Source organism: Duganella guangzhouensis, assembly GCF_009674535.1.
In the GTDB taxonomy this organism is placed as follows: Bacteria; Pseudomonadota; Gammaproteobacteria; order Burkholderiales; family Burkholderiaceae_D; genus Rugamonas; species Rugamonas guangzhouensis.
The window spans coordinates 230,686-346,028 of sequence record NZ_WKJK01000009.1; the positions used below are offsets into that span (position 1 = coordinate 230,686).

Consider the following 115,343-nt stretch of genomic DNA (forward strand, 5'->3'; position numbering starts at 1 on the left):
ACGCGGGTCTAAGTCCAATAAGAACGGTCCCAATCCCGGGTGCTCAAAGTCAATAGGACGCAGACGGGAAAGGGCGAGTAAGACGTCTTCTCGATGTATAAGATTGTAGTCAAATTCAGCATCGATATCGACACTCAAACGACTATTCACGTACATATGCACCGCGCAGCCACCGAACAGATACGCGCGCACCGTCCCCTCAGGCAGGTTGGCCTCAGCCAGAAGATTCCCCAAGTTGCCAAACAGGTCAAGTACGGTTTGCCCCAATGTTTTCCGGTTCCCCATATGCCCCTCACGCAAATAAACTGAATGTGAGGAGATTGTGTGGAATGCTCAACCTTGGGGTGCTGATCTACCTCATACCGGCGCTAGTGTGGTGTCGATGCGCAGACCGGGTTTAAGGGTCAGTGTGACCGGGGTTTTCTCGGCGATTTCGGCCATGCGGTTGCGCTGCTCGTCGCTGAGCGTGCCGTTGATGGTGAGCGTGCGCCTTACCAGCATGGCGTCGTCGTCTCCGTGCGTCAGATGCAGCCCGACCTCGACCGCGTCCACCGGCCACTGCTTGCGGTCGGCATACATGCGCAGCGTGATCGCGGTGCACGCGCCCAGCCCTGCCAGCAACAATTCGTAGGGACCAGGACCTGCGTCCTGGCCACCATTGCGCACCGGTTCATCGGCCATCAGCGCGTGGCCGCCGACCTCGATGCGGGTGCTGTAATTATCCTTGCCAATCTGCGCGCAAGCCCTTGCCATATCACATTCTCCTTGTATGTAAAGCTCAGGTAAAGAAGCGTTAACCACGCTATTTTGCCATTTTCCCACTGGTACAATGGCAACCTCACCACCTAATACTGACCATGCAAAAAATTCTGCTCACCTGCTGCCTGACCGGCAGCGCGATTTTGCCAGCTTACGCCCAAACCACCACCTCCGACCAGCCAGCCGCCAAGCCAGCCACTTCGACGAGCACCACCTCGGCCACCACCAAGGCCAAGGAAGTCGTGCCGCAAGTGACGGTTGCCGCTGAGCGTCCTACCAATCGCATCGACCGCCAGGTCTACGACGTCAAATCCGACATCTCCAGCAGCAACGGCACCGCCGCCGACGCGCTCAACAACGTGCCCTCGGTCAGCGTCGACCCGGACGGCACGGTGTCGCTGCGCGGCAGCACCAATGTGCAAATCATGGTGGACGGCAAACCGTCGGCCATGCTGCAAGGCGATAACCGCGGCCCGGCGCTGCAAGCCATGTCGGCCGAGGACATCGAATCGGTCGAAGTGGTCAACAACCCCGGCGCCGAATTCGGCAACGAAGCCGGCGGCGGCCCGATCCTGAACCTGGTGATGCGCCGCAACCGCAAGCCGGGCGGCACCGCCACCGTCAACAGCAACTACGGCACCGCCGGCCGCTACAACAGCGCGATCAACGGCAGCTACAACGAAGGCGCCTGGGGCTTCCAGGGCAGCGCCAATTTCCGCCATGACGGCCGCAACTCGGTGGCTGAAACCAGCCGCGACACGCTGGACACCAAGAGCGGCGAATTCGTCCACAGCAGCCAGGAGTCGATCGGCAAAGGCTTGAACGACATGGCTGGCCTGAATGGCAGCGTCAGCTACAACGTGGACACCAAAGACACCCTCACCGGCAGCGCCTCCTACCAGGGCCGCACCAACGACCAGATCGGCACCGACCACTACATCAACGGCGCCACCAGCCTGACCTCGGCCAGCGATTACGTGCGCAGCACCGACCGCACCGGCGACAGCAAAAACTTCGCCTGGGGCGGCCGCTACGACCACAAAGGCGAACTGCCGGGCGAAACGCTGAAGATCGACCTGCGCGTGTCGACCTCGCTGAACGACAACATCAGCGACTACTACAACGACTACACGATTCCAGTCACGCCCGACACCCAGGCCAAGCAGCACAACAACTTCAGCACCCGCATCATCGACTTCACCGGCGACTACGAGCGTCCGCTGTGGGGCGGCGTCGCCAAGGCTGGCTACAAAGTGGCCACCAACGACAACACCTCGGACACGCTGTACACCGACATCGATCCAACCACCGGCGTGGCCACCGTCAACACCGGCCGCACCAACAGCTACGCGCTGGACGAAACCGTGTACGCGCTGTACAGCAACTACCAGCTGCGCCTGAACGAACGCTGGACCGCTCTGGCCGGCCTGCGCGCCGAGTACACCGACATGGACATCAAGCAGATCACCGGCGATGTCGAGGCCAAGAACCACTACCTGAACTACATGCCGAGCGCGTTCGCGACCTACAAGCTGACCGCCGATGCCAACCTGCGCTTCTCGTACGCGCGCCGCATCCGCCGTCCGCAAGCGGCCGACCTGAATCCGTACGTGACCTACCGCGACGAATTCAACGTCTCCTCCGGCAACCCGAACCTGAAACCGACCAAGACCGACTCGTTCGAACTGGGTTACGAAACCAAGTTCGGCGGCCTGGAAACCAATCTGCGCGGCTACTACCGCAAGGACACCGACGCCATCGTCGATCAGCGTTACTTCGTCTCGCCGAACGTGCTGCTGACCACCAAGACCAATGGCGAAGGCAGCCACTCCAGCGGCCTGGAATTCACCGTCAGCGGCAAGCTGACCAAGGACCTGACGCTGAACGCCAACGGCAACCTGATGCGCGCACAGCAAAGCTTCTACGACGACAGCAACACGCTGGTATCGCGCACCGCCAACTCGCTGAGCGGCCGCGTGCGCCTGAACTACCAGTACGACGCCGCCGACCAGATCCAGCTGGCACTGCAGGCACGCGGCAAGACCCTGTCCGGCGACGGCTACCGTTCGCCGACCCACTCGGTCAACGTCAGCCTGCGCCACACCGTGACGCCGCAGTTGACGCTGGTGGCCAATGTGACCGACCTGTTCAACACCAACAAGATGGAAACCATCGTCGACAGCTCAACGTTGCGTGAAACCAGCAGCCGCCACTTCGACGGCCGCGTGGTGTATGTCGGCTTCTCCTACCGCTTCGGCGGCGCCAGCTCGTCCAGCCAGAAAGAAGAAGGCGGCTGGAGCGGTCGTCCTGGCGGTCCGGGTGGTCCCGGCGGCCCAGGCGGTGACGGCGGCGGCCCCCCACCAGGCGCCTGACGCTCCCACGCGCCAGTCCTGGCTGTGCTAGACTGGCGCAAGGAGATGGCATTCCTCCTTTAACCGCCCTTGTGGCTGATGATGCCTACATTCATACCTGGCAACAGGGGATGTAGGCACGCGTCCATCGCACTCCCTTGCTTGTCCAGGTCCGTCGTAACCCTGAACTGGAACAAGCATGCTCAATCTACTTCCTTCCGAACCGCGCGCCGCGCTGACCCACCTGCTACGCTGGTCGCTGCTGGCGAGCGCCGTTGCGCTATTGGCCGGCGCGGCCTCCGCACTCTTCCTGTTTCTGCTGCAGCGGGCCACAGCATTGCATGGCCAGCATCCATGGCTGGTGTGGCTGCTGCCGTTGGCTGGCTTTGCGGTCGGCTGGATCTATCTGCGGATTGGCAGCCAGGTCGAAGCCGGCAACAATCTGCTGCTCGATGAAATCCGCGACCCGCGCGCCACCATCCCCTTGCGCATGGCGCCGCTGGTGCTGGGTGCGACGGTGGTCTCGCATCTGTTTGGCGCATCGGTGGGACGCGAGGGAACAGCAGTGCAAATGGGCGGCGCGCTGGCCGACCAGCTGGCGCATCGTCTCGGGTTGGCGGCCGAAGAGCGGCGCCTGCTGCTGATGACCGGCATCAGCGCCGGCTTCGCCTCGGTGTTCGGCACCCCCATGGCGGGTGCCGTGTTCGGACTGGAAGTGCTGAGCATAGGCTGCATCAACTACGCCGCCATGCTGCCCTGTTTGATCGCGGCGCTGCTGGCCGATCAAACCGGTCTGCTACTCGGCATCCATCACACGCATTATGCGGTGGCGTGGATTCCGCCGCTGAGCGCGTGGACCATCTGCGCCACCATGATTGCTGGCGTGCTGTTCGGCCTGACCGCGATGCTGTTCGCGCGCGCCACGCACGCCGCCGGCGCCGCGATGAAACGCTGGATCGCCTATCCGCCGCTGCGCCCCTTGTGCGGCGGCCTGCTGATCGCCCTCGCCGCTTACTGTCTGCCAGTGCAGGCATATTTAGGACTGGGCCTGCCGACCATCATGGCGGCCTTCCAGCAAATGCTGCCGCCGTGGGATTTTTTCGGCAAGATGATCTTCACCATCCTGTCGCTCGGCAGTGGCTTCAAAGGCGGTGAAGTCACGCCGCTGTTCTACATCGGCGCGACGCTGGGCAATGCGCTGGCACCTGTGCTGCACCTGCCCTTCTCGTTCCTGGCCGGACTGGGATTTGTCGCCGTATTTGCCGGCGCCGCCAACACACCGCTGGCATCCGCGCTGATGGCAATGGAATTGTTCGGCGCCGAAATCGGCATCTACGCGCTGCTGGCTTGCGTGGTCAGCTACGCCTGCTCCGGCCACACCGGTATCTACCGTGCGCAGCGCGTCGGCCAAGCCAAATTTTCTACTTGATGCAGGCGGAACAACGCGATATGACGATCAGCTCTTGCAACGGGCTATAGCCCTCGTGGCCGGCCGCCGCCACCAACTGGTTGGCCAGCGCCGGTTCGGCCACCTTGCGCCGCCTTCCGCACACATCGCATTCGAAGTAGCAGTTGCGCTTGCGTTCCGGTCCGCTGCGGATCTGGTAACAGGAATGGGTGCCGAGCGCGGTGTGGTGCCACTCCCGCTCCACCAGCGCATGCTGCTCCAGTTCCTTCAGTATGCGATACACCGTGGCCAGGCTGGCATCGCCGCCGTTGGCCAGCAAGGCGCGCTGCACCGACGCCGCGTCCACCGGCGCGCCAGCACAGGCCAGCACCTGCACCACCGCCATCCGCGCCACGGTCATGCGCAGTGAAGTTTTGCGCAACCACGCCTGCACTTGCAGTGTTACCGCGTCATCGCGCACTTCAGGGGATAGAGTCAACATCGCTGGGGTTCCTTTCTCTTCTTTGCCAAGCATGCCAACACAAAAGGGAACCCTGTAAAACAAAAAGCCCGCTGGGTAGCGGGCTGGAAGGCTTAGTACTTGAAGTTGGCAGTCAGCGTGCCGCTGCGGCCAGCCGCCACGCCGGCATAGTGCGGCGACGACACCTTATCGAAGTAGAACTTGTTGTTCAGGTTCTGGATATTCAACTGCAGCGTAATGTGCTTGTTGACGTCATAGCTGGCCATCGCATCGTAACGGCTGTAGCCCGGCGCGTACTTGGTGTTGTTGACGTTGGCGTACACGCGCGACATCGAGCTGACGCCACCACCCACCGTCAAGTTGGACAGCAGCTTGTACGAAGTCCACAGCGACGCACTGTTCTTCGGCGTGGTCGGGAACATATTGCCGTTGTATGGCGAGGCGGTGTAGATCGGCGCCGCCGTGGTACCCACGTTCACATAGCCGTTATCGGCCACACGCGCATCCAGATAGGTATAGCCACCGAACACTTGCCATTCCTTGGTGATGTTGCCGCTGGCGCCCAGCTCCACACCCTTCACCGTTTTCTTGCCGACGTTTTGCGAGGTGCCGTCAGGCGAGGTCACGCGCGCATTGCTCATATCGCTGCGGAAGATCGCGCCACTCAGTGACAGACGACCGCCCGGCAGCACTTCCCACTTGGTGCCCAGCTCGTAGTTCTTGCTTTCCTGCGGTTTCAGGTTCTGAATCGCAGTGGTCAGCGCATCCAGGCCATCGCCACCGTCATTACCCGGCGGGGTCGACGAGGTGCCGTAAGATACATACACGCTGCTGTTGGTCGATGGCTTGTACACCAGACCGGCCTGATAGTTGGCGAAGTCCGCGTTCACCACGGCATGGGAGGCAGCAGTGGTCACGCCGGACAGCGTGTACTGCGGCACGTCCAGCGCACTGCGATAGTCATCCCAACGCACGCCCAGGTTCAGCAGCCACTGCGGCGAGAACTCCACCGTGTCGAAGGCGTAAGCCGAACGGGTATTGGTGACGATCTTGTTGCGCGCCGGCGAAACGGTCGCGGTGTAAGCCCACGGATCGTATGGGTTCGGATTAACCGTGGTGGTGCAGTTGTACAGCGTGGCAGCGCCGGCGGTCGGGCACGTGGTGCCGCTGGTCAGCGGATTGTTGGTGCCTGGCGTGAAGATATAGCTGCTGCGATCGGTGTCCTCGCGGCTGATCTCGACGCCGGTGGTGTAGCTGTGCTTGATGCCAGCCAGGACCAGGCTACCGGTCAGGCTGGTGGCGTTGGCGGCCGAATCGGTGCTGGTGGTGCGGCTGTTGGCGCGACGCCATACAGTGCCGTACACCACGGTGTTACCCTTGGAGTCATCCGGTTGGGTCCACACATAGTCGTTGCTGGTTTTACCGTAACGCGTTACGTTGCGGAACACGGTGCCATCGGCAAAGTGATGCTGCACGTCGATGGTGCCGATGTCCGACTGCGTTTTGCGGAAATCGCGGTCCACCAGACCGTAGAACGTATCACGCGGGACGCTGATCGGCGTGCCGTTGCCGTTCTTGCTCAGATTGGTGCCGCTGGTGATAGGGTTGTTGAACGGAATGCCGCTATCCGGCAGCTCATCCGACTGCATGTGGTAGTAGCTCAGGTTGACCTGGGTGTTCGAGTGCAGACCAAACGCCACGCTCGGCGCGATACCCCAGCGACTGCCGCCAACCGGGCCACGGCCGGCTACGTCGGCATTATGGTCCATCAGGTTCAGACGCACCGCCACGTCGTCGTTGATCATGCGGTTGACGTCCAGCGTGCCACGACGATACTCGGACGAACCAACGCCAACGCTGCCGTTAATGAAGTTTTCCGCCTTCGGCATCTTGCTGACCAGATTGATGCCGCCACCAGCCGACGAACGGCCACCGTAGGCCGAGTTCGGACCTTTGACCACTTCAATCTGCTCCAGATCGAAGATTTCGCGCGAGCCTGAACCGCTGTCGCGGATGCCATCGATATAGGTATCGGTCTGCGCGTTGTAGCCGCGGATGAACAGATTGTCGCCCACTGGATTGCCGCCCTCGCCGGCGCCGATGGTAATCCCCGGCACCGTGCGCAGCGCGTCGGTCAGCGACACCGCGCCGGTCTGCGAAATTACTTCCGACGGGATCACCGTCACTGATTTAGGCGTATCCAGCAGCGGCGCGGTGAACTTCTGATTGGCCGACTTGGTCACCTGGAAATCGCTGGTGCGGGCACCGTCCACCACCACTTCCGGCAGTTTCTGCGGCTGCTCAGGCGCAGTTTCCGCGTGCAGCGCCAGCGGCATGGCCAGCGAGGCCAGCGCGGCGGCCTGCAGACGGTTCAGTTTGGAACTTGCGTGTTTGCGGCTCTTGATGCCCGCGTTCTTGTCTGTCGATTTCATAATCTTCCATAAGGCAGTTGTTGTCACTGGCTGGCTTGGGCAAAACGGCACCCTGGCTGGCTCTAAAATAGCTTCCATGTCTACCTTGCCAAGCGACAAACGCAAAAGGGAACTGCGAATGCGAATTATTTTTAAGTCGATTCACAACACGGATATCGGCACACATAAAAGTTCGCGATATAGTGCTCGGATCACGTGGACCACAGAGGAGGAAGGCATGTCGTCGAGAACGATTTTCATCCGCGCCATTGCAATAAAGGCACTATTCCTGCTGCTACTCGACTTCAACATCGCCAACGCGGCTGAGCCGGTGGCGGCCCAGGTCGACCAGTACGTAGCATCGCAGATGCAGCGACTGCGCATTCCCGGCATGGCCGTGGCCGTGGTAAAAGATGGCCACATTGCGCTGGTGCGTAGCTATGGCACGGCCAGTGTCGAATTCGGCGTACCGGTGAGTGATGATACGGTGTTCGCCATCAACTCGGTCACCAAGGCGTTTACCGGCGTGGCGGCAATGCGAGAGGTGCAATTGGGCCGGCTCGACCTGGCGGCGCCAGTGGAGCGCTACTTAAACGACCTGCCGCCCAGCTGGCACGGCGTCACCATCCGCCAATTGCTGAGCCACACCTCGGGCCTGCCCGACGTGCTTCGCGCGCCCACAGTGGAAACCGATGAGGCCGCCGCCTGGGACTGGTTGCGAACGCAAGCCCCTTTGTTCGCGCCGGGCACCCGCTTTCATTACTGCCAGACCAACTACATGCTAGTACAGCGCATCATCAATCAGTTGGAGGGACGTGCGCAGGACGCGCCTTTGGCGGAAGAACAAGTGCGCGTGGCCGGCATGACCAGCACCGCCTATGGCGATGCCTACAGCGTCATCCCGCGCAAAGCGCCGACCTACCGCTGGCAATGGACCGGCCCGAAGGTGCACGGCTACCCTGCCCCGACCGCCGCCTCGTCAATGCCAGGTAGTGCGAATCAAACGCTTACAGCCGTCTCCGAGCGCTTCCTGCCCTTCCGCCGCGCCGCCTCCGGGATGAACAGCAGTGCAATCGACATGGCCCGCTGGCTGCTCGCCCTGCAACAAAATAAGCTGCTGAACGACACCACGCTGAACACCATGTGGACGCCGGTTGCCTTCAACAACGGCCACGTCGGCCAATGGGGCATGGGCTGGCAGATCCTGCAACGAGGCAGCCATCGCGCCGTTGGCATGACCGGTGGCGGCCGCGCCGCCTTCTACCTCTACCCTGAAGACAAGGTTGGCATCGTCATTCTCACCAATCTGACCGGCAGCTACCCGGAAGACATGATCGACAAACTCGCCGCCCTCTATATCCCCGACCTACCGCTGAGCGGCGTACCCGGCCTACGCGTCGCGCTGGAAGCACGCGGCTACGACCAGGCCAACCAGGCCGCCACCGATATCGAACACCGCTATCCCGACCAGCCATGGCAGGAAGACGAACTGAACGACTGGGGCTACCGTCTGCTGGCGGCGGGTCGTCCGGCTGACGCACTGGCAGTACTCAAACTGACCGCCGAACGCTTCCCCGCGAGCTACAACGCCCAAGATAGCCTAGGCGAAGCCCTGGCCGTCAATGGTCAGCGCGAAGCGGCAAAGCGCGCCTATCAACGCGTGCTGGAACTTCATCCGGGCGACGCCAACGCCCTCAAGCAGTTGGAGTCGCTGTAACGCTGCCACCTTCGGAAGTGTTGCAGGGGATGCTTCAGCCCAATCGTGACAAAGCGTGAACTTTTCAAGGTAGCAAGATGATATCCTATTGGAAATAGGCCGAATACGGCCAAGAGCAGACCTTCAAACATGTGAGGTTTAATCGTAGATGAGTTTTGACAAAGTACGCGAAATCCTACACTTGAACGACGGCTCGCTACCTGACATCAATTTTGATTTTGGGCAGGAGCGCGTTGTCGGTGATGCATACGCGCTCATTCAAGGCCGAGCGACTCATCTAGCTTCGGAAAATGCATACTACTGGTCAAAAAGTCGAAGCGTGGAGTCTCCAATTCGATTTAGCGAAAACCCGGCGCTCGCTTTCTTGGATGGGGATGCGGAGGCATTTCATGTCGTGTTCAGCGGTCTGCGATCGACGGCTGGGGCGCGGATTCCTGATCTGGGTGTATTCGTGCTGGACGTAGGTTTCATCGCTCTCGATTATAGGATGGGGCTGGAATGGGATGAGCCCGCAATAGTCGGATTGTTTGAAGTAATGCGGGATCTAAAGGCGCTCTCTGATGCGGTCAAGATTTCTCACGTTGGCAACATCTTTGAGTCTGACGAAGGCATACTACTAACCGAATTCAAGAACTGGTTGGACGCTGACAATTCGCAAGGAAGTGTCGTTAGGTTTGGCAATCACCTATGATCTGTGAGTCTAGGTACGGCCAATACCTGACATTCAATGGACGCACCTTATAGAATGCTATATCTGAAGAGATTCAAACTGTGGATTGTGATCGCGCTAGCGACTATCGCCGTTGTTGGGTCCTATTTCAGTTTTAAGGCATATGAACGTGATTGGTATAGGCAGAAGATTCCGCCTGAAATTTTGACCGGTGATGCTGTGTTGATCGATGGCGAGTCGGGTTTCAGAGAGGGGTGCGGCGTTGCGATTTTTAAGTTGGCCGATGAGACGAAGTCGAAGATCGCCGCGCATGGGATGATTGCACTAGATTCTGAATCGAGTCATGGTCAGAGTGCATGGACACAGACCCCATACATAATCACTGGAGACGGCCTCACCCTTGAGGACAGATGGATGGCGGGAACTGGATGTGCGCGAATGGACGTCGAATTATCGAAAACACTTTCTGATGCATTGGTCAAGCCTGGGGCATTTGTTAAAAAGCTTCATGAGTCTGCTGTAATCGTCATTCCCACGGCCGGCATTGTTGCTTTAGTGTACGTCGGATGAGGCCGGCGGCTACCGGCCAGAAGCAATGGGATGGACTCCTCCTCACCACTAAGCGCCTCAGCGCCTAAACTGAAGTTTCGACACAAACAGTTTAGAGAAGGAGTCCACCATGAAGATTATCCGCGTCGGCGTCGATCTCGCCAAGAATGTCTTTCAAGTACATGCTGTTGATCGTTGCGAAAAGGTCGTGTGGCGCAAAAAGCTGGGGCGTGCCGAGTGGCTTACGGCATTACTAGAGAAAATTGAGCCAGGTTGTGTAGTGGGCATGGAAGCTTGCGGCGGTGCGCATCACTGGGCCCGGCAATTACAGAAGCGCGGATTCACGGTGAAGCTTATCGCGCCGCAGTTCGTCAAACCCTACGTGAAGAGTAATAAGAACGACGCAAACGATGCGGAGGCAATTTGCGAGGCGATGAGCCGGCCGAGTATGCGTTTCGTTGCGGTCAAATCGGTCGAGCAGCAGGACCTGCAGGCGATACACCGGATCAGAGCGGAGCTGGTGAGTCAGCGTTCCGCCAAAGGCAACCAGATCCGTGGTCTGTGCAGCGAATTTGGCCTGGTGGCGCCAAGAGAAATGATTCAACTGAGAGCAGCCATTCAGGAAATAGAAATCGCGGCATCGACCGATCCGGTTGCCACCAGGTTGCAGCAGCTGCGCGGCGTCGGCCCGATCATCGCCACAGCGATTGTGGCCAACGTGGGCGACGCGAAGCAGTTCAGCAGCGGCAGGCAGATGGCGGCGTCGCTGGGGCTAACGCCGCAGCAGAACAGTTCAGGTGGCAAGGAGCGATTGTTGGGTATTACGAAACGCGGTGACGCTCAGTTGCGAACGCTGTTGATTCACGGGGCTCGTTCAGTATTACGAACGGCGGCCAGCAAGAATGATCGAATGAGTCGCTGGGTGACGCACATCGCCGAGACGAGGCATCACAACATCGCGGCAGTCGCGCTGGCGAACAAGACGGCGCGCATTGCCTGGGCGATGATAACCAAGGGCACTGATTACCAGCCCGGAACAGTAGTAGTTTAAACAGTAGAACAGTCAGTACGTAAAAAGGAGCATCCAACCACGATTGCGAAACATGCCGATGATGGCCAATAGGTCGAACCGGCGCTGGCAGAACCCGACAACGGCTGCGGCCTTCGAGCCCGAAGAAGCAATTGCGAGCCAGCGCGCGAATAGCCCATTATGGTCCTTGCCCGACAACGGGCAATGCAGTTAGAGACCGAATATACGTGAGCAGTCGTACCTGAAAGTCAAAGACGGAATGTTTGCAAACGAGGAGGAGTCCATATACAGACCCTCGCGAGAAGAGCATGAAGAACAACGAGAAAACAGTCAAAGCTTGGCAGACAAAAATTCTTATCGATTGCGAACGCATTTTGCAACGGCAATTGACTGATGCCGAATCAAGCTTCGTACGTAGTCGTGAAGGTTTTTTGGCGCTTGAAATGATTGAAGATACCGTATCTCAAATGGATACTGTGGAGCTAACTGCGTACTTGAATTCCGGTCACTGCGGCTAACGGCCAAAAGCCGACGGAGGCGATATGGTTGAAGGAAAATATGAACAGCAATCAGCAAGTCAGTGAAGCGCTTGAGCAGTTCTCAGACTGGGCTATGCCATGGGCTTATGTTCGTGAAACGTTAGCTGCAAAAGGGCTTACGGTAAAAAATGCTGCTCTTGTTGAGGAAGTTTGGCGGGAGGCCAACTCTTCTACTCATTGGATGCAGCCGAGCTTTGAGAGTGGCACAGGATTAGCTTGCGCCGCATTGAAGACAAAGTATTCTTGGCTAAGTGAATTGGCGATTAATAATGTGGTACGTGGTGCTTCCTATATGTGGAAGTAACGCTAACGGCCACAAGCAGACATCATATTGAACTTTATTTTTGAAATCATCGCGATGTGAAGGTATGAATGGAGATTAAATCTCGAGATGGCTGTATTCATCACCCAGGAGGACAGTTCTCCGTGGACCATCCGGTTGTCGATGCATATCAGATTGATGACCGCATTATTGTGCTTTTCGACTATATGGCATTTCCCAAAGGTGAGTCGGCTCGAAATCTGTTCGCATATTCACTCGATGGAAATGTGCTTTGGCGTGCTGATGACATTGGCTGTGGCACTATTGATGCATATACGAACATCATCTCTACGACACCACTCGTAGTTGGAAATTTTGCTGGTTTCGTATGCTCGGTAGATGTTTCTTCCGGCAAAGTCCAAGCAACCTGTTTCACGAAATAGATTTTTATAGTTGGCCTATCGTGGCTGAGATCGGCCAGCAGCGGACATTCATGGTTGCCAAGCTGGAGTACAAAAAAAATATGATGAAAATTGATAATCCCACCGTCATTGCGACACATGATTTCATCTGGTATAAAAATGATGGTACTACAGTTCCTATGCAAATTATGATTGGTGCGCCATACAGGCAGGATACGGACTGGGCATGTCCTTGTGCAATATTTGGCTTTGAGGGACGTTATGCTGACATCATGGGAATTAGCTCAATTCAAGCGCTGTCGTTGGCAATCAGTTTAGTCAAAGAGCGACTTAGATGGATGATTGAAACGGGCGAAGTGTTAGACCTTTCACAGGATGGAAAGCACATCGGTGCAGAATTTATTGAATCGCTTTTTGGAGGTCGCTGACGGCCAATAGCTGCCGTTCGGAAATATTCTCTTAGGAATTACAATAATGAAAACTTCTGATATGGTTAGTCGAACTCAGATTACAGCGGCTGGAAATACGCTTGCACCAGCTTTGAGCATTTTGCGTAAGCTTGGCTATACCGTGACAAGAGAAACATCCAATGAAAGACTGTATGTCGCAGAAAATTCAATAAGTGTTTTCAGAGCTGATGACCCGCTGACCTTGCTTGGTTTGGTCAAAATTTACGAAATCCGGGGTATTGAGTGGCAGCCAAACGATGAGGAAGTCAACTCGCTTCTATTACTCGAAAGCGACCTGGGATCGTAGACTGTAGACGGCCAAGAGCCGCCATTCAATTTTTGAGAAATCAAGCGAGTAAAATGCAAGATAGATACAACGGTTGGGCTATAGATTTTACGAAAAATGTTCACATGTACACCCATAGTCTCAAGGCGGAAAAGAGCGGTGAAATCTTTGATGTGCCATGCGAAGATACGCCATTTGGCTATGTTGGGATTTGGCCTTTGGGATTACATTTGGATGCCCCGCTATTACAGGATCTGCTGCGAGGACTGGGTGATTGGGCAGAGCAAGCGAATATGCCTTATAGGCTCTACAGTACAGGGACCGATTACCAGACCAATGGTCGATGATAGCCAACATGCAGGCCTATGCACTTGATAAGGACGGCGTAAGTCGGCCAAAAGCCGCCCCTCGACTCTGTTCTGCCGAGCCTGACAAATGGCCGACCGATGTTATTCCAAAGTTACCATGTTATATTGGCAATTTCCGACATATAAAGTTATTTTCTAGAGGGGTATCGATGAGTGTCTTTCGAGAGAGGCCAGCTTTCTATTACACCGCAGTGGGTTTGCTGGTGACTTACATTATTTTGACTCTGATCTCTTTGGTTTCTCATCGTGATGTTAGTGGCGCAGACCAATTTTTTTACCTGAAGCACATCGGGATGATCTTTTTGAACATCTATTTCCTTTCCTCTAAGAATCGCTTTCTCAACTACCTTGCGTTAGTGTGGCTCATCGTTTTGCCGTTTGAGCGATATGTCGAGATCTATAGTTTGGTTTCGTCCGGCAGCGCTAGCCTTTGGGATCTGATCGCCAACATTGACGAACTACGAATCGTTGTTTTGATGGTCGTAGTTTTAGTTTTGGTATCGAAACTCGCTGTAGATCGCTATGTAAATCCGAAGGTCATCGCTGAGTAAAAGATCGATGTAAAATCACAACGGTCCGCAAAGGGGCTGCTACCTCAGACAGGCTGCCGACGGCACACGGCCAGCAGCGGACGGACGAAAGATAAGGAAAGCGCGTCGGATAGAATCAGGTATGGTAAAAATAAATTCAATAGGAACTATCGTAAATTCTGAACATCCAGCTCATCAGATTCGGGTCGAGTATGACGCGGAAAAGACTGGCGGCTATTTTATCTTTGAATGGTGGGCCGGTAGCGATGGAACAAACCCAAACAGAGCTTTCGACTCGTGGCTAGTCACTTTGAACGGTGTGTATCAGTTCATTGCCGAGTCTGGATGGAACATACATTGGCAATAAAATGTAAGACGGGAACCGGCCAATAAGAGACATTGATGATGAAATCTGTTTTGTGCCTCCCCGTGCGTGGTGTGGGACGTATCGTAAGACAGTCTGGAGGATTACATCGATACGGGCAGGTTGTCTTGATAGTCGAATCGGCGCCAGCAGAACTGTCGTTCTCTTGGGAGGTCACTGCTCGACAAATACCTGAGTTGTTCAAAGATGCCGTGTATAGAGGAGTGTCTAGGTCATTCGAGCCAGGTGCAATGTTCGGCTCCTATGTGTCAGATGGACTTAGAGTTCGGATAATTGATGGTTCATATCACGAACAGGATTCAAATGAAGGAAGTTTCGAAATCGCGGCAACATTAGCTTTGAAAGATGCGCTATACATGGAAGATTAAAAATCATTGGGGAAATTTCCGCATTCTTCAATGGTTGCAACCGGCCAATAGCAATGGGATGGACTCCTTCTCACCTGTCGGCGTCTAGGCGCCTAAACTGGGAGTTACCACACAACCAGTTAAGAGAAGGAGTCCACGATGAAGATTATCCGCGTCGGCGTCGATCTGGCCAAGAATGTCTTTCAGGTGCATGGGGTGGATCGTTGCGAAAAGGTCGTCTGGCGTAAAAAACTAAGCCGTGCAGAATGGCTGTCGGCGCTGCTGGAGAAGATAGAGCCAGGCTGCGAGATTGGTATGGAAGCTTGTGGCGGTGCACACCATTGGGCGCGGCAATTGCAGAAACGCGGCTTCACCGTGAAGCTGATTGCGCCTCAGTTCGTGAAGCCGTACGTGAAGAGCAACAAGAATGATGCCAACGACGCGGAAGCGATCTGCGAAGCGATGAGCCGGCCGAGTATGCGCTATGTCGCTGTTAAGTCAGTCGAGCAGCAGGACTTGCAGGCGATCCACCGGATCAGGGCGGAGCTGGTGAGTCAACGCTCCGCCAAGGGTAATCAGATCCGCGGGCTGTGCAGCGAATATGGTTTGGTGGCGCCGAGAGAAATGATCCAGCTGCGCGCCGCCATTCCGCTGTGGCTGGAGGATCTGGAGAATGGGTTGACGCAACGTTTCCGGCGTATGCTGCGTGGCCTGTGGCTCGATCTACTGAACCTGGAACTGCGGGTCAAGGAACTGGATCAGGAGATAGAAATCGCGGCATCAACCGATCCGGTCGCTAGCCGGTTGCAGCAATTACGCGGAGTGGGACCGATCATCGCGACCGCGATTGTAGCCAACGTCGGCGACGCCAAGCAGTTCAGCAGTGGCAGAGCAATGGCGGCATCGCTGGGGCTGACGCCACGGCAAAACAGCTCTGGCGGAAAAGAGCGATTGCTTGGCATTACGAAACGGGGTGATGCGCAGTTGCGAACGTTGTTGATTCACGGGGCACGTTCAGTTTTGCGAACGGCGGCCAGCAAGAATGATCGGATGAGCCGATGGGTAACGCACATCGCTGAGACGAGGCACCACAACATCGCGGCGGTCGCGCTTGCCAACAAGACGGCGCGTATCGCCTGGGCGATGATCACCAAGGGCACCGACTACCAACCAGGGCTGGTGGTGATTTAAGCGGTGCATTAACGAGTAGGTAAAAAGGAGCATCCAACCACGATTGCGAAACATGCCGATGATGGCCAACAGGTCGAACCGGCGCTGGCAGAACCCGAGAGTGTCTGTGGCTTTCGAGCCCGAAATAGCGATAGGGAGCCAGCGCGCGAATAGCCCATTATGGTCCTTGCCCGAAAGCGGGCAATGCAGTTAGAGACCGAATATACGTGAGCAGTCGTACCTGAAAGTCAAAGACGGAATGTTTGCAAACGAGGAGGAGTCCATATACGGACGTTCCACTCTAGTAGATTTTGTAATCAGATAAGTCAGAATGTAACCATGATTAACGCATACGCATACGTTGATGGCAGTAATCTCGATGGGGTAAGTTCCCAAATAGCCGAAGCCTTCGCCAATTTTCTGCCGACTTGGAGTATTTCTTCCGCCCGACTGGTGAACGAAAAGCTTCCACGTACTGCTGATTTGCGTGATGATGACCTGCCGGACTGGAACCTTGGCTTGAACTTTGAAGCAGAACGACTCTCACCGACCGAATTCGACCAGTTGGTATCATTTTTATCCCGGACGGCAGCGGAGACACAACGGGAATTCGTAATCGGCGGATATGGACCTACATATCAGCTCGCTGAGGACTGGGGATTTATTGGCACTCACGTTGAATCGCCCACGCTCCAATTTCTTCGAAAGCTCTTAGTCGGATAAAAAGAGATGAGTCTGACCGTCGGCTTCGGGGCGGGAGCAGTCAAATAGATAAACTCCAAACCCGCAGTCGTTGTCACAACGAAGCTAGTTTAAGTCCGATACTCAGAATCGCGTGTGCAAGCGCAAACGCAGGGTGCGTGGGGCGCCGGGGGAGATGTTGTTGTCGTTGTAGGCTGAGGCGTAGTACTGGCGGTTCAGTAGATTGTCGACCGCCAGTTGCAGGCGCAGTGTTGGCGTCGCTTGCCAAGACAGCGTGGCGTCGAGACGGCCATAGCCCGGCAGTTGCACCAGGTTGCTGGTCGAGCTGAAGCTGCTGCTGCGCGCGACCAGGCCCAGGGACGCCTCCAGCCCCGGCTGCAGCGTGTGCGTGCTCCACAGTGACAGCGTCTGGCGTGGCACGTATGGCATTTGCGCGCCCTCCTTCGCGCTGGAAGACTGGGTGCTGGTCAGCCACGAGCGCTGCCACGCGTAGCCGGCGCTGAGTTGCCATGATGGTGTCGGCCGTGCTGTCAGTTCCAGTTCCACGCCCTGCCCGCGCTGCCCTTCCACCAGTTCATTCTGGCCGGCGATGAGCGGATCGGCCAGCAGTACGTTGCTGCGCCGTAGCTGGTACAGCGCCAGGCTGGCCGAGCCGCTGTCACCGTGCGACCATTTGGCGCCGATTTCGGTGTTGCGCACTACTTCCGGCGCCAGATCCTGGGTGCTGACCGTCAGTGAGGACAATTGCTCGCCCACGCGCGGCGCGTATGCCTGGCTGTAGCTGGCGTACAGCGTCCACGCTTCCTGCGGCCGATAGAGCAGCCCGAGGCGCGGCGATACCGGATGATCGTGACTCGCCAGTTGCAGGCCGTTGCGGATGTCGCGGAAAGCCACGTCCAGCGTTTCCGCGCGCAGGCCGACCAGCAGTTGCCAGGCAGGCGACAGTGTGATTTGGTCCTGCAGGTACAGCGACAGATTGGTGGCGGTACTGGCATTGGCGGCGTCGGTGGCCGAGGCACGGAAGCTGATCGGCAAGCTGAAGGTCGGGTCGCCCAGCGACACCGACACCAGTCGCACGTCGGTGCCCAGGCTGTCGAAATAGCCAGTGGTGCGGGCGTTGTCGGTACGTTGACGGCCCGCGTCCAGACCGGCGTTCAACTGGTGCTGGACGCCGCCGGCATGCAGCGTGTACGCCAGTTCGGCCTGATAAAACAGGTTGCTGCGCAGGGTCGCGCTGCCGTAGCCCAGTATGCGCACGGTGTCGCTATCCGTCATGCCGCCAGCGAATACGTTTTGATAGTACTTGTCGTAGCGGGCGCCGTGCAGCTGGCTGGTGAATTGCAGCCCCGGCGCCAGTTGGCGTTCCAGCCGCAGGGTCAAGGCGTCGATGTTCACATAGTTATAGCTATTGGACGGATCGCCAAAGAAGGTCGATGGATCGGTGGCCACCGGCCGGCCGTTATATGACGGCACGCCGCGATCGGTGGTGCGGTGGTCGCGGAAATGTTCGTAATTCAGCTGCACCAGCGTGCCGGCGCCATCGCGCCAGGCTAGCGCGGGACTGACGCCGTGCCGTTTCAGCCAGACGCCGTCACGGAACGAGTCCGCGCTTTCGTCCACGGCGTTGAGGCGCCATGCCCATTGTGGGTTGATGGCGTCGCCGACGTCGATGGTGGCGCGGCGCTGTTGCCAGCTACCCAGCAGCAGGTCGGCCTCGGCCAGCGGTCGCCACTGCGCTTGCTTGGTGACGCGGTTGATGGCGCCACCGGAGCCACCGCGACCGAGTAGCATGGCGTTGGGTCCCTTCAGCACTTCTACCGCGTCGATGTTGTAGAAGTCGCGGAAGTACTGCACGTCGTCGCGCATGCCGTTCAGGTAAAAGTCGGCGCTGGAGTTATAGCCGCGGAAGACGGCGTTGTCGCGGTTGCCCTCGCCCTGGCTGGCTTGTACGCCGGGGACGTATTCGAGCAGATCGGCCATGCTGAGCAGGTTGCGGTCGCGGATTTGGTCGGCGCTGACGATGGATATCGCCTGCGGGATGTCGCGCAGGGCGCCGCCGCCTTTTAATGCAAAACCGCTTGCAGTGGCGGATGGTGGCTCGGCTTGCGCCACCACTTCGGGCAGGCGTTGTAGGGCGGCCAGTTCGGCTTCGCTGCGTGGTTCGGCGGGCGGCGTGGTCGCGTGCGGGGCGGCGGCGGCCGATGGTGCGGCGAGGCGCAGGATGTAGCTGCCGTTGGATTGTCGCAGCGCTTCCAGTCCGGTGCCGGCCAGAATGTGCGGCAAGTCCTGATCTGGCGCGGTGACGGCGGCCAGGCCGCCACTGGTGCGCCCCGCGAGCAGGCGTGCCTCGGCGCTCAGCAGCGCGCCGCTGGCGGACATGTAGGCATGCAGTACCTGGTCCAGCGCGCCGGGCGCAATTGATGGCGCGGCCGCTGCAGCGCTGGCCGGCAGCAGGGTTAGAGCAATCCAGCGTTTCATGGTCAGCGTGGCGTCACTGTCACCCACCACGGCAGGCGGTGGTGGACGCGCACCGGTAGCGATGCCTCCAGCATTTGCAGCGCCATTTCGGTATCGTCGAGCGGATAACTGCCCAGTAGTAGCACGTTGTCCAGCGCCGGATCGCAGCCCAGATAGCCGTGGCGATAGCGCGCCAGTTCGGCCAGCACGTCCTGCAAGCGCATTTGACGCGCGATCAGGATATTGCGGCGCCATGCGGCCTGGTTCTCGTCCACCGCCGTCGCCACGCCGATCGCGCCGGACGTGAACCGCACCTGGCTGCCGGCGTCGATGATGCGCTGCTGGCCGCCACTGGTTTGAATGCGCACCGCGCCGTCATACACCGCCAGCCGCGTCTCGCCGCCGTCCAGCAGCACCGCAAAGCGGGTGCCGAGCGCGGTCAGGCGGCCGGCCGGGACGTCCAGCACCAGCGGGCGGGCCGGCGTTTGGGCGTCGTGATGGCTGTGGATCAGGATCTCGCCACGGCGTAGCGCGATGCGACGCAGCGCGCCGTCGTAGACCACGTCGGCGGCGCTGGCGGTATTCAGCCAGGCTTGCGAGCCGTCCGGCAGCGACAGCGGCGCGGTCTCGCCGACGGCGGTGCGGTGGCCGGCATTCATCGCCGCCAGATAGGCGACGCTGTCGTCGCGGCTGGCCAGCAGCGCCGCCGCTCCGCCAACGGTGCACAGCAGGGCCAGCGCCTTCATCGCGCGCCGGCGTGGCGGCGGCAGCGTCAGTGCCTGCACCGCCGGTGCGCCCGGCAGCGCGCTGATTCTGTCGTGGATTTGCTCGACCCGCTGCCACGCCGCCCGGTGCGCCGGGTCGGCCTGCAGCCAGTCCTGGAAGGCGGCGCGTTCGGCGGCGGTGGCATCGCCCGCACCCAGCACGCCGAACCATTCGGCGGCCTGCTCCAGAACTTCGAATTCCGCGCTGCTGCGTTTAGTTGTCGGCATCGCTGATCAGCAGACATTGCAGCATGGCCTGCGCCATGTATTTTTTCACCATGCGCTCGGAGACTTCCAGCTGTTCGGCTATCGCCGCGTAGGTCAACCCCTCGACCTGCGACAGCAGAAAAGCGGTGCGCGCCTTCAGCGGTAAGCGTCCCAGCATCTGGTCGACCTGCATCAGCGCTTCGATGGCCAACGCGTGGGTTTCCGGCGACGGCGCCACGTCATGCTCCTGCACCGCCAACGCCTCCAGATAGGCACGTTCCACGGCCAGACGACGCCAGTGGTTGACCAGCAGGCCGTTGGCGATGGTGCTCAGGTAGGCGCGCGGCTCGCGCAGCGGCTCCGGCGGCCGCGCCTTCAGCAGCCGTAGAAAAGTGTCGTGCGCCAGGTCGGCCGCGCCGTCGCTGCAACCCAGCTTGCGCCATAGCCAGTTGTGCAGCCAGCCGTGGTGGCTGCTGTACAGTGTGTCGACGATGTCCGGGGGCGAAGTCAGGGATGGCACGGCAGTTGAATGATAATGAGAATCCTTTTTATTATTACATAGCTGGCGGCCGGCCTGTGTAAAGTGAAGGTAAAGATGACCGTTCAACAATCGCGGCAGCGCGCCGGGATGGTAATCTCGTCCGGCATCACAAACCCTTCCAGCGTCGCCACGCTGGCCAGTTGGCCGGCCAGGATGGCATCGGCAATGCGCTGCTGGCGGCCGCAGACATCGCAGCGGAACTGATAGCGGCGGCTCAGCGGCTCTTCCGAACGGATTGAATAAATCGCCTTCACGCCGCCGGAGGTGATGTGGCGGTCGCGCAGCACCAGGCCGTCGTCCTCCATCTGCTTGAGGATGCGGTACACCGAGCCCAGACTGATATTCTGGTGATCTTCGATCAACTGGCGGAACACCACTTCGGCGCTGATCGGCGCCGTCTGACGCAACAGCACCGTCGCCACCGCCGAACGCGCGCGCGTGATGCGCAGCGGCGAGTTGCGTAGCCATTCCTGTACGCGCGAGTGCGCGCCGGATCCCTCCAATATCTGTTGCATGCGTATTCCTCCCTCTCATTCTTTGCCAATCAAGGCGCAAAAAAGGGAACCGCAAATCGGAAAATATTTTTAGAACTGGCTGTGCAGCGCAATCTTCAGCGAGCGCGGTGCGCCCGGCATGATGTTATTGTCATTGTACGCCGCGCTGAAGTAGCTGCGGTCAAACAGATTTTCAACGCTGAGCTGCAACCGGTTGCGCCGGTCCAGCCGCCATGCCACGCTGGCGTCCACCCGTGCATAGCCGGGCAACACGGTGGCGTTGCTGGTCGAGCTGTACATGCTGGCGCGCGCGATCACGCCCAACGACGCCTCCAGCACCGGCGTCAGCGTGTGGGTGCTCCACAAAGAGAAAGTCTGATGCGGCACATGCGGCATCTGCGCGCCAGCCTGCGAGCTGGCGTACTGGGTGGCGGTCAGGCGCGAACGCTGCCACGCGTAGCCGGCGCTCAGTTTCCAGTCCGGCGACAGGCACGCCGTCAGTTCCAGTTCCACACCGTGCCCGCGCTGGCCTTCGACCAGATCGGATTCGCCGGCGTTGACCGGATCGTCCACCAGCACGTTGCCGCGCCGTGACTGGTAAAACGCCGCGCTCAGCGACAGCGCGTCGCCGCCTTCCCAGCGCAGACCCAGTTCGCGGTTGCGCACCACCTCCGGCTCCAACGCCTGGTTATCGGCCGTCAGCGACGCCATTTGCTCGCCGGCGCGCAGCACATAGGTCTTGCTGTAGCTGGCGTACAGCGACAACGGTGGCAGCGGACGATACACCAGGCCCAGACGCGGCGACAGCGGATGGTCATGGCTGCCCAGCTGCTGCGCGTTGCGGATATCGCGGAAGTCCACCCTCACCAGCTCACTGCGCAACCCCGCCAGCAGCTGCCATTGCGGCGACAGCGTGATCTGATCCTGCCAATACAGCGCGGCGCTCTGTGCCTTGCTGGCGTTGGCCATATCGGTATCGGTGGCGCGGAACGTCACCGCCTGGTGAACCGTGGGCTGGGTCACCGGCACATAAACAAAGCGCTGGTCGCCGTCGAAGAAGCCGGTGATGCGCGCGTTATCGGTACGCTGCCGGTCCAGCTCCACGCCGGCGCTGAGCCGATGCTGCAGCGCGCCGGTGCTGATCACGGTTTCCAGCTCGCCCTGATACTGCAGATTGCTGCGCCGCGTGTTGCGGCGGTACGCCAGCAGCAGCGCGCTGGCGCCACCATCGATCACGCCACCGGTGAATACGTTCTGATAGTACTTGTCGTAGGCCGCGTAATGCAGCTGGCCAGTGAACTTGAGCGACGGCGTGACCTGGCGCTCCAGCCGCAGCGTCAGGCTGTCGACGTCGATGCCGTTGCTGCTGTTAGCCGGATCGCCGTAAAACAGCGCGGCATCGCCGGCCAGCGGCCGCCCGTTATACGAGGGCACGCCGCGATCGGTGGTGCGCAAATCGTGAAAATGCTCGTAATTGAGCTGCACCCGCGTGCCGTCGCCATCGCGCCAGGCCAGTGCGGGATTGATGCCATAGCGCCGCATCCAGACGCCATCGCGGAACGAGTCCGAACGCTCCCCCACCGCGTTCAGCCGCCAGGCCAGCTGCGGATTGATGGCCGCGCCGATGTCGACGCTGGTGCGGCGCTGGTTCCAGGCCCCCAGCAGCAGATCGGCCTCGCCGATGTCGCGCCACTGCGCCTGCTTGACGATGCGGTTGATGGCGCCGCCCGAACCGCCGCGCCCCAGCGCCATCGCGTTCGGGCCTTTCAGCACTTCCACCGCTTCACTGTTGTACAGATCGCGGTAGTACTGCGCATCGTCGCGCAGGCCATCGACATAGAAATCGGCGCTGGAGTTATAACCACGGAATACCACGCTATCGCGATTACCCTCGCCCAGGCTGGCCTGCACGCCTGGCACATACCACAGCAGATCGCCGATGCCGCTGGCCGCGTGCTCCTGAATCTGCGCCGCTTCGATGATGCTCAGCGCCTGCGGCGTGTCGCGCACCTGGGCGCCGCCCTTGACCGCGAAGCGGCTCACCGTGTCGTAGGGTGATTGCGCGTCGGCGCGGGCCACCACTTCCGGCAGCTGCGCCGGCGCCGCCTCAAGCTCGGGATGCGAGGACGCCTGCCGCAGCAGGTAGCTGCCGTCCGCCGTGCGTACCGCTTCCAGCCCGGTGCCGGACAAAATGCGCGGCAAGTCCTGATCCGGCGCCGACAGCGCGTCCAGGCCGGGACTGCGCAAATCCAGCGTTAGCCGGCCGTCGGCACTGAGTAAAGCGCCGCTGGCCAGCGTATAGGCACGCAGCACCTGATCCAGCGATCCGGCCGGGATCACCGGCGCCGCCATCGCCAGCGATGGCAGCACGGCCAGCAAGCACAATCTCTTCATGGTCAGCGCGGGACGACCGTCACCCACCACGACAGCGTGTGCCGGACCTGTACCGGCAGCGCCGCTTGCAGCATCGTCAGCGCGCGCTCGGTGTCGTCAAGTGGATAGCTGCCAACCACGCGCAGCTCGGCCAGCGCCGGATCGCAGCCCAGATGGCCGTGGCGATAACGTCCCAGCTCGCGCAGGAACTCGTCCAGCCGCATCTGGGTGGCGATCAGCAAATGGCGCGACCAGGCGCTGGCCTCCTCGCTGCTGACCACCAGCGGCCCGGGATGACCATCGACGATGTCGACCTGCGAACCGGCCGGCACCACCGTCTGCGTGCCGATTTCCACCGCACCCTGATACACCGCCAGCCGCGTGCCCTGCTCCGTCATGCGCACCGAGAAGCGCGTGCCTAGCGCGCGCAGGCGCTGGCCGTTAGCCTCCACCACCAGCGGCCGGGCCGGTGCGTGGGCGTCGGCACCGCTGTGCAGCAGGATTTCGCCACGGCGCAGGATAATCAGGCGCTGGCTGTCGTCATAGGCCACATCGGCGGCGCTGTCGGTATTCAGCCAGCCGCGCGTGCGGTCCGGCAGCGGCAGCGTGGCGATGGCGCCTACGCCGGTGCGATGCTCGGCATTACGCGCCGCCACGTAGTTGCGCAACTCGGCCGGACGCCAGGCCAGGCTGGCCGCACCGCCACCGGCACACAGCAGCAGCAGCAGCGCCTTGATGGTGCGGCGCCGACGCGGTCCCGCCATCAGCGCCGTGCGCGCGGGCGCGCCGGGCAAGGCGTGCAACTGGGCGTGCAGTTGTTCGACCCGGCGCCAGGCCTCACGATGCGCGGCCGAGGCGTCCAGCCAGCGTTGCCAGGCTGCGTGATCGGCGGCGCGCGCATCGGGTGCGCCCAGCACGGCGAACCACTCGGCCGCCTGTTCCAGCACACTGTATTCGAGAACGGCGGATTCAGGCATGGCCATTCCCGATCAACAGACATTGCAGCATGGCCTGCGCCATATACTTCTTCACCATGCGCTCGGACACCCGCAGCTGCACCGCAATCACCGCATAGGTCAGGCCATCGATCTGCGACAGCAGGAAGGCTTCGCGCACTTTGGCTGGCAGCTTGTCCAGCAGCGCATCCACCTGCATCAACGCCTCCAGCACCAGCGCGCGTTCTTCCGGCGATGGTGCCAAGGCCTCATCCTGCACGGCCAGCGCGTCCAGATAGGCGCGCTCCAGCGTCAAGCGGCGCCAGTGGTTGACCAGCAGGCCGTTGGCGATGGTACTCAGGTAAGCGCGCGGTTCGCGCAGCGGCGGCACGGCGCCGCCATCCAGCACCCGCATGAAGGTGTCATGCGCCAGATCCGCCGCGCCATCGCGGCAGCCTAGCTTGCGCCATAGCCAGTTGTGCAGCCAGCCGTGATGGCTGCTGTACAGGGAACCGGCATTATCGGAAGAAGGCACAAGCGGGGTCACGAAGGTCAAAAGAAAGAATGAGAATCATTCCCATTATGACATAAGGCATAAGCCCTTGCCAATCTTCAAGCTGTGTTATGGTTATATTCTTACAATCTTTTCAAAAGGATATCCATGCGTCTGCTGATCATTGCAGCCTTCTGTTTGCTGCCCTCGCTGAGCTGGGCCTCGGCCAATTTCGAGTTCCAGCTGGAGCGCGGCCCGCAACCGGTTGGTATGCGACTGCTGCAGCAGTACGATTACGCGCGCGTCTACCGGCCACGCTACGACATGCTGAGCGGCCAACCGGTGCAGGGCGAACGCGCGCGGCCGGTGCAAACGCTGGTCTGGTATCCGGCGCAGGCCGGCGGCAAGCCGCTCCACTACATCGATTACCTGCGCACCGAGCTGACCGAAGAGGATTACACGCAAACACCAGCGCAACTCGAACAAAAGTTCAACAACTGGATCGCGCAGCGCGGCATCGCCAAGGACAAGGAACTGCTGCGGCAAATAACGGAGCAGCCAATGTGGGCGGTGCGCGATGCCAAACCGGCCGCCGGCCGCTACCCGGTGGTGGTGTACGCGCCCAGCTTCAACGCGTCGGCGCACGAAAACGTCGACCTGTGCGAATACCTGGCCAGCCAGGGCTACATCGTGCTGTCCAGCCCCGACATGGGCGCGCGCACGCGCTCCATGACCGACGACCTGGAAGGTATCGAAGCCCAGGCCAGCGACATCCGCTTCCTGATCTCCACCGCACAGACCTTGCCGCAGGCGGATACCAGCAAGGTGGCGGTGGTCGGCTTCAGCTGGGGCGGCATCTCCAATGTGTTTGCCGCTGCGCGTGATGACCGCATCCGCGCGCTTGTGAGTCTGGATGGCTCGATCCGCTACTATCCGGAACTGGTGGACGGCAGCGCCAAAGCCGCCAAATACGTGACGCCGGAGCGGGTGCCGGTGCCCTTCATGTTCATCGCCGCGCGTCCCAAGTCGATTGAAAAGCTGGCCAGCTCAAAGAACTCCACCAATTACAGCTTCATCAACAACATGAAGTATGCGGATACGTATTTACTCAGCATGCAGCCGATGGTGCACGGCGATTTTTCAGCCGCAGGCTTGCGCCTCACCATCCCCGACGCCGCCGCCGATTACAGCCGCGCCGAAGTGCTGACCGCGTATAACTGGAGCCTGCGTTACGTGGGGCAGTTCCTCAACGCCTATCTGAAGGAAGACCAACAGGCGCTGGCCTTCCTGCAAAAGCCGGCCACGCAGAACGGCAGCCCGCGCCACCTGATGACCATCGAACAGCGCAAGGCCAGCGCCAAGCCGCCCAGCTTTGAGAACCTGGCGCTGGAACTGCGCCAACGCGGTTACACCCATGCGCAGGAAGTCTATGAGCGCATGAAGCAGGCCGACAGCACCTTCAGCATCGGTGAGCCGCAAATGAATCTTTGGGGTTATGAGTTGCAGCGCGTGGGCTACGTGAAGGACGCCATTGAGGCGTTGAAGCTGGCCGTCAGCGTGTACCCGAACAGCGGTAATCTGTACGACAGTCTGGCGGAGATGTATGAGATCGATGGCCAGAAGCCGCTGGCCATCGTCAACTACCGGCGTTCGCTGGAACTGGATCCAGCGAACGCCAACGCGGTCCAGCACCTGAAGGGGCTGGAGCAGTAAGGCTTACTTCACCACCGCCAGCTTGGAACGGGTGCCGTTCTTGAAGGTGAAGATGGTCAGCACGCCGTCCTGCACATCGCCGCGCGCGTCGAAGGCGGTGTTGCCGGTCACGCCCTTGTGGCGGATCTTGGCCAGCACCGGCAGGTACTTGACCGGATCGGCCGAACCGGCCTTCTGCATCGCTTCCACCATCGTCATCAGCGCGTCGTAGGCATACGGCGCGTAGGTCTGCACCTCGATGCCGTACTTCTTCTTGTAAGCGGCGCGGAAATCGGCCATGCCTTTTTCCTGCGACGGCTCGACGCCGCCGGCTTCGGCGCAGATTACCTGACCGTCGCTCATGCCGTCACCGGCCAGACGCGGCACCGAGTCCGAGCACATGCCGTCGCCGCCCATGAACTTGATCGGGAAGCCCAATTGCTTCATCTGGCGCAGCATCGGCGCCGCCACCGCGTCCATGCCGCCGAAGAAAATCATGTCCGGCTTGGTGGCCTTGATGGCGGTCAGAATCGCCGTCATGTCGGTGGCTTTGTCGTTGGTGTACTGGGTCGAGACGATGCTGGCGCCACTGGCCGCGCCGGTGCGCTTGACGGTTTTGGTGAATTCGTCGGCCAAGCCCTTGCCGTAGGCGGTGCGGTCATCCACCACCGCGATGCGCTTGGCGCCCATGCTCTGCATGGCGTAACGCGCCAGCGCGGGGCCGAGCTGCTCGTCGTTGGCGATGTTGCGGAAGGTGGTGTTGTAGCGCTGGCGCGTGTATTGCGGCGAGCTGGCCGACGGCGTGATCTGCGGGATGCCGGCATCGTAATACATGCGCGAAGCTGGAATCGTGGTGCCCGAGGTTTCGTGACCAATCACGCCCTGCACCTTGGCGTCCACCAGCTTTTGCGCCACCGTGGTGGCTTGTTTCGGATCGCCGGCGTCGTCTTCGGCCTGCAGCACGATCTTGTATTTTTTGCCGGCGATGAGCACACCGCCCTTGGCGTTCAATTCGTCGACCGCCATGCGTGCGCCGTTCTCATTGTCCTTGCCCAGGTGGGCGATCGGGCCTGAAGTGGCGGCGACGTGGCCGATTTTGATGATGTCTTCCGCCTGGGCGGTGGCGGCGCCCGCAGCGCCGATAAAGGCCAGCGCAAGCGCCTGGCAAACTGTTTTTGTTGTGAACGGCATAAATCCCTCGTTAGTTAACTTCATTAGGATACCAGACGTCGGCGCACGATTGCCAAATGCTACTTGCACCCGAGGCCGATTGAAGTAGAATAAATCTTTCCTAAAGAGAATCAAAATGGATATTTCTCGCCGCATTGCCCGCTCCCAGCCGCTTGCTACCACGGCCATGCATGGTCGCGTCGATGCCATGAAAGCGCGCGGCGAGGATGTCATCGATTTCTCGATCGCGATTTCGCACTTCCAGGCACCGCAAACGGTGCTGGACGCGGTGCGGCAAAGCCTGCACGCTCCCCTGCCCTACACCGACGTTCCCGGCGACGCCGGCATCCGCGCCCGGCTGGCGGCCAAGGTGGTGGAGGAAAACCGCATTCCCGCTACCCCGGCCGAGATCCTGGTCACCAACGGCTGCAAGCAGGCCTTGTATCAGGCGCTGTACGTGATGGCCGATCCGGGCGACGCCGTCATCATCTTCAAGCCGCACTGGCCGGCCTACGTGGCCACCTGCCGGCTGCTGGAGCTGCAACCGATCCTGATCGACCTGCCGGCTGAAATGAGCGACGCCTTTCTCGACAGTCTGCCACCGGCGCGCATCCTCATCATCAACAACCCGCACAACCCGACCGGCGCGGTGCTGAGCGGCGTTGAAATCGACAGCATCGCGGCCTGGCTGAAACGCAGCGGCACCCGCGCCATCGTCGACGAAAGCTATGAAAAGCTGATCTTCGAAGGTTCCCACGTCAGCCTGGCCGCGCGGCCGGACTGGCGCGAACTGGGCATCGTCTCGCTGTACTCGGCCTCGCAAAGCTACGCCATGATGGGCTGGCGCGCCGGCTTCGCGGTGGCGCCGGCCCACATCGTCAAGGCGATGGAAACGCTGCAAGGGCCGATCACCGCCGCCGCGCCGATGCTGGTGCAGCAGGCCATGGCGGCCGCCTTCGAAAGCGGCGAACCGGAAGCCATGCTGGCCGACTACCGCCAGCGCCGCGACCTGGTGCTGGACCTGGCGCATGGCCTGCCGTGGCTGACCATGCGCCGCCCCGCCTCCGGCCCCTACCTGTGGGCCGACATCGCGCCACTGCGCATGGACGCAGTTCAATTCAGCGAACAGCTGCTGACGCGGCACCGGGTGGCGGTGATGCCGGGCGATGCGCTGGGCGTGCCGCATCACATCCGCATCGGCTACATCTCGGATGACGTGGCCACGCTGCGGCGCGGCGTACAAGCCATCATCGGCTTCGGCGCCTCCCTTTACCGTCCTGACTGACGCCGGCGCATGGCCTTTCTGCTCCTTCGGCTAAATAGCTTGCGCAGCAGGTTGATCCTGCTGGTGCTGCTGGCGATCGCGCCGATCGCCGTCATGACCGTGGTTAACGGCATGCGCGAGCGCGCTCACGCGGTCGAAGTGGCGGAAGAAAACCTGCAGCGCCTGACCAATCTGGCCGCAGCCAATGAGGCGCAATCGATCACCGGCGCGCGCCAGATCCTGCGCGATCTGGCCAGCATTCCGGATCTGATGGGCGATCAGGCCCATTGCAGCCGCCTGCTGGCCAACATCCAGAAGCAGAACCCCGACTACGCCAATCTGGGCCTGATCCAGATGAACGGCGACGTCACCTGCACCGCGATACCGGCCAAGTCCATGGTCAACCTGGCCGACCGCTCGCACTTCCGCCGCGCCGTGCATCTGAAGCGCTTCGTCGCCGGCGGCTACATCTTCGGCCGCGTGATCCAGAAGCACACCGTCAACCTGACCTACCCGGTGATGGACGAGGACCAGAACGTCAAGGCGGTGGTCTTCGCCGCGCTCGACCTGACCAAGCTGGATCGCTTCGTGGCTGATATCAAGCTGCCGCCCGGATCGCTGCTGCTGACCACCGACTCCGAAGGCAAAATCATCTCGCGCAAACCCAATCCGGAGCAGTGGTTCGGCAAGCAGGTATCGCCCGAAATGCGGGTGGCGATGGCGGCCGAACCGGGCAAGCCGGTGCTGCTGACCGGGCCGGATGGCATCGAACGGCTGCACCGCTTTGCGCGGGTCGGCAGCAACGGCTTGTCCGACTACACGCTGACCATCGGCATTCCAGCCGACGAGATCACCGCCAGCGCGCGCCATGACCAGATACTGGACTTCCTGGCGCTGGCCGCCACCATCGGCCTGGCGCTGCTAGCCGCGTGGATCGTCGGCGACGTGCTGGTGCTGCGCCGCGTGAAGCTGCTGGCCAACACCGCCAACAGCATCGCCTCCGGCGCACTGGAAGCGCGCAGCGGCATCAGCTACGGCAAAGAAGAAATCAGCGAACTGGCGCAGGCGCTGGACGCGATGGCAGAAGCGTTGCAGGAAAAAGAGCTGCAGCATCTGAAATCCGAGCAGATGCTGCGCGAGGCCGACCGCCGCAAGGACGAATTCCTCGCCATGCTGGCCCACGAATTACGCAATCCGCTGGCGCCGATCAGCGCCGGCGCCCAACTGCTGCAGAGCGGCCACGCCAGCGACGCCGCCGTGCAGCGCACCGCCGGCATCATCGTGCGCCAGGTGCACCACATGACGCGGCTGGTGGACGACCTGCTGGACGTGTCGCGCGTGACGCGCGGTCTGGTGACGCTGACGCGGGTGCCGCTAAACGTCGCCACCATCATGCACGACGCGGTGGAACAGGCCGACCCGCTACTGAAATCGCGCCAGCACCGCTTTGACGTCACACTGCCGCCTGCGCCGCTGGTGGTCAACGGCGATCACAAAAGGCTGGTGCAGGTGCTGGTGAATGTGCTGAACAACGCCGCCAAGTACACCCCGGCCGGCGGCGCCATCAAGCTGGCCGCGCGCGCCCAGGGCAGTAACGTGCTGCTGATCGTCAGCGACAACGGCATCGGCATGTCGCCCGAACTGCGCAGCCGGGTGTTCGAACTGTTCGCCCAGGCCGACCGTAATTCGGACCGTTCTCAGGGCGGGTTGGGACTGGGTCTGGCGCTGGTCAAGTCGCTGGTGGAACTGCACGGCGGCAGCGTAGCGGTGGACAGCGAGGGCGAACAAAAAGGCAGCACCTTCACCATCACCCTGCCCGGCGCCGAACAGCAGCCGGCCGCTCCACTGCCCGGCCACACCGCGCGCCCGGCGCGCAGGCTGCGCGTGCTGGTGGTAGACGACAATGTCGACGCTGCACAGACGCTGCAACTGCTGCTGCAGGCCGCCGGTCATCAAGTCAGCGTGGCGCACAATGCGATGACGGCGCTGGAATTGGCGCAGGCCGATGCACCGGAACTGTGCCTGCTCGACATCGGCCTGCCCGACATCAGCGGATTCGAGCTGGCACGCGGCTTGCGAGCCTTGCCACACACCGCGCACGCCACGCTGGTGGCGGTGACCGGCTATGGCCGCCGCGAGGACCGCGAACAGGCCAACAGCGCCGGTTTCGATCACTACTTTGTCAAACCGGTGGATGTGGACGCGCTATTGGCGCTGATCGCCGGACTACCCTAACGGAGCTTCATGAAACACCTGCTACTCAGTCTCGCCATCATCGCCGCGCTGCCGGCCCATGCTCAGGAGACCACGCTGGCGCGCATCGCCGCCCAGCCGGCCGTCAAACAGGCGCTGGCCTACATCGAGCGCAACGAGCCGACCACGCAGGCCAATATGCTGGCGATTAACGCCATCCCGGCGCCGACTTTTGCAGAAGCGGCGCGCGCCACCGACTACGCGGCGCGTTTGAAGGCGGCCGGCCTGGCCGAAGTGCGCATCGATGAAGCGGGCAATGTGCTTGGCCTGCATCGCGGCAGCGGCAAGGGACCGACCATCGCGCTGGCCGCGCACCTGGACACGGTCTACCCGGCCGCCACCAATCTGACTGTGCGCGAGAGCGAGGGTCGCCTGTACGCGCCCGGCATCGCCGACAATGGCCGCTCGCTGGCCGCGATGCTGACCATCGCGCAGGCGCTGCACGACGCCAAGCTGCAGACCGAGGGCGATGTGCTATTCGTCGCCAACGTGGGAGAGGAAGGCTTGGGCGACCTGAAAGGCGTCAAGCATCTGTTCGCGCAGCACAAGGAGATCAAGGCCTTCATCGGCCTGGAGCCGGCGCTCGGCACCGATGGCGACCCAGTGACCTACATGGGCGCCGGCAGCCGCCGCTTCAAAGTCAGCCTGAAGGGACCGGGCGGCCATAGCTACGAAGGTTTCGGCCTGCCGTCAGCCATCCATGCCGCCGGCCGCGTGATCGCCCGCATTGACGACCTGCGGGTGCCGGCCCAGCCCAAGGTCACCTTCAACGTCGGCGTGGTGCAAGGCGGGCAGTCGGTGAACAGCATCTCGGCCGAGGCATCGATGCTGATCGATCTCCGCTCGGCCGACGCCGCGCTGCTGGCCAAGACTGAACAGGAGCTGCGCGCCGCCATACAGCAAGGCGTGGCCGACACCAACGCGCGCTGGAACGCCAGCGGCGCCAACGCCATCAGCGCAGACATCGCGTTGATTGGCGATCGTCCGGCGGGCAAGATGGCGGCCGACTCGCTGATCGTGCGCACCGCGCTGGCCGCCGCCACCGTGCAGGGCCGCAAAGCGGTGCTGGACAGCGCGCATTCCACTGACGCCAACCTGCCGATGAGCCTCGGCATACCGGCCATCACCATGTCCGGCGGCGGCAGCTCCGGCGGTTATCACTCGGAGAAACTGGAGTGGTGGTCGGCGCAGAATGCCCACACCGCGCCACAGAACGTGCTGCTCACCGTACTCGGTCTGGCCGGCGTGCGGGACGTGGTGGCACCGCTGATTACGCCATGAGCCCTGCCAGCGTGAGCGCCAGGCTGACGGCAGCCACGCCGCCGGCCGCCAGGCCAACACGCACGATCGCAGCGGCGGCATAACTTAGCACCAGTACCAGGCCGATAGCGGCGGCGGTCAGCGTGCCGGCCCAGGCCACCCAGCCCTGCGACGCGCCCCACATGAACAGGCACACCAGCAGCGACAGCAGCAGGCTGCCCGTGCCGGCCCAGCGCAACAAGTTCCGTTGCCGGTCACTGGGCAGATTGCCGCGTCCATGCAGCGCTTCCCAATGCCGATCCATGGCCAGGCTGAGTGCCGCGAAACCGCCGGTGGCGCCGGACCATGCGGCAATGGCCGCGCACAACGTCACCAGCGCCGTCATGCCGCCACCTTCGCCATCTTGACCTTGGCTGCGGCTTTGGCGCCGCCAAGACGCTTGCAGGCAAACAGCAGGCCGCAACCCAGCAACAGCGTCACCAGATCGAAGCCGGCCACCGGCCACAGTCCGGCCGCCACGCTGGTGAACAAACCGGCGCCGCCACTGAGCGGATTCAGTACCGGCAGCAGCACCAGCAGCAGCCCGGCGATCGCCAGCTGGATTCGCCACATCCAGCGCAGCGGGAACGCCAGGGCCAGCACGGCGGCGATGCCCCAGGCGGTGAAGAAGCACTGGATTTCCAACTCCGGCCGCTGCGCCAGTCCCACCGGCAGCAGGCGGTTGGCCCAGAAGTAGACGCCAAACGCGATCAGCAGACCGGCGATGCCGCCCAGATTGAGACCATCCACCAGCCGCAGGCCAAAGCCAATGCGGCCGGCCCTCGCCTTCAGATGCTTGGGGCGTTCCTTGACAGCCCACAGCAGCACGCCGGTAGCCACCATCGCGCAACCGGCCAAACCGGACAGGAAGAACAACGCGCGCAGCAGCGGGCTGGCGAAGCGGCCGATGTGCAGGCCATACATCACGCCGCGCGTTTCAACCGCCGCCCCGCTCTTGTCGGTTTCGGTCAGCAAGGCGCCGGTGACGCCATTGAAGGTCAACGTCGGCAGGCTGGAGCTGATCGCATGGCCTTCCTGCTGCGTCAGCGTCACCGTGGCCACACTGTCGCCAGGATGATCCACCACCACCCGACCAACCGACGCGCCGCCCCAATGCTGGCTGGCCTGCGCCACCAGCGGCGCCAATGCAGTCAACGGCGCCGCTTTGCCGGATGCTTTGACGTCGGCATCCGGGCCACCATTCAGATCGGCGTAGAAGGCGTCGGTCTTGCCGGCATACACCTTGTCGATGCCGGACGGCAGATACAGGAACATCAGCGTCACCAGCCCGGTGTAGGTAATCATCAGGTGATACGGCAGCGCCAGCACGGCGGTGGCGTTGTGCGCGTCCAGCCAGGAGCGCTGGCCTTTGTTGGGACGGAAGGTGAAGAAGTCCTTGAAAATACGCTTGTGCGTGACGATGCCGGAAATGATCGCCACCAGCATGCACATGGCGCAGATGCCGACAATCCAGCGCGCCCAGATCACCGGCATGTAGTGCAGGTCGAAGTGCAAACGATAGAAGAATTCACCGCCCCGGGTTTCGCGCGCGGCGCTGACTTCCTGGCCGGTGGCCGGGTCGATGCTGGCACTTTCAAAACGGCGGCGGCCACGCGGCTTGGCTTGCTCGGGAGTCGGCGATGGCGCTGGCGCCCAGGTGGCGCGCACGGTCGGCTCGCGCTCGGACGGCAAAGAGATGAACCAGCGCGGGCTGGCGTCAGCCCGCCGCTGCAGCAGTTGCTGCGCATGGTCGATGGCGACGCCCTGCTCCACCTTCACCGGTGCCACTTGATGCAGCTCGGGTTTCATCCACAACGTAATCTCGTTGCGGAAGTAACTGGCGGTGCCGCCGGCGAACACCAGAAACAGCACCCAGCCGACCAGCAGGCCGGACCAGGTGTGCAGCCAGGCCATGGATTGACGGAAGCCCTCTTTCACGCGCGGCCTCCGATCAGAATGATTGCGCCGAGCACGAGCCCGGTAACGATCAGACCCAACCACGCCTTCAGCGCGGTACGAGTGGCGAAGCACCACATCACGGCACAGGGAAACACCACCAGCCCGATCAGGGTGGCGGCGACCACGCGGTCGACCGCGCGTCCGGGCAGCAGCAGGGCCAGCGCTGTAACTGCTAGTGAAGAAACGGCATAGCTGCCGCCGATTGCCGCCAGTGCCCGCGAGGCAACGCCAAGGCGGTAATTCATCAGGATTTGCATCATATTCATGGTGACATTTACCTGACGTACCGACGGGGAGGGGCAAATGTGAATCTAAGTGATAATTGTTCTCATTGTAGTGGTATGATGACGATGCTGTCAACATTACCACTTATAACTACCAAGTCTCCATGTCCCACTTCCCAGTATTGAAACCTCTCACCCTGTCTGTCCTCGCCTCGCTGTACGCCCTGCCCCTGCATGCGCAGCAGACCAACGACGACACCAACGTGCAAACCGTGGTGGTCAGCGCCAGCGCCGACGCCTCGGCGGCCGGCCTGTCCAAAACCTATGCCGGTGGCCAGGTCGCCAAAGGCGGCCGCGTCGGCCTGCTCGGCACCATGGACGTGATGGACACGCCGTTCAACAGCACCAACTACACCCAGCAATTCATCCAGGACCAGCAGGCGCGTAGCGTGGCCGATGTGCTGCAAGCCGATCCCGGCGTACGCGTCGCGCGCGGCTTCGGCAACTACCAGGAGCTGTACGTGATACGCGGCTTCCCGGTCAACTCCGACGACCTGGCCTATAACGGCTTGAACGGCGTGCTGCCGCGCCAGTACATCGCCGCCGAGTTGCTGGAGCGGGTGGAAGTCTTCCGTGGCGCCAACACCTTCCTGAACGGCGCCACGCCGGGCGGCGGCGGCATTGGTGGCGCAATCAATTTGCTGCCCAAACGTGCGCCGAATCAGGATCTGACCGAGATTTCGGCCGGCCTCCAGACCGGCAAGCAGACCTACTTGGCAGCCGACATCGCGCGTCGCTTCGGCGATGAAAATCGCTACGGCGTGCGGGTCAACCTGGCGCAGCGTAAAGGCGGCACCGGCATCGACAACGAAGACCGCGAAGTGCAGCTAGGCGCGATCGGCGCCGATTACCGTGGCCGTGGCTTCCGCTTGTCGGCGGACCTGGGCTGGCAAAGCGTCAAGCTGTCCAACGCGCGGCCGGCGGTCAACGCCGCCACCGTGGTACCGGCGGCGCCGGACGGCGCGTCCAACTACGGCCAGCCGTGGGACTACTCCAGCGAGCGCGATCTGTTCGGCACGCTGCGTTCCGAATTGGACATCGCCAAGGACGTGGTGGCGTGGGCCGCATTGGGCGGCCGCGAAAGCCATGAGCTGAATCGTTTGGGCAGCACCATCACGCTGTCCAACGCCAGCACCGGCACCATTCGCCGCTTCGACAACGCGCGCGTGGACTTGGTGAAGACCGGCGAAGTTGGCGTGCGCGCGACGCTGCAAACCGGCCCGGTGAGCCACAAGATCGCCGCCACCGCCAATGGCTTCAATATGGATTCGCGCAACGCCTACGCCACCTCGGCCTACCAGACCACCACGCTGTACAACACGCCGGCCCTCGCGCTGCCGACGCTGACCAGCTTCTTCAACGATCTGACCGCGCCGCGCACCACCAACAGCGTTACGCTGATCAGCGAAGCGGTGGTCGACAGCATGGGCTTCCTCAACGATACCCTGCTGCTGACCGTGGGCGTGCGCCACCAGTACATCAAGCAGGTGGGTTATGCCTACAACACCGGCATACAAAACGCCTACTACAGCAAGAGCGCCAACACGCCGATCGCCGCCATCGTTTACAAACTGACGCCGCAGGTATCGTTGTACGCCAACCGGGTCGAGAGCCTGCTGCAAGGCGCGATTGCCGGTTCCACCGCCGTCAACCGTGGCGACATCTTCGCCCCCTACGTCTCGGTGCAGAAGGAAGTCGGCGCCAAGTTCGACGCCGGCCGCTACGGCGCCACCGCCGCGCTGTTCACCACCACCCAACCGCAGGGCATCACCGACCCGCTCAGCAAAGTGTTTGGCATCGACGGCGAACAGCGCAACCGTGGCCTGGAGCTGACCGCTTACGGCCAGCCGCTGCGCGGCGTGCGCGTGCTGGGCGGCGCCACCTTCCTCGACGCCACCCAGATGCATACCGCCGGCGGCACCAACGACGGCAAGGACGTCATCGGCGTGCCGCATGCGCAGATGAATCTCGGCGTCGACTGGGACATCCCCGGCGTGCGTGGCCTGAGTATGTCGGCACGCGCGCTGCACACATCATCGCAACCGATCAACGCCACCAACACGCTGACGCTGCCATCTTGGAACCGACTGGACGCCAGCGTACGTTACGGCTTCAAGGTGCAGGAACATGAAGTGGTGCTGCGTGCCCGCGTCGACAACCTGACCGACAAGAGCTACTGGGCCTCGGCCGGCGGCTCGCAGGGCTCCGGCTACCTGGTGCTGGGCGCCCCGCGCACCTTCGCGCTGACCGCCACCACCGAGTTCTGATCCGTAGTAAACTCGCCCTCCAGCCGGACCATCGCGGTCCGGCTGTTTCCATTTTGGGGCGATGCGTGAAGCTTAGACTGATACTCGGGGACCAGCTCAACCACCTGCACAGCTGGTTCTTCCAGCCACAGGACGACGTGGTCTACGTGATGATGGAGGTACGTCAGGAGACCGACTACGTGCTGCATCACGCACAGAAGATCATCGCCATCTTCGCCGCCATGCGCGACTTTGCGCGGCGCCTGCGCGTGGACGGCCACCGCGTCCACTACCTCGTCATCGACGACGCCGATAACCGCCAATCGTTGCCGGACAATCTGGACTGGCTGCTGGCGCACTACCGCGCCACCGCCTTCGGCTGGCAAGCACCGGACGAATACCGGCTGGACCGCCAGCTGGCCGACTACGCCGCCGCCCTCCCCATCCCGTCCACGATGGACGACAGCGAACATTTCTACACCACGCGCGACGAAGCGGCGCAGATCTTCGCGGGCCGCGACAGCTGGTTGATGGAACACTTCTATCGCCGCATGCGCGTCAAGCACGGCGTGATGGTGTCCGACACCGGCAAACCAGCCGGCGGCCAATGGAACTTCGATCATGACAACCGCGAGTCCTGGCCCGGCATCCCGTGGGAGCCGGCCGACCTGCGCGGTCGCCACGATCACAGCGCATTGTGGCAAACCATCCAGGCATCCGGCGCCAAAAGCTTCGGAGAGCCCAACGCCGCCAACTTCGCCTGGCCGCTGAATCACGAGGAAGCCTTGCAGCAGCTGGGGCGCTTCGTCGAACACGCCCTGCCCCACTTCGGCAAATTCCAGGACGCGATGAGCTTCAAGGCGTGGCGCTTGTTCCACTCGCTGCTGTCGTTCGCGATGAACGTCAAACTGCTATCGCCGCAAACCGTGGTCGATCGGGTGCAGTCCGCGTGGCGCGACGGCGCGGTGCCACTGGCCTCGGCCGAAGGCTACATCCGCCAGATCCTCGGCTGGCGCGAATACGTGCGCGGCATCTACTGGCACCGCATGCCCGGCTACGATGAACTGAACGCCTTCGGCCACACCACGCCACTGCCGTGGTGGTTCTGGGACGGCCAGACCCGCATGCGCTGCCTGGCCACCGCCATCGGCCAGTCCTTGGAACACGCGCACAGCCACCACATCAACCGCCTGATGGTGATCGGGAACTTCGCGCTGCTGGCCGGCCTGTCGCCGCAAGAGCTGCATCGCTGGTACCTCGGCATCTATATCGACGCCTTCGAATGGGTCGAGCTGCCCAACACGCTGGGCATGAGCCAGTATGCCGACGGCGGCCTGCTGGCCACCAAGCCCTACGTCTCCAGCGCCGCCTACATCGACCGCATGAGCGATTACTGCAAGGGCTGCCACTACGACAAAAAAGCCCGCACCGGCGACCGCGCCTGTCCGTACAACGCGCTGTACTGGGACTTCTTCGACCGCAACCGCGACCAACTGGCCAGCAACCAGCGCCTCGGCATGGTCTACCAGCAGTTGCGGCGCATGGACGATGGCGCTCTGGCCGCGCTACGCGAACGCGCGGCCGACCTGCGCAGCCGGCTGCAGGAGCTTTAGAAACCGCCGCACCGGTGTCCGTTTCCGGACGACGGTGAGCGCAAGCGGTCAATTCCGCCATGGCAAGGTGGCCGGCTGTTCAGCTTAGGTGTTTGATTTATATGGTTTTGCCGTTTTGACCACGGCGTGGCACGGGGCTTGCACTATAGGTGGATCGCGACAGCGTTCGCATCGCCCGAGAGGAGCACACGTCCAGTATGCGCAAACTTTACATCACCGCGCCATGGGCTTTAGCTGCCCTCGCCGTCCACAACGCCACGCTAGGCGCCGACTTCAACATGATCGAGCAAGTCGCTGATGGCGGTGGCGCCATTTTGTTGACGCTCGGATTATCGATACTGTTCCTCGCCGTCACCATCGAGCGCCTGGTCCATTTCCGCCCCCGACACATTGTGCCCGACGGACTGATCGAGCGCGTCAAACCGCTATGGGCGGCGCAGGAATTCGGCAAGCTGCAACAACTGCTGGCCGAACAGGACAGTACCCTGGCCCGCGCCATCGCCTACGTTGTCGCGCATCGGCACCACGGATACACCGTCGTCAGCAGCGGCGCCGGCGACCTCGCCTCGATCGAATTACGCCATCATCAGCAAAAAGCCTATGCGTTGGCGATTGTGGCGACGGTCGCCCCGATTGTCGGCCTGTTGGGCACCGTGGTCGGCATGATTGAAGCATTCCATGTGATCGCCTTCTCCGACGGCATGGGCAATCCGGCCTTGCTGGCGGGCGGCATATCGAAGGCGTTAATCAACACCGCTTGCGGCCTGTGCGTGGCGCTACCAGCCTTGGGCATGCACCACTACCTCAAAAATCGCCAGGCGTTTTTCGGCTTGGCGCTGGAAAAAAAACTCAGCGGCCTGATCAACGAATGGTTCCTTGGACAGGACGCCCCAGCGCAGTATTTGCATATGGTGTCGCATGCGAATTAATCTGGGCGAAGACGAACAGCCGGAAATCGGGCTGATCGCGCTGATCGACTGCATTTTCTTCTTGCTGATGTTCTTCATGGTGGCGACCTCGTTCAAACAGCCGACCAATCTGAAGAAGCAGCCCGAGTTGCCGGTAACACTGCCCGTCTCCCAGGTGAGTCTTGAGCCGGGTGAATCCGGACCACCGCCGCTCGTCATCGGCGTCGACCAGGACGGCAAAATGTTTCTCGACGGCGCGCCGGTGTCGACTCAGATCCTGCATGGCCGCCTCAAGCAGGAAGCGGCCGCCAATCCAGGACGGCGGATACGCATTGATGGCGACCAACTAGCCAAGTATCAGGACATCGTACACGTGCTCGACTTGTGCCAATTCGAGCGGCTGACCAATATCTCCATGCACACGCGTAGCGCGCAATGAAGCTCGGCTCCGTTGATCAATGGTCACCGCCGCCGCGCCGTCTCGCCGAGCTGGCCAAGCGGCACATCTTCATCATGGTGTCGCTGACGGTACATGCCGCGTTGATTGCGCTGTGCTACTACTTCGGCTCTTACCGGATCGAGCTGACACGGCAACAGCAGCTGGTGCACGCTGGCGCCGAATTATCGAAGCAGTCGAGCATGGAAAAGCGCGTGCTCGACATGAAGCAGATTAACGATTTGCTGGAACAGAGTGGCCGCGCGTCCGATACGCGCCAAGACCAAACGAATTTCACCGCCACCTCGCTGCCGAAGGCGCCGACCGAATTGCTTGCGGAGGCCAGACAATTGTCCGCGTCTATCGATGAGGTGGAAAAGCGCCTAAAGGCTGATGAGCTCGCACGCATTGACGGTATCTCGAAAGAGCAAGCGCTTAAGCAACTTGATGTCCCGCCGCCGGCAGCAGCTCCAGCTCCAGCGGAGACCGCGACACCAGAACAGCTGGCGACCGAGATCGAGCTGCTTGAAAAGCGTGCGCGGGCATCGCTAGCGCAACGGCAACAGGATCTGCAGCGGCGCATGAACGGCGTTGCCGTACAACCACCGGGGAGCAAATCGGGCAGCGCATACGGCAGTGGCGATCACGAAAACGCAGTCCAAAGCGGCGCCAACGGAGAACAGGCCAAAGATGGTCAAGTCAGCGCCACGCCTGGCCGCAACGAAGGCGAGCTCGTCGAACGCATCGCAAAATTTATCAATCGTGATCTTGCGCTTCCCAAAGACGCCTCACAGCACTACTACCAAAATGGCGAGCGGATCTTCAACCCCGGGGTGGGCCAAATTCCAGCGGTCGATGCCGCCACCATGCACAAAGGCTTTGGCCGCATGCTGGGCCGCGAAGGCGAATTCGCCAACCGCGTGTACGTCAACAGCTGGTATCTGATCGGGCCGTTTGAAGGCAAACATGGCAGCGGACTCTTTTCCAACTATCGCTATCCGCCCGAAGATGGCGTCGTGCTGGACGCCGCCTACCGAGGCAAGGAAAATCGTGTGGTGAAGTGGCGCTACCTCAACGCCGACAGCTATCCGCTAGTGCCACCCGACTTCGCCGAAGACGCCGTGTACTACGGCTATACCGAACTCATGCTAGACCGCGAACAGCTCCTGACGATGTGGATAGGTGCTGACGACGATGCCCAGATATGGCTCAACGACGAGCAGGTTTGGGCGGGCGGCAACATCAACAAAACATCGTTCTGGCGCGACCTTTACGACACGCAGAACACCTACGCACGTGATTTCAACATGACCGAGGGAAAACGCAAAGTGCGCTTCAAGAAAGGCCGCAACAAGATATTTTTCAAGTTAGCGAACGGCCCCTCACGCACGTTTTTCTCATTAGTGTTGACGAAATAAACAGGCAATCGAGCGATGAACTATTTATCGGAAGCAGAATTTGATAATTTTGCGAAGTTTTCCAATAGCTCACCAATCTGCTTTTCGCTTGCAGGATGATTAAAGATCTGTCGTGCCGTCTGGCCTTGTTTATCGAGAAGCAACGAAATCCGAAGATGAAAACCTCGATATAAACCGCTTTGCTGGAAATCCATCAGAGGACTATTAATTCGGAAAAGGTGGTAATTTTCATCGAAATCAAAGTCCCCGCCTTTTCCCACATAGTCCGCATAACCTTCCATCAACCACTGTGGATATTGGAAGCTGACCAACCGTCCAAACTGTCGTGCTACAAGAATGTGCGCCGCTTCATGAGCGATGAAATAGGAGAGTGGCCGATGAACAGGATCTGCAAGAGAGCCCCCTCCCGGCGCAATCATTCGGTTTGATGCGATGTCCGATTCTCGAACATAGATATTACGTGTTATCGATGTGTCAGCATCGGCACCCACCTGATCGCTGAAATGCTGACCGTATAGCCATAGCCGCCATGAAGAGTTACAAAAGAAAATCTTGAAACGGCTATCCTTTTCCAGTAAATCAGACGTAGCAAGTCGTCGGCTGACATCATCAAGCACCTGATTAATTTGAGGTGGAATTGGTCGATCAGACCAAATTTCATAGTTCTTATATACGACATGGTTTTAGAACATTGGTTCAGGGAACGCACTTACACCGATATAGATACCAAAAATTATAGCAATCGTGGTCGACAAGTATTTTAAAATTTCAAATAAAAATTTCAATTTATTCGTATACTTTCATGAAAATTTCAACTTCCCGAAGTCCGCTATCGCCCCAAAGCCGCCGGTCAGATGCGCTAGTATGCGTCAATGACGTTCATGTCGTTTTCGGAAAAACTTCCAGATGCCATCTTCCTGAATTAATTTTGCGTCGATGCCGTCCAGTGGGAATGCGTATTCGTCTACGCCACTTGGAATAGGATGAACTGATTTTGTGGTTGCGGGGGACAGCCACACACTTCCATCTACAATCGGAATGGAATTTGACAGCGAATATCCATTATTGTAAGCGGTATATGAGCGTAAACATTGCCCTCTCGGCGCATCGCTCCAGCAGGCCTCAGTTTTTAATTGGGGCGCAGGAACTGCGATGATGATAATCGGCGATATCGTAACTAGAAAAAGCTTATACGGAACTTTTACTTCAACGGGTACGCTCCTAGTTCTGCCCCATGTGTTGGATTCAGGTATTTTCAAAACGAGCCTATCCAACTCGCTGACCAAATCATGAAACACCTCCTGCTTATTTCCAAATTCATCTTCAAACGCAATACGGCATTGCGGTGCCCCATCCATTAACCGCTGTTCACATTTCTGAAAGGCTTTGGCAAATACTCCCTCAGAGAGATACGGCCCGGCGCCTTCAATTGGCTTCCAAGACAGGTCATAGCCAACGCAACCGGAGAATGAGATTAGCAAGGCTAGAAAAGATATCAGAGTGTATTTATTCTTCATATGAATCGAGGGCGGTCACAGTCCGTTTTTGGCCGATTTAAGCCATCCCAGCAGCAGAGATGAAGAAAGATAGGAAACCTAAAACGGCAAGTACGGCAGTTAGCGTTTTACGTGTCCGCTCACTCAAATCTATCGACATTTCGAATCGGACGGCAGTCATGGCAAGGAAGAAAAACGGAGATAAACAAGCCAACCACAGAAGTGGTCCACTCAAAATTAAAGTACCCTTACTTCCTGGAAGAGCCAACTTGCCCAAAACCGCGCCTTTGACAAAATATATCAATACTCCTGCCAAGACTACATAATTAATTAAAATCGATGCTCTCGATACTGGCTTCAGTGGCATAGTACTTAGGATTGAAAGTTAGAAAAATTATTCGGAGACGGCAGCTTCTGGCCGGTTGCTGTCGAATCCAATTATTCTGGCAAAGATTTGTCTCTAAGCCATCGAAACCATTCACCGGCATACGAATCATGTACATTAAACAATGCATCTCCTGTCTCAAGGTCCAAAGATCTATTCAATATCTTGATGTGCTCTTGTGCTGTCTGCATGCTCCACGGCGATGCCTGAAATAACTGATCTGCTGGAAGCCGCTCGCCCGCTTGGTCCAAGTACCAGTCTTCGGGCTCGGACTCAACCAGCTTTCGCAGTTCAGCTCGCTTTTCAGCATTTAGAACAAATACTCCCTTAAACTGAGAATTGGAAACGTTGAATTCGAATTGACGGTTACTATGAATCAAAATCATTTGAGGTAATAGAGCTATTGAGTAATTTTTGTCCGCTTTTGGCCGCTAGGTGACTCTTTTGCGATAAAAAGTCTGCCAGCAAAAAATCATCGTCAAGGCTAGAGAGATGACAGAAAATCCAGTGACCAAATGCTCAGGTAGAAAAACCGGAAATACCTTATCGAAAATTGTGTGGCTTAGCGAAAAGGCGAAAATCAACGATGGTAACCATTGCTTTTGCCAAGCAAAGCCAGCCATCGCAACAGTTGAGCCTACGATACTTAAGATCGTGACGAAGTGCATTTCTAACCTCACAAATTTTTCAAGAGTCGTGACTGGAACAGTTGTCTTCTGCTCGGCGCTCGTCTTCGATTTAAACCAAACGAACATCCGCATTTCTTCCTTTGGCCCAACGTCTAAAATCAGCAGTGCTACAGCCCCCCGTTGGATCGCAGTTTTTGGCAAATCACCTTGAATAGTTTTCTCCCCAATTCATTTCATCAAGTCCCGCGATGAACATATCTCTGTCACCAATGCTCGAAAAGTACCATTCGTTGAATCCAAAGTCATAGTCGACCTTCTCGAACCAGTTAGAGGTCCAAGTTCCAGAATGCTGATGCGGTTCCGAATTAAAGCAGGTTCGATACTCGGAATGAACCTGAGAACACTCGCCGTCCCTCGGCCCAAACTTTTGCCAGCACCAACGATTCGCAAAATCAAGCTCAGGGTAAGAAACCTTGAGCATCACCGGAAACGGAAAACGTTTCACGAGCTCGTTCCGCAATGCTTCGTCAGATGCAGCGTTCTCGTGCAAATGCGAACATTCAGATAGGTATGCTTCGAAGCTTGACCTCTCCAAGGTTTTTCGTGCAGTCATTGTCGGTAGTTTTATGAAGCGGCGGAACTTGCTATAAATAGCGAATTAGCAATATATCATAATCGTCCGCAATTGGCCGAAGTCAGACTTCAAGGGGTTCCAATGCAAGCCGGTTCGGCGACGCTTAAGCTTGATACGGCATTCGACTCGTCAACTTTGAATTCAATACGAAGAAGACACGAAGGAAAAAATCCTTCCTTCTTTGTACAATCGAAGTTCTCTCTCTTCGCTCCACTTACAAAGCATTGATAGCCGCTGCTTGCCAGTTTCTGCTTTACAGACCAATAGGTATTTCCAGTGCGGACCCCGATTGAGGTGAGTTGGTCAGTGCTCATTTTTTGAGGTGTACTACATCCCGAAATGAACACCGCCACAGCGAAAAATTTAAGCATGCTACGGAAGTTGATGCATTGCATTTTTTCTTCCTAACGAATTGATGCGGCCGCTTTTCTAGCCGGTTGAAGATGTTTGCTGTTTAAAGATAGCGCACTTCCTCTGGCGGCCTTTCCCAGTTGTCGTTCTTACCGTCCAAATACATGATAGGCGCGTTCACGAGCTCTTCAGGAGGCACATCGTGAGGCGTCAGGTACTGCCACGCTGTATCAGCTCAAAGCCGGTGTTGAGTACGCGCTCGGCGGATGCGGTTTCGCCGCTGCCGCTCAACCGGTCCAGCAGCGCTTGGGCTGACAGTGCGCCGATGCGGGCGCCGTCTACTTTTACGGTCGACAGCGGCGGGTTGGTGTACTCCGAAAAATTCAAATCACCAAAGCCCATGATGGCCAGATCCTGCGGCACGCGCAGGCCACGGCTTTGTGCTTCGATCAGCACGCCGTGCGCCAACGTATCGGAGCTGCAGAAGATGGCGTCCAGTTCCGGATGCGTGTCCAGCAACTGTATCGCGCCCTTGCGGCCCAGCGGCAGCGCGCCCGGCGCTTGCACCACGTGCGAGGCGATCACGTTGACGCCTTGCTTGGCCAGCGCGACCTGGAAGCCTTGCGTACGCTGGCCGGCGCGCGGGTCGTTGGCGGTCAGCATGCCGAATTTGCGGTAGCCCTGCTTCAGCAGATGCTGGGCGCAGGCGTGGCCGACTTCTTCGTGTGAGAAGCCGATTGCCATGTCGATCGGGTGCGGGGTCAGATCCCAGGCCTCCACCACCGGTGTGCCGATTTGCTGCAGGCGCTGGCGCGTGCTGTCGGTGTGCAGCGAGCCGGTGAGGATGACGCCGTCCGGACGTCGGCTCAGGATGGTCTCAACCAGGATCTCTTCGCGCCAGGTTTCGTAGCCAACGATACCCAGCAGCAGTTGGTAGCCGGCCGCCGTCAGGCGGTCGGTGGCGCCCTGCACCATGTCGGCAAAGGTTTGGGTGGAGATGGTGGGCAGCACCAGCGCCACCAGTTTGCTGCGGCTGGAGGCCAGGCCGCCGGCCAGCATGTTTTTGACGTAACCGGTGCGCTTGACGGCTTCCTGCACCTTGGCCAGCGTGGCCGGTCGCACCAGTTGCGGCTCGTTCAGCGCGCGGGATACGGTAATCGGTGATACGCCAGCCGCCTTGGCGACATCGATCAGGGTGACAGGGGTTGCTGGCATCTTTTCTTTCATCATGTTGATTGCGTAATCATTCTATCCAATTGACATCCCTACCACAACTGCCTACACTTCAAAATGATTGCGCTACCATTACATGAAATCAGGAGACAGATTGAATACGCATCGCTATATAGGCGTGGGCCTGCTGGGCCTGACGCTGGCGGCCCATGCCGCCGACCGCCATTCCATCAACGACGGCTGGCGCTTCCAGCGCGGCGATCCGCAGGGCTATAGCGAGCAGCTGCAATACGACGTGCGGCCGGACATCAAGCAAAGCGCGGACGGCAAGGTAGCCGATGCGCGGCCGGATGAAGCGGAAAAGGTCCAGCGCCCCGTCGAAGGTTTGTTGAAGCCGTGGATACTCGCCAGTGGCAATGCCTTCATGGCCGATCCAAGCAAACGCACGCCGCGTCCAGCCACCGATCCAACGGTGTCGCCACCGCTGCTGCGCGCGGACTTCAATGACGCCGGCTGGCGCGCCGTCACGCTGCCGCACGACTGGGCCATCGAAGGCCCGTTCCTGGCCACAGGTCCGTATGGCGGCATGGGCCGGCTGCAAACCTGGGGACCGGCCTGGTATCGCAAGAAGCTGGACATTCCGGCGCGCGACAAGGGCAAGTCCATCTTCCTCGATATCGATGGCGCCATGTCATATGCCAGTGTGTGGCTCAACGGCCGGCTGGTGGGCGGTTGGCCGTATGGCTACAACTCGTTCCGCCTTGATCTGACGCCGTATGTCACGCCGGGCGGCGTCAATCAGCTGGCGATCCGGCTCGATAATCCGGCCGAATCGGCGCGCTGGTATCCGGGCGCCGGCTTGTACCGCAATGTGTGGCTGACTGTGGCCGATCCAGTCCATGTCGCGCATTGGGGCGCGGTGGTGCGCACGCCGCAGGTGTCGCGCGAAGCCGCGCAGGTGGAACTGGCCGTCACTGTCGATAACGATGGCAAAGATGCGGCCGCGCTGGAAGTGTCCACCCAGCTTTACGCGCTGGGCGACGATGGCAAACGCACCGGCGCGGCGGTGGCGACGCTGCCAGTGCAGCGTATGAGCGTGGCGGCCGGCGCCAGCGCCACCGTCAACGCGGCGGCACGCATGACCAATCCCCGTCTGTGGGGACCGCTGCCGCAGCAGCGCCCTCACCGCTATGTCGCCGTGACGACGGTTAGCCGCAACGGCAAGCCGATCGACACGCAAGAAACCCCGTTCGGCATCCGCTCGCTGCGCTTCGACGCCAACGAAGGGCTGTTCGTCAACGGCGAGAAGATCATGATCAATGGCGTCAACAACCATCATGACCTGGGCGCGCTGGGCGCGGCCTTCAACGTGCGCGCCGCCGAACGCCAGCTACAGATACTGCAGGAGATGGGCGCCAATGCGGTCCGCATGAGCCACAACCCGCCGGCGCCGGAGCTGCTGGAGCTGACCGACCGCATGGGCATACTGGTGCTGGATGAAGTGTTCGATTCGTGGGAGCGCAAGAAAACCCCGCTCGACTTCCACCTGATCTTCCCCGACTGGCACGAACAGGACTTGCGCGCCATGCTGCGGCGCGACCGCAATCATCCGTCCATCATTCTATGGAGCGCTGGGAACGAGGTCGGCGAGCAGTACACCGGCGAGGCTGGCGCGGCGATCAGCAAGCGGCTGCTCAGCATCGCGCGGGAAGAAGACCCAACGCGCCCCGTCACCAACGCCATGAACTACGCCAAATCGGACTTCCCGCTGCCGGCCACGCTCGACGTGATCAGCCTGAATTATCAAGGCGCCGGCATCCGCAGCCTGCCCGGCCAGTTCCCCAACTTCCATCAGAAGTTCCCGGACAAGATGATACTGTCGACCGAAAGCGCGTCCGCGCTGAGTAGCCGTGGCGAGTATCAGTTCCCGGTGCCGGGCGTGAGCAGCGCGCCGGTGCGGCCGGGCGTGGGCGGCGATCCGAAACGCCAGCAGGTCAGCGCCTACGAATTGTTCGCCGCCGATTTCGGCAGCTCGGCCGACCGCTCGTGGGCTGCGCAGGACCAGAACCCTTATGTGGCGGGCGAATTCGTCTGGACCGGCTTCGATTATCTGGGCGAGCCCACACCCTACTACGGCGCGCGCAGTTCGTATTCCGGCATCATCGACCTGGCCGGCTTCCCGAAAGACCGCTACTACCTGTATCAGGCACGTTGGCGTCCGGAGCTGCCGTTGGCGCACCTGCTGCCGCACTGGACCTGGCCGGAGCGCGTGGGCGAAGTCACGCCGGTGCACCTGTTCACTTCCGGCGACGAGGCCGAGCTGTTCGTCAACGGTAAATCGCAAGGCCGCAAGAAGAAGGCGCCCTACGAGTACCGTCTGCGCTGGGATTACGTGGTGTACGAGCCGGGCGAGATCAGCGTGGTGGCCTACAAGAACGGCAAGGAGTGGGCGCGCGACAGCGTGAAGACCGCGCAGGCGGCGGCCGTGCTGGAAGCGAAGGCCGACCGCAGCACTATCGCCGCCGATGGCCAGGATCTGTCCTTCATCACGGTGCGCGTTGCCGACGCCAATGGCGTCACCGCGCCGCGCTCCGATCAGCGCATCCGCTTCACGGTGGAAGGCGCCGGTGAACTGGTGGCCACCGACAACGGCGATCCGACCAATCTGGAATCGTTCAAGTCCAGCGAGCGCGCGGCCTTCAATGGCCTGGTGCTGGCCATCGTGCGCGCCAAGCCGGGACAGCGCGGCGCCATCACGGTACGCGCCAGTGCGCCGGGTCTGCGCGAGGCGGAGGTACAATTGCGCAGCAAATAAAAACGACAGGGGAAACGATGAAGAGAGTCATGCTGTTCGCCGTGATGCTGGCCACGCTGAGCTTCAACGCCAGCGCACAACAAGAGCCCCGCCCAGACTCCGGTCTGTCGTTCCGCACCTGGACCCCGGACAACGGCAATGGCACCTTCACCAATCCCCTGTTCTATGACGAGTTCTCCGATCCCGATTTGATACGGGTCGGAGAATGGTTTTACCTCACCGGCACCACCATGCACGCCATGCCCGGCCTGCCGATACTGCGCTCCAAAGACTTGGTCAACTGGGAGCTGCTCGGCTACGCCGCCGACAAGCTGGACTTCGGCCCGGCCTACCGTCTGGAGGACGGCAAGAACATCTACGGCCAGGGCATCTGGGCGCCCAGCCTGCGCTACCGCAACGGCGTGTTCTACATCTTCACCAACGTCAATGGCCGCGGCACGCAGATCTACTCCGCCATCAATCCGAAAGGACCGTGGACGCATTGGGAGATGAAGCGCAGCCTGCACGACCTGTCCGTGCTGTTCGACGATGACGGCAAGGCATACGTGGTGTGGGGCCATCAGGACCTGCACATTGCCCAGCTGACCGACGATCTGCTGGACCTGGTGCCCAACACCGAAAAGGTGATTTTCTCAAAAAACGAAGGCATGGGCGAAGGCGCGCACTTCTACAAGATAGCCGGACGCTATTACATCATCAGCGCCAACTACGCTGGCGGCTTCCGCATGCCGGCCGCGCGCGCCACGCACGTGTTTGGACCGTACGAAGTCAATCAGGCCATCAGCAAGGATGAGGGCTTCGGCCTGGTGGGCGGCTACCGGCTGAAGAACAACAAATATCCGTTCGAGGTGACGCCGCCCAATCCTGCTTCGCGCGACGCCACCGCCATGCACCAGGGCGGCATCGTGCTGACCGAGGCTGGCGAATGGTGGGGCTTCTCGATGATGGACTATAACTCGGTGGGCCGCCTGCTCAGCCTCGCGCCCATCACATGGAAAGACGGCTGGCCGTATTTCGGCCTGCCCGGCAATCTGGGACGCAATCCGCGTACCTGGATCAAGCCGCGCACCACCGAGTCGCAGCAGATACGCGCGCCGTTCGATCGCAGTGACGACTTTACCGAGCCTGCGCTCAAGCCGCTATGGCAGTGGAACCACGCGCCGGTGGACGATAAATGGTCGCTCAGCGAGCGCCCCGGCTTCCTGCGCCTGCACGCGCTGCACGCCGACAGTTTCTGGGACGCGCGCAACACGCTGACCCAACGCGCCATCGGGCCGATGTCGTCTCCGACGGTGGCGATCGATGTGGCGGGCCTGCTGGACAACGACGTCGCCGGCCTGGCCCTGCTCAACCTGCCCTACGCCACATTGGGCGTGGAGCGCAAAAACAGCAAGCTGTCGCTGGCCCTGTTCGACCAGGCGCGTAACCAGACCGTGCGCGTGCCGCTTGCCGCTACCCGCGTATGGCTGCGTGCCGAATGCGACTTCCTCACCGAGAAGGCGCGCTTCAGCTATTCGCTGGATGGCCAGAACTTCCAGTCCATCGGCGACGAGTTCACCATGATCTTCCAGCTCACCACCTTCCAGGGCGTGCGCTACGGCCTGTTCGCCTACAACACCGGGAAGCAGAATGGCGGCATGGCGGACTTCAACAGCTTCGACCTCTATCAGCCCTACCCGCGCGGCCTGATGCGCGCCATCCCGTACGACCAGCGCATCCAGCTGAAAGCGGCGACCGGACGCGCGCCGGCGCAGCCGCTCAACTTCACGGTGCAGAACATGGGATTAGGCCGGGTGGCGCTGCAAGCGGCGGACGGCAATTACCTCAGCATCGGCTTGAATGGTAGCGCCACGCTACAGGCCGTAAGACCCGGTCCGGGCGTGGCGCAAAGTTTCCAGTGGATGGAAACGCCCACCGGCGAACTGCTGCTGATGTCGCTGCTGACTAATTTCTACCTGCGCGTGCATCCGCAAAGCGGCGCACTGATCGCGGACAGCCCTGGTCCCATCCCGGATGGCAGCGACGGCGTGCGCTTCCTGTGGACAGCGACGGCGGCCAGGGCCGAATAGCGCCTCAGCCCTGTTGCTTGCGGCGCGCGGCAAAGCCCAGCATGGCCAGGCCGGCCACCAGCATGGCATAGGTTTCAGGCTCCGGCACGGCGTTGATGCTGATGTTGTCAACCGCAGATTGCGCGCTGCCGTCACCGTCCGACATCACCACCTTGCTCAGGTTGTTCCAGCCGCTGAAGGTGACATAGGTCGGACCAGCGGTGGTCGAGTAGACGTCCATCGAATAAGTCAGCACATTGTTGACATAGCCATCGAAGTGGGTCGTGCCGTCGTTCCAGGCTTTGGTCACGTACAATGACATCAGGCTGAAGCCAGTGCTGCTGGAGAACGTCGCCGGATTGGCAAAGCCATTAAACGCGGTGTTCAGTTGGCTGACTACGGCGTTGCCATAACCCGGACTGGTGGTATATGCCCCCAGGCCAGGCAGTGCGTAGAAATTGTCCCAGTCGAGGCCGGCATAACCATTGGCGATCGGGCTGCCATATGGGTCTGCGACGATATCGTCAAACGTGATGAGGGTGGCGGAAGCGGAAGCGGAAACGACAGCGAAAGCGGCGGCAGCGAAAGCTTTACGAGCAAAGTTCATGATATCTCCCCTGGGTTTTATTATTAAAGTATCAGGAAGATATCACGGATGAAGCTAGTGGAATTGCCGTTAGAAAAATTCTATCGCGATCATGCAACAAGTCATGCCACAGGCGCCGTGGCGCGCTGCAGGTCCGCCAAGGTAGCCGGCTTGGTCAAGTGCAGGTCGAAGTCGGCTTCATAGGCGCGCTCAATGTCTTCCTTTTGCCCGTAGCCGGTCAGCGCCACCAGCCGCAGCGGTGCACCGGACGCCGCCTCGCGCATCGCGCGCGCCAGCGCGTAACCATCCATGTCCGGCAGGCCGATGTCGAGGATGGCCACATCCGGCTTACGCTCCCACAGCAGCGCCAGCGCGCCGGCCGCGCTATGCGCCACCCGCACCTGATGCCCCATCAACTCCAGCAGCGTGCCGCAGGTGGAGGCCGCGTCCACATTGTCGTCCACTAGCAGCACCTGCAGGCTGGTAACGCCGTCGGTCCCCTCCAGCGCCGGCACTGCGGCGCGCTGCGCGGTCAACGGCAACACCACTTCAAAGCGACTGCCCTCGCCCGGTCCGGGACTGGACGCGCTGACGCGGCCGCCATGCAGGTCGACAATCTGGCGCACAATCGCCAATCCCAATCCGAGCCCGCCGGTACGGCGCGCCAGCGATTGCGGCGCTTGCTGGAACGGTTCGAACACCCGTGCCAACAGCTCCACGCTCATGCCGATACCATTGTCGATCACCACCAGCCGCGCCTCGTGGGCATCGGCGGTCAGCATCACCTGGGTGGCGCTGCTGCCGAAGCGTTCGGCATTGGAGAGCAGATTGTTCAACACCTGCGTCAAGCGGCTTTCATCGCCCATCACCCACACCGCGACCGGTGCTGCCAACGTTAATCGCTGGCCCGGCGCCACCGCCACCGCATGCCGCACCACCTCGGCCAGATTGACCACCTGGCTCTCCAGCTCGAACTTGCCGCTGCTGATGCGCGACACATCCAACAGATCATCCACCAGCCGCCGCAAGTGCTGCACCTGGCGCCGCATCATGGCGCGTTCCTTGCGGCTGGACGGGTCGTCGCGCCGGTCCAGCAAGTCCAGCGAGGTGACGATGGGGCTGAGCGGATTGCGCAGCTCATGGCCCAGCACCGCCAGGAATTCATCCTTGGCGCGGCCAGCCTGGCGCGCCTCGGCCAGCGCCGCCTGGTGGCTGGACAGCGCCTGATTCAGCGACGCCAGCAATTGATCGCGTTCGCGCTCATGCTCGCTGCGCTGACGCTCGGCCTGCACCAGCTCCTTGCCGATGGCTTCGATTTCCGTGATCGACGACGGTGCCAGCGTCAGCGGCGCACCCGAACCGAGCGCAGCGGCGCTGTGCTGCAGGGCGTTGATGGTGGACACCAGCCGCCGCGACAGCAGCGACGCCAGCACGATGCACATCACCAGCGACACCAGAATGCCGGCGCCATACACACCCAGGCTTTGCAGCCCGGCCGAATACAGCTGCTCGGCCGGACGCCCCACCACCGCCGCCCAGCCAAAGCGCGACAAGGTGGTGTAAGCGGTGGTCATCTCCTGGCCCTCGCTGGTGCGGGCACGGCCGACGCCTTCGGCGCCAGTCAGGCGCATCAGCTCCGTCAGCGACGCGCTGGGTGGCAGGCCCACCGTGCCTTGCTGGTTCTGCGAACGCGCCACCACCGCGCGTCCGCTATCGCGGATGGTGGTGACAGCGCCGTGTGGCACCTGCTGGCGTTCAACCAGACGCATCATGCGATCGGGCAGGATCACCGCCGTCAGGGTGTACAGCGCGCTGTCAGCGGTGGTCACCGCCACCCGCACCGGGAACGCCGCCCGGCCGCGACCACCGCGTGCGATACGCCCGGCCACCGGCTCGCGCGTGGCCAGCACCGCGCGCAAGCTGTCGGGATCGGCCACGCTGGTGACCGGCGTGCCGTAAGCATCCATGGTGCGGAACAGTACCTTGCCGTCGCGGTCGGTGAGGATCACACCCAGCCAGTCCGGCTGCGACTGCGCCAATGCGCTTGCTACGTTATAAAAACCACGCAGATCACCTTGTTGCAGCGATGGCGCGCGGCCCAGGCTGGCCAGGGTCGACACCACGCCATCCAGTTCGGCATCGGCGGCGCTGCTGAGCGCGCGCGCCAGATCCAGCATCAGCCGCTCCTGTTCGCGCTGCTGAAACTCGCTGACGGTGTGGATGCTCCACGCCCCCAGCAACGCCAGCGGCAGCAGGCCGATCGCGGTGAGCATGATGAGCAGGTAACGCAGAGAAAAGCTAAAACGGGGACGATAGGCCATAAGGAAGAAGATTGGCGGAAATTACACACATGCTTTTTTACCAATGATAACATTCAACAGTTAGTCAATATTATGAAAGGTAACACGCATGAAAGCTTTTTCCGTAGCTCATTTCGTCTTCGCCAGCCTGATCGCCGTGGCGCTGAGCGGTTGTGCCAGCCCCGAACCGCAAGCCGACAATGCCGACGGCACCAAGGTCGCCGCCGCCACCAAATGCAATCGCGTGGTTGACGCCCCGCTAGGCGCGCTGATGAAGAAGAGCTGCGCGCCATCCGAAGACAACAAGGTGGACACCCGCGAGTTCATGGACAACGTGCAAACGCCGGGCGCCGTTCCACAAAGCGGCCGTTAATCAACGCCGCATGGAAACGCTCCCGCCACGCGGGGCGTTTCTGTCGCATGCTATACTGCGCCGATGTTACGTCGCTCCGTTCTCCTGCTGATTACCTTACTCGCGCTGCAGTTCAGCTGGAGCGTGCTGGCGGCGTATTGCATGCACGAGAGCGGCAGCGCGGCGCAGCATCTCGGTCATCATCCGGATAGCGACAACGGCCATTCAGTGGCGCAGCAGGACAGCTCGCCGGACGCCAAGAAAAGTTCGCCCCACACGCACTGCGCCTCCTGCGCCCACGGCACTTTGTCGATAGACAGCCTGGACGGCATCGCACCACCACACTTTGCCAATGCCGCACCGCTTGCCAGCGTGGCCATTCCCTCCTCCCGCTACACCGCACCGCCAGAACGCCCCCAGTGGCATAAAACCGCTTAAGCCCGGCGGTTTCATCTCCCTACATTCGCGCCTGAACCAGGCCGCGTTGGCTATGCGCCGCCGGATTTCTTCGTCCCGTATTTTCGGAGTCATCCATGCAATCCCGATTTTTCATCATGGGAGCGGCTGTGCTATTGGCGCAGTGCCTCCCCGTGCGCGCCAGCGCACAAACGCTGACGCTGGAGCAGGCCGTTGCCCGCACCCTGTCCACCAGCCCCGAACTGCGCGCCGCCGCGATTGACGTCGCCATTGCCGATGGCGCGCGCGAGCAGGCTGGCCTACGCCCCAATCCCGAACTGTCGCTGCTGCGCGAAGGCATGAGCAGCGCCAACCGCACCGACACCATCCAGCTCAGCCAGCCACTGGAACTGGGCGGCAAGCGCAGCGCCCGCATCCAACTGGCCGAACAAGACCAGGCACTGGCCGAAGCCGACCTCGGCGTAGTGCGTGCCACACTGCGCGCCGAGGTCAGCGCCGCCTTCCTGCAAGCGCTGACCGCGCAGGAACATGTGGCGCTGGCGCGGCAATCGCTGCAACTGGCAAGCAAGGCCACCCATGCCGCCAGCCGCCGTGTCGCCGCCGGCAAGATCTCGCCGCTGGAACAGACCCGCTCCAGCGTGGCCGAAGCCGGCGCGCAGCTGGAACTATCGCAAGCCGAGGCCGACGCCGCGCAGGCCCGGCGCCGGCTGGCCGCGTTCTGGGGCAGCAGCGCGCCGCTGGACGATGCGCTGCAAGCACCGGACAGCGAACCAGCCGCGCTGCCGCCACTGGCACAACTGCAGGCCAGCCTGGACACCTCGCCGCAACTGCGACGTGCCCGCCAGCAGATCACGCGCGAAGAAGCCCAACTGAATCTGACCAAAGCCGAACGCCACCCCGACCTGACGCTGACCGTCGGCAGCAAGAAAGACCAGCAGTCGACGCTGACGCAAACCGTGGTCGGCATCTCGGTGCCGCTGCCGCTGTTCAACCGCAACCAGGGCAATATGCTGTCCGCGCTGCGCCGGGTCGACAAGGCACGCACCGAAGCCGAACTGGCGCGCCTGCACACCACGCAAGCCTTGGCCGACGCCTATCAGCGCGTCACACTGGCCGATCAGCAGATCGCCGTCATGCGCGCCGACATCCTGCCGGCCGCGCAAAGCGCCTTCGACGCCGCCGTCACCGGCTTCGAGCTGGGCAAGTTCGGCTTCATCGACGTGCTGGACGCCCAACGCACCCTGTTCCAGAGCCGCGCCCAATACCTGAGCGCCCTCTCCACCCGTCACCGCGCGCTGGCCGATCTGCAGCGCTATGTCGCATTACCAGGAACCCGCCATGAAGACTAAAGTATCCGTGCTGATCGCGCTGATCGGCCTCGCGCTCGCCGCCGCCATCCTGCTGTGGAAACCCGCCGCCGCGCCGGTTGACGCCGCCGCAGACCACGCCGAAGACGACGGCATCATCGCCATGAGCCCGCAACAAATCCAGAGCGCCGGCATCGTTATCGCCAAAGCCGGTTCGGCCAGCATGGGCAATGTAATCCAGTTGCCGGGCGAAGTGCGCTTCAACGACGACCTCACCGCCCACATCGTGCCGCGCATGCCCGGCGTGGCCGAGTCGGTATCGGCCGACCTTGGCCAGCGCGTCAAGAAAGGCCAAGTGCTGGCGGTAATTTCCAGCACCTTGCTGGCCGACCTGCGCAGCGCCTCGCTGGCAGCGCAAAAGAGGTTGACGCTGGCGCAGACCACCTATCAGCGCGAGCACAAACTGTGGCAAGACAAAATCTCCGCCGAGCAGGATTATCTGCAAGCCCAGACCGCGCTGCGCGAGGCAGAAATTGAAGCCCAGACCACCCGCGCCAAGCTGGCCGCGCTGGGCGCCGCCGACAGCGACGGCCCGCTCAACCGCTACATACTGCGCGCGCCCTTCGATGGCGAAGTGGTGGAAAAACACATCGCGCTGGGCGAAGCGGTGAAGGAAGATGCCAACGTATTCCTGCTGTCCGACCTGTCCAGCGTCTGGATCGAACTGGCGGTGACGCCGCGCGACCTCGAAACCGTGCGCGTCGGCGCCAGCATGACCATCACCTCACCCGCCACCCACTCCACCGCCACCGGCAAGGTCAGCTACGTCGGCAACCTGCTGGGCGAGCAGACCCGCAGCGCCAAGGTGCGCGTGGTGATCGCCAATCCCGACCAGGCATGGCGGCCCGGCCTGTTCGTCAATGCCAGCATGACGCAGGGCGAACGCCAGGTGCCGGTCGCCGTCGCCGCCGAAGCGGTGCGCGAAGTCGAAGGCAAGAGCGTGGTCTACGTCCAGGTGGCGCAAGGCTTCCGCGCCCAACCGGTCAAAACCGGCAGCAGCGACGGCAAGCTGACCGAAATCGTCGACGGCCTCAGCGCCGGCACCGCCTACGCCGCCGCCGGCAGCTTCCTGCTCAAGGCCGAGCAAGGCAAAGACGGCGCCAGCCATGAACACTGAGCGAGGACACGACCATGTTTGAACGCATTATCCGCAACGCCATCGAACACCGCTGGCTGGTCATGCTGGCCGTGCTGGCGATGGCCGCCATCGGCGTCTGGCAATACCAGAAGCTGCCGATCGACGCCGTACCCGACATCACCAACGTGCAGGTGCAAATCAACACCAGCGCCAATGGCTACTCGCCACTGGAAATCGAACAGCGCGTCACCTACCCGATCGAAACCGTGATGGCCGGCCTGCCGCAGCTGGAGCAGACCCGTTCGCTGTCACGCTACGGCCTGTCGCAGGTGACGGTGATATTCAAGGACGGCACCGACATCTACTTCGCGCGCCAGCTGGTCAACCAGCGCATCCAGGAAGCGCAGCAAAACCTGCCGCCCGGAGTGGTGCCGGCCATGGGACCGATTTCCACCGGCCTCGGCGAAATCTATCTGTGGACGGTGGAGGCCGAGCCCGGCGCGAAGAAAGCCGACGGCACGCCGTACACGCCAACCGATCTGCGTGAAATCCAGGACTGGATCGTCAAGCCACAGTTGCGCCAGGTGGCCGGAGTGACCGAAATCAACTCGATCGGCGGATACGCCAAGGAGTACCACATCACGCCCGATCCGCTCAAGCTCAGCTCCTACGGCCTCAGCCTGCGCGACGTGGTCAACGCCATTGACCGCAACAACAGCAACGTCGGCGCCGGCTACATCGAACGGCGCGGCGAGCAATTCCTGATCCGCGCGCCCGGCCAGGTGCGCGCGCTGGACGACATCCGCAACACCATCCTGCACAACGTCCAGGGCGTGCCGGTGCGCGTGCGCGACGTTGCCGAAGTGGCGCTCGGCCGCGAACTGCGTACCGGCGCCGCCACCGAAAACGGCCGCGAAGTAGTGCTGGGCACCGTGTTCATGCTGATCGGAGAGAACAGCCGCACCGTATCGCAGGCGGTGGCGCGGCGCATGGTCGACGTCAACCGCTCGCTGCCGGCCGGCGTCAAAGCGGTGCCAGTATACGACCGTACCGTGCTGGTCGACAAAGCCATCAACACTGTCCGCAACAATCTGCTGGAAGGCGCGTTGCTGGTGATCGCCGTGTTGTTCCTCTTCCTCGGCAACCTGCGCGCGGCCGTGATTACCGCGCTGGTGATCCCGCTGTCCATGCTGTTCACCTTTACCGGCATGGTGCAATACAAAATCAGCGCCAACCTGATGAGCCTGGGCGCGCTGGACTTCGGCATCATCATCGACGGCGCGGTGGTCATCGTTGAAAACTGCATCCGCCGGCTGGCCCACGCGCAGCAGCAAGTGCAACGCGAACTGACGCAACGCGAACGCTTTGACGAAGTCTACGCCGCCGCGCGCGAGGCGCGCCGGCCGCTGCTGTTCGGACAGTTGATCATCATGGTGGTCTACCTGCCGATCTTCGCGCTGAGTGGTGTCGAAGGCAAGATGTTCCATCCGATGGCGTTTGCCGTGGTGGCTGCACTGTTGGGGGCGATGATCTTGTCGATCACCTTCATTCCGGCCGCCGTCGCCCTGTTCATCGGCCGCCGCGTGGCGGAAAAGGAAAATCGCCTGATGACCATGGCGCGCGACGCCTACGCGCCGCTGCTGCGCAAAGTCATGACCAACGCCCAGCCGGTGCTGACCGGCGCCGTGGTCCTGATCGTACTGTGCGGCCTGCTGGCCACCCGCCTCGGCAGTGAATTCGTGCCCAGCCTGAACGAAGGCGACATCACCATCCAGGCGGTACGCATCCCCGGAACCAGCCTCAGCCAGTCGTTGGAAATGCAGCAGAAACTGGAAGCCGGGCTCAAAGCCAAGTTTCCCGAAATCGAGCGCATCTTCGCCCGCACCGGCACCGCCGAAATCGCCTCCGACCCGATGCCACCGAATATCTCGGACGGCTACATCATGTTCAAACCGGAAGCCGACTGGCCGCGCCCACGCAAGAGCCGAGACGAACTGATCGCCGCCATTCGCCACGAAGCCGAACAATACCCCGGCAACGCCTACGAATTCTCGCAACCGATCCAACTGCGCTTCAACGAACTGATCTCCGGCGTGCGCAGCGACGTCGCGGTCAAAATCTACGGCGACGACATGGACGTGCTGGCCGCCACCGGCCAACAGATCGCCAGCGTATTGCAACGCATTCCGGGCGCCAGCGAAGTCAAGGCCGAACAGACCGATGGCCTGCCGATGCTGACGGTCCAGATCGACCGCGAAAAAACCGCTCGTTACGGCCTCAACATCGCCGACGTGCAGGAAGCGCTGGCCATCGCCACCGGCGGAGGTGAAGCCGGTACCATGTTCGAAGGCGACCGCCGCTTCGCCATCCTGGTGCGGCTGCCGGAAAACCTGCGCAGCGATCCGGACGCACTACGCCGGCTGCCGATCCCGTTGCCAGCGCAGACTGGCGCGGCCACCGCCTACATCCCGCTGGCCGAAGTAGCGACACTGACCTTCGCCCCCGGCCCCAACCAGATCAGCCGCGAAAACGGCAAGCGGCGGCTAGTGGTCAGCGCCAACGTCAGCGGCCGCGACCTCGGCAGCTTCGTCACCGAAGCCGAACAAGCCATCGCCGCCCAGGTAAAAGTCCCGACCGGCTACTGGACCACATGGGGCGGCACCTTCGAACAACTGCAATCGGCCACACGCCGGTTGCAGATCGTCGTACCGCTGGCGCTGGTTCTGGTGTTGACACTGCTATTCGTCATGTTCAACAACATCCGGGATGGCTTACTGGTATTCACCGGCATCCCATTCGCGCTAACCGGCGGCATCATCGCGCTGGCGCTACGCGGCATTCCCCTGTCAATCTCCGCAGCAATCGGCTTCATCGCCCTATGCGGTGTCGCAGTCCTGAACGGCCTGGTAATGATCAGCTCCATCCGCGCACTACGCGAGCAAGGCATGCCATTGAACGAAGCGATCAACACCGGCGCCCTCAGCCGACTACGACCTGTCTTGATGACCGCCCTGGTCGCCTCCCTCGGCTTCATCCCGATGGCCCTGGCCACCGGCACCGGCGCCGAAGTCCAGCGCCCGCTCGCCACCGTCGTCATCGGCGGCATACTATCCTCAACCGCCCTCACCCTGCTGCTGCTACCGTTACTCTACAAAATGTCCACTTCGGGGTCAGACCCCGAAAGTGGACACGACCACGGCCGTAGTGCATAAAAATGTCCACTTCGGTGCCTGACCCCGAAGTGGACACGGGCACGGCCGTAGCGCAGGTGTTTGGGCTTATGGGGCGGCGACGCCTTGTACTTTCGGGCTGTATGGGGTGTACAGGAAGGAGCCGGCCCACGCTGGTGTGCGCACGTTGTAGCGGGCGGCGTCGCTGCTGTAGTTGGTGCCATCGTGCCAATCGCCAGTGCCGTTGTATTTGGCCACTGCGGGGTATGGATAGACCGGACGCGATGAGGTCACGGCGCCAGCGCTGCTCAGCTTGTAGGTCATGACCGACGATGGTGCGGTGCTCTGCTCCACCCAGCCGGTGATTTTCGATACCAGGTCGATACTGTCCAGGCCTTCGCCGCCACCGCAATGCGCCACGCCGGGCACCAGGTACATGCGGCTGAATTCATCCACGCTGCTGCTGCCCATCTGCGTCTGCATCGCTTCGTAGTAGGCAATGGTGTAGGCCGGCGAGATGTGCTGGTCGGCCCAGCCATGCCACAGGATCAGCTTGCCGCCGGCTTTCTTGAACGCCGACAGGTCGGGATTGGTGGCGTCGTACAGCGGATGGTTCTCGGCCAGGTAGGTTTGGTAGAAGCTGCTGTCGGTGTAGCCGAAGGTATCGATATTCGGTTTGCTCGGCGTGCCGGTGAAGATCAGGTTGTACGCGCCGGTGACGATGTTGTAGCTGAACACGCCGCTAGTGACCGGCACCGGCGTGCCGGTCGAGCTGGAGGTGGTCGGGGCTTCCACGCCCGGCCAGCTGTATTCCGAACCATACAACGGACGGCCAGCCTGCAGCCGCGCGCTGGTGCTGGCGTCCACCGGACCGCCATAGATCTTGCCGGCGGCCGCCACTTCCGCCGCGGTCAGGCATTTGCTGGTATCGGTGGCGCCGGCCGCGCAGGCAATCGAGGCCACTTCAAACTGGCAGGCACGCGGATCGCTGATCAGGCCGTCCGGCGTATCGCCGCACGAGGCCAGTACGGCTTTGTGCAGGATGGCGATCTTGTCACTGTACAGGATGGCGTTGCCGGCGCTGCTGCCTGTGGTGCTGTTGGAGATCACGTTCCAGCCGTGGTACACCGAGTTCTGCACCTGGAAGTGCGCGGCCGGCGCACCGGCGATGATGCCGTTGTAATCGTTAGGATAACGCTGCGCGGCCATCAAGGCTTCGCGGCCGCCATCCGAGCAGCCGATGAAGTACGAATATTTCTGCTCCTGGCCATAGTAAGCCTTGATCAGCTTCTTGGCAGCCAGCGTGGTGATGTGCTGACCACGATAGGCGAAGTCAGCCTGCTTTTGCGTATCAGTGGTCCAGTCCGACGCATTGCCCGAGTGGCCCATGTCGGTCGCTGCAGTCACGAAGCCGCCCTGCTGTACCAGCGGGCAGCTGTAGCTGAAGCTGAACGAGCTTTGCGCCGATGGATCGCTGAGGTTGCCGCACAGGCCGCCGCAACCGAGTGCGGCAAAGCGCTGGGTCCAGGTGCTGACCGGCAGCGCCACCTGGAAGGTGTTCGACGGCGCCAGCGTGCCTTTGACGTTGCAATAGCTGATCGCCACGCCGTTGACGGTGACGCTGGCTACGGTGGCGGAAGCGATGCTGCTGCCGGCGCCGCCGATGTCGGTGATGTCGATGGCGGCCAGTTTGCTGCAATCGGTGGTCGGCGCCACCACGCTCAGCGTGGTGGTGGCAGGCGTGGTGGTCGTGGTACCGGTGGTGGTGCCAGTATCGCTGCGCGTGCCGCCGCCGCTGCACGCGGCAAGCAGCGAGCCGATGAACAACATGGCCAGCCAGGCAGTGAAGTGTGTGAGAAATGTGCGGACGTGACGGGGCACGCCGCGTAAGGCTATCGCGGTCATAACAGTCTCCTTGTTTTTGTTAAAGTAAGTAAAAGATTGCAGCCTCAGATTACCGCCTCGGCACCCTTGCCATGGTTGCGTTAAAGCCTGCTCACCGTTTCAAATTACTTATCGCTGCCGACACCTCCGGTTAACCGGAGCCGAGCTATCGAGCATATCGATTGGTCAGCCCCGGCCAGCCAGCCTACAATCTGGCCATCTATTCCAAACAGGAGACGCCCGTCAATGAAGCATCTGTTCACCTTCCCTGCCCTGCTGTGCGGCGCCGCCGCGCTGGCCGCCGTGGCCGCACCAGTTCAACCACAACTTGCCCACGGCGCTATTCCGTTGCTAACCGTTAATGGCCTGCAGTTCCGCGATCTCAATCGCAACGGCAAACTGGACCCGTATGAAGACTGGCGCCTGCCGGCCGCCACCCGCGCCGCCAGCCTGGCCGCCGCGCTGTCGCTGGAAGAACAGGCCGGCCTGATGATGCATGGCACGCTGGTGCTGGCACAGAACAGCAATGCGGTCGACGAGCAGGCCATGAGCGGACTGATACAGCAGCGTTACATCAACACCTTCATCAGCCGCCAGCAAGGCGATGCCGCCACGTTGGCCAACACCTACAACCAGTTGCAGCAATTGGCGGAAACCACGCGCTGGGCGATTCCGGTCTCGCTCAGCACCGATCCGCGCAATCACTTCCAGCACGTGGTCGGCCAAAGCGTCACTTCCGGCGGCTTCTCGCAATGGCCAGAGCCGCTGGGCCTGGCCGCCATTAACGACGCCGCGTTGACGCGCCGCTTTGGCGACATCGCGCGCCAGGAATATCTGGCGGTCGGCTTCACCCAGGCGCTATCGCCGCAGGCCGACCTGGCCACCGAGCCGCGCTGGTCGCGCATCTTCTCCACCTTTGGTGAAGACGCCGACATCGTCAAATCACAAGTGCGCGCCTACGTGGCGGGCTTCCAGCATGGCGAGCGCGGCCTGGCACCAGGCAGCGTGGCGGCCGTGGTCAAGCACTGGGCCGGCTACGGCGCGGCCAAGGATGGCTGGGACAGCCACAACCCCTACGGCAAGTTCATGACCTTCCCCAGCAAGAATTTTGCTTACCACTTGAAACCGTTCGATGGCGCGTTCGCGGCACAAGCAGCGTCCATCATGCCGACCTATTCGCAACCGGACGGCGTGGTGCAAATCAACGGCATCACGCTGGATCAGGTGGGCGGCGGCTACAGCAAGGCGCTGCTGACCGACCTGCTGCGCAATAAAAAGAAATTCAAAGGCGTGGTGCTGAGCGACTGGGCCATCACCAATGATTGCAAGGGACCGTGTCTGGACGGCGCGCCGGAAGGCGTGACGCCGCTGGCCTTCTTCCCGCAGTTCGGCACGCCGTGGGGCGTGGAAGACCTGGACAAGCAAGCCCGCTTCGCCAAAGGCGTGATGGCCGGCATCGACCAGTTCGGCGGCACCGAGGAATCGCAATATCTGGTGCAGGCGGTACGTAGTGGCGCGGTGCCGGCGGCGCGTCTGCAGGAGTCGGTGCGCCGCATCCTGCTGCAAAAATTCCAGCAGGGACTGTTTGAAAATCCTTATGTCGATGTGGCCGCCGCCAAAGCGACGTTGGGCAAGCCCGAGTTCAGCGCCGCCGCGCTGGATGCACAACGCCGCTCGCTGGTGCTGCTGCAAAACCGGAATGCGCTGCTGCCGCTGTCCGGCGCCAAGCGCCGCGTCTACCTGCACGGCATCGATCCCGCCATCGCGGCTGGCTACGGTTTCACCGTGGTTGACACGCCCGAACAGGCCGAACTGGCCATCATCCGCGCCGCCACGCCGTTCGAGCCACTGCATCCGCGCTACATCTTCGGCACGCTAACGCATGAAGGCACGCTGGCCTACGCGGACGGCAATGCCGATTACGAAGCGATCAAGCGCGCCAGCGCGGTGGTACCGACCATCGTCACGGTCAATCTGGAACGGCCAGCGATTCTGACCAATGTGGTCGACAAGACCGCCGCCGTGCTGGCCAACTTCGGCATCAGCGACGCCGCGCTGTTTGACGTCCTGACCGGCAAGGCAGCACCGCAGGGCCGCCTGCCGGTCGAGCTGCCGTCGTCGATGGAGGCGGTGCTGAATCAGCGTTCCGACCTGCCGCATGATAGCGTCAAGCCGCTGTTCCCGTTTGGCTTTGGCCTCCGCTATGCGCTGGCCGCGCGTCATCCGGAAAGCAAATAGATCGTATCGGAGAAAACAACTTCTCTCCCCATGGGTGACGGCGTATGCTCCGGCGACTAACGTCAGCGGGGCCGCCGTCCCGCGTTTTCCTGAAAGCGCATGCCCATGAAGAAGAGTTTGATCTGCATTGCCTTGCTGGCCGCCGCGCTGGCCCGCGCCGAGGTGACATTCCAGAACCCCATCCAGCCGGGCACGTATCCGGACCCGAGCATCTGCCGTGTCGGTGACGACTACTACATGGTGCACAGCAGCTTTGGCTATTTCCCCGGCGTGCCCATCTTCCACAGCAAGAATCTAGTGAACTGGGAGCAAATCGGCCACGTGCTGGATCGCCCAAGCCAGGTACCGCTGGACAAGGCCGATGTCACGATGGGCATCTTCGCGCCGACCATCCGCTACAACAATGGCGTGTACTACATGATCACCACCAACGTCACCGCCAAGGGCAATTTCTATGTGACCGCGACAGATCCGCGCGGACCGTGGTCGGAGCCGGTGTGGGTGGATGTGCCGGGCATCGACCCGAGTCTGCTGTTCGATGACGATGGCAAGGTGTGGGTGACGTCCACGCTCAATTGGGGCAAGGATATTCACGAAGGCATCTACCTGGCGCAGCTGGATGTCGCCACCGGCAAGCTGTTGACGCCGCTGCGCAATATCTGGACCGGCACTGGTGGTCAGTATCCGGAAGGCCCGCATCTGTACAAGAAAGATGGCTGGTACTACCTGATGATCGCGGAAGGCGGCACCCAGTCCGGCCACAAGATAACTATTGCCCGCAGCAAGCAAATTGAAGGGCCGTATGAAGCCAATCCGGCCAATCCGATCCTGACCCACGCCACCAATGCCAAGCGCGACAGCGAATTCCAGGGCGTCGGCCATGGTGACATGGTGCAGGCGGCCGATGGTTCGTGGTTCATGGTGGCGCTGGCGTTCCGTGTGCATGAGGATCATCAGATCCTCGGTCGCGAGACGGTGCTGGCGCCGGTTCAGTGGAGCAAGAACGCCTGGCCGGTGGTCAACGGCGATGGCGGCATCACTGCGCAGATGAGCGTGGCGTCGCTGCCGGGCGGCCCGGTGACGCCACAAAGCTATGTGCAGCACGATGGCTTTGACGGCAAACGTCTGGCGCTGGTGTGGAATCATCTGCACGCGCCGGTGGCGGAGAACTATTCACTGACGCAGCGGCCTGGTTATCTGCGCATGCTGCCGGGCGATGGTCTGCTGAGGCGGCCGGATCAACTGAGCTTCATCGGCCGTCGCCAGCAGCATTTCAATTTTGAGGCCAGCACGCAGCTGGAATTCGAGCCACGCGCCGGCCAGCAGGCCGGGCTGACGGTGTACAAGGATGGCAAGCATCACTATGCGCTGTCAGTGCAGCGTGACGGCGACAAGCGCGTGGTGGTGCTCAGCTATCAGTTGGGCAAGATACATCATGAGGAGGCGCGCGCGCCGCTGGCCACCGGTCCGGTGCGGCTGCGCGTCTCGGGCGACAAGGATGCCTACAGCTTCTCGTACGCGCAGGGCAAGGACGGCTGGCGCCAGCTGGGCCAGGCAGATACGCGCTACCTCAGCAGCGTCACGGCGGGCGGTTTCACCGGCTCGTACATCGGCTTGTACAGCCAGGGCAAAGCCGCCACCGCCGCGCCGGCCGACTTCGACTGGTTCGTCTACGATCCAGTCGAGCAACCGGCGCAACACTGAGCGGGCGACGCCGGCTTATTGGCCGCTCGTTTCCAGCGTCACCGGGCCGATCAGGCCGGAGGGACGCAGGCGGCCATCGGCTTTGTAGGTCGGCTGCGGGGTCCATGTGACTTTGTCCTTGACGGCCGGGTCGGCATCGCGGATCAGCCGGTTGATCCACAGATTGGCGACGCGGATTTCGACCTGGTTCTGCCCTGGCTTGACCCACGGACCGATTTCCACCGTGTACGGCTGATGCCAGGCATACCCCGCCAACTGGCCGTTAACGCGCACCTCGGCCACCTCGCGCGCCTCGCCCAGATTCAGCGTTAGCGGCGCGCCAACCCGCCAATCAGCTGGCAACGCGAACGACTTGTCGTAACTGGCGATGCCGGAGAAGTAACGCACACCGGGATCGGCATTCCGTTCCAGCGCCTGCAACGATGGCAGCACCACACTGCCCGGCGCACCGCGACCAGGCTGGAAGCGCACCGCCCAACTGCCGTCCAGCATGGCCAGCGTCGTCCGGCTGGCGACCGGCACCACGCGCGCAGCGGCCCGCGCCGGCTGGCGGAACACCACATGCACCGACTCTTCACCGTGCAGCGCCAATGGCACCATGGTGACGCCATCGGCAATGCGGTAGCTGACCGGCTCGAACGTCCCGGTTTCGGCACGCCACAGTTCCGGCTCCAGGCCCACCACACGGAAGCGCGCTTCGATGTTTGCATCGCGATTCTTGCGGTTGACCACGAAGTAGCTATCGCCATCGCTCAGCTTGCGATGCGCGAACAAAATCTCGCCATCGCCGCTGTAGCTGAAGTCGGGTGCGATTCCGAGCCTGCGCAGCACAGCGTTGATGTCACGGCTGGCAATCACCTTGCCCTGTCCCACGCTGGTCACGTCGGCATCCGGCCACAGCCGGCTCAGCAGCGCGTCATACTCGGCCTGCTCACCCGCCAGGCTGGGCGAGCCTAGTGGACGCGCGCCGACGATGGTGGCACCGCCCTCGGCCAGCACAGCGATGCGGCGCAAGGCCGACAGCGTCATGCGGCTGGACGAGCCACCCAGGTAAATCACCTTGTAGCGCGCGCCGGCGGCCGATACCACCTCGTTGCCATCGTTTGACAACGCGCCCATCAGCGCATCGTAGTTGACGAAGTCATAGGCGTGGGCGGTCGGCGCATCCTGTACCGCGCGCTCGCTGTAGAGGCCGGTGAGCGGCGCTTCCTCGCCATAGAAATACGCCACGTCCGCGTAATTGCGGCCCTGCTGCAGCATCAGCGCGTTGCGCGACAAGTAGTCGACCCACGGCTTGGCCAGCTCGGCCCAGCTGTCCTGGCGATTGAAGAACTGGCCAATGCCGCCCAGCGAAATCCCCGGCAGCTTGTCATCGCGCGGCACGTGCACCGAGGTGTGGATGACCGGACGATTCACGCCCAGCACAAATTCCAGATCGGCCACGCGCTTCAGGTCGGCCGGACCGAAAGCCCATGGCGCCATGCCTGCCGTCATCGATTCGGCGGCGACGATGTTCTGGCCGTAGACATGCGCCACCGACGCGGCGCCCTTGATGTCGGCCAGATAGCTGAGCTGCGGCCCGGCCTGGCGCTCGAAGGCCCACATCGCGGCCATTGGATAATCGGTGTGGCTGCGCATCGCCATGTCGTCGCCCAGCATGGGGCGGCCGCTTTCCAGCGCTTCGCCGTAGACCTTGAGATCGTTGGCATGCGCGACCTTGGCCACCGTGCCGTAGAATTCGCTCGCGATCAAATCGGCCAGCGTGCGGCGGAAATCGTAGAGGAACTTGTCCGATTGTTCGCGGCTGCCGATCAGCGTGCCGGTCAGCGTTGGCAGCCATGGCGTTGGATCGTAGCCGCGCAGGCGCTGGAACTGGGCGATCAGCTGCGGTGTCCAGTTGGCGGCGCCGACTTCGATCGAATCGGTCAGCAGTGCGCGGACGCCGCGCTTGCCGAGTAGATCGTCGCCGGTGGCGGTGCGGTAGTTGGCCAGGTAGTGGTCGAAATAGCGTTGGTTGGCGCCGGCATCGAATTTGTCGGTTTCCAGGCCGGTCGCTTCGGCCGGGGCAGGATGGTTGGTCTTGCCGACCAGCGAGTAGCCAAGCCGCAGGATGCGCCAGTTGCCGGCCGGTGGCGTCCAGTCCAGCGTGCCGTCGGCGCGCAGTTTGCCGGTCAGGTTGATGACCTGGGTCGGGGCCGCGCCCTGCGCGCCATCAGCTACTCGCGGCAGCGCGTAGTAATCCGGCACCAGCGCGTAGCCGGCTTTCGCCTCGTACTGGTCGATGCGGGTGTCGGCGCTGAGTTGCAGCGTGGCGATCTGTACCGGCTTGGCGAGCAAGCCGCCGATCATCTTGCCAAAGACGTCTTCCATGGCGATGTCTTTATCCGGCCCGTGACCATCCTCGCCGCCGCCCATGGCCGGTTTGACGATCAGACGGAAGTGGCGCGCGGTGACGGCCGGGAAACTAAGCGTGGTCGGCACGTCGGCCAGGCGGATGGTGCTGATTAGTTGCCAGGTTTTGCCGTCCTGGCTGGCTTCCAGCTGCGGCGCCAGGAAGCCGCCCAACGGCGGCACTGCAGCGCCCGGCATGTGCAGCGTCAGCGAGCGCACGGTGACGGCGGCAGGATAGGTCAGCCGCAGCTCCGGCACTTTGCCGGTGACGATGGAGGGCAGCGTGATGCCGCCAACACTGCCACGCTTGCCCTTGTTGGCTAGCGGCTTGCCATCGCCGTCCGTCAGGCGTGGCGACGGCAGCGCGGACGACGGCGACAGCGGCACCGCCAGCACCGCCACGTCCCGGTAAAACGCTGGCGCCTGGTGGCCGGCCTGGCCGGCGATCAGCTCGGACAAATCCGGCTGCTGCGGAATGTCCTGGAAAGGGCCGGCCACCGATGGCGGCGCGGCCAGCCGCAATGGAGCGCGCTGGCCACCTTGAGCCGTGGTCTCGCTCCATACCAGCTTCTTCAATGCGTCTTCCGGCGGCACCCACGGCCCGCCCGCCTCCGACCAGCCCGGCGACGACGCGATCGCCAGTTCCAATCCCAGGCGATCGGCCTCGCTGGCGGCAAAGCGGAACGCTTTTTTCCAATCGTCGGTCATGTAGGGCAAGCGCTTTTCCACCACCAACGGCGTCGCCAGGTCGACGTCGAAATTCTGCAAGCCGCCGATGCCGACCCGCTTCATCCACTCCAGATCCTTGGCGATACCCTGTTCGGTGATATTGCCGTTCATCCAGTGCCACCACACGCGCGGCCGCGCGGCGTTAGGTGGGTCCATGAAGTCGGCCGCCAGCTGACCACCGCCTTCTGGCGCCGCGTGCACCGAACCAAGCACGGCACACAACAGCGACGCTCGCAACGCATATTTATACATCGGCGCTCGCATGTGGCTACGGAAGCACGATCGTCGCCAGCCGCTCGGCACGCACAAAGCTGGGCTGGAACTCGGGTGGGAAATAAGGCGAACGCACACGCGCGCAGATCGCCACCTTGTGGATGCCAGGCTTCAGGCCGCCCGCCTTCTTCACCACCACCGAACCCCACTCCTGCAATTCCCAGCGCACCTCGGCCGCCTCGCGGATTTCCTCCAACGTATAGGTGGCGTCACGCAAACGCAGCAGGTTCTGTTCGAACGGGAACACCTCGCCGTCGACCGTAATGTCGAAACCATCCAGCAGCGACAAGCGCATGCCGCGATAGTTCGGCAGCCGGATGCGGACCTCGAAGCCTTCGCGATCCTGTTCCGGGCCGTAGTTGCGGAAGCCCGAACTTTGTATCAATTGATGCTCAACCATAAAATATCCCTTCGCAATAGATCAGGCCAGGCGGCCTTCGTCGTAGTCTTGTTCCAGCTGGCGCAGGATCACATGCTGACGCCGCACCTGGTCGATCGCCACCCACGGATCGCGGCGGCCTTCGTATTCGCTGGACAGATAGCCGTCGTAGCCGGCGCGCTTCAGCGCCGGGATCACCTTGGCCCAAGGGATGTTTTCATCTTCAAGCTGGTCATTGATCTTGTGGAACTTGGCCTGCACGAACACCACGTATTTGGCGATGTCCAGGAACTCGTCCGGATTGACCTTGATGCCGTCCAGGAAGGACAGCGCGGTCTTGCGCATTTCCGGCGTTTCCTGCGGCCAGAACGGCAGCGGACGATCCTGGAAGATGCCGGTATCGACCATCAAACCAAAATGCCTGGTGCCGGTACGTTCGATAAAGGCGATGTAATCGTCCACCGCCTGATGCTTGATCGGCGTTGGCGAATGAATTTCCGGGCAAATCACGATGTCGTATTTGTGCGCCAGATCCAGCACGCGCTCGACTGCGCCTTCCCAGATCGGGTCCGGCATCAGATCGGAAGTGACCACACCGAACTTGGGCCGCAAGAACTTGAAGCCCAGTTGATGCGCCAGATGCAGATCACGTTCCAGCTCCGCCGCACCTTCCTGCTCGGTCAGCTTGCGCGACAGGCGCAGCTTGGTATCCACCCACGAGCACATATTGGTCGGTTCCAGCTTGTGCTTTTCCAGCAGGCGGAACCAGTTGTCCACCCATTGCGTGGCCGGCTTGGGATAGCCGGTCACATGCGCCTCGCCCAGAATTTCAATCCCGGTCGCGCCGGTCTCCGCCACATGATCGAAGCCGTCTTCGATATTCATGACGCTGGAGAAGTCTTCAGTGAAGCTGTACAGCGACACCCCGTATTTGAATTTTCCCGCCATTCCGATTCCCTCCTTACGAAAAACCCGTCCTGCCAGACGGGTGAAGGCAGAATACGTGGCTAACGCGGCGGCGAATAATCAATTATGTGGATAGGATCTATTCAAGCTGCCAGCGCGGACAGCGGCGGCAGCGCGATCGCGGCGCCGGAGAGAACAGCGCGCGGCGCCGGGCGAGCGCCGGCCGCATGTTGCGCCGCCAGTTCGGTCAACGCGTTGCGTAACCAGCGGTGCGCGCGGTCGTTGTCGACGATCGCGGACCACTGCATCACCTCCTCCATCGCCGGCACCGGCTGCGGCAGCTCGGCCATGCGCAACGGATGCCAGCGCAACAGCTGCTGCACCATGCCGCGCCGCATGGTGGCGATGCGGCGGCTACCGACCAGAAACTCGGGCAGGCAGCTGAAATTGGCGGCGGTGATCTCCACCCGGCGTTGCACGCCGAGCTGGCTCTCGACCCAGTCACGCGCGCCGGACCGCCCGCCGGCGGCGGAAAACTGCACCGTCACGTGCGGCAGGTTGGCGAATTGTTCGCGCGTGATTTGTGGTCCGACTTCCGGATGCTGATTCCACAGCACGCATACATAGTCGTCATGCAGCAGCGCCTGCTGGCGGTGATCGCCGGCCAAATGATCGCGTGGCCCGACGATCAAATCGATGTCGCGCCGCGCCAGCGCCACGTCCGCATCCGGATACGGCGGCGCGATTTCCAGCGTGATGCCGGGCGCTTCCTCGCTGATGCGGTTGGCCAGCGGCGCCAGCAGCACGCTGACCACGTAGTCGGTGGCGACGATGCGGAAATGCTGGGTGGCGGTGGCCGGATTGAACTCGGCGCCAATGTCGGAAATGGCGCGCAACTGTTGCAGCACCTCGCGCACCGGCTGCAGCAGGCTGTCGCCACGCGGCGTGCGTATCATGCTGCGGCCCTGCGATTGCAGCAGCGGGTCCTGGAAATAGTCGCGCAGCCGGCTCAGCACCGAACTGGTGGCCGGCTGCGACAGGTAAAGACGCTTGGCGGCCTTGGTGGTGCTGCATTCGGTCAGCAGCACTTCCAACGCCACCAGCAGGTTCAAATCCAAACGGTTGAAGCGCATGTGTGTCTCCTGTAAAGCGCCGGACTTCTGCTGAGCCGGTCATCTGGTGGCACAATAATGAATGAGAATTCGCATTCGCACAAATCGTTTTTATCAATAGCGTGTATCGATACAACAGCGGACTTGAGCGATTTGATTCGTGCTACAGTGCGGCCAACTTGACCCCCAGTACACTCATGACCAAGCCTCTCAACGCACCGCCGCCGGCCGTCCCCAAACAGAAACGCAGCCTGGAATCGCAGGAAGCCATCCTGCTGGCCACCGAACGGCTGTTGACGCGCGAAGGCGGCAATGACTTCACCTTGCTCGACCTGAGCCGCGAGTCCGGCATGTCGGTCGGCGGCATCTACCGCCGCTTCGTCGACAAGCAGGGCTTGATGCTGGTGATGCAGCAGCGCTTGAATGAGAGGATGTTGCAGGACTATACCGAGTTCGCCCGCGAGGCCAGCCAGAGCGCCGCCAACCTGAAGCAACTGGTGCCGGTGCTGATCGCCGGCATGACCGAGTTGCTGCGGCGTCACGCGGCGGTGCTACGCAAAATCGTGGAAGAATCGATGCACCATCCGGAGATGGCACAGAACGGCATTCAGATCTATCACGCCCACCTGGCGCTGTTCAAGCGGGATCTGCTGAGGTACCGCGCCGAGATCGCCCATGACGATCCCGAATATGCGATCGAGTTCTGCTTCAATGCAGTCTACGAACTGGTGGCGAGCCATCTGGCCTTCGGACGTGGCTCGACCGTGACAGAGCAGGACTGGCCGCGCCTGTTGGCGAATCTGCAGCGGCTGTGCCTCAACTTTCTGGCGTATCCGCTCTGAGGTTTCAATGCAGCGTGGCCACCAGCCGCACCGCGATGCCGGCATCCAGCAGCATGTGCAGGCTGGCGGCGCTGATGTGGTAATCGGTAATCAGGCAGGACACCCGCTCCAGCCCGCAAATCAGCAATCCCCCCTTGCCGGCCAGTTGCGACGACGCGGCCAGCACCACCACCTCGTCGGCCTGGGCGATCAGCAGGCGCGTGGCCTGGGCTTCGTTGTCGTCGCTGGCCAGCAACCCGCGCAAGGACAGCCCGCCGATGCCGATGAACACGCGGTCGGCGCTATAACCCTGGATGAAATCGAGATCCGGCGCCACCGTCAACGCGTCGCCAGCGTGCAGCATGCCGCCGGTGAAAAATACTTCATTCTCGCTGAGCAGCGCCAGGCGATTGGCGGCGCGCAGTGAATTGGTCAGGATGCGCAAGTGCTTGTCGATCAAAAAATCCGTCATCGCGTCAGCGTCGGCACCACACAGGATAATGGTGTCGCCATCGGCACACATGGCAGCCGCGCACAACGCAATCGCGCGTGCCTGCCGTGGCAGATGCTCATTGACCGGCATCGACCAGTTCGCGCCACAGGCGCGCGTACATGCGGGCAGCCGGCAGTTCCAGCGGCGCCACCGCCTCCCACGGCAGTTCGCCGGTGGCGCCCTGCCCGGTCAACAGCCAGCCGCCGTGCACGGTGCCACTGCTGTCGTCCGACACCATCACCCGCTGCTCCGGCCGCAGCCAGGCCAGCAGGCCGGCGTACAGACGGTTGGCGGTGAAGCTGCCTTCGATCACAATCGGACCGCGCGAGCCGAGCCGGCTCAGACAATGGTCGGTCACCAGCGCGCAATACAGGCTGGCCAGCGCGTAGCGTTCGCGCCCGCCGGCCAGCGGCGGTCCCACCAGCTTGCCTATACGGCGCTGGAACGGCCCGCCGTGCGGCGAGAAGGTCGGTAACGCCATCGAGCCCTGGCTGATGACGCGTTGCAAATCGTATTGGTCGCCCTCTTCGATTTGCTCACCAGCCAGCTCGGCAAATTCACGCCCGCCCATGAAGCGCTGGCACGCCACCGGCTGGCCGAAGGCGCTGACGTTGGCCAGCATGTCGGCGCCGGCATCCAGCTCGCCCAGCCGTTCCGGCGCAAAGCCCGGCGCGGCGACGATGACCCAGGTGCCAGTCGAAATCACGGTCGGCGCGTCGGCGCCGAGGTAGCGCAGCAGCGAGGCGTTGCTGTCGTGGATGCCGCACACGACCTGGCAATCGGCCGGCAAGCCGGTCTGCGCCGCCAGATGCGGATGGATGGTGCCCAGCACATCGCCGGCCGCGCGCAGCGGCGGGAACAGATGGCGCCAGCCCTGCTTGTCGACCATGCTGGAGAAATCGCCACGCTTGGGGTTCCATAAATCGGTATGGCAGCCCAGCGAGGTGACTTCGCTGGCGGCCACGCCGCACAAACGCCAGGCCCAGTACTGAGCGTACATCAGCACCGTGGTGGCGGCGCCGAATTCCTGCGGCCATTGCTGCTGTTGCCAGTACAACTGGCGACCCAGGTTCAGGCCGTTTGGCAGCGATGGCGACAGCGATTCGGAAAACAGTGGCCGCGCCACTTCGTATTCGCGCGCCTCGGCGTACGGGCGCTCGCATTCGTAGTCGAGCACCGGCAGCGCCAGTGCGTCGCCCTTCAGCAGCACAGCGGTGGCGCCGTGCGTGACCGGCACGATGGCGCGCACTTGCCAGCCCTGCTCGGTCCCGGCCTCGGCCAGCGCACCCAAGAACCAGGTCCAGATACGTTCAACGTCATGCTGCGGATACGGTGCCGCTTCCAGCACCGTGTTCGGCGTGCGCGCTTCGTGTACCACGCGGCCGCGCTGGTCCACCAGGCTGAGTTTGACGTTGGTCTTGCCGATATCGAGAACGGCGGTAACAGGTAATACCATGTGCCCTCGCTTAATGTCGTTTGCCCGGCGTGGACAGCAGGTGCGGCAACACGATGGTCACCAGCAATAGCACACCCACCAGTATCGTCATGATGATGCCGGGGATATTCGCCAGCGCCATGCCGAAGTTGACCATGCCCAGCACCGCAATCGCCAGCAGCACGCCCACCATCGAGCCCTTGCCGCCGGCAACCTTGACGCCGCCGAGGATGACCATGGTGATGACTTCCAGCTCCCAGCCCAGCGCGATGTTGGGACGGGTCGAGCCGATACGACCGGTCAGCAGGCAAGCCGCCAGGCCGGCCATCGCGCCCGAAGCGATGAACAGGCACAAACGATAACGGTTGACCCCGATGCCGGCGAAGCGCGCCGCCTCCGGGCTATTTCCGATCGCGTACAGGCGGCGTCCGACCACGGTGGCATGCAGCACAAACGAGAACAGCAGCGCGAACACCACGAACACCGCGAACGGGCGCGGGATCACGTCGAAGAAGTAGCCTTGGCCCCAGTCGGCCAGCAGTTGCGGATAGCTGGTGAAGGCTTTATCGCCCAGCACCACGCTGGCCAGGCCGCGGAACAGCGACACCGTGCCGATCGTCACCACAATCGATGGCAGGCGGAACGCCGTCACCAGCAGACCGTTGACCAGCCCGCACAACACGCCAGTGCCAATGCCGACCAGGAACAGCATCGGCGGCGGCAATCCGGCCTGATTGGCCAGCCCCATCGCCACCGACGACAGCGCCAGCGCGCCAGCCACCGACAAATCGATCTCGCGGCACAGGATCAGCAACGCCATCGGCAACGCGATCAGCGCTTTTTCGCTGAAGTTGAAAGTGCTGTCGGCCAGGTTATCCAGATCAAGGAAATGATCGAGCAGCACGCCGTTGGCGGCCATCACCACCAACAGCAGCAGCGCCAGCATGACTTCCCATTTCTGCAGCAGCGCGCGCCAGTTGAAGCTGGCGTTGTCGGCGATTTGATGTTTCGCCGCGCTCAGTGTCGCTTGCGTCATGCGGCACCTCCTTTCGATAAGTTGACGGGCAGGATCTGGCGCGCGCCATGGCCCTTGCCACGCGCGTTGATGACCACCGCCGCCAGAATCACCGCGCCGGTCAGCGCGCTCTGCCAGAACGGCGACACTTTCAGCACCGGCAAGGCGTTACCGATCACGCCCAGGAACAGCGCGCCCAGCACAGTACCAGCCACGCTGCCGACGCCGCCACCAATCGAAACGCCGCCGATCACGCAGGCCGCGATCACGGTGAATTCAAAGCCGTAGGCCACTTCGGTGTAGGCCACCGCGTAACGCGCCACCCACAGATAGCCGGCCAAGCCGGACACCAGCCCGGACAGCGCATACACCAGCACCAACCGCTGCTTGATCGGCACGCCAACGTAGCGCGCCGAGGCTGGCTGATTGCCGATCGCGTACAGGTCGCGGCCGAAGCGCGCGTAACGGGTCAGCCCCCAGAATAGCAGCACCGCACCGGTGGCGATCCAGAACAGATTGGTCATGCCGGCCATGGTCTCCAGCGGGAAGGCCAAGAAGTCCTTCGGCAACTGGTGCGACGACACCCAGGCGCCGCCGGACACCACAAACACCAGCCCGCGATAAATGCTCATCGTGCCGAGCGTGACCACGATAGGCGGCAGATTCAGCAGGCCAATCAGGGCACCGTTGACCAGGCCGCACAGCAGGCCGGTGACAGCCGCCAGCAGCACCACCAGCAACAGCGGCGTGCCGGGATAAGCCGCCACCAGCATCGCCGACAACATGCCCGACAGCGCCAGGCTGGACGCCACCGACAAATCGATGCCACGGGTGACGATCACCAGCATCTGGGTCAGCGCCAGCATGATCAGCAACGAACTGTCGGTCAGCACATTGGTGAAACTGTCGACCGACAGAAACACCGGCGCGCGCCAGCCGATCAGCAGCACCAGCAACACAATCACCAGCGCCAGTTGAGGTTCCCGCTGAGTCAGGAAACGCATACATTTACCTCCATCGATGGAACATGGCTGAGCGCCATGCCGGACGCCGCCGCGACCACCGCTTCCGCCGTGGCCTCGTGACGCGCAAACGTGCTTTGAACGCGGCCGTGGTACATCACCACCACCCGGTCGGCCAGGCCCAGCACTTCGGGCAGTTCGGACGACACCAGGATCACCGCCAAGCCCTGCTCCACCAGACGACTGATGAAGCGGTGCACGGCGGCCTTGGAGCCGATGTCGATGCCCTTGGTCGGCTCGTCGAGGATGATGACTTTCGGCTTGGTGGCCAGCCACTTGGCCAGCACCACTTTTTGCTGATTGCCGCCGGACAGTTCCTGCACCGCCTGATCCAGATGCGCGGCCTTCAGCTCCAGCTGCTCGGCATAGCTGCGCGCCAGCGCGCGCTCGGCGTCGCGGTGGCCGGCCAGCACCGGGCCAAACTGGTTGAGGCAGGCCAGCGTGCTGTTTTCCAGTATCGACATTTCCAGCATGGCGCCGTGGTGTTGACGATCTTCCGGCACGTAGGCAATGCCGCGCCGGATCGCCTCGGCGGCGCTGCGGATGTGAACCGGCTGGCCGTCAATGCGGATTTCGCCCGACACGTCCGAAGTCAGGCCGAACAAGCCCTGCATCACCTCGGAGCGGCCGGCGCCCACCAGGCCGTAAAAGCCCAGCACCTCGCCACGGCGCAGCGAGAAGCTGACCTCGTCGAATTCGGATGGGTGCGACAGGCATTCGACTTCCAGCACGGTCTCGCCCAGCGCCACCTGCGCCTTCGGATAGACTTCGGACACGCCGCGCCCCACCATCAACGCCACCAGGCCTGCCTCGTCGATATCGGCCAGCGCGCCAGTGGCGATGTACTGGCCATCGCGCAGCACGGTGTAGCGGTCGCACACCGCGTAGATTTCGTCGAATTTGTGGGTAATCAGGATCACCGCCTTGCCGGCCGCCTTCAGCTGGCCGATGATGCGGTACAGCTCCTGAATTTCCTTGCGCGACAGCGCCGCCGTCGGCTCATCCATGATGACCACGCTGGCTTCCTGCGACAGCGCGCGGGCGATTTCCACAAAGTGGCGCTGCGCGATCGACAGGTCCTTGACCTTGGCGCGCACCGGAATCTCGACTTCCAGCCGGCGCAGCAGTGCTTCGGCGTCGGCCTCCATCTTGCGCCAGTCGACCAGCCGGGTCCACGGATGGCGCGGCTGATGGCCGATGTAGATGTTTTCGGCCACCGTCAGTTCGTCGAACATCACGGTTTCCTGGTGCACGGCGGTGATGCCGGCGCGCGCCGCCGATTGCGGACCGCGCAGCACCATCGCCTTGCCGTCCAGCGTAAACGTACCACCATCCGGTTGATAAATCCCGGTCAAAATCTTGACCATGGTGGACTTGCCGGCGCCATTCTCGCCGACCAAAGCCATCACCTCGCCCGCGCGCACCGACAGCGACACATCGCGCAAGGCCACCACACCGCCAAAACGCTTGCTGATGCCGGACAGCTGCAGCAAGGCGTCACCATCGGCGGCGGGCATCTGTTTTACTGATTGCATGAACATACTCCTGGCGTTGGCTCAGAACATACGGGCGTACTTGTCGACGTTGGAAGCATCATAGACGAACGGCGGTGCCAGCGCGGCCTCGCCGCCGGCGCCGATGGTCAGCTGTCCCATGCGCCCCACCGCGACTTGCTCGCCGGCCTTGCCGCTGGCCTCGCCCTTGACGAAGCGATAGGCGGCATAGGTGGCGGCATACCCGAGATCGATGGGATTCCAGATCGCGAAGCTCTTGACCGCGCCGCTGTGGACGTGGCCCGCCATCTCGGATGGCAGACCGAGACCGGTGACATAGACCTTGCCGACCAGATGCTCATCCACCACCGCGCGCGAGGCGGCGACGATGCCCACCGTGGTCGGCGCCACGATCACTTTCAGTTTGGGATTGCTGCGCAACAGGCCGATCGCCTCGCGGTAGCTCTTGTCGGACTGGTCGTCGCCATACACGGTGCCAACCAGCGTCAGTTTCGCATATTCAGGCTGAGCCAGCACCTTCTTCATCTCGTTGATCCAGATGTTCTGGTTGGTGGCTTGCGCGGTGGCGGACAGCACGGCGATTTCACCGGCGCCGCCAGCCGCCTGGCTGGCCAGCTCGACCAGCTTGTGCCCGACCAGCGGCGGGCTGGACGGGTTCAGCTGCATCAGCCGACCGCCCTGCACGATGCCGCTGTCGAACGACAGCACCTTGATGCCACGCTTCATGGCCTTCTGCGCGATCGGCGCCAGCGCGTTGGCGTCGTTGGCCGAGACCACGATCGCCTGCACCTTTTGCATGATCAACGCGTTGACCAGTTCCACCTGGCCTTCGGCGGTGGCCGAAGTCGGCCCGGTGTAGATGATGCGGACATCACCCAACTGCCGGGCCGCCTCCTGCGCCCCCATCTGGGCAGCGTTAAAAAAACCGCTGCCCAGCGCCTTGACCAACATGGCGATCTTGACCTGCTCCGCCGCGCTGGCGCCGCCACAGGCGGCAGCCAGCAGCAGGCCACCCACGACCTGCCGTAGGGATGGCATTTTCATGCACGTCTCCTGTTGTTGTTTTTAGTGTGCTGCTTTTATGTGCTGCTTATACTACTGCGATCAGACGATGCCACCGCCCGACGACGCCACCGCCGGCCGCTCCGCGCCCACTCGCGCGCGGTAGCCGCTGGCACGGTAAGCGCCAACCGGATCGACCGCCGCGCCGGCTTCCGCCCGCGCCAGCGCCAGAATCGGCGTAACGTCGGTGGTGTAGGCCTGCTTCAGCGTGCGGGTCGCCTGCAGCGCATCGCAACCATCCTGGAAACCTTCCAGCGCGGCGCGATCGATCAGCAAGGCCTGAACATAGGCGCGCTGGACTTCGGTGGCGCTGTTCATCAGGCTTTCGATCGGGTCGGTCACGTTGTGCGACTGGTCCAGCATGTATTCCGGCTTGAAGTTTGGCAGCTTGCGCGCCTCGGCATCCACCAGCTCGTTGAAGATCAGGAACAGCTGGTACGGGTTAATCGAGCCGGAATCCAGATCGTCGTCGCCATATTTGCTGTCGTTGAAGTGGAAGCCGGCCAGCTTGCCGGTGGCGGCCAGGCGGGTCACGATCATCTCGATGTTGACGTTGGGCGCGTGGTGGCCCAGGTCGACCAGGCACTTGGCCTTTTCGCCCAGCGCGGTGGCGGCGATGTAGCTCGAACCCCAGTCCTGCAGCACGGTCGAGTAGAACGCCGGCTCGAACATTTTATGTTCGAGGAACATCTGCCAGTCCGACGGCAGCGCCGCGTAGATCTTGCGGTTGCTCTCGATGTAGCGCTCGAAGCTGCGGCCGAAGTGCTGCTGGCCTGGGAAGTTGGAACCGTCGCCCACCCACACCGTCAACGCCTTGGCGCCCAGCGCCTTGCCGATCTCGATACATTCGATATTGTGCTCCACCGCCTGCTGGCGGGTGGCCGCGTCGGCGTGGGTCAGGCTGCCGAACTTGTACGAATGCGCTTGCCCCTTCTGGTCCTGGAAGGTGTTGGAGTTGACGCAGTCGAAGTTTAGGCCGAACGAGCCGGCGTATTCGCGCAGTTCGGCGTAATCGGTGGTCTTGTCCCATGGCAGGTGCGGCGACACGGTCGGGGTGATGCCGACCAGTTGGTGGATCACGCCGCAGTCCTGCACCTTGTCAAACACATTGCGCGGCTCGCCGATGCCGGCGAAGCGGGCGAAACGGGTGCCGCCGGTGCCGACGCCCCAGCTTGGCAGCGCCACCGCGAACGCGGCGGCCTTGGCCTTGATGGCGTCGATGTCGATGCCGCGACGACGCAGTTGCTCGCCCAGGTACTGATAATCGGCGCGCAGATTGGCCAGTTGCGGCTCGTTGTGCGCGGCGATGGTCGATTGCTCGATAATTTTGCTCATGTCTGTCTCCTCTATCCTGCCGCTTAGCGGGTGAATGCCATCAGATTACCGGCATCCACGTTCAGGATGTTACCAGTGGACTTGCCCGACAGGTGCTCGGCAGCGAAGAAGTAAGCGCCTTCGGCAATGTCTTCCGGCAGCACGCTGCGCTTCAGCATCGAGCGCTGGCGGTAGAACTCTTCCAGTTGCTCTTCGTCGATCTTGTTGGCTTGGGCGCGTTCCTTGCTCCAGTCGCCGGACCAGATGCGCGAACCACGGATCACCGCGTCCGGATTGACCACGTTGGAACGGATGCCGAGCGGCGCGCCTTCCAGCGCGAAGCAGCGCGACAGGTGGATTTCGGTGGCCTTGGCGGCGCAGTACGCCATCGCCTGATTCGAAGCGACCAGACCGTTTTTGGAAGCGACGAACACCATCGCACCGCCCACGCCCTGCTCTTTCATGGTACGGAAGGCTTCACGGCCGACCAGGAAGTAGCCGGTGGACAGGATGGCCTGATTACGGTTCCACAGCGCCAGCGTGGTGTCTTCAATCGCCGCCGAGGAAGCGATGCCGGCGTTGGAGACCAGCAGATCGATGCCGCCGAAGGCCAGCGCGGTCGATTTGATGGCGTCGATGACGGATTCTTCCGAAGTCACATCGCAGCGGGCGCCGTGCACCACGTCGCGGCCGAATTTCTTTTGCAGCGCAGCCACGGATTCATTCAGCGCTTCGACGTCGATATCGGCCAGCGAGACGCAAGCACCCTCTTTCAGATAACGCTCGACGATGGCGCGGCCGATGCCGCCGGCGGCGCCGGTGACGAAGGCGATTTTTCCAGCCAGCGCTTTCGGCGCCGGCATGCGCTGCAGCTTGGCTTCTTCCAGCAACCAGTATTCGATGTCGAAGGCTTCCTGCTCAGGCAGGCCGACGTAAGCGTCCACCGCATTGGCTTCGCGCATCACGTTGACGGCGTTGATGTAGAACTCGCCAGCGATACGGGCGGTGGCTTTATCCTTGGCCAACGTCACCATGCCGATGCGTGGCAGCAGGAACACTACCGGGTTGGCATCGCGCACCGCCGGGCTGTTGGCGCGCTTGCAGCGCTCGTAGTAAGCGGTGTAGTCGGCGCGGTAGTCGGCCAGCGCGCTGTCCAGCGCGGCGCGCAGTTCCGGGCCTTGCAGCGACCAGGTGGCTTCCGGCAGCACAAGCGGACGGATCTTGGTGCGCAGGAAGTGGTCCGGGCAGGAAGTGCCCAGCGCGGCCAACTCTTCCAGCTGATTGCTATTGACGAATTGGACCACCGCATCGCTGCGATCAACGTGGGCCAGTTTGTGGCCGCCGCTGGCCGAGGCCAGGCCGCGCAGCACCGGCAGCAGGCGCGCCAGCACGGTGTCGGCGTCGGCTTGTGGCAGACTTTGCAGTTTTTCGCCGCCGAAGGCTGGCTTGCCGGCCGATTTCTTCTCCAGCCAGGCGCTGGCCAGTTCAATCACCTGCACCGTGTTCTGGTAGCAGGACTTGGCGGTGTCACCCCAGGTGAACACGCCGTGGCCAGCCATCACCAGGCCGCGAATGCCTGGATGATCTTTGACGTATTGTTCCAGTTGCAGGCCCAGTTCGTAGCCTGGACGACGCCAAGGCACCCAGCCCATTTCGCCGCCGAAGATTTCCTTGGTCACTTGCTCGCTATTGGCCATCGCCGCGATGGCGATCAGCGCGTCCGGGTGCATGTGGTCGGTGTGTTTGAACGGCAGGTAGGCGTGCAGCGGGGTGTCGATGCTGGCAGCGCGTGGATTCAGGTTGAAGGTGCAGTGCGGCAGGTAGCCGACCATCTCGTCTTCGAACTCCAGGCCGCGATAGCGTTGTTTCAGGCCGATCAGTTTGTCCAGATAGAGGCTGGAAAAGCCATCCATCTTCATCGAGCCCAGGTCGCCGCCCGAGCCTTTGACCAGCAGTACCTGGGTGGCTTCGCCGCTCACTGGGTCTGGCAGCGATACTTTTGCGCCGGTGTTGCCGCCGCCGTAGTTGGTGATGCGCAGGTCGGAGCCGAGCAGATTGGAGCGATACAGAAGCAGAGAGGCTTCGTCCATGCCGGCGGTTGCATTGTCGTCCCAGGCTGGAAATGGTTTTGCAGTCATTTTTTGTCGAGGTAAGTGGTGAAAAAAACCACCCGCCGGGAGACGGGCGGCAAACAAATCACTGAGTTTTCACAGCATACCTGACAATGAAGGAATCTAATCGTTTTCAATCATCGTTTTTCTCAATTACTCATATTAGTGATCGATATGACTCGATACCGATCAATTTATTTCATGCGAGCAAGTGTGGACCGATCTCTTTGACTGATTTCACGCCGGTGAGCACCATATTGGTGCGAATATCCTTTTCCAGAATGGCCAGCAGCTTCTCGACGCCGGCCTGCCCTTGCGCCGCCAGCGCGTAGACGAAGGCACGCCCAAGCAGCACGCCGTCGGCGCCCAGGGCCAGCAGCTTGAACACGTCGGCGCCGGTGCGCACGCCGCCATCGGCAAAAATGGTCATCTTGCCCTTGACCGCTTCCGCAATCGCCGGCAGCGCGCGGGCGGTGGACAGCGCGCCGTCCAGCTGGCGGCCGCCGTGGTTGGACACTACGATGCCGTCGGCGCCGAAGGACAGCGCGGCACGTGCGTCGTCCGCCTCCAGAATGCCCTTGATGACCATCGGGCCTTGCCATTCGTCGCGTATCCATTGCAAGTCGGCCCAGCCGATGCCGGGGTCGAAATTGGCGCCCAGCCAGCCGATGTAGTCGGCCAGGCCGGTGGCCTCGCCGCGATAGGCGGAGATATTGCCCAGATCATGCGGGCGGCCGAACAGGCCGACATCCCAGGCCCACGATGGATGGACGCAGGCTTGCAGCATGCGGCGCAGCGGGCCATTCGGGCCGCTCATGCCGGAGTGCGCATCGCGGTAGCGCGCGCCGGGCACCGGCATGTCGACCGTGAACACCAGCGTGGTCGCGCCCAGCGCCTTGGCACGCTGCAACACGTCGCGCATGAAGGCGCGGTCTTTCAGCACATACAGCTGGAACCAGATCGGCTTGTCGATCGACTGCGCCACCTCGGCCAGCGGGCACACCGACACCGTCGATTGAATGAACGGGATATTGCGGCCGGACGCGGCGCGCGCGGCCTGCACTTCGCCACGGCGGGCATACATGCCGGTCAGGCCGACCGGCGCCAGCGCCACCGGCAAACCGTATTCCTTGCCAAACCATTGCGTGCTCAGGTCCAGCTGCTCGGAACCCAGCAGCACGCGCTGGCGCAGGTTGATGCGCTGCAGATCGTCGACGTTGTTGCGCAGCGTCTGCTCGGCGCCGGCGCCGCCGTCAAGATAATGGAACAGGAAAGGCGGCACCTTGCGGCGCGCGGCTTCCCGGAAATCGGTAGCCGAGGAAATAATCATGGATTGTCTCTGGTTGTTGTTATGCGATGATCAGGCGCACGCCGGCGTCCTTGATGTGGCGGACCATGACATCGGGAATGCCCTTGTCCGTCACAACCGTATGTACTTCGTTCAGATCGCAGACGATGGTGCCTGAGGAGGAATGGAACTTGGAACTGTCAACCAGCAGGATCACCTGCTCGGCGCGCTCGATCAGACGGCGTTCGGCGGCCACCAGCACATCGTCGGCCTGCATCACGCCATACGGGCCGAGCGCCGCCGCGCCCATGAACAGCTTGGGCGCGTAGAAGCGCGGCATCGACTCTTCATTCGGCGGCGCCAGGATGATGTTCTGCTCGCGGTACACCGTGCCGGACGGCACCAGAATGCGGGTACCGGTCTGCTGCAGCAGCGCGCCAACGATGTGCAGCGAATTGGTCAGCACCTGCAAATCCAGCCCGGCCAGGTGCTGGCACATTTGCAGCGTGGTGGTACCGCCGTCGATCATGATGCCCTCGCCGGCCACGCACAGCTTGGCGGCGGCCTTGCCGATCGCTTCCTTCTGCGCCAGATTCAGCGTGATCGATTGCACGAATGGCGTGCCCTGCAGATGGCCGGCATCGCGGCCACCGCCCGCTTCACCCTCGGCGACGCGGGCGCCGCCGTGGACGCGCGTCAGCACGCCGCGCTCCTCCAGTCGCATCAGGTCGCGACGGATGGTGGCTGGCGAGGCCGTCAGCATGCCCTCCAGTTGCCGGTAACTGATGAAACCGGCCGCTCCCATGGCGTCGATAATGATTTTTTCACGCTCATTGATGTGCATGCCCGACCACCTGTGCTGTAGTTGAAAGTTTTTCCGATGCCGATTGTATCATTTTTCGTCAATTACTATCATAAACGATCACAATACGTCAGTTTGCAGGCGCGCTGAGCTTGAATGACAAGGGCGCGTTACGGTCCACGCTGAGCGCGCCGTCCTTGTAGACCAGCTCCGCCACCTGAATCACGGTGCGCTGCTGCCAGTAAGGATTAGCCGCCGCTTCCGGCTCGGCGCCCTGATGCACGAAGTAATAGATGAAGGCGCGCTCGCCGTCAACCACCACGTCCGCATGCTGGCCGATGCCGCGGTCGGTAGCCTGTTGGCCCGGCTCGGCCAGGATATAGCCATCCTGCTGGCGCCAGTGGCTGGCATCGTCCGAACGCAGCACCATCAAGCCTTTCCAGGCATCGGCCACCATCCAGTAATAACCTTTGAAGCGGAACGCCTTCGGGCCTTCGCCGCGCGTGGCCGAGACCGGACCGTCGCCGGTCTTGCGCCAGCTGCGCAGATCGGTGCTGTCGGCGGCGACGATCTTGCTGCCCACGGTTTCGTCCTTGTACCACATGCGGTAGCGCTCGCCCAGCTTCAGCACGCTGGCATCGATGATGCGCGTGGTCCCGACGTCCACCTGATCGGCGCAGGCCCAGTCGGCCAGATTGGCGCTGGTGAGGTGCACGATGCGGCCGCTCGCGCCCGGTTCGCCCCAGCGGTGGAAGATGCCGGGCACCACCGTCAGCCACATGTGGTAAGTGCCGTTTTCATAGTACAGCTCGGGCGCCCACGAGGTGGTGTCGGTGCAGGCGGCTGGCAAAGCGGCCGTACCCTGGTAGCGCCATTGCACACCGTCCGCCGAGGTGGCGATGCCGATCGCGGTGCCGTGCACCCAGGCCACATCTTTGCGGTCCGGCAGCTGCATGGTGGCGCGGCGGTTGGTGTAGAACATCTTCCACAGTTTGGCGCCGCGATCATAGATAATCGATACATCGGCCGCGCCGTCGTACACCGGGTCGCGATACAAGGGCTTGGCCGCATCGGCCGCCATCGCGCCGCCGGCGCACAGCGCCAACATCAACAAGTATGTCTTCACTGCCTGTCGCCTCCGTTTGAATTATGTTATCGGTAGCATAGCATCACAGCGACGCAACATTGTTTAGTCTGATACACGAAATATTGCTGCGCCGACTACTTTTTATTTGACTTGCCCTGGCATCGCGTACACACTTGAATCATGACAGTGCCTCGGATGACACTCCCCGTTTCAGCCGCCCGCTTGTGGTTGGCGGGAGCCGTGTTCTGCGCCGCGCTGAGCCTGCCAGGCGCGGGCGTCGCTGCCGACCGGCTGGTGATCGACTACGTGATTTCCAATAGCCCGCAGCGCAGCGCGATGATCAACATCATCAACCAGTTCAGCGCCGCCAATCCCGACATTCAGGTGGTCCACAACGGCTATCCGCAGGAACAGTACAAGCAAGACCTGATCACGCGGCTGCGCAATGGGCAGACCGACCTGGCGTTCTGGTACGCCGGCGCCAACTTGCGCGAGGCGGCCCGCAACAAGCTGCTGGCGCCGCTCGATGCCGACACCGTGGCGCTGCTGAAGAAAAAGAAATTCGTCCCCGCCACCATCGAAGGCACGCGCATCGACGGCGAGGTGTATGGTTTCCCGCTGTATTACTACGTCTGGGGCATGCTGTACCGGAAGTCGCTGTTTGAACGGATGGGCCTGCGGCCACCAGCGACCTGGAGCGAGTTCCTGCAGGTGTGCGAGAAGCTGAAGGCGGCCGGCATCACGCCGATTGGACTGGGCGCCAAAAGCGCGTGGCCGGCGGCGGCGTGGTTTGATTATCTGAACCTGCGCATCAACGGCCTGGAATTCCATCGCAAGCTGCTGAACGGCGACGCCCATTTCACCGATCCGAAAGTGCACCAGGTGTTCGACGTCTGGGGCGGCCTGCTGCGCAAAGGCTATTTCTTCGCGCCGACCATGGATCAGGAAATCGACCGCGTGCTGCCCTATCTATACCGGCAGCACGTCGGCATGATGCTGACCGGCAGCTTCATCGCCGCCCGCTTCCCGGCCGCGATCGCGCCCGACATGGGCTTTTTCTCGTTCCCCTCCTACTCGGCGGAGATGCCGCAATACGAAGAGGCGCCGATGGATGTGCTGGTACTGCCGGCCAACAGCGCCCATGTCGAAGCGCGCAAACGCTTCCTGACCTTCCTGGCCGAAAGCGGTGCCACCCGGGTAATTGCCCAGGCCGACCAGACGCTGGCGGCGCAATCGGACGGCGCAACCCAGCCGGTGCTGGGCGAAGCCACCAACGCCATCCTCGGCAAGGCCGCCGGCCTGACCTACTTCTTCGACCGCGATGCGCGCACCGAACTGGTCACGCCTAGCTACGAAGGCTTGCGTCAGTTCCTCAAGCCGCCGTATGACGCCGACCAAACGATCCGCTACATCGAGGATGCGCGCCGCAAGAGCGGCGCGGAAAGTCGCTAGCCAACAGCGTCAATGCCAGATGGTTGCCATGGCGTGCGCGGGTCAGCGCTTGTTGAGGAAGCTGACCAGCGCTGTCACCAACTCTGGCGCCACCGTCTGAGCGTCCGCCGCGCCGGGTTGCGCGAGGTACAGCGCGTGGTTCATGCCGGCGATAACTGCTACGGGCGTGCCGGGACGGGCCTGTTCCAGCGCGCGCGCGGCGTCCGGGCCGGCCTGCTGATCGGCGTCGCCCAGGATGATACGGGCGTGCATTTTCAGCTTGCCGAATTCGGCGGCCGTACGCTCGCCGCTGGCCGCCAGCGCGACAAAGCCGCCGGCGCCGACCTGGTTGGCGGCCAGCAGGCCGACCAGCGCGCCTTCGCCATGGCCGATGACGACGACTTTGTTGAAGCGAGCGTCCTTCTTCAGCAACTCGATCCAAGCCGCCGCATCCGCCGCCTGCAGCGCCAGATCCGCCCCCGCCCCCGCGCCGCCCGCCATGCCCGCGCCCGAGCCCGGGCCACCGACGATGCCGTCGCCGTTGCCCATGGCGCCGTCCGCGCCGACGTCGACGCCGGTGCCAGTACCGCTGCCGCTGGCGCTGGCGGGCCGGCCATTCGCGCCAACGCTCGTACCGACGCCGCGTTTGTCGTAGCGCACACTGGCGATGCCTTGCGCCGCCAGCGCGCGCGCCAGTTGGCGCAGGCTGTGGCTGGTGGTGCCGGGCGCGTTGCTGTCACGGTCAGTGGCATCGGCGTCAGCGATGAGCAACGCCACCGGCCCGGCCGCCGCGCCATCCGGCAAGGTCAGCGTGCCCTTGATGTCGCCCCGCTCCAGCTGGATGGCGCTTTCACGCGCCGCAGCCACCGCAGCCGAACAAGCGCCTGCAAACACCACATTGACCGGCTTGGCGACATCAAGCTTGCGCGCCGTCGCGCTCAGCCGTCCATCGCCGGCGACCTGAAACACCGTCACCGCGCTGGACGCCTCGTTCGACGACAACAGCCAACGCCCATCCGGTGACAGCGCCAGATGCGACGGCACCTCGCCTCCCGCAGGCAAGCGCTGCAACTCCGTCAGCCGCCCCGCTCCCGGCTGCACTTGATAAGCAATCACCGTATTGTCGCTACGATTCGACACATACACCTGCCCGCCATCGCCAGAAACAATCACCTCACCAGCGCTAATCTTGCCGCTGAAGCCAGCGCTCAGGATGGACAGCGTCTGCACCTCCCGCAAGCTGCTACTGCCGGCATCCCAGCCATAAACCCGCAGCTCGCCAGTAAATTCAGACAGCAGATAGGCAAACCGCCCGTCAGCGCCAAACACCAGATGGCGCGGTCCGGTGCCCGCCGGCAGCCGCAGCTCGCTTGACGGTGCCAGCTGACGCGTAGCGGCCTCGTAGCGGTAGATGAACACCCGGTCCGCGCCCAAGTCCGCCACCAGCGCATAGCGATCGGTCGGATCGATGGCAACCCCATGCGCATGCGGTCCGCGCTGCCGCGCTGTCGGGCCGCTGCCCTGGTCCTGCACCACCGAGACCGGGCCGGACAGCTTGCCAGCGGCGTCGAGCGCCAGCACCGCCACCTGCCCGGTGCCGTAGTTGGCCACCAGCAGCGTGCCGGCGCGCGCATCCAGCGCCAGATGCGTCGGACCGCCCCCGCCGGAACTCACGCTGCCCACTTCAGCCAGCGCACCATCGCCCGGCACAATACGCAGGCTGAACACCTTGCCCTGCGTGGCACCGTCATTGCCAACCTCACTGACCACATACAGCAACGGCCGCGCCGGATCTTTGACCAGCCAGGTCGGCCGGTCCATCGACGCCACCGCCGACGCCGCGCCAAAGCTGCCATCCCGGCTATTAAACGTCGCCGTGAACAGCGATGGCGCCCCGCCCTGCTGATGCGTGCCGATGTAGATGCGCTCACAATCCGCCGCTCCGGCGACGCCGGCCGCCAGCCAGCCGGCCGCGCCCAGCGCCACCAGCAGTGATTTGTTTGCCATACTCAAACGCCTCCTCAGAAACGACCGGCCTTGCTCAGCCAGCCATCCACATAGTCATAGGTAGTCTTGACGGTGTCACCAAACTGGCCCGGCGTTTTCTCGCACTTGGTGCAAGGACGATAAACGTGATCCGCGCCCTCAACGAAAGCCAGCGACTTGTCCGCGCTAGCGGTTTTGTCGTAGATGATTTCCGCCGCCAAGCCCTCCCAGTGACCAGTCATGCCGAGCGCCAGGAACGGTACCGAAATCCCCTCGGCATTGCCCGGCGGGCTGGCGTAAGTCGAACGCCACTCAACGCCGCGGATGCTGTCCTCGTCATAGCCAAAATCGGCCGTGGTACGGATCGCATAACTGGACAGGTAATTGCGCACGGTAGTCTTCAGCGCGCCAAACTTGAACGACGTCAGCTTCATCGGCGGCGATTCCGGCACCCGCACCGAATGGATGATTTCGGTGCTCACCGAACCATCCCCATGCAGCAGCGGCCACGCCTTGCGCGAGCGCGACAGCAGACGCGGATCTTCCGGGAACATCTTGTTGGCGCCGACGAAAGCCCCCGGCACGATGAACGCTTCGTCATCCGCATATTTCCCCTTGCCGGCCTCGATTGCGGCCAGACGATCCTGCGCCGTTTTCAACAGCTGATTGGCGCGCCGGCTCACCGCAGCCTGGTATTTTCGAATGAATTCAGGGCTGTACTGCGCGCCATCCGGACGGTAGCCGTTCTTCGGATTCTTCAGATCAAACGCGGGATTCGATTTCATGCCGCTGGTCTCATCCACTACCGACGGATCGATACTGAGCAGCACCATCTCCGCCTGGCCCCAGTTGGCATCGGCCAGCACCACGCCATCCGCGGCCGGCAGGCCGGCCAGCTTGTCCGGGCATTTGTGGATGTAGCCGCTGCCCTGGCAGAACGCCAGACCACGTTCGGCAATCGCCTGGTAGGCGGTCATGATGGTGGCACCGCCGCTGTGGCCAAACAGCACCACCTTATTGATGCCCTGTGCCTTCTTCAGGTAAGACACGCCGGCCTTGGTCTGCAACAGGATATCGTCAAGAATGCCGTCATTGAAATTGAATGACTTGCTGCTGCTATTGTTCGCGCACAGCACCGAGTAGCCGCGCTTGGACAACTCGGTGCAGGCGGAAAATTCAAGATAATCGCCGTCGGCATGCATGACGAACAAACCGATATGGCTTTTCGCTCCCGGCTGAACCGGTTGATACAGTACCGCTGGCACACCCGGCGCCAGATGCACGAAGGTGGCCTTGATCGACGGGTCCAGCGGCAGACCGACTTCAAACTGCGCGCTGGCCGGCGCCTGCGCCGCACCGTACACAATGGCCGCCGCCCCAAGGTGGCGCAAGAGCATGCTGAGTTTCCTCATGTGGATATTCCTATGTAATGAAAAGAGATGCCGGCGCCGCGTCAGCACTGCGCCGGAGTAAAGCCAATTAGTAGTGCATGCCCACCTTGACGCCGAATGTACGCGGTGCCGTTACGCGCGCCGTGGTGCCACCGTCGAAATCGGCGGTGGTGCTCGGCACGATGCTGTTCAACTGCAGCTTGTCTTCGATATTGCGCACGTAAGCACGGATATCGTATTTTCCGGACGCAGCGGTATAGGCCAGCGCGAGATCGCTGCGGGTGAACGAGTCCTGCTTGTATTGCTGAGGCGCGTGAATGTAGGTGTTGGTGCCCAGATCGCCCAGGCCGGCCAGATCGCTCTTGTAATAACCGCTGTTGTAACGGGTATTGAAGGTCAGCGTGACATTGCCGCCGGCCTCCAGATCCCAGCGGTGCGAGTACGCCAGCGATGCAGTCGCGGCTGGTGCGCTATCCATGGTTTTGCCGGAGAAGTCGACCTGATTGGAAGCCAGGAAGCCGACCGCCAGATCGCCATAATGCGCGCGCTCGAAGGCCAGCGTCAGGCCCAGCTTGTCGTTGGGCGTGATCTTCCAGTTCAGCTCGTTTTCCCAGCCGGCCATCTTGGCGGGCGCGGTTTTGGTGTAAATCAGGATCACCGGGCCGGCTGCGCCAAAGCCGAAGAAAGCGGCGCTGGTGACCTGGTAGCTCTTGTAGTCGTAGTAGTAGACCGACGAGTTGTATTGCAGCGTAGGCGTCAGCTGACCTTTGTAGCCAGCTTCATAGGCCAGCACTTTCTCCGGATTGTAGGGACCAGGTTTGCCGGTGGCCGGGTCGAGGTCGTTGAAACCGCCGCCCTTGTAGCCGGTGGCCACGTAGCCATACACCATCTGGCGCGCGCCCAACTGGTAGTCGGCGCCCAGACGCCAGGTCAGGCGCTTGGCGGCCTGGCTGCCATCGTCGCGGGTAACGGTGCCGCCGCCCACGCAGGCGGTGCCCGGCGCGCACGGATTGCCGTTGACATCGGTATGGCCGCTGCCCAGCACGATGGAAGCGGTACGGAACATGCTGTCATCCGAATAGCGTGCGCCAACGGTGTATTTCAGCGCCTCGGTGGCGTTGAAGTTGACCTGGCCGAACACGCTCTTGCTCTCGTGCTGGGTCGGGCCGACAATCGCCGGATTCGGCACATTGCACGAAGCCGACATTGATGGCGAGCAGCTGGCGGTCGAAGCCCAGTTCTGGTCGCGCTCGTCATTCAGCTCGCGCTGGTAGTTGACGCCGGCCACCCAGTTCAAGCGCTGCGGCGTGCTGTTCGACAACCGGATCTCGTGCGCGTCGTTGGTCAGGTTGGAATGGTATTCCTGCCAGGTGAACTGATCGTTGTTGGCGGCCGAGCCGATGACGGACGGATCGGTCAGGTCGTTGGCCTTGAACTTGCTGTGGCCGCCGTCATAGGTCAGGTGCACCGCGCCCAGATCCAGGTTGAACTCGGCGTTGATGCCGTTGTAGCTGTCATCCATTGATGGCGTGTAGGGATTGAAATACACCTGGCGCGCCGCCGAGCTGCCCTGGGTCAGCAGCGATTTGTACAGCACCGGGCCAGGACCCGAGCCGCCGACGTGGCCGAAGGTGCCGGTCACCAGCAGGCTGGCCGCCTTGGATATTTCCCACAGGCCCGAGATACGCGCGTTGCGGTTGTCCTCGTCATCCAGCTTGGGCGAGGTCAGGCTGCTGGTCTTGTTGATCGATTCGGTGATGTAGCCGTCACGCGAGTTCACGCTGACGGCGGCGCGCAGCGCGAAGTTGTCGGTGACCGGGATGTTGACCATGGTCTCGGCGCGGCGCGCGTTGTAATTGCCGATATCGACGCTGGCCGATGCGTCGAACTCTTTCTGCGGCTTGGCGGTGATGACGTTGATCGCGCCGCCGGTGCTGCTCTTGCCGTACAGCGTGCCCTGCGGCCCGCGCAGCACTTCCACCCGTTCCAGATCGAAGAAGGCATTGCCCATCACCTGCGGACGCGACACCGGAATGCCGTCCAGATTGAAGGACACGCCCTGCTCGCCCTTGCTGGTCAGGTCGGTGGTCGAAACGCCGCGAATCGACACGTTGACGCCGTGCGCCTGATTGCCGACGATCAGCGCAGGCACCATGTCCTGCAAATCCGCCGCGTTGACGATGCCACGTTCTTTCAGCGTGTCGCCGGAAATCACGCTCAGCGCGATCGGCGTTTTGGACGGCACGCCGGCGGTGCGCTCGGCGGTGATCACGACTTCGGTCATGCCGCTGTCCTGCGCGGCCTTGGCGGCGTCGCTGGTGGTGGTTTGCGCCATGCTGCTGCCGGCGGCAACGCAACCTACCACAATACCCCCGGTCGTCAATAAATTGGTAATCGGCTTCATTTGTTTGTCTCCATGTAATTTCTATAGTTTTGGTGATGCTTTGCTTCGTGGTGCGCTGGTTAAAAAATGGGCGAGCGCCGCCCTTGCCAGGCTGGCGTCCACGGACGCGAGCCTGAGTAATCGGTGAGGCTGGCCGCCTGTTAGCTCTGGTCCGGCGCGGCCAGCAAGGCTTGCAGGCGAGCGTAACTGGCCTTGATGGCGGCGGCGTTGGCGGGGTTAGCATCGTCGGGCGCGGCGCCTACCCGCAGGTACGCATGTTCGGCACCGGGATAGATCACGACATCGAAGCGCTTGCCGGCGGCGGCCATGGCGTCGCGGGTCTTTCGCAGACTGGCCATGACGCGGGTGTCGCGCTCCGGATAGAAGCCGTGGACCGGCACGTCAATGCGATCGACCGACAGCGGCGCGGCGTCCGGCTTGAACTTGTCCGGCCCCTGCGTGACAGCCGGCGGGCCGACGTCGTAGAACACGTACACCGCCTGCAAGCCGGCGCGATGCACGCCGGACGCGGCATAACGGAAGGCCGCGCCGCCGCCCCACGACAGGCCGACCACTGCGGTCTTGCCATTGCTGCCCGGCAGAGTGGCGGCATAGTCGGACCAGGCGTTCAGCGTGGCGTTGACGGTGGCGTCGGGCAGCAAGGTCATGAAGTCGCCAGCCAGGCGGGTGCTGGCGAAACCGCTGGTGCCGCCGCCATCTGGCGCGAAGCCGGACAGCATGTCGGGTGCCAGTGTGATGTAGCCCATTGCGGCGATCTCGTCCGCTGTCGCCAGCGTGGAATCGGTCAGGCCGAACACTTCGTGCAGTACCAGCACCACCGGGCCGGCCGGCTTGGTCTGCGGGGTGATCAGCATGGCCTTGAGGCGGCGGCTGCCCAGTGCAATCTCAATCCACTCGTGTCGCTGTGGCGAGCTGCGCAGCTTTTCGGTGGTGGCGCTTTGCGCCGGGCTTTGGGCGCCGGCGTTGCTGGCTGCGAGGGCTGCCAGGCAAAGTAGTAATGCGATGATCCGTTTCATCTGCACGTCCTAGTTTTTACGCGCCATCAGCAGCACCGTATCCAGGCGCTGCCAGACCACGTTGACGTCGGTGAAACCGGCATCCTTCAAACCGGCGATCTGCTCCGCCAGCGACGGCGTCACGTACTCGGGATGATGCACCGGCGGGCCTTCGACGATGGCGTTGATGCCGCTGGAAGCCAGCTCTTCACGCGCGCCGTTCAGCCGGCTCGTCCACACCGAGCGGTCGACGGCGACGTGATCCAGGTTGATCAGCCAGCCGCCGGCCGGCAACTTGCTCGCGGCTTGCTGGTAGAAGCGGCGGATGCCGTTCAGGTTCTGGTGGATCGACAGCCAGGAAGTCAGCAGCACGTCCACATTCTGCGGCACGCAACCCTGACTGATGTCGCGCCCCGGGCAGCCGATCACGTAGTCGACGTTCTTGCCGAAGCGTGCCAGGCGCGCCTTGGCATTGTCCTCGTTGTTGGTGACCGGTTCGGTCCACTGGCCATGCGACAGTGGAAAGCGCTGCATGAAGGCTTCCAGAAACTCGCCGGTGAACGAGCCGACGTCGACAATCGAACGTGGCGCCTGCAAATCCTGCGCCACCACGGCGGCGGCCAGGCGGCGCGCCGATCCGAGCCGGTCGCCGGCCGGCTCGCCGGGATTGACGGCTTCGAAATGCACCTTGGGCGAAATGTCCGCAAGGCTGGCGGCCGCGTCAGGCTTGGCGTAAGCGCGCTCCACCACCGCGCCGCGCTGCTTGATCGATGCGATCTGAGCCGCTTGCGATCCGGGTTCATCTTGTGCCGATACAGTCAGCGGCATCAACATCAGCGCGCCGAAAAAGCACAACAGTTTGTCCTTGCTCACAACTTGTCTCCTTGTAGTTTTGCTAGCAAGATATGTGAGCCAATCATAAAAATCAATAAAATCAGTAGCTTATGTACACATTGAAATAATATGTCTGGATTGACATATGCCTTTTGTATGTCAATCCAGACGCACTATTTCAATGTGCACATACTCCGCTGATTTCATTGATTATTTTTTTAGCCCGACATATCGTGGCGAAAAAATCAGCACAGGAGACACCTTTCATGAACAAGCTTGTAGCTGTCGCGCTGGCGGCGGCCGCCATCCCCGGCATAGCCTGGGCACAGACGCCCAGCACGACCATCACCAATGACCAACTGAGCGCCACCATCGCCCTGCCCGACGCGCAGCAGGGCTACTATCGCGGCACCCGTTTCGACTGGTCGGGCGTGATTACCAGCCTCAAGTACCAAGGCCACGAGTACATCACCCCGTGGTCGGAGATCAATGATCCGGCGGTCAGCGATTACGCATATCGCGGTGAGCAGATCGCCACCGGTACCAGTACCACCATGGTCGGCTTGCCGGAGGAGTTTGCGTCGCTGCCGGAACGCACCGCGTTGGGATGGGAGGCGGCCAAGCCGGGCGGCACCTTCGTCAAGATCGGCGTCGGCATCCTACGCAAGCCGGATGAGCAGCCCTATGATCATTTCCGCCAGTACGAGATAGTCAAAGGCACGCAGTGGGAGGTGGAGAAACAGGCAAATGCGGTGACCTTCAAGCAGGTCATCAACGATGCGGATTCCGGCTATGGCTACGTCTACACCAAGAAAGTCGCGCTGGTGGCGGGCAAGGCCACGCTGGTGCTGGAGCACACGCTGCGCAACACTGGCAGCAAGCCGATCAGCGGTTTTGTGTATAACCACAACTTCATGCGTTGGGACAATCAGACCCCGGGGCCGGACTATGCGATGCATTTCGGCTTCGATCCCAAACCGGCCGATCCGCTGGGCGACACGCCGCTGGCGTACAACGGCCGCACCGTCAACTTCACGCGCACGCTGGTGGGCAAGGATGCGATCCGCAGCCTGCCGGTCGGTTTCGGTAACGAGGCCGGCGACTACGATTTTCGCTTCGAGAACACGCGACTGGGCATCGGCCTGCGCGCCACCGCCAATCAACCACTGTATCGCGCGGTGATCTGGGGCATACGCTCGGTGTTTGCGATCGAGCCCTTCATCCGCTACGACATCGCGCCGGGCCAGCAGTTCAGCTGGACCAACACCTATCAGGCTTACCAGTTGCCGTATCGCCAGGAGTAAAGGTTCCGTTGTTGACGGTGAGGCGCCGGCAGTCTGCGGCCGGCGCCGGTCAGTTCACCGCCTTGGGGGCGCGATAGTTTTTATCGCGCCTTTTTTTTTACGTTAGCAAGCGACCCGACTAACCCTTGGCTGGCGCCGGGTCCGGGTACTCGATCGAGGCCACGTGTTCGCGCGCCATGCCCTCGGCCATGCGGGCCACGATGTCTGGATGGGCGGCGGCCACATTCTTGCTCTCCTTCGGATCGTGCTCCAGATCGTACAGTTCGAGCGGGCCGTTGCGCTTCAGACGCACCGCCTTCCACTTGCCCCAGCGCGCAGCCTGGCGGAATTCGGGATCATAGAATTCCCAGTACAGGAAGCGGTCGGCCGGCTTGTGGGCCGGGTCGACCAGCAACTGTTTCAGGCTGACGCCATCTGTCTTTTCCGGCTGCGCCCCGGCCAGGTCGAGCGCGGTGGGCAGGAAATCCGGGAAGTACACCGGCACGTCGCTGACGGCGCCGGCCGGAATTTTGCCGGTCCAGCGCACGATCCACGGATCGCGGATACCGCCTTCGTACATGTCGCGCTTGTAGCCGGTGAGGCCGCCGTTGGAGTCGAAGAAGTCGACCACGCGGGTTTGCTGCACGGTCGGCTCTGAACGCGGGCCGTTGTCGGAGGCGAAGAAGATCACGGTGTCGCGCTCCAGGCCGGCACTTTTCAGCTTGTCGAGCAGCTTGCCGATGCCCTGGTCCAGATAATGGATCATGGCGGCATAGGTCTTCTCGTCGTCGGCCCAGCCGGCGCGGTCGGCGTACGGGCCGAAATCGGGCGCGGTATACGGCGAGTGCGGGCTGTTGTAGGCGGTGTAGAGGAAGAACGGCGCGTCCTTGTGGCGCTCGATGAAGTCGATCGAATCCTCGGTCACCATGAAAGGCTCGTAACGGCCGTGTTTGCCGCCAGCGTTTTCCGGGATGTCGACCAGTTTGTCGCCATGTACGCGCTGAGTCGGCCAATAGCCTGGCGTGGTGTCGAACTGAATCAGCCAGCCCTTGAATTCGTCGAAGCCGAATTTGGGCGGCGTGGCATTGGCCTCGAAGCCATCCAGATGCCACTTGCCCATCAGCCCGGTGTGGTAGCCGGCCGCCTGCAGATACTGCGCCACGGTGCGGTCTTCCGGCAGCAGATTCGGACGGCGCCACAGCTGCGGGCTGCCGCCCTTGGTGCCGAGCTTGCCGCCGCCGATCGAGGTGTTGTCACGGATGCGGGTGTGACCTGTGTGCAGGCCGGTCATCAGCGAGCAGCGCGACGGTCCGCACACCGGCGCGCCGGCATAGCCCTGAGTGAACAGCATGCCCTCGCGCGCCAGCCGGTCGATATTCGGCGTGGCGATCTTGAGCTGGCCATAGATGGCGGTGTCGCCATAGCCCATGTCGTCGGCCAGGATGAAGATGATGTTGGGCCGGCGCGTGCCGGCCGCCGGCGCCGCAAACGCCGGCGTGGCGGCGATCGCAGCCAGCGCGCCGAGGATGAATTCTCTACGGATCATGGTGTCAGCCTCTTAGTAGCGGTAACCCAGCGTGACGCCTACCGTACGCTGGTCGCCCAGGTAGCCGGTGACGGCGCCGTATTCGGTGTTCACCAGACGCTTGTAGTAAGTCTTGTCGAAAGCGTTGTTGACCCAGATCGACGCGCTCCACTCGCCGCGCTCGGTCTTGCCGGAGGTACCGGCCGAGAACGCCGCCAGGCCATAGCTTGGCACACGGGTGAACTGCGAATCGTCCACCGTGCCGTACATCCAGCTACGCCAGCTGTAGCGGCCGGAGATGAAGTTCTTCAGGCCGTTTTCGGTAGCCCATTCGTAGCGCACGCCGGCGTTGGCGGTGACGCGCGGCGCGTTGAACACACGCTTGCCGTTCAGGTTGCAGGACTTCGGCGGGCTTGGCGCCAGCAGCACTTCCGGCGGGCAGCGCGCGGTGTCGTAGTCGGTGTAGTAGGTGTCGTTGAAGACGGCGGCGGCGTCGAACTGCCAGTTGCGGCTCGGCGCCCAGTGCACGGTGGTCTCGGCGCCGCGCGAGATGTAGGCGCCGGCGTTGGTCAGGTAGACTTGCTGATCGACCGGGTCATAGCCCTGGGTCTGGAAGTCGCGCACCAGCGTGGCGAACAGGTCGGCTTTGAGCTTGAGGCGGTTGTTGTCGAGATCGGCCTTGACGCCGATTTCGCCGCTGGTGGTGCGCTCCGGCTTGATGATCAGCGAATCCAGCCCGGCCGCCGCCGCCGCACCCGACGAGATATTGAGGCCGCCGGATTTTTCGCCGTAGGACAAGGCGGCGTAGCTGCTCAGGTTAGGCGCCGCGCGCCAGGTGGCGGTCAGCGTGCCGGATGGCAGATTGTTGGTGGTTTGCAGATAGCCGGAGTTGAACGGCTGGCGGTTGTAGCGGATGAAGCTGCCACCACGCTCGTCGTGATTGAGGCGCAGGCCGACGGTGATGTCGACGTCGGTGTCGACGTGCCAGGTGCCCTGCACGAATGGCGACAGCGAGCGGTCGCGCAGCAGGCCCAGACGGACCACGTCCAGCTTGCGCGACACGCCGGCGGCGGTGCCCAGCCAGATGTCCGGCAGCGTGGTGTCGGCGTAGTAGGTATGCGCCTTGATGTCGAGCTTCTGGCCGAGGTAGTTCAGACCGAAAGCGTAATCGACAACGCCGCCGGTGGGTGAATCGAAGCGCAGATCCTGGGTCCAGCTGCGGTCATGCTGCTGGAAGCCGCTGTTGGAATAAATCTGCACCGATTGGTAATCGGCCAGCGATGGCGTCGCACTGAAATAGCGGTATGAGGTGGTCGAGCGCACGCGCCAGCCGTTGTCCAGCTGCCATTGCGCCAGCGCCGAGACGCCGCCCTGCACGATGTGGGTGTGGGTTTCGTCGTCGATGTCGATATTGGGGCCGTACACCACGTTGTTGCCAACCGCCTTGGAGCGCGCCAGATAGGTGTCGACGCCGTTGATGGTGTGGGTGGCCACCAGGATTTGCTGCGGGTCGCTGTTGCTGTTGTTGTAGTCGGCCGACAGGCGCAGCTTGAAGCGTTCGCCATCGCGGAACAGCAACTGGCCACGGGCACCGTTGGAGCGAGAGCCGTTCAGCTTGTCGCCGTTGCGGAGATTGGTGACGGCGCCGTCAGTGCCACTGCTAATCAGGTTCAGGCGGCCAGCCCAGTTTTCCGACAGCGGGCCGGACAGCACGGCTTGCACCCGCTCATAGTTGTGCTGGCCGACCGAGGCCGAAATCGACGCTTCCGGCACGAAGGTCGGTTCCTTGGTGTGCAGGTCCAGCACGCCGCCGGTGGCGTTGGCGCCGAAGCTGGTGCCCTGCGCACCGCTCAGCACGTCGGCCCAGGCCAGATCGCCCAGGCTGGTCAGCATGCCGGGACGTACCAGGTAGGCGCCGTCCACATAGATCGCCACGCTGCTTGGCATGCCGATGTTTTGCTCGCCGCTAGTCTGGCCGCCACCATCACCGACGCCACGGATGGTGATCTGCATGTCGGCCGGATCGGTGCTTTGCACGTTCAGGCCCGGCACCAGTTGTTGCAGGTCTTCCAGCGAGTAGACGTTTTTCTGGTCGAACTGCTCGCCGGTGATGCGGTAGACCGAGGTCGGCGCGCGGCGCGGATCTTCATCCACCGCATCCTGGCGTCGGGCGCCGCTGACAGTTACGGTGGCGACGGCTGCGGCGGCGGCCACCGGTGCCGCCGGCGATGCGGCGTCAGCACCGGTCTGGGCGGAAACAGGCACCGCGAAGCAGGCCATCACGGCCAGCGCGATGCTGGTCTTTTGTTGCTTTTGAAACATGGGGAATCCTCATGGCTGTCATTAATAACAACCATGTGCAACGAGATTCCAAAAGCGTCAGCGAAAACTGAAAATATTTTATGTGCACCGACGGGCAATCAATCAATTTGTTGCACAGTTTCCCTGTTGCCCTGCAGTCCGGTTTGCCTCAATACTCTCTTCTTCTCCACGATGCGAAGAACGAACATGAAACGAGTTACCCTGGCCGCCGCCATCATGCTGAGTGCTGGCATGTGTTTCGCCAACGTCCCAGGGGGCGGTGACGGCAAGGGGGCGGATGTCTCGGTGAAGGATGACGGCGACAGCATTGTGCTCGACAATGGCATCGTCGCCATCCGTATCAACAAACAGGACGCCACCATCGGCAGCTTCCGCTATCGGGGGATGAACCTGTTCGAGGGCGGCCACAATGGTGGACGGTTTTACTGGAGCTGGAACACGCCGGCCTATGGCGGCCCGCGCGGCAACGCCACCATCAACGCCAGCGGCAGCGATTACGCGGAAGTAAAAATCCACAGCCCCTGGTCCGGCCAGACCAAGGATGCGGCCATGGATGTCGACATCTACTACAGCCTGAAACGCGGCGCGCAAGGCTTTTACGTCACCGCCGTGCTGAATCATCCGGCCAGCTACCCCCGCGTCGAGGTTGGCGAATGGCGTTCCAATGCCTATGTCAGCCCCATGTTCGATTGGCTCAGCGTCGACGCGCTGCGCCAGCGCAAAATGCCGACGGTGGACGACATGGCCAGTTCGGTCGCGGTGGCCGGCGCGCCCAAGGAAGTTCGCATGCTGACCACGGGCCAGTACGCCGGTCAATATGAATGCAAATACGCTTACAGCGCCGATCTGGGCGAGCTCAGCGTGTGGGGCTGGAGCAGCACCAGCAAGCGCGTCGGCATCTGGATGACGGTGCCCAGCCATGAGTATTACAACGGTGGTCCGATGAAGCGCGAGCTGACCGTTCACATGGACCATACGCTGCTCAACATGCTCAACGGCTCGCACTACAGCATGGGCGCACCGCTGACGCTGGCGGCGGGCAGCGACGTCAAGAAGACCTATGGCCCCTATCTTGTCTACGCCAACAGCTACCAGGGTGCGGCCAGCGATACGTCGTCCAGCGTGACGGCAGCGCTGTGGCAGGATGCGCAGGCGCAGGCAGCCGCTGAACAAGCCGCCTGGCCATACACGTGGTTCAAGAACCCGGATTATGTGCCGGCGGCGGGACGCGGCAGCGTTAGCGGCATCCTCAAAGTCAACGACAGCGGCAATCCGTCGGCGCATGCCGATGGCGCGTGGATCGGGCTGGCGCCGGATCAGAACGGCCTCGGCTTCCAGCATCAGGCATCCAGCTATCAGTTTTGGGTGAAGGTGGGCGCCGGCGGCCGTTTCAGCATTCCGAACGTCCTGCCGGGCCGCTATCACCTGTGGGCTTTCGGCGCCAACAACGTCGATGCCTTTGAACGCACCGACATCGAGGTGCGCGCCGGCACGACCCAGGATCTGGGAATAGTCGAATGGAAGCCGTCGCGCGTGGCCGCCACCGTGTGGGAAATCGGCATCCCCGACCGCGATTCGCGAGAATTCCAAGATGGCGAATTCAACTACACGCAGTGGGCCACCTACGCGCGCGCGCGAGACCAAGAGGCCGCGTTGACGTACACGGTCGGCAAGAGCGACTGGCGTAGGGACTGGCAGTACGCGCAATTCGGCACCGCGCCGTGGACCATCAAGTTCGCACTGGCCAACACGCCGCCAAAGGATGCACCGGCTTCGCTGTACATCGCACTGGCCTCGTCCGAAACCACGCTGAACGTCACGCTCAATGGCAAGCCGATCGGCAGCTACACCGCACCGTACCCCAGCCACGCGCCGGTGCGCCTGGGCAGCCATGGCGGGTTTTCCGCCACCCGGCTATCCATTCCGCCTGGGCTGCTGAAGCAAGGCGAGAACAATATCGTCATCACGCAATCCTCCAAGAAAGGCAAACCTGGCACCACACAATACGACTACCTGCGCTTGGAGGCCGACGGCCTGTAAGCCGCGCGTTGCCATTGATGCCGGAGTGAACTGGTGTGCCTGATATTTACACTGGTGCAAACGATGTATCACGTCGCCCTTCGCGAGCGAGGTGAGCGTGACATGCAGCGCGTCCGGTGGCGACGGCGTGTGGGAAGGCGCCTCGTTCAACCATCGGCGATCTCCTGAATCGCATCCATGGCCGCTTCGTTCCCCCACTCGGGCGCATATGCATCCTTGAGCAGACGAGAGATGGCGGCGTCTGCGGCACCAGGCCTTCAGCCAAACGCTCCAGCGACGCCCGGATGGTCTGTAACAACGTTCATGGCTGCTTTTCATGGAGATTATCCTGAGATCAAACATGCCATGTAACTATTGGTGAGTTTTACTTTCGATATTATCTAAAATGCCATTACATGTCCTAAGTAGAAATATTTACTCAACAAAAGAGCAGCGCTTTACAAAAATAAAACACAAAACTTCAGGGTAATCATAGCTATCTCACCACTATCGAACACATCACATTACCTACAACCTTGATGGTAAGCAGCCATAGTCATGCAGCGGGCTAAACAAGTCTGAAAAACCGTGGATAAATTCCCTGAAAAGCCAATTTCAGGCGCACGACAGGAATTTTTGCTGGCATAGGCCAGCCCATGGGGGAAGTAACAATGGTAGCGATAGTAAGCGGCAACAATAACGGCCTGCTCAATTCTTCAGCAGGGGTATTAGGCCAGCAGGGCTTGCTCGGCAACGCGTTACACGGGAGCTCGCAAGAAGGTGTTTTTGTCAACATTGCTACCGGAAATCTGTCGCTTCAAGACCAGGATGGATTCCTGGCTGCGGCCGGCATTAACCTCGCCCTTACGCGTACATATAACTCCCAAGCCATCTTCAGCGACAGCAGCAACAAGGGCTGGCAAAATCCGCTCGTTAAACAGCTCCAACTGATCGGCAATCTCAACGATTCAAGTAGCTACATCCAACGGATTGATGTCGACGGGTCTGTCTCTGTCTTCAACTACAAAAGCGACGGCGTTTACGTGTCCACGGACGGCGGCGGTGGTTTCCAGACGCTTACTGCGGGCACCGGCTCGAACTTGGGCCAATGGACTTGGACCAATGACCGCACCGACCTGTTAGGTCCGTACGAAGTCTACGACATGAACCAGGGAGGCTACATCGTCAAAGCCGGAGATCAGGTCGGTGTCCGGGTAACCTATCTTTACAACAAACTGGCCACGTCCCCGGCAACGTACCAACTGAGCAAGGTCACCGATGCTGCCGGCGACACCGTCAGCTTCGCATATACCGTGGTAAGTGGTCTCAATCGCGTGACGGTCACCATCACCCCGCCAACAGCGGACGGAACGGCCTATGCGGTTATTTATGACTATGATGCGCAAAACCGCCTCCGCAGCGCCGCAGTCGACTTAACGCCACTCGACAATAAGAACAACACCGTCTACACGACTAAATATTCCTACGGCGAAGACTCTGGTGGCGTCCCCAGCCGGCTAGTCACGGGTATCAGCCAAGACGATGGCACGCGACTGACCTTCACCTATAAAGACGGCAGACTGGAAAAGTACACCGTCTACGCTAGCGCCACCGATAATGTCGGCAATACGACCAGTTTCAACTACGGTGCTGATCGGACCACCACGGTGACCGACGCTTTGCAGCATCAGGTGGTGTACAAATATGACAGCAAGGGGCAGTTGACGGAAGTCAGATCATCCTCCGGCACGGTTACTTACACCTATGATTCGGGCCAGAGCAACGGCAAAAATGTCGAAGGAAATGTCCTCAGCATGACGGACGCTCGTGGCATGAAGACCGTCTATGAATACGATAGCAACGGTAATCGCACCAAGCAGAGCGACTCGGCGGGCAACACCATCGTCTGGACTTATGCCGCTGGAAGCAACCTGCTGCTCAGTACAACCAGCTATAACGACAGCACCCTGTCGACACCAGCAACCACGCGGTACGTATATGACAAATTTAACCGCCTGCGCTTTAAAGTCAGCCCAGAGGGGCGCGTCACGGAATATCTTTACCTGAACCTGACCGCCGCCAATGAGATCCAGTACAGCAGCGTGCGCATGTTTACGGCGGCTACCTATAGCCTTCCCGCCGACAGCGCGACCTTGATCGATCTTGATAGTTTGGCGCAGTGGAGTGTACAGCAAGTAAAAAGCAAACTGAACTACACGCAGACCAACTACACTTATGTGCGCGGCCTGGTAAAACAGGCAACCACTGTCGATAACGACAGCGCCACCCCGGCATCGACGACGACATACACTTACTTCGCCAATGGTCAAGTAGCGACCGAGACCGACCTCCTCAACAACAAAACCAGCTACACCTATGACGGGTTGGGGCGCCTGTTGACCAAAACTGTCAGCGACGCCAGTAACAAAATCATTTCAAGCGCCGCCAGCAGCTACAGCGCCAGCAACCATGTCGTCACCGAAGTCCTGTATGACACGCGCGGTGGTACGGCCGTCGCCTTCGCGTCCAACATCTACACTTTTGACGGTGCGGGCAGACTGCTGAATGTTGCAAAATCGGGTGTCTATGGCGTAACGACCAACAGTTACGATGCTGATGGCCAGCTACGTTACAGTCTCGCGGCAAGCGGCCAGTACAACTATTGGCTCTATGATGATGTCGGCAACCAGGTAGCGAGTATTGATGATAGTGGTCACCTCACTGAGCTGATTTACAACCAGAATGGCCAAGTCATTCAGACTATCCGTTACGACACGGCGCTAAGTGCGCAGCAACTGTCCACTCTGCGCACCCTCAAGGACGGCAACGTCGCGGATGCAAAATTAGCCGACTTCCGGCCAACTGAAAAACCGCCAGCGGCACGTCGCAGCTGGAACTTCTACGATAACGCCGGGCGACTGATCGACAGCGTCGACACCGCCGGCGCAATCACACATTATGAATACGATGCGGCTTCGCGATTGTTGGCAAGCACGTTGCGCGCCACCAATCTCAGCCCAGACGCGCTGAAGGACCTGATCAAAACATCGGTCGATAGCCTGCTGGCAATGACAGGTATCGAGCAAACCAGCTCGCCGAATGACCGCAGTTTGCGTCGCCTCTATGATAAAGATGGCTTACTGGTCGGACAGATCGATGCGCTAGGCTATCTCACCGAATACCGCTACAACGCCGCTGGCTTCCTGGTCAAAACCACAGCCTATGCTACCAAGAGCAAGCAGAGCACCACCTACGCGCTCGACAGCATCCGCCCCAATCAGGACGCGGCCCGTGATGTCACAGAATACCGCCTCTACGACGCGCAGAACCGATTGGTCGGCATCGTCGACGGTGACGGCTACCTGACCGAACTGGCCTATGACACCGCTGGCCGAATCCAAACGCGCACCCGCTACGCTAACAAGACGACAGCGCCGGAAGCGGTCAAACTTGCCGACGTTAAAGCCAAGATCACCTCCCCGACAAGCACCGACAACCGTGTCGTCAGCTACACCTATGACGCGCTGGACCGGGTACTGACCGAAACCAACACCTTCTTCGTCAATGGGACCTCCACGAGTTGGATCACGACCTACGCATACGATCCCAACGGTAAACTCAGCAAGGTGGAACATGACAATGGCGGCACCAGTGTCAGCAAAACGTACGATACTGAAGGCCGGGTGTTGACCGAAACCGCAGGTATCGGCGCCCCTTCCACTGTGTACGCATACGACGCCAACGGCAATCTCATTAAGAAAACCGCGCCGGACAAGAGCAGCACCCTGTATTACTACGACAGCGATGACCGCTTGGTATACACGCTGGACGCAGCTGGACAGATTCAACAACTAAGCTATAACAACTACGGCCAAGTCACGACCACCCGCAGCTATGCGACTGCACTCGACACGGTCACCCTTGCCGGATTGACTGGCGGCCTGGCCACAAAAGAAATTGCCGACCTGTTGAAAAAGAGTAGCGGTGATAAGGATCATGTCAACCTCTTCTCCTATGACGATGCAGGACGCCTTGTCTACACGGTTGGTGCCGACGGTCAGGTGGACCAACGCTTATACAACGACTTCAGCGAGCAGAAGGCCACGGTCCATTACGACGTGTCCGTCGGTACCGGGGTATTGCTGGGCGACTACGCCGTGGCTTTTGCGGCAGTACAAACTCTGATCAAGAATGCGACCTGGCGCCAGACTTCCAGCACCGAGTATGATGCCGCCGGCCGCGTCACCTACACGGTCAATGGCGCTGGCAATGCCCAGCGCACGGCGTATGACGGCCTCGGCAATGTCAGCGACGTCACCCAGTATGATCCGCTGACGCAGAATCGTGCACTGCATTACGAATACAACAAACGCGGTCAGGTGATCGACTACAAGGACGCGCTCGGCAATCACACGCTCACCACCTACAATGGCTTCGGTGAAGCCATCATGCGCTCCGTGCTGGCCACCGAGGGGAGCACCACAACCAGTGCCGCGCTCGACAGTGTCAGCCGTATCATCTACGATGAAAACGGACGGGTTGCCGCCACCATCGACGCGTTGCGCGTGGTGACCTTTTACCAATACAACGGCGACGGCAAGGTCATCGACCAGACCACCTACAGCACGCCGCTGACAGCGTCACAACTCACGACGCTTGACACCCAATTGCAAAAAGCCAGCAACACCAGCGCCAGCTCTCCCCTGCCGGAAACGCTGCGCGGCATGCTGGTCGCAGCCGCTACAACTGATGCGCATCAGCAGTTCGTCTACGATGCGCGCGGCCGCCTCACCATCACGTACACCGCCAAGGCAAGCTCGAAATGGTCGGTCACCACCCAGACATACGATGATAACGACAATGTCACGAGCCGCGTTTCCTATGCCAACTTGGTAAGCGTTGCCAATCCGCGCGCCGCCAGCACGCTGCCCGCCGCGTCGGTTAGCGATGTGCGGGTACGCATGAGTTACGACATCGCCGGCCGCCTTACCGACACCCTGACCGCCCTCAACACGGTCGGCAAGGACGGCAATCCGATTCAAGCGCCAGCGACTGGCAGCACGACGAACTGGTCATTGGTCAGCCTGCGCTACGACAGCTTTGGCAACGTACTGCAGCGAACCGCCTACGCACAAGCGTTAAGTGTTGCGACAGACACGCTGACATTGTTGGACACGGCCGCTCCAAGCGCGAAAGATGTCGCCGCCCTCAAAAACGTGGCCGCACAAAATAATGTAACCACAGTTTACACCTATAACAGCGCCAATCGGGTTACGTATAGTGCCAGCGCACAGAGTACGACGGCCGCAGGCAAGATTCGCTGGGCGGTGACGGGTTATGAATACGACACGGCCGGCCGGCTCAAAACAAGCACGGAATTTGCCAACTGGTCTGAGCTGGCGCCAGGCACTTCGCCGCTCGCGACTGAGAATCCGTTGCCAACAGCAGACGCCAGTCGAGACCGCGCCACAAACTACACTTACGATGGTGCAGGCCGCTTGCAGACCAGCACCGATGCCGCTGGCGGCGTGACGACGCTAAATTACGACGCCCGTGGCAACGTCATCAAGCGCACCCAATCCAGCCCGGCGCAGGGTGAAGTTGATCGCGTCGCCTTCACTGTGTACGACCTCAATAACCGGCCGCTCTATCAGATAGACGGCTTGGGCGATGTCACCCGCAATACCTACGATGCGTTGGGCAACCTGATCACCGTTACCCAATACGCGACCCGGATTGATATCGGCAAGCTGGCCACGACAACGGTCGACAAACTGGTAAAAACCACGGTCAATGATCGCATCGAGCATTACATCTACGATCAGGATGGTCAACGCCGTTTTGTACTGGACGCGGGTGGCTATCTGTCGCAGCAGACGTATGACGCAGTCGGCCGCGCGCTGATCTCGACCACCTACGCCATCGCGGTGGGAAGCAAATTCGTCAGCATCACCGACTACACCGTTGAAAAGGCAATCTCGCTGTTGAGTTTGGCCGGTACCGCCCATGTAACCAATCGCAGCTATGATGCACAGGGCAACCTCAGCACCGTGACCGACCCGGAGGGCTTTAGCGAGAGCTATACCTACGATGCGTTGGGCAATAAGCTGTCGTACAAAAATCAATTGTCAAACGAGTGGAAATACACCTACGACGCCGGCGGCCGCATGCTGAGCACCACGGCACCGGCGGTCATGGTGTACGCCAACGGCGCCACCAAGACAGATAGCGGCAAGAGTCTGAATCTGGTCACGCTACAGAGCTACGATGCGCTGGGTAACATGATCTCCCGCTCGGAGGGCGGTGGCAGCGGCACCACCCACACCACGAGCTACGGATACGATCTTCAAGGTCGTCAAATCACCACCATCCTGCCTGAAAACACCGTCTACGATGGCAACGTATCGGCGGATGCCGATGGGCGCACCGAAGCCAAGGTGAAACGCACCATTAATGTCAGCTACGATGCGCTCGGCAACGCGGTGGAAAGTCTCGACAGTGGCAACACCAGCTTCAAGGTGTATGACAAGCTGGGTCGCGTCCTGTATGACATCGATGCGCTCGGCTTTGTTACCGCCTATGCGCGCAACGGTTTTGGCGAAGTCACCACGCTGACCCGCTACGCCAAGCAGCTCGACGAAACAACACTGGGCAGGCTGAAAGCCACGCACAGCTTGAGCACACCGACGAGCTCACCCGACGACCGCAGTATCACCACCAGCTATGATGCACTCGGCCGCGTTCGCACCGTCAGCGAACCCGCAGTCACCATTTACGATCAACAGAGCGGCACCACGCGGCAGTCGGCCAGGGTCACGGAAACGGAATACAACGTCTTCGGCGAAGTGTTCCGCAAATCGGTGTACGGCAAGTCCGGCGCCACCACCACTGCCGCTGCTGTTACCCGCAGTTACTACGACGCGCGTGGATATCAGGTTGCGCAGATCACTGCGCTGTCAGACAAGGAGCCACTAAGCGGTTACCTGACCACGTATGAGTTCGACGCGGAAGGCAATCAGAAACGGGTGAAGGAATATGCAAGCGTCGTTAGCGGCTGGACCGACAGCAGCTATGGCAGCACCCCGTCCACCAGCAATGCAGACCGGGAAACAACCTACGAGTACGACGGCAATGGTCGGAAAACCCAAGAAACGCAGCTTGGCGCACTACGCAATGGTGACGCGGCCAGTGATATCAAACGCATCTATAAATACGATGCAACGGGCAACCAGACATACTCGCAAATCGAAGGCGGCACCGCGACCATTACCTATTTCGATGCGTTCGGTCGCACCACCGCCGTAGCGCAGCTGGCCCAGGCTGGAGACACCACGGTAATGCCGGCATCCGAGTTTCGCCTGGATGCGTATGGCAACATCATCGTGCGCGTCGATTATGCCAGCGGTGCGGCAACAACCTTGAAGGGTACCATCGGTACACAGGTCGACACCTTTAAGGCGCCTACTGCGGATGGCGTCAAAGACCGCTACACCATCAGCAAATACGATGCCGCAGGCCATGCGACCGAAGTCACGGATGCCGAGAACGTCAAATCATTCCTTTCGTACGACGCCTTCGGTCGCCTGAAGAAGCAATGGAAAACCGTTAGCAGCACCTACGGCACAAGCTCGATCACCGAAACCGCATATCAGTTGAATGAGTACGACAGCGTCGGCCATCTGGTGAACGTCAAGACACCTGGCAACCGCGATTTGATCAAAGTAGACGTCAATGCGCTCCTGACCGACCCGGTTGCCATCAGCAAAACCATGGCCTACAACGCCTATGGTGAAGTGATCTCGGTCATCATTACCGACGGCACCACGTCCAGGAAAGAGTACACCGACTACGACCTCGCGGGCCAGATTTGGCGCACCAATTCCGGCGACGGCGTCATTAAACTGACGCTGTTCGATGCGCAAGGCAAGCCCACCGTGCAGATGCGCAGCAGCCAGGCCAGCGACGACCCGCGCCTGCAAAATCTGGTCTATGCCAATCTGGCCGATGTGCTCACCATGGGCGGGATGCAACGCCTCGACACCCGCTATGATTTGCTGGGCCATGCACTGGATGAAGGAACGATGCACGGCAACGACCTGTACTTCATGGTCAGGCAGGCAGATGGCAGTTGGGTCAAGCAGACCATGGCGGATGGCGGCACCATGAAAGATGGCTTGCTGGTCATTGGCGACCGCAGTGACAAAGAGGCGACCAGCAGCTATAGCGGTAACGATACCGTGCAAATCACCGTCTTCTACAAAAAGCTCAATGACAAGGATTGGCTCAGCACCACACAGCGCGTGAGCTGGGTTGACGGTTATCCTGTGCTGAATACCAGCGGGCTGGAAAGCGGCCAATATGAGTACCGTGTTCAGGTCAAGCCGAAACTGGAAGACCCGTATTACCGTAGCGGCGGCGTGCTGCAGATTAACTCAACCTCGAGCGATGAAAAAGCCAAGCAACTGATTCGCTTATACCTATTGATTCTGGGACGCGCGCCGGATGCCGAAGGGCTGAGTGCCTGGATGGCTGCGGCCAATGCAGGTAGCACCATGGCCACCATCGCCGCTGATATGCTCAGCCAGGCGCCGCGCGACACCTTGCACAAACAATTTGATAGCGGTCTGAGTAGCACGCAAGTCCTGCAGGCGATCTACCGCAACCGCTTCCCCGGCAAGGATCTCAATGACCCGGCGGTCGCGGCTGAACTGGCGGCCTGGGCGGCCCGCATGGATCTCAAGAGTCTGACCATCGGCAACAACGCCGGTCAGGCACTGTCTGATCTGGCGGCGGCGGCAGACACAGCCAACACGCTGCAACGCCAAGTCGATGCGCTGTACAACTACCTGATCAAAGAAGGCGGCCTGGACTACGACACGTCACGTCAACTGCTTGCCGAGGCGGATGACACCAGCATCGACACCCTCAAGAAAGGCAGCGATACCGCCCAGACCCAACGGCGCGATCAACAGTTGGCCTTGCTTTATGTCGCGCTATATGGTCGTGCGGCTGACAAGGAGGGCTTCGATTGGTGGACCAAGAATGCGCCGGCGCCACGTACCATCGCATCCATCGCCACCGACTTCCTGAACGGCGATGAATGGAAAAATCTGCAGTCCTACGCCGGCATGAGCGATAGCCAGGTCAATCAACTGTTGATCAATCGCGTCTACACCAATCTTGTCGGACATCAGCCCGATGCCACACAACTGAGCACCTGGCTGGATAAGCTCAACAGCGGAAGCATAACGCGCGGCGAATTCGTGGTTCAAGCGACCGATGCGATCGCGCGCAACCTCAGCGGCGATAGCCAGGCGATCAAGGACCGCAACTACCTGCAGGAACAACTGGTCGTCAGCATGACGTACGCCCACATGGATGGCGTCAGCAGCGATGTGTCGACGGTAATCGCGGTCGGGCGCGCCTTGATCAGCGGTATCACCCCGGACACCAAGCTCGCCAATCTGGTCAGTCAAGTCAAACTGTATATTCAGGCACAGAAGAGCTCAGCATCCGGTTTCACCGGCGCCGCCAGCGCAGGAGCACAGGCTACGCCTATGGAGACGCATCAGCTACAGCTGGCTCAGTTGTACGTCGCGATCTATAATCGTGCCCCCAATGTGCAAGACTTCCGACTGTGGTTGAACTCCCTAAATACCGGCAATCCGCTGCAAGCGGTGGCGAAAGGCATGCTCGACAGCTCGGAGGGATTGAAACTCTATCCGGCCACGCTGTCGGACAGCGCCTTTATCGACCAGGTTTATAGCACCGCGTTTACCGGCACACCGGACGCACGCAGCAAAGATATCTGGCTGAAGGCGTTGCAGAATCAGTCCAGAAGCGTGGTTCTGCTCGACATCATCAGCGATACGCTCTACGCCACCACGGAGGCCGGCAAGCCAGGACGCGATCTATTTAACGCTAAAGTCGGCGTCGGCCTGACGTATGCGTTGAATGCCACCGGCAATGATATCGATCTGGCGAAGACCATCAACAGTCTGGTCACCATCAACCCCGTCAGCAAGAGCGTTACTATCAGTGCGGCGATGGATAAAATCAGCCAGGTCGCAAAACAACTGGCAACCGCCGACGCCCTCACAACAGCGCAGGCGGCCAGCAACGCCGCCAACCTGGTCTCCGCGACGCTGGCCGCAGCCATCAGCCTTAGTCCCGCCAACGCCAGCGCAGCGACCAAGGCCGATATCGTCGCCAAGACCCCGATGGCGGCCGCCGCCTTGCGCGCGGCACAGCTCTACGTGGCAATGCTGAACCGGGGTATCACCGGCATCGACAAATTGGATCTCGGCGGCTTCCTGAACCAGACCCAAGCGCTGTACAACGGCACGTCGGATGTCGTCGCCGCGCAGGCGATGCTTAACTCAGATGAGGGCACCGCCCTCTTCCCCCTGACGATGACGGGCCGCGACTTCGTCATCAAGTTCTACAGCCTGCTCACCGGCGGCCACGAGATCCCGAACCCGGCCGACCTTGACGCCTGGATTGCCAAGGCATCCAATCGCACCATGTTCGGTGCAACCGCAGTCGCCATGTTGGATGACCTGGTCAGTTCCAACGCCATCAACGACGCCACCGGCAATGACTTACTGCTAAAGGATCGCGCCACATTTGACCGCAACCTGGCCACGCTGCTGTCACAGCTGAGCAGCGACGCCAGTCAAGCCGCCTTGGCCGCCAGTGCGGTGTTGAGCGCGGTGCAGGATGCGCAGAGTAAAGCGGCGGCGGCGAGCACCGCCGCCACCGCAGTGACCGGATCCATCGCGGCCGCGGCTGGCACCAATGAAAAATACGTGCTTGAGATCGCGCGCCTCTATGTCGGCATTCTCAACCGTGGTGCCGGCAGTGGTGAGACACCGATTGACTACGAAGGCTTTACCTACTGGCTGCGGGTGGACAAGGAGAAAGTCGACACGCTGTACGGCATCGCCACCGGCATGCTGCTTTCCACCGACGGTCAGAAAATATTCGGCGGTTTAAGCGACGACGCCTTCATTGCCAAACTTTACCAAAAATTCTTCAACCGCCAACCAACCGCGCAAGACACTTACTGGCCCGATCGTCTGAAGAGCGGAACGCCGCGCGGCCAACTGCTCGCGGAAATGATCACCTCGATGCTGGACACCGTCTACCCGCTGCCCAGTGAGTACGATGCCGCCTCCGCATTCAATCAGCGCGTATCACTGGCATTGTCGAATTTTTACAATGCGCCGGCCACGGCAACCGCCATTAGCCAGGCCGCTACCGACTACAGCAATGCCAACACCAGCTTCAACAATGCCAGTGCCACCCTGCAAGCCAAGCAGGCGGCGCTGGACACGGCCAACAGCGCCAAGCCGCAAAGCTATCCAGCCGTCATCGCAGCGCAGCAAGCGATCAATTATCTCAATTCGCCCTACCTGACGGATCTCATCAATCTTCGGGTCGCGTTGCGTCTGCCCACTGACTACAACACCATCGCGGCGGATCTGGATGCCCTCGCTGCCGGCACCCGCAAGCTGACCGACATCGCTGCCAGCATCAACCTGTCGATTACCGACCGCGCGGCGTTCTATTCCGCCCTGTTCTCCCGCATTCTGAATCGGCAGGACGCGGATGGCCAAGCATGGTGGGCAACCAATTCGGTTAAACCCGAAGATGCGCGCTACAGCGATCCCGGTTTCCTGGTTTGGGACTTCGTACAATCCTGCTTCGCCGAGCTGAATGGGACGCAGTCAGCCTACCCTATGCGGGTACGTAACAACTTCCCGACCGAGATATCCAGCGTCACGACGCAGAATCGGAACATCGCGACGCCGCTCGCCGCCAGCTATAACACGGCGCTGCAAAACGCAAACAATGACATAGCCCAGCGCCGCTCGACCGCGCAGCAAGAATACAACACGGCGCTGACGGCCTACAACAACGCCAACACCACGCTGCAGCAGAAGAAGAGCCTGAACGACTATGCGCGTCTGATGATGACTTCGCTCAGCATGACCATTGCCGTCGTCAACAACCAGGACAAAGCCGCCGCTGCGATGGCGTCCAAATTACGCGCTGACGATACCCTGAAAGCCGCACAGGCATCACTGGCAAGCCTAAAATCGGTGAAGGACAATGGCATCAGCACCATGACGATTGACCAGTTGGTAACCTTTGCCAACATAGCGGTTAACGTCGGCAAAAGCATCAATCCGCTGTACGATCTGAATTATGCGCTGGCCAATGTTGCCGACGCCAGCGTTGCGATGGCGCTTAGTGCGAAAAACACCGCAGCCGCTTCCACTGCGGCGCAAAACGTCCTGCAAACGGTTCAGGTTTACGCCTTGCTGCTGAACCGTGCACCGACGCTGACCGAGCTGAATCTCGCGCTGGCGGCACTGGCGAGCGGACAGACCATGGACAGCTATGTCAATGATCTGATTGCGGCCAATACCGCCGCCTTCCCCGCCGGCTTGAGTAATGATGATTTCGTGCGGCAGCTGTACCTGAGCTTCCGTAGTTCGCCGCCCGACGATACCGGCCTGCGTTTCTGGAGCGGTACGCTGAGCGGCGCTCAAGCTGTCACGCGGGGCAAACTGGTCACCAATCTCATCAACAGCCTGTACAAGGAGACCATCAATCCTGACGCGATCAGCTTCGACACCAACGTTTCCCGCAATCTGGCCGCGGTCTCGAAGCTGGCGCAAACCGCAGCGGTCAATCCCGACGTCATCGCGTTCATCAGCGTAATTGCCACTACCTTGCGCAATCAGGCGGTTAAGACCGATGCCGCCGCCCAGGCTGCGCTCACGCCATCGGCTAGGGCGGCGCTGCGGGTCACTCAGCTGTATGTGATGCTGCTGGGCCGTGTGCCCGATCCGTCCACACTGATGTCCCGCATCGCTCAACTGACCAGCGACCAGACCATCAATGAACTGGCGCAAACGCTACTCAACTCGGCTGAGATCAGCGGCCGCTTGCCGAGCACGCTGTCGAATAGTCAGTTCGTGCAGAGTTTTTATCAGTTGGCGCTTTACCGCCAACCAGATGCTACCGAGCTCAGCAACCTCACCACACAGCTCGACAACGGTCAGCTCAGCCGGGCGCAATTGGTACTGGACGCCATCGACGGCGCCTACAACTACACCGGAGGCGACCTCGCCAAGCTAGAG

General features: G+C 61.5%; 85 protein-coding genes and 1 riboswitch (2 of these 86 only partly in view). Of the genes, 39 read left to right on the forward strand and 46 right to left on the reverse strand.

Annotation, left to right across the window (positions count from 1 at the left end; all coding sequences use genetic code 11):
* Nucleotides 1-285: the 5' end (the start) of a DUF6036 family nucleotidyltransferase gene (locus GJ699_RS18605; protein WP_154378970.1), read on the reverse strand. Its footprint begins 321 nt before the window's first position; the window shows 285 of its 606 coding nt (coding positions 1-285); its start codon is at nt 283-285; the stop codon falls past the left edge of the window.
* Between the two features lie 72 nt (nt 286-357).
* Nucleotides 358-753: an OsmC family protein gene (locus GJ699_RS18610; RefSeq protein WP_154378971.1), complete on the reverse strand. Its 396-nt coding sequence runs from the start codon at nt 751-753 to the stop codon at nt 358-360.
* 104 nt (nt 754-857) lie between these two features.
* Between GJ699_RS18610 and GJ699_RS18615 the strand changes: the two genes are divergently transcribed.
* On the forward strand, nt 858-3,131 hold the full coding sequence (locus tag GJ699_RS18615) for an outer membrane beta-barrel family protein (RefSeq protein ID WP_154378973.1): 2,274 nt from the start codon (nt 858-860) through the stop codon (nt 3,129-3,131).
* A gap of 32 nt (nt 3,132-3,163) precedes the next feature.
* A riboswitch (Fluoride riboswitch) is annotated at nt 3,164-3,226 on the forward strand.
* A gap of 83 nt (nt 3,227-3,309) precedes the next feature.
* On the forward strand, nt 3,310-4,539 hold the full coding sequence (locus tag GJ699_RS18620) for a voltage-gated chloride channel family protein (RefSeq protein WP_154378975.1): 1,230 nt from the start codon (nt 3,310-3,312) through the stop codon (nt 4,537-4,539).
* Here GJ699_RS18620 and GJ699_RS18625 read toward each other — a convergent pair.
* Both GJ699_RS18625 and GJ699_RS18630 read right to left on the reverse strand, forming a co-directional pair.
* A complete protein-coding gene (locus GJ699_RS18625; RefSeq protein ID WP_195763580.1) occupies nt 4,532-4,999 on the reverse strand; it encodes a Fur family transcriptional regulator in 468 nt (155 codons plus the stop codon). The two genes, GJ699_RS18620 and GJ699_RS18625, sit on opposite strands and share 8 nt — an antisense overlap.
* 92 nt (nt 5,000-5,091) lie before the next feature.
* Nucleotides 5,092-7,410 carry a TonB-dependent receptor gene (locus GJ699_RS18630; RefSeq protein WP_154378980.1) on the reverse strand — a complete coding sequence of 773 codons (2,319 nt, stop codon included), beginning with the start codon at nt 7,408-7,410 and terminating at the stop codon, nt 5,092-5,094.
* A 217-nt stretch (nt 7,411-7,627) separates the two neighbouring features.
* Here GJ699_RS18630 and GJ699_RS18635 point away from each other — a divergent pair, with 217 nt between their 5' ends.
* From GJ699_RS18635 to GJ699_RS18700, 14 genes are all read left to right on the forward strand, one after another.
* A complete protein-coding gene (locus tag GJ699_RS18635; RefSeq protein ID WP_154378982.1) occupies nt 7,628-9,106 on the forward strand; it encodes a serine hydrolase domain-containing protein in 1,479 nt (492 codons plus the stop codon).
* 148 nt (nt 9,107-9,254) lie between these two features.
* Nucleotides 9,255-9,797, forward strand: a complete 543-nt coding sequence (locus GJ699_RS18640) for a hypothetical protein (RefSeq protein ID WP_154378984.1) — start codon at nt 9,255-9,257, stop codon at nt 9,795-9,797.
* A gap of 36 nt (nt 9,798-9,833) precedes the next feature.
* The gene (locus tag GJ699_RS18645; RefSeq protein ID WP_154378986.1) at nt 9,834-10,346 is read left to right on the forward strand and encodes a hypothetical protein; all 513 of its coding nucleotides are present in this window, start codon (nt 9,834-9,836) and stop codon (nt 10,344-10,346) included.
* Between the two features lie 109 nt (nt 10,347-10,455).
* Complete coding sequence (locus GJ699_RS18650; protein WP_154378988.1) at nt 10,456-11,376, forward strand: IS110 family RNA-guided transposase; 921 nt, start codon at nt 10,456-10,458, stop codon at nt 11,374-11,376.
* A 287-nt stretch (nt 11,377-11,663) separates the two neighbouring features.
* Nucleotides 11,664-11,873: a hypothetical protein gene (locus tag GJ699_RS18655; protein ID WP_154378990.1), complete on the forward strand. Its 210-nt coding sequence runs from the start codon at nt 11,664-11,666 to the stop codon at nt 11,871-11,873.
* 40 nt (nt 11,874-11,913) lie between these two features.
* Nucleotides 11,914-12,198, forward strand: a complete 285-nt coding sequence (locus GJ699_RS18660) for a hypothetical protein (RefSeq protein ID WP_154378992.1) — start codon at nt 11,914-11,916, stop codon at nt 12,196-12,198.
* A gap of 68 nt (nt 12,199-12,266) precedes the next feature.
* Nucleotides 12,267-12,599: a DUF7957 family protein gene (locus GJ699_RS18665; RefSeq protein ID WP_154378994.1), complete on the forward strand. Its 333-nt coding sequence runs from the start codon at nt 12,267-12,269 to the stop codon at nt 12,597-12,599.
* Nucleotides 12,600-12,649: 50 nt separating this feature from the next.
* Nucleotides 12,650-13,006 (forward strand): DUF6968 family protein, encoded by a 357-nt coding sequence (locus tag GJ699_RS18670; protein WP_154378996.1) that lies wholly within the window; start codon nt 12,650-12,652, stop codon nt 13,004-13,006.
* Between the two features lie 46 nt (nt 13,007-13,052).
* Nucleotides 13,053-13,334 (forward strand): hypothetical protein, encoded by a 282-nt coding sequence (locus GJ699_RS18675; RefSeq protein ID WP_154378998.1) that lies wholly within the window; start codon nt 13,053-13,055, stop codon nt 13,332-13,334.
* 53 nt (nt 13,335-13,387) lie between these two features.
* Nucleotides 13,388-13,660 carry a hypothetical protein gene (locus GJ699_RS18680; protein WP_154379000.1) on the forward strand — a complete coding sequence of 91 codons (273 nt, stop codon included), beginning with the start codon at nt 13,388-13,390 and terminating at the stop codon, nt 13,658-13,660.
* A gap of 8 nt (nt 13,661-13,668) precedes the next feature.
* Nucleotides 13,669-14,232: a hypothetical protein gene (locus GJ699_RS18685; RefSeq protein ID WP_154379002.1), complete on the forward strand. Its 564-nt coding sequence runs from the start codon at nt 13,669-13,671 to the stop codon at nt 14,230-14,232.
* 381 nt (nt 14,233-14,613) lie between these two features.
* Nucleotides 14,614-14,964 (forward strand): hypothetical protein, encoded by a 351-nt coding sequence (locus tag GJ699_RS18690; protein ID WP_154379004.1) that lies wholly within the window; start codon nt 14,614-14,616, stop codon nt 14,962-14,964.
* Nucleotides 14,965-15,102: 138 nt separating this feature from the next.
* Nucleotides 15,103-16,134, forward strand: coding sequence for an IS110 family RNA-guided transposase (locus tag GJ699_RS18695; protein ID WP_154379006.1), 1,032 nt, complete (start codon nt 15,103-15,105; stop codon nt 16,132-16,134).
* A gap of 318 nt (nt 16,135-16,452) precedes the next feature.
* Nucleotides 16,453-16,836: a hypothetical protein gene (locus tag GJ699_RS18700; RefSeq protein WP_154379007.1), complete on the forward strand. Its 384-nt coding sequence runs from the start codon at nt 16,453-16,455 to the stop codon at nt 16,834-16,836.
* A gap of 102 nt (nt 16,837-16,938) precedes the next feature.
* Here the strand turns inward: GJ699_RS18700 and GJ699_RS18705 are convergent, their stop codons facing one another.
* The 7 genes from GJ699_RS18705 to GJ699_RS18735 all read right to left on the reverse strand — a co-directional run bounded on the left by GJ699_RS18705 (nt 16,939) and on the right by GJ699_RS18735 (nt 25,121).
* Nucleotides 16,939-19,293 carry a TonB-dependent siderophore receptor gene (locus GJ699_RS18705; RefSeq protein WP_154379009.1) on the reverse strand — a complete coding sequence of 785 codons (2,355 nt, stop codon included), beginning with the start codon at nt 19,291-19,293 and terminating at the stop codon, nt 16,939-16,941.
* Between the two features lie 2 nt (nt 19,294-19,295).
* On the reverse strand, nt 19,296-20,264 hold the full coding sequence (locus GJ699_RS18710; protein ID WP_154379011.1) for a FecR domain-containing protein: 969 nt from the start codon (nt 20,262-20,264) through the stop codon (nt 19,296-19,298).
* The gene (locus GJ699_RS18715) at nt 20,251-20,763 is read right to left on the reverse strand and encodes a sigma-70 family RNA polymerase sigma factor (protein ID WP_371867592.1); all 513 of its coding nucleotides are present in this window, start codon (nt 20,761-20,763) and stop codon (nt 20,251-20,253) included. The genes GJ699_RS18710 and GJ699_RS18715 overlap by 14 nt, the downstream gene beginning before the upstream one ends.
* 83 nt (nt 20,764-20,846) lie before the next feature.
* Nucleotides 20,847-21,299, reverse strand: a complete 453-nt coding sequence (locus GJ699_RS18720; RefSeq protein WP_154379013.1) for a Fur family transcriptional regulator — start codon at nt 21,297-21,299, stop codon at nt 20,847-20,849.
* Between the two features lie 69 nt (nt 21,300-21,368).
* Complete coding sequence (locus GJ699_RS18725; protein ID WP_154379015.1) at nt 21,369-23,672, reverse strand: TonB-dependent siderophore receptor; 2,304 nt, start codon at nt 23,670-23,672, stop codon at nt 21,369-21,371.
* 2 nt (nt 23,673-23,674) lie between these two features.
* The gene (locus GJ699_RS18730) at nt 23,675-24,628 is read right to left on the reverse strand and encodes a FecR domain-containing protein (protein ID WP_195763581.1); all 954 of its coding nucleotides are present in this window, start codon (nt 24,626-24,628) and stop codon (nt 23,675-23,677) included.
* Nucleotides 24,621-25,121: a sigma-70 family RNA polymerase sigma factor gene (locus GJ699_RS18735; protein ID WP_371867593.1), complete on the reverse strand. Its 501-nt coding sequence runs from the start codon at nt 25,119-25,121 to the stop codon at nt 24,621-24,623. The genes GJ699_RS18730 and GJ699_RS18735 overlap by 8 nt, the downstream gene beginning before the upstream one ends.
* Nucleotides 25,122-25,247: 126 nt before the next feature.
* Between GJ699_RS18735 and GJ699_RS18740 the strand changes: the two genes are divergently transcribed.
* Complete coding sequence (locus GJ699_RS18740) at nt 25,248-26,792, forward strand: dienelactone hydrolase family protein (RefSeq protein WP_154379021.1); 1,545 nt, start codon at nt 25,248-25,250, stop codon at nt 26,790-26,792.
* Nucleotides 26,793-26,795: 3 nt separating this feature from the next.
* Here the strand turns inward: GJ699_RS18740 and GJ699_RS18745 are convergent, their stop codons facing one another.
* Nucleotides 26,796-27,962 carry a branched-chain amino acid ABC transporter substrate-binding protein gene (locus GJ699_RS18745; protein ID WP_154379023.1) on the reverse strand — a complete coding sequence of 389 codons (1,167 nt, stop codon included), beginning with the start codon at nt 27,960-27,962 and terminating at the stop codon, nt 26,796-26,798.
* A gap of 115 nt (nt 27,963-28,077) precedes the next feature.
* On the opposite strand from GJ699_RS18745, the gene GJ699_RS18750 reads away from it, so the two are divergent.
* The 3 genes from GJ699_RS18750 to GJ699_RS18760 are packed head-to-tail and all read left to right on the forward strand — an operon-like array spanning nt 28,078 to nt 32,739.
* Entirely contained in the window at nt 28,078-29,226 is a 1,149-nt protein-coding gene (locus GJ699_RS18750; RefSeq protein WP_154379025.1) for a pyridoxal phosphate-dependent aminotransferase, read from the forward strand.
* Between the two features lie 39 nt (nt 29,227-29,265).
* Entirely contained in the window at nt 29,266-31,440 is a 2,175-nt protein-coding gene (locus GJ699_RS18755; RefSeq protein WP_229262166.1) for a hybrid sensor histidine kinase/response regulator, read from the forward strand.
* Nucleotides 31,441-31,449: 9 nt separating this feature from the next.
* Nucleotides 31,450-32,739, forward strand: coding sequence for a M20/M25/M40 family metallo-hydrolase (locus GJ699_RS18760; protein WP_154379030.1), 1,290 nt, complete (start codon nt 31,450-31,452; stop codon nt 32,737-32,739).
* On the opposite strand, the gene GJ699_RS18765 is transcribed toward GJ699_RS18760, so the two are convergent.
* The 3 genes from GJ699_RS18765 to GJ699_RS18775 are packed head-to-tail and all read right to left on the reverse strand — an operon-like array spanning nt 32,729 to nt 34,982.
* On the reverse strand, nt 32,729-33,103 hold the full coding sequence (locus GJ699_RS18765; RefSeq protein ID WP_154379032.1) for a DUF3325 domain-containing protein: 375 nt from the start codon (nt 33,101-33,103) through the stop codon (nt 32,729-32,731). The two genes, GJ699_RS18760 and GJ699_RS18765, sit on opposite strands and share 11 nt — an antisense overlap.
* The gene (locus GJ699_RS18770) at nt 33,100-34,695 is read right to left on the reverse strand and encodes a PepSY-associated TM helix domain-containing protein (protein ID WP_371867594.1); all 1,596 of its coding nucleotides are present in this window, start codon (nt 34,693-34,695) and stop codon (nt 33,100-33,102) included. The genes GJ699_RS18765 and GJ699_RS18770 overlap by 4 nt, the downstream gene beginning before the upstream one ends.
* A complete protein-coding gene (locus GJ699_RS18775) occupies nt 34,692-34,982 on the reverse strand; it encodes a DUF3649 domain-containing protein (RefSeq protein WP_154379033.1) in 291 nt (96 codons plus the stop codon). Before GJ699_RS18775 ends, GJ699_RS18770 begins: the two co-directional genes overlap by 4 nt.
* Nucleotides 34,983-35,104: 122 nt before the next feature.
* Between GJ699_RS18775 and GJ699_RS18780 the strand changes: the two genes are divergently transcribed.
* The 5 genes from GJ699_RS18780 (at nt 35,105) to GJ699_RS18800 (ending at nt 41,621) form a co-directional block, all read left to right on the forward strand.
* Entirely contained in the window at nt 35,105-37,267 is a 2,163-nt protein-coding gene (locus GJ699_RS18780) for a TonB-dependent receptor (RefSeq protein WP_154379034.1), read from the forward strand.
* A gap of 65 nt (nt 37,268-37,332) precedes the next feature.
* A complete protein-coding gene (locus tag GJ699_RS18785) occupies nt 37,333-38,859 on the forward strand; it encodes a cryptochrome/photolyase family protein (protein WP_371867595.1) in 1,527 nt (508 codons plus the stop codon).
* 197 nt (nt 38,860-39,056) lie between these two features.
* Nucleotides 39,057-39,788 carry a MotA/TolQ/ExbB proton channel family protein gene (locus tag GJ699_RS18790; RefSeq protein ID WP_154379036.1) on the forward strand — a complete coding sequence of 244 codons (732 nt, stop codon included), beginning with the start codon at nt 39,057-39,059 and terminating at the stop codon, nt 39,786-39,788.
* The gene (locus GJ699_RS18795) at nt 39,778-40,206 is read left to right on the forward strand and encodes an ExbD/TolR family protein (protein ID WP_154379037.1); all 429 of its coding nucleotides are present in this window, start codon (nt 39,778-39,780) and stop codon (nt 40,204-40,206) included. The genes GJ699_RS18790 and GJ699_RS18795 overlap by 11 nt, the downstream gene beginning before the upstream one ends.
* Nucleotides 40,203-41,621 (forward strand): hypothetical protein, encoded by a 1,419-nt coding sequence (locus GJ699_RS18800; protein ID WP_154379038.1) that lies wholly within the window; start codon nt 40,203-40,205, stop codon nt 41,619-41,621. Before GJ699_RS18795 ends, GJ699_RS18800 begins: the two co-directional genes overlap by 4 nt.
* 20 nt (nt 41,622-41,641) lie before the next feature.
* Here the strand turns inward: GJ699_RS18800 and GJ699_RS18805 are convergent, their stop codons facing one another.
* The 6 genes from GJ699_RS18805 to GJ699_RS18830 form a co-directional block, all read right to left on the reverse strand.
* Nucleotides 41,642-42,238: a hypothetical protein gene (locus GJ699_RS18805; RefSeq protein ID WP_154379039.1), complete on the reverse strand. Its 597-nt coding sequence runs from the start codon at nt 42,236-42,238 to the stop codon at nt 41,642-41,644.
* A gap of 252 nt (nt 42,239-42,490) precedes the next feature.
* Nucleotides 42,491-43,138, reverse strand: coding sequence for a hypothetical protein (locus GJ699_RS18810; protein ID WP_154379040.1), 648 nt, complete (start codon nt 43,136-43,138; stop codon nt 42,491-42,493).
* Nucleotides 43,139-43,175: 37 nt separating this feature from the next.
* Nucleotides 43,176-43,484 carry a hypothetical protein gene (locus GJ699_RS18815; protein ID WP_154379041.1) on the reverse strand — a complete coding sequence of 103 codons (309 nt, stop codon included), beginning with the start codon at nt 43,482-43,484 and terminating at the stop codon, nt 43,176-43,178.
* Nucleotides 43,485-43,933: 449 nt separating this feature from the next.
* Nucleotides 43,934-44,332: a hypothetical protein gene (locus tag GJ699_RS18820; RefSeq protein ID WP_154379043.1), complete on the reverse strand. Its 399-nt coding sequence runs from the start codon at nt 44,330-44,332 to the stop codon at nt 43,934-43,936.
* Between the two features lies 1 nt (nt 44,333).
* Entirely contained in the window at nt 44,334-44,636 is a 303-nt protein-coding gene (locus tag GJ699_RS18825) for a hypothetical protein (protein WP_154379045.1), read from the reverse strand.
* A 690-nt stretch (nt 44,637-45,326) separates the two neighbouring features.
* A complete protein-coding gene (locus tag GJ699_RS18830; protein ID WP_229262167.1) occupies nt 45,327-46,331 on the reverse strand; it encodes a LacI family DNA-binding transcriptional regulator in 1,005 nt (334 codons plus the stop codon).
* 112 nt (nt 46,332-46,443) lie between these two features.
* On the opposite strand from GJ699_RS18830, the gene galB reads away from it, so the two are divergent.
* Nucleotides 46,444-49,104, forward strand: coding sequence for a beta-galactosidase GalB (gene galB, locus GJ699_RS18835; protein ID WP_229262168.1), 2,661 nt, complete (start codon nt 46,444-46,446; stop codon nt 49,102-49,104).
* 17 nt (nt 49,105-49,121) lie between these two features.
* Nucleotides 49,122-51,173 (forward strand): glycoside hydrolase family 43 protein, encoded by a 2,052-nt coding sequence (locus tag GJ699_RS18840; protein WP_154379052.1) that lies wholly within the window; start codon nt 49,122-49,124, stop codon nt 51,171-51,173.
* A 4-nt stretch (nt 51,174-51,177) separates the two neighbouring features.
* Here GJ699_RS18840 and GJ699_RS18845 read toward each other — a convergent pair whose 3' ends face one another.
* Both GJ699_RS18845 and GJ699_RS18850 read right to left on the reverse strand, forming a co-directional pair.
* On the reverse strand, nt 51,178-51,759 hold the full coding sequence (locus GJ699_RS18845) for an FxDxF family PEP-CTERM protein (RefSeq protein WP_154379054.1): 582 nt from the start codon (nt 51,757-51,759) through the stop codon (nt 51,178-51,180).
* Nucleotides 51,760-51,860: 101 nt separating this feature from the next.
* Nucleotides 51,861-54,011, reverse strand: coding sequence for a hybrid sensor histidine kinase/response regulator (locus tag GJ699_RS18850; protein WP_229262169.1), 2,151 nt, complete (start codon nt 54,009-54,011; stop codon nt 51,861-51,863).
* A 136-nt stretch (nt 54,012-54,147) separates the two neighbouring features.
* Here GJ699_RS18850 and GJ699_RS18855 point away from each other — a divergent pair, with 136 nt between their 5' ends.
* The 5 genes from GJ699_RS18855 to GJ699_RS18875 all read left to right on the forward strand — a co-directional run bounded on the left by GJ699_RS18855 (nt 54,148) and on the right by GJ699_RS18875 (nt 60,464).
* Nucleotides 54,148-54,411: a hypothetical protein gene (locus GJ699_RS18855; RefSeq protein WP_154379058.1), complete on the forward strand. Its 264-nt coding sequence runs from the start codon at nt 54,148-54,150 to the stop codon at nt 54,409-54,411.
* 63 nt (nt 54,412-54,474) lie between these two features.
* Nucleotides 54,475-54,828 carry a hypothetical protein gene (locus tag GJ699_RS18860; protein WP_154379060.1) on the forward strand — a complete coding sequence of 118 codons (354 nt, stop codon included), beginning with the start codon at nt 54,475-54,477 and terminating at the stop codon, nt 54,826-54,828.
* Between the two features lie 95 nt (nt 54,829-54,923).
* Nucleotides 54,924-56,156 carry a TolC family protein gene (locus GJ699_RS18865; protein WP_154379062.1) on the forward strand — a complete coding sequence of 411 codons (1,233 nt, stop codon included), beginning with the start codon at nt 54,924-54,926 and terminating at the stop codon, nt 56,154-56,156.
* Nucleotides 56,146-57,291: an efflux RND transporter periplasmic adaptor subunit gene (locus GJ699_RS18870; RefSeq protein WP_229262170.1), complete on the forward strand. Its 1,146-nt coding sequence runs from the start codon at nt 56,146-56,148 to the stop codon at nt 57,289-57,291. Before GJ699_RS18865 ends, GJ699_RS18870 begins: the two co-directional genes overlap by 11 nt.
* 14 nt (nt 57,292-57,305) lie before the next feature.
* Nucleotides 57,306-60,464 carry a CusA/CzcA family heavy metal efflux RND transporter gene (locus tag GJ699_RS18875; RefSeq protein WP_154379066.1) on the forward strand — a complete coding sequence of 1,053 codons (3,159 nt, stop codon included), beginning with the start codon at nt 57,306-57,308 and terminating at the stop codon, nt 60,462-60,464.
* 66 nt (nt 60,465-60,530) lie between these two features.
* Here GJ699_RS18875 and GJ699_RS18880 read toward each other — a convergent pair whose 3' ends face one another.
* Nucleotides 60,531-62,327 carry a tannase/feruloyl esterase family alpha/beta hydrolase gene (locus GJ699_RS18880; RefSeq protein WP_154379068.1) on the reverse strand — a complete coding sequence of 599 codons (1,797 nt, stop codon included), beginning with the start codon at nt 62,325-62,327 and terminating at the stop codon, nt 60,531-60,533.
* A 225-nt stretch (nt 62,328-62,552) separates the two neighbouring features.
* On the opposite strand from GJ699_RS18880, the gene GJ699_RS18885 reads away from it, so the two are divergent.
* Both GJ699_RS18885 and GJ699_RS18890 read left to right on the forward strand, forming a co-directional pair.
* The gene (locus tag GJ699_RS18885) at nt 62,553-64,544 is read left to right on the forward strand and encodes a glycoside hydrolase family 3 protein (RefSeq protein WP_154379070.1); all 1,992 of its coding nucleotides are present in this window, start codon (nt 62,553-62,555) and stop codon (nt 64,542-64,544) included.
* Between the two features lie 105 nt (nt 64,545-64,649).
* Nucleotides 64,650-66,248, forward strand: a complete 1,599-nt coding sequence (locus tag GJ699_RS18890; RefSeq protein ID WP_154379072.1) for a glycoside hydrolase family 43 protein — start codon at nt 64,650-64,652, stop codon at nt 66,246-66,248.
* A 15-nt stretch (nt 66,249-66,263) separates the two neighbouring features.
* Here GJ699_RS18890 and GJ699_RS18895 read toward each other — a convergent pair whose 3' ends face one another.
* The 4 genes from GJ699_RS18895 to GJ699_RS18910 form a co-directional block, all read right to left on the reverse strand.
* On the reverse strand, nt 66,264-69,620 hold the full coding sequence (locus GJ699_RS18895) for a glycosyl hydrolase (RefSeq protein WP_154379074.1): 3,357 nt from the start codon (nt 69,618-69,620) through the stop codon (nt 66,264-66,266).
* A 16-nt stretch (nt 69,621-69,636) separates the two neighbouring features.
* Nucleotides 69,637-70,041 (reverse strand): C-glycoside deglycosidase beta subunit domain-containing protein, encoded by a 405-nt coding sequence (locus GJ699_RS18900; RefSeq protein WP_154379076.1) that lies wholly within the window; start codon nt 70,039-70,041, stop codon nt 69,637-69,639.
* A gap of 21 nt (nt 70,042-70,062) precedes the next feature.
* Complete coding sequence (locus GJ699_RS18905; protein WP_154379078.1) at nt 70,063-70,968, reverse strand: sugar phosphate isomerase/epimerase family protein; 906 nt, start codon at nt 70,966-70,968, stop codon at nt 70,063-70,065.
* A gap of 101 nt (nt 70,969-71,069) precedes the next feature.
* The gene (locus tag GJ699_RS18910) at nt 71,070-72,059 is read right to left on the reverse strand and encodes a LysR family transcriptional regulator (protein ID WP_154379080.1); all 990 of its coding nucleotides are present in this window, start codon (nt 72,057-72,059) and stop codon (nt 71,070-71,072) included.
* 176 nt (nt 72,060-72,235) lie between these two features.
* Here GJ699_RS18910 and GJ699_RS18915 point away from each other — a divergent pair, with 176 nt between their 5' ends.
* A complete protein-coding gene (locus GJ699_RS18915; RefSeq protein WP_154379082.1) occupies nt 72,236-72,880 on the forward strand; it encodes a TetR/AcrR family transcriptional regulator in 645 nt (214 codons plus the stop codon).
* A gap of 4 nt (nt 72,881-72,884) precedes the next feature.
* On the opposite strand, the gene GJ699_RS18920 is transcribed toward GJ699_RS18915, so the two are convergent.
* The 11 genes from GJ699_RS18920 to GJ699_RS18970 all read right to left on the reverse strand — a co-directional run bounded on the left by GJ699_RS18920 (nt 72,885) and on the right by GJ699_RS18970 (nt 86,041).
* Complete coding sequence (locus GJ699_RS18920; protein WP_154379084.1) at nt 72,885-73,442, reverse strand: DeoR/GlpR family DNA-binding transcription regulator; 558 nt, start codon at nt 73,440-73,442, stop codon at nt 72,885-72,887.
* Nucleotides 73,429-74,808 (reverse strand): FGGY-family carbohydrate kinase, encoded by a 1,380-nt coding sequence (locus GJ699_RS18925; protein ID WP_154379086.1) that lies wholly within the window; start codon nt 74,806-74,808, stop codon nt 73,429-73,431. The genes GJ699_RS18920 and GJ699_RS18925 overlap by 14 nt, the downstream gene beginning before the upstream one ends.
* Before the next feature lie 10 nt (nt 74,809-74,818).
* Nucleotides 74,819-75,823, reverse strand: coding sequence for an ABC transporter permease (locus GJ699_RS18930; RefSeq protein ID WP_154379088.1), 1,005 nt, complete (start codon nt 75,821-75,823; stop codon nt 74,819-74,821).
* Complete coding sequence (locus tag GJ699_RS18935) at nt 75,820-76,806, reverse strand: ABC transporter permease (protein WP_154379090.1); 987 nt, start codon at nt 76,804-76,806, stop codon at nt 75,820-75,822. Before GJ699_RS18935 ends, GJ699_RS18930 begins: the two co-directional genes overlap by 4 nt.
* A complete protein-coding gene (locus tag GJ699_RS18940) occupies nt 76,794-78,359 on the reverse strand; it encodes a sugar ABC transporter ATP-binding protein (RefSeq protein WP_229262171.1) in 1,566 nt (521 codons plus the stop codon). Before GJ699_RS18940 ends, GJ699_RS18935 begins: the two co-directional genes overlap by 13 nt.
* 21 nt (nt 78,360-78,380) lie before the next feature.
* Nucleotides 78,381-79,382, reverse strand: coding sequence for a rhamnose ABC transporter substrate-binding protein (rhaS, locus tag GJ699_RS18945; protein ID WP_229262172.1), 1,002 nt, complete (start codon nt 79,380-79,382; stop codon nt 78,381-78,383).
* Between the two features lie 60 nt (nt 79,383-79,442).
* The gene (gene rhaI, locus GJ699_RS18950; protein ID WP_154379094.1) at nt 79,443-80,735 is read right to left on the reverse strand and encodes an L-rhamnose catabolism isomerase; all 1,293 of its coding nucleotides are present in this window, start codon (nt 80,733-80,735) and stop codon (nt 79,443-79,445) included.
* A gap of 23 nt (nt 80,736-80,758) precedes the next feature.
* Nucleotides 80,759-82,852, reverse strand: a complete 2,094-nt coding sequence (locus tag GJ699_RS18955) for a bifunctional rhamnulose-1-phosphate aldolase/short-chain dehydrogenase (RefSeq protein WP_154379096.1) — start codon at nt 82,850-82,852, stop codon at nt 80,759-80,761.
* Nucleotides 82,853-83,024: 172 nt separating this feature from the next.
* Nucleotides 83,025-84,155 (reverse strand): FMN-dependent L-lactate dehydrogenase LldD, encoded by a 1,131-nt coding sequence (gene lldD / locus GJ699_RS18960; protein WP_154379098.1) that lies wholly within the window; start codon nt 84,153-84,155, stop codon nt 83,025-83,027.
* A 19-nt stretch (nt 84,156-84,174) separates the two neighbouring features.
* Nucleotides 84,175-84,957: a DeoR/GlpR family DNA-binding transcription regulator gene (locus tag GJ699_RS18965; RefSeq protein ID WP_154379100.1), complete on the reverse strand. Its 783-nt coding sequence runs from the start codon at nt 84,955-84,957 to the stop codon at nt 84,175-84,177.
* A gap of 88 nt (nt 84,958-85,045) precedes the next feature.
* Nucleotides 85,046-86,041: a glycoside hydrolase family protein gene (locus GJ699_RS18970; protein ID WP_229262173.1), complete on the reverse strand. Its 996-nt coding sequence runs from the start codon at nt 86,039-86,041 to the stop codon at nt 85,046-85,048.
* Nucleotides 86,042-86,197: 156 nt separating this feature from the next.
* On the opposite strand from GJ699_RS18970, the gene GJ699_RS18975 reads away from it, so the two are divergent.
* Entirely contained in the window at nt 86,198-87,454 is a 1,257-nt protein-coding gene (locus GJ699_RS18975) for an ABC transporter substrate-binding protein (protein WP_195763582.1), read from the forward strand.
* 42 nt (nt 87,455-87,496) lie between these two features.
* Here the strand turns inward: GJ699_RS18975 and GJ699_RS18980 are convergent, their stop codons facing one another.
* The 5 genes from GJ699_RS18980 to GJ699_RS19000 form a co-directional block, all read right to left on the reverse strand.
* Nucleotides 87,497-89,440, reverse strand: a complete 1,944-nt coding sequence (locus GJ699_RS18980) for a lactonase family protein (RefSeq protein ID WP_154379104.1) — start codon at nt 89,438-89,440, stop codon at nt 87,497-87,499.
* Nucleotides 89,441-89,454: 14 nt separating this feature from the next.
* Nucleotides 89,455-90,816, reverse strand: coding sequence for an alpha/beta hydrolase (locus GJ699_RS18985; RefSeq protein WP_229262174.1), 1,362 nt, complete (start codon nt 90,814-90,816; stop codon nt 89,455-89,457).
* Between the two features lie 82 nt (nt 90,817-90,898).
* Nucleotides 90,899-93,214 (reverse strand): TonB-dependent receptor, encoded by a 2,316-nt coding sequence (locus GJ699_RS18990; protein ID WP_154379106.1) that lies wholly within the window; start codon nt 93,212-93,214, stop codon nt 90,899-90,901.
* A gap of 140 nt (nt 93,215-93,354) precedes the next feature.
* Nucleotides 93,355-94,230, reverse strand: a complete 876-nt coding sequence (locus tag GJ699_RS18995) for a dienelactone hydrolase family protein (RefSeq protein ID WP_154379108.1) — start codon at nt 94,228-94,230, stop codon at nt 93,355-93,357.
* Nucleotides 94,231-94,239: 9 nt separating this feature from the next.
* The gene (locus GJ699_RS19000; RefSeq protein ID WP_154379110.1) at nt 94,240-95,082 is read right to left on the reverse strand and encodes a class I SAM-dependent methyltransferase; all 843 of its coding nucleotides are present in this window, start codon (nt 95,080-95,082) and stop codon (nt 94,240-94,242) included.
* A 227-nt stretch (nt 95,083-95,309) separates the two neighbouring features.
* On the opposite strand from GJ699_RS19000, the gene GJ699_RS19005 reads away from it, so the two are divergent.
* Entirely contained in the window at nt 95,310-96,347 is a 1,038-nt protein-coding gene (locus GJ699_RS19005) for an aldose epimerase family protein (RefSeq protein ID WP_154379112.1), read from the forward strand.
* A 118-nt stretch (nt 96,348-96,465) separates the two neighbouring features.
* Here the strand turns inward: GJ699_RS19005 and GJ699_RS19010 are convergent, their stop codons facing one another.
* Together GJ699_RS19010 and GJ699_RS19015 are read right to left on the reverse strand one after the other, a co-directional pair.
* Nucleotides 96,466-97,872 (reverse strand): arylsulfatase, encoded by a 1,407-nt coding sequence (locus GJ699_RS19010; RefSeq protein WP_154379114.1) that lies wholly within the window; start codon nt 97,870-97,872, stop codon nt 96,466-96,468.
* Between the two features lie 12 nt (nt 97,873-97,884).
* On the reverse strand, nt 97,885-100,173 hold the full coding sequence (locus tag GJ699_RS19015; RefSeq protein ID WP_154379116.1) for a TonB-dependent receptor: 2,289 nt from the start codon (nt 100,171-100,173) through the stop codon (nt 97,885-97,887).
* 186 nt (nt 100,174-100,359) lie between these two features.
* Here GJ699_RS19015 and GJ699_RS19020 point away from each other — a divergent pair, with 186 nt between their 5' ends.
* Nucleotides 100,360-102,213, forward strand: coding sequence for a polysaccharide lyase family protein (locus tag GJ699_RS19020; RefSeq protein WP_195763583.1), 1,854 nt, complete (start codon nt 100,360-100,362; stop codon nt 102,211-102,213).
* Nucleotides 102,214-102,863: 650 nt separating this feature from the next.
* Nucleotides 102,864-115,343 carry part of the coding region annotated (locus tag GJ699_RS19025) for a DUF4214 domain-containing protein (RefSeq protein WP_195763584.1) on the forward strand (this coding region is incomplete at its 3' end). 1,435 nt of the annotated region lie beyond the right edge of the window, so 12,480 of the 13,915 annotated nt are shown.

Bases quoted from the DNA above. Each gene is read 5' to 3' on its own strand.
- GJ699_RS18870 (WP_229262170.1), top strand. From the start codon at position 56,146: ATGAAGACTAAAGTATCCGTGCTGATCGCGCTGATCGGCCTCGCGCTC.
- GJ699_RS18795 (WP_154379037.1), top strand. From the start codon at position 39,778: ATGCGAATTAATCTGGGCGAAGACGAACAGCCGGAAATCGGGCTGATC.
- GJ699_RS18930 (WP_154379088.1), bottom strand. From the start codon at position 75,823: ATGACGCAAGCGACACTGAGCGCGGCGAAACATCAAATCGCCGACAAC.
- GJ699_RS18920 (WP_154379084.1), bottom strand. From the start codon at position 73,442: ATGCCGGTCAATGAGCATCTGCCACGGCAGGCACGCGCGATTGCGTTG.
- GJ699_RS18720 (WP_154379013.1), bottom strand. From the start codon at position 21,299: ATGCAACAGATATTGGAGGGATCCGGCGCGCACTCGCGCGTACAGGAA.
- GJ699_RS18885 (WP_154379070.1), top strand. From the start codon at position 62,553: ATGAAGCATCTGTTCACCTTCCCTGCCCTGCTGTGCGGCGCCGCCGCG.
- GJ699_RS18685 (WP_154379002.1), top strand. From the start codon at position 13,669: ATGCAGGCCTATGCACTTGATAAGGACGGCGTAAGTCGGCCAAAAGCC.
- GJ699_RS18890 (WP_154379072.1), top strand. From the start codon at position 64,650: ATGAAGAAGAGTTTGATCTGCATTGCCTTGCTGGCCGCCGCGCTGGCC.
- GJ699_RS18865 (WP_154379062.1), top strand. From the start codon at position 54,924: ATGCAATCCCGATTTTTCATCATGGGAGCGGCTGTGCTATTGGCGCAG.
- GJ699_RS18780 (WP_154379034.1), top strand. From the start codon at position 35,105: ATGTCCCACTTCCCAGTATTGAAACCTCTCACCCTGTCTGTCCTCGCC.
- GJ699_RS18815 (WP_154379041.1), bottom strand. From the start codon at position 43,484: ATGCCACTGAAGCCAGTATCGAGAGCATCGATTTTAATTAATTATGTA.
- GJ699_RS18810 (WP_154379040.1), bottom strand. From the start codon at position 43,138: ATGAAGAATAAATACACTCTGATATCTTTTCTAGCCTTGCTAATCTCA.
- GJ699_RS19020 (WP_195763583.1), top strand. From the start codon at position 100,360: ATGAAACGAGTTACCCTGGCCGCCGCCATCATGCTGAGTGCTGGCATG.
- GJ699_RS18740 (WP_154379021.1), top strand. From the start codon at position 25,248: ATGCGTCTGCTGATCATTGCAGCCTTCTGTTTGCTGCCCTCGCTGAGC.
- GJ699_RS18925 (WP_154379086.1), bottom strand. From the start codon at position 74,808: ATGGTATTACCTGTTACCGCCGTTCTCGATATCGGCAAGACCAACGTC.
- GJ699_RS18620 (WP_154378975.1), top strand. From the start codon at position 3,310: ATGCTCAATCTACTTCCTTCCGAACCGCGCGCCGCGCTGACCCACCTG.
- GJ699_RS18860 (WP_154379060.1), top strand. From the start codon at position 54,475: ATGTTACGTCGCTCCGTTCTCCTGCTGATTACCTTACTCGCGCTGCAG.
- GJ699_RS18880 (WP_154379068.1), bottom strand. From the start codon at position 62,327: ATGACCGCGATAGCCTTACGCGGCGTGCCCCGTCACGTCCGCACATTT.
- GJ699_RS18635 (WP_154378982.1), top strand. From the start codon at position 7,628: ATGTCGTCGAGAACGATTTTCATCCGCGCCATTGCAATAAAGGCACTA.
- GJ699_RS18875 (WP_154379066.1), top strand. From the start codon at position 57,306: ATGTTTGAACGCATTATCCGCAACGCCATCGAACACCGCTGGCTGGTC.
- GJ699_RS18800 (WP_154379038.1), top strand. From the start codon at position 40,203: ATGAAGCTCGGCTCCGTTGATCAATGGTCACCGCCGCCGCGCCGTCTC.
- GJ699_RS18990 (WP_154379106.1), bottom strand. From the start codon at position 93,214: ATGAAGCCGATTACCAATTTATTGACGACCGGGGGTATTGTGGTAGGT.
- GJ699_RS18975 (WP_195763582.1), top strand. From the start codon at position 86,198: ATGACACTCCCCGTTTCAGCCGCCCGCTTGTGGTTGGCGGGAGCCGTG.
- GJ699_RS18995 (WP_154379108.1), bottom strand. From the start codon at position 94,230: ATGAAACGGATCATCGCATTACTACTTTGCCTGGCAGCCCTCGCAGCC.
- GJ699_RS18850 (WP_229262169.1), bottom strand. From the start codon at position 54,011: ATGCTCACCGCGATCGGCCTGCTGCCGCTGGCGTTGCTGGGGGCGTGG.
- GJ699_RS18670 (WP_154378996.1), top strand. From the start codon at position 12,650: ATGGTTGCCAAGCTGGAGTACAAAAAAAATATGATGAAAATTGATAAT.
- rhaI (WP_154379094.1), bottom strand. From the start codon at position 80,735: ATGAGCAAAATTATCGAGCAATCGACCATCGCCGCGCACAACGAGCCG.
- GJ699_RS18695 (WP_154379006.1), top strand. From the start codon at position 15,103: ATGAAGATTATCCGCGTCGGCGTCGATCTGGCCAAGAATGTCTTTCAG.
- GJ699_RS18775 (WP_154379033.1), bottom strand. From the start codon at position 34,982: ATGAATATGATGCAAATCCTGATGAATTACCGCCTTGGCGTTGCCTCG.
- GJ699_RS18615 (WP_154378973.1), top strand. From the start codon at position 858: ATGCAAAAAATTCTGCTCACCTGCTGCCTGACCGGCAGCGCGATTTTG.
- GJ699_RS18655 (WP_154378990.1), top strand. From the start codon at position 11,664: ATGAAGAACAACGAGAAAACAGTCAAAGCTTGGCAGACAAAAATTCTT.
- GJ699_RS19015 (WP_154379116.1), bottom strand. From the start codon at position 100,173: ATGTTTCAAAAGCAACAAAAGACCAGCATCGCGCTGGCCGTGATGGCC.
- GJ699_RS18625 (WP_195763580.1), bottom strand. From the start codon at position 4,999: ATGTTGACTCTATCCCCTGAAGTGCGCGATGACGCGGTAACACTGCAA.
- GJ699_RS18725 (WP_154379015.1), bottom strand. From the start codon at position 23,672: ATGAAGAGATTGTGCTTGCTGGCCGTGCTGCCATCGCTGGCGATGGCG.
- GJ699_RS18745 (WP_154379023.1), bottom strand. From the start codon at position 27,962: ATGCCGTTCACAACAAAAACAGTTTGCCAGGCGCTTGCGCTGGCCTTT.
- GJ699_RS18650 (WP_154378988.1), top strand. From the start codon at position 10,456: ATGAAGATTATCCGCGTCGGCGTCGATCTCGCCAAGAATGTCTTTCAA.
- GJ699_RS19010 (WP_154379114.1), bottom strand. From the start codon at position 97,872: ATGATCCGTAGAGAATTCATCCTCGGCGCGCTGGCTGCGATCGCCGCC.
- GJ699_RS18980 (WP_154379104.1), bottom strand. From the start codon at position 89,440: ATGGCAAACAAATCACTGCTGGTGGCGCTGGGCGCGGCCGGCTGGCTG.
- GJ699_RS18900 (WP_154379076.1), bottom strand. From the start codon at position 70,041: ATGGTTGAGCATCAATTGATACAAAGTTCGGGCTTCCGCAACTACGGC.
- GJ699_RS18940 (WP_229262171.1), bottom strand. From the start codon at position 78,359: ATGCAATCAGTAAAACAGATGCCCGCCGCCGATGGTGACGCCTTGCTG.
- GJ699_RS18660 (WP_154378992.1), top strand. From the start codon at position 11,914: ATGAACAGCAATCAGCAAGTCAGTGAAGCGCTTGAGCAGTTCTCAGAC.
- GJ699_RS18675 (WP_154378998.1), top strand. From the start codon at position 13,053: ATGAAAACTTCTGATATGGTTAGTCGAACTCAGATTACAGCGGCTGGA.
- GJ699_RS18680 (WP_154379000.1), top strand. From the start codon at position 13,388: ATGCAAGATAGATACAACGGTTGGGCTATAGATTTTACGAAAAATGTT.
- GJ699_RS18640 (WP_154378984.1), top strand. From the start codon at position 9,255: ATGAGTTTTGACAAAGTACGCGAAATCCTACACTTGAACGACGGCTCG.
- GJ699_RS18955 (WP_154379096.1), bottom strand. From the start codon at position 82,852: ATGACTGCAAAACCATTTCCAGCCTGGGACGACAATGCAACCGCCGGC.
- GJ699_RS18915 (WP_154379082.1), top strand. From the start codon at position 72,236: ATGACCAAGCCTCTCAACGCACCGCCGCCGGCCGTCCCCAAACAGAAA.
- GJ699_RS18790 (WP_154379036.1), top strand. From the start codon at position 39,057: ATGCGCAAACTTTACATCACCGCGCCATGGGCTTTAGCTGCCCTCGCC.
- GJ699_RS18965 (WP_154379100.1), bottom strand. From the start codon at position 84,957: ATGCACATCAATGAGCGTGAAAAAATCATTATCGACGCCATGGGAGCG.
- GJ699_RS18665 (WP_154378994.1), top strand. From the start codon at position 12,267: ATGGAGATTAAATCTCGAGATGGCTGTATTCATCACCCAGGAGGACAG.
- GJ699_RS18895 (WP_154379074.1), bottom strand. From the start codon at position 69,620: ATGTATAAATATGCGTTGCGAGCGTCGCTGTTGTGTGCCGTGCTTGGT.
- GJ699_RS18985 (WP_229262174.1), bottom strand. From the start codon at position 90,816: ATGCTCTTGCGCCACCTTGGGGCGGCGGCCATTGTGTACGGTGCGGCG.
- GJ699_RS18845 (WP_154379054.1), bottom strand. From the start codon at position 51,759: ATGAACTTTGCTCGTAAAGCTTTCGCTGCCGCCGCTTTCGCTGTCGTT.
- GJ699_RS18700 (WP_154379007.1), top strand. From the start codon at position 16,453: ATGATTAACGCATACGCATACGTTGATGGCAGTAATCTCGATGGGGTA.
- GJ699_RS18855 (WP_154379058.1), top strand. From the start codon at position 54,148: ATGAAAGCTTTTTCCGTAGCTCATTTCGTCTTCGCCAGCCTGATCGCC.
- GJ699_RS18610 (WP_154378971.1), bottom strand. From the start codon at position 753: ATGGCAAGGGCTTGCGCGCAGATTGGCAAGGATAATTACAGCACCCGC.
- GJ699_RS18765 (WP_154379032.1), bottom strand. From the start codon at position 33,103: ATGACGGCGCTGGTGACGTTGTGCGCGGCCATTGCCGCATGGTCCGGC.
- GJ699_RS18645 (WP_154378986.1), top strand. From the start codon at position 9,834: ATGGACGCACCTTATAGAATGCTATATCTGAAGAGATTCAAACTGTGG.
- GJ699_RS18910 (WP_154379080.1), bottom strand. From the start codon at position 72,059: ATGCGCTTCAACCGTTTGGATTTGAACCTGCTGGTGGCGTTGGAAGTG.
- GJ699_RS18905 (WP_154379078.1), bottom strand. From the start codon at position 70,968: ATGGCGGGAAAATTCAAATACGGGGTGTCGCTGTACAGCTTCACTGAA.
- GJ699_RS18750 (WP_154379025.1), top strand. From the start codon at position 28,078: ATGGATATTTCTCGCCGCATTGCCCGCTCCCAGCCGCTTGCTACCACG.
- GJ699_RS18830 (WP_229262167.1), bottom strand. From the start codon at position 46,331: ATGCCAGCAACCCCTGTCACCCTGATCGATGTCGCCAAGGCGGCTGGC.
- GJ699_RS18840 (WP_154379052.1), top strand. From the start codon at position 49,122: ATGAAGAGAGTCATGCTGTTCGCCGTGATGCTGGCCACGCTGAGCTTC.
- lldD (WP_154379098.1), bottom strand. From the start codon at position 84,155: ATGATTATTTCCTCGGCTACCGATTTCCGGGAAGCCGCGCGCCGCAAG.
- GJ699_RS18730 (WP_195763581.1), bottom strand. From the start codon at position 24,628: ATGCCTGAATCCGCCGTTCTCGAATACAGTGTGCTGGAACAGGCGGCC.
- GJ699_RS18630 (WP_154378980.1), bottom strand. From the start codon at position 7,410: ATGAAATCGACAGACAAGAACGCGGGCATCAAGAGCCGCAAACACGCA.
- GJ699_RS19005 (WP_154379112.1), top strand. From the start codon at position 95,310: ATGAACAAGCTTGTAGCTGTCGCGCTGGCGGCGGCCGCCATCCCCGGC.
- rhaS (WP_229262172.1), bottom strand. From the start codon at position 79,382: ATGAAAATGCCATCCCTACGGCAGGTCGTGGGTGGCCTGCTGCTGGCT.
- GJ699_RS18935 (WP_154379090.1), bottom strand. From the start codon at position 76,806: ATGCGTTTCCTGACTCAGCGGGAACCTCAACTGGCGCTGGTGATTGTG.
- GJ699_RS18690 (WP_154379004.1), top strand. From the start codon at position 14,614: ATGATGAAATCTGTTTTGTGCCTCCCCGTGCGTGGTGTGGGACGTATC.
- GJ699_RS18760 (WP_154379030.1), top strand. From the start codon at position 31,450: ATGAAACACCTGCTACTCAGTCTCGCCATCATCGCCGCGCTGCCGGCC.
- GJ699_RS18705 (WP_154379009.1), bottom strand. From the start codon at position 19,293: ATGAAACGCTGGATTGCTCTAACCCTGCTGCCGGCCAGCGCTGCAGCG.
- GJ699_RS18710 (WP_154379011.1), bottom strand. From the start codon at position 20,264: ATGCCGACAACTAAACGCAGCAGCGCGGAATTCGAAGTTCTGGAGCAG.